This is a genomic window from Thermoanaerobacterium thermosaccharolyticum DSM 571 (assembly GCF_000145615.1).
Taxonomy (GTDB): domain Bacteria; phylum Bacillota; class Thermoanaerobacteria; order Thermoanaerobacterales; family Thermoanaerobacteraceae; genus Thermoanaerobacterium; species Thermoanaerobacterium thermosaccharolyticum.
On record NC_014410.1, the window covers coordinates 597,672 to 713,014 of the forward strand.

Annotated in this window: 95 protein-coding genes, 1 tRNA gene, 2 pseudogenes and 1 riboswitch (2 of these 99 cut by a window edge); of the genes and pseudogenes, 78 read left to right on the forward strand and 20 right to left on the reverse strand. The window is 34.7% G+C overall.

Translation table 11 applies throughout. The annotated features are described in order from the left end of the window. Both TTHE_RS03030 and TTHE_RS03035 read left to right on the forward strand, forming a co-directional pair. A protein-coding gene (locus tag TTHE_RS03030; protein ID WP_013297134.1) for a hypothetical protein crosses the window boundary here: on the forward strand, positions 1–438 show its 3' end. The gene continues 1,053 nt to the left of window position 1, outside the view; 438 of the gene's 1,491 nt are visible here — the last part of the coding sequence; the start codon falls outside the window, past its left edge; it ends in the stop codon at positions 436–438. A 3-nt stretch (positions 439–441) separates the two neighbouring features. Then, positions 442–1,125, forward strand: coding sequence for a TIGR01906 family membrane protein (locus tag TTHE_RS03035; RefSeq protein WP_013297135.1), 684 nt, complete (start codon positions 442–444; stop codon positions 1,123–1,125). Positions 1,126–1,135: 10 nt separating this feature from the next. Here the strand turns inward: TTHE_RS03035 and TTHE_RS03040 are convergent, their stop codons facing one another. Continuing rightward, entirely contained in the window at positions 1,136–2,656 is a 1,521-nt protein-coding gene (locus TTHE_RS03040; protein ID WP_013297136.1) for an ATP-dependent metallopeptidase FtsH/Yme1/Tma family protein, read from the reverse strand. 129 nt (positions 2,657–2,785) lie between these two features. Between TTHE_RS03040 and TTHE_RS03045 the strand changes: the two genes are divergently transcribed. After that, complete coding sequence (locus TTHE_RS03045; RefSeq protein ID WP_013297137.1) at positions 2,786–3,772, forward strand: acyl-CoA dehydratase activase; 987 nt, start codon at positions 2,786–2,788, stop codon at positions 3,770–3,772. A gap of 38 nt (positions 3,773–3,810) precedes the next feature. On the opposite strand, the gene TTHE_RS03050 is transcribed toward TTHE_RS03045, so the two are convergent. After that, positions 3,811–5,562 carry a cell division protein FtsA gene (locus tag TTHE_RS03050; protein WP_013297138.1) on the reverse strand — a complete coding sequence of 584 codons (1,752 nt, stop codon included), beginning with the start codon at positions 5,560–5,562 and terminating at the stop codon, positions 3,811–3,813. A 149-nt stretch (positions 5,563–5,711) separates the two neighbouring features. On the opposite strand from TTHE_RS03050, the gene TTHE_RS03055 reads away from it, so the two are divergent. Next, positions 5,712–6,716, forward strand: a complete 1,005-nt coding sequence (locus TTHE_RS03055; protein WP_013297139.1) for a helix-turn-helix transcriptional regulator — start codon at positions 5,712–5,714, stop codon at positions 6,714–6,716. 4 nt (positions 6,717–6,720) lie between these two features. Here the strand turns inward: TTHE_RS03055 and TTHE_RS03060 are convergent, their stop codons facing one another. The 6 genes from TTHE_RS03060 to TTHE_RS03085 all read right to left on the reverse strand — a co-directional run bounded on the left by TTHE_RS03060 (position 6,721) and on the right by TTHE_RS03085 (position 11,366). Beyond that, positions 6,721–7,614, reverse strand: a complete 894-nt coding sequence (locus TTHE_RS03060; RefSeq protein ID WP_013297140.1) for a DUF4340 domain-containing protein — start codon at positions 7,612–7,614, stop codon at positions 6,721–6,723. Further along, positions 7,611–8,993 (reverse strand): GldG family protein, encoded by a 1,383-nt coding sequence (locus TTHE_RS03065; protein WP_013297141.1) that lies wholly within the window; start codon positions 8,991–8,993, stop codon positions 7,611–7,613. The genes TTHE_RS03060 and TTHE_RS03065 overlap by 4 nt, the downstream gene beginning before the upstream one ends. 12 nt (positions 8,994–9,005) lie before the next feature. Continuing rightward, complete coding sequence (locus TTHE_RS03070; protein WP_013297142.1) at positions 9,006–9,713, reverse strand: ABC transporter permease; 708 nt, start codon at positions 9,711–9,713, stop codon at positions 9,006–9,008. After that, the gene (locus TTHE_RS03075; RefSeq protein WP_013297143.1) at positions 9,679–10,662 is read right to left on the reverse strand and encodes an ABC transporter ATP-binding protein; all 984 of its coding nucleotides are present in this window, start codon (positions 10,660–10,662) and stop codon (positions 9,679–9,681) included. The genes TTHE_RS03070 and TTHE_RS03075 overlap by 35 nt, the downstream gene beginning before the upstream one ends. Positions 10,663–10,779: 117 nt before the next feature. Beyond that, positions 10,780–11,136 carry a hypothetical protein gene (locus TTHE_RS03080; RefSeq protein ID WP_013297144.1) on the reverse strand — a complete coding sequence of 119 codons (357 nt, stop codon included), beginning with the start codon at positions 11,134–11,136 and terminating at the stop codon, positions 10,780–10,782. A gap of 157 nt (positions 11,137–11,293) precedes the next feature. Then, a tRNA-Arg gene (locus tag TTHE_RS03085) sits at positions 11,294–11,366 on the reverse strand. A gap of 144 nt (positions 11,367–11,510) precedes the next feature. On the opposite strand from TTHE_RS03085, the gene TTHE_RS03090 reads away from it, so the two are divergent. Then, positions 11,511–12,113 carry a 50S ribosomal protein L25/general stress protein Ctc gene (locus TTHE_RS03090; RefSeq protein WP_013297145.1) on the forward strand — a complete coding sequence of 201 codons (603 nt, stop codon included), beginning with the start codon at positions 11,511–11,513 and terminating at the stop codon, positions 12,111–12,113. Positions 12,114–12,176: 63 nt separating this feature from the next. Here TTHE_RS03090 and lysA read toward each other — a convergent pair whose 3' ends face one another. Further along, on the reverse strand, positions 12,177–13,499 hold the full coding sequence (gene lysA, locus TTHE_RS03095; protein WP_192402983.1) for a diaminopimelate decarboxylase: 1,323 nt from the start codon (positions 13,497–13,499) through the stop codon (positions 12,177–12,179). A 131-nt stretch (positions 13,500–13,630) separates the two neighbouring features. Continuing rightward, a riboswitch (Lysine riboswitch) is annotated at positions 13,631–13,822 on the reverse strand. 124 nt (positions 13,823–13,946) lie between these two features. Between lysA and TTHE_RS03100 the strand changes: the two genes are divergently transcribed. Both TTHE_RS03100 and TTHE_RS03105 read left to right on the forward strand, forming a co-directional pair. Further along, the gene (locus TTHE_RS03100; RefSeq protein WP_013297147.1) at positions 13,947–14,399 is read left to right on the forward strand and encodes a CBO0543 family protein; all 453 of its coding nucleotides are present in this window, start codon (positions 13,947–13,949) and stop codon (positions 14,397–14,399) included. Positions 14,400–14,628: 229 nt separating this feature from the next. Then, positions 14,629–15,744, forward strand: coding sequence for an ABC transporter ATP-binding protein (locus tag TTHE_RS03105; protein ID WP_013297149.1), 1,116 nt, complete (start codon positions 14,629–14,631; stop codon positions 15,742–15,744). Positions 15,745–15,806: 62 nt separating this feature from the next. Here TTHE_RS03105 and TTHE_RS03110 read toward each other — a convergent pair whose 3' ends face one another. From TTHE_RS03110 to TTHE_RS03130, 5 genes are all read right to left on the reverse strand, one after another. Continuing rightward, positions 15,807–16,535, reverse strand: a complete 729-nt coding sequence (locus TTHE_RS03110; RefSeq protein WP_013297150.1) for a GltB/FmdC/FwdC-like GXGXG domain-containing protein — start codon at positions 16,533–16,535, stop codon at positions 15,807–15,809. Continuing rightward, on the reverse strand, positions 16,536–17,801 hold the full coding sequence (locus TTHE_RS03115) for an NAD(P)/FAD-dependent oxidoreductase (protein WP_013297151.1): 1,266 nt from the start codon (positions 17,799–17,801) through the stop codon (positions 16,536–16,538). Further along, the gene (locus TTHE_RS03120; protein WP_013297152.1) at positions 17,802–18,245 is read right to left on the reverse strand and encodes a 4Fe-4S dicluster domain-containing protein; all 444 of its coding nucleotides are present in this window, start codon (positions 18,243–18,245) and stop codon (positions 17,802–17,804) included. Positions 18,246–18,320: 75 nt separating this feature from the next. Further along, on the reverse strand, positions 18,321–19,826 hold the full coding sequence (locus TTHE_RS03125; protein WP_013297153.1) for a glutamate synthase-related protein: 1,506 nt from the start codon (positions 19,824–19,826) through the stop codon (positions 18,321–18,323). Then, positions 19,823–20,947 carry a class II glutamine amidotransferase gene (locus tag TTHE_RS03130; RefSeq protein ID WP_013297154.1) on the reverse strand — a complete coding sequence of 375 codons (1,125 nt, stop codon included), beginning with the start codon at positions 20,945–20,947 and terminating at the stop codon, positions 19,823–19,825. Before TTHE_RS03130 ends, TTHE_RS03125 begins: the two co-directional genes overlap by 4 nt. Positions 20,948–21,272: 325 nt before the next feature. Here TTHE_RS03130 and TTHE_RS03135 point away from each other — a divergent pair, with 325 nt between their 5' ends. The 13 genes from TTHE_RS03135 to uvrC all read left to right on the forward strand — a co-directional run bounded on the left by TTHE_RS03135 (position 21,273) and on the right by uvrC (position 38,269). Further along, on the forward strand, positions 21,273–22,322 hold the full coding sequence (locus TTHE_RS03135; RefSeq protein WP_013297155.1) for a PucR family transcriptional regulator: 1,050 nt from the start codon (positions 21,273–21,275) through the stop codon (positions 22,320–22,322). A gap of 39 nt (positions 22,323–22,361) precedes the next feature. Continuing rightward, positions 22,362–23,048: a cell division ATP-binding protein FtsE gene (gene ftsE / locus TTHE_RS03140; RefSeq protein ID WP_013297156.1), complete on the forward strand. Its 687-nt coding sequence runs from the start codon at positions 22,362–22,364 to the stop codon at positions 23,046–23,048. Continuing rightward, positions 23,038–23,925 (forward strand): permease-like cell division protein FtsX, encoded by an 888-nt coding sequence (gene ftsX, locus TTHE_RS03145; protein WP_013297157.1) that lies wholly within the window; start codon positions 23,038–23,040, stop codon positions 23,923–23,925. The genes ftsE and ftsX overlap by 11 nt, the downstream gene beginning before the upstream one ends. A gap of 12 nt (positions 23,926–23,937) precedes the next feature. Further along, positions 23,938–25,077, forward strand: coding sequence for a murein hydrolase activator EnvC family protein (locus TTHE_RS03150; protein WP_013297158.1), 1,140 nt, complete (start codon positions 23,938–23,940; stop codon positions 25,075–25,077). 130 nt (positions 25,078–25,207) lie between these two features. Further along, positions 25,208–26,407, forward strand: coding sequence for a S41 family peptidase (locus TTHE_RS03155; RefSeq protein WP_013297159.1), 1,200 nt, complete (start codon positions 25,208–25,210; stop codon positions 26,405–26,407). A 77-nt stretch (positions 26,408–26,484) separates the two neighbouring features. Continuing rightward, positions 26,485–27,648, forward strand: coding sequence for a PDZ domain-containing protein (locus TTHE_RS03160; protein WP_013297160.1), 1,164 nt, complete (start codon positions 26,485–26,487; stop codon positions 27,646–27,648). 12 nt (positions 27,649–27,660) lie between these two features. Then, positions 27,661–28,377, forward strand: a complete 717-nt coding sequence (locus TTHE_RS03165) for a 2-phosphosulfolactate phosphatase family protein (RefSeq protein ID WP_013297161.1) — start codon at positions 27,661–27,663, stop codon at positions 28,375–28,377. Between the two features lie 100 nt (positions 28,378–28,477). Next, positions 28,478–30,463, forward strand: a complete 1,986-nt coding sequence (gene uvrB / locus TTHE_RS03170) for an excinuclease ABC subunit UvrB (protein ID WP_013297162.1) — start codon at positions 28,478–28,480, stop codon at positions 30,461–30,463. A 54-nt stretch (positions 30,464–30,517) separates the two neighbouring features. Then, positions 30,518–33,301 carry an excinuclease ABC subunit UvrA gene (gene uvrA, locus TTHE_RS03175; protein WP_013297163.1) on the forward strand — a complete coding sequence of 928 codons (2,784 nt, stop codon included), beginning with the start codon at positions 30,518–30,520 and terminating at the stop codon, positions 33,299–33,301. A 9-nt stretch (positions 33,302–33,310) separates the two neighbouring features. Beyond that, entirely contained in the window at positions 33,311–33,712 is a 402-nt protein-coding gene (locus tag TTHE_RS03180; protein WP_013297164.1) for an FHA domain-containing protein, read from the forward strand. Between the two features lie 12 nt (positions 33,713–33,724). Further along, positions 33,725–34,969, forward strand: a complete 1,245-nt coding sequence (locus TTHE_RS03185) for an FtsW/RodA/SpoVE family cell cycle protein (RefSeq protein ID WP_013297165.1) — start codon at positions 33,725–33,727, stop codon at positions 34,967–34,969. Continuing rightward, positions 34,941–36,368 carry a peptidoglycan D,D-transpeptidase FtsI family protein gene (locus TTHE_RS03190; RefSeq protein ID WP_013297166.1) on the forward strand — a complete coding sequence of 476 codons (1,428 nt, stop codon included), beginning with the start codon at positions 34,941–34,943 and terminating at the stop codon, positions 36,366–36,368. The genes TTHE_RS03185 and TTHE_RS03190 overlap by 29 nt, the downstream gene beginning before the upstream one ends. Positions 36,369–36,415: 47 nt before the next feature. Then, entirely contained in the window at positions 36,416–38,269 is a 1,854-nt protein-coding gene (gene uvrC / locus TTHE_RS03195; RefSeq protein ID WP_013297167.1) for an excinuclease ABC subunit UvrC, read from the forward strand. 136 nt (positions 38,270–38,405) lie between these two features. Here the strand turns inward: uvrC and TTHE_RS03200 are convergent, their stop codons facing one another. Further along, positions 38,406–39,386: a biotin--[acetyl-CoA-carboxylase] ligase gene (locus TTHE_RS03200; RefSeq protein WP_013297168.1), complete on the reverse strand. Its 981-nt coding sequence runs from the start codon at positions 39,384–39,386 to the stop codon at positions 38,406–38,408. A gap of 339 nt (positions 39,387–39,725) precedes the next feature. Between TTHE_RS03200 and licT the strand changes: the two genes are divergently transcribed. From licT to TTHE_RS03265, 13 genes and pseudogenes are all read left to right on the forward strand, one after another. Beyond that, positions 39,726–40,553: a BglG family transcription antiterminator LicT gene (gene licT / locus TTHE_RS03205; RefSeq protein WP_013297169.1), complete on the forward strand. Its 828-nt coding sequence runs from the start codon at positions 39,726–39,728 to the stop codon at positions 40,551–40,553. Positions 40,554–40,687: 134 nt separating this feature from the next. Continuing rightward, positions 40,688–42,586, forward strand: a complete 1,899-nt coding sequence (locus TTHE_RS03210; protein ID WP_013297170.1) for a beta-glucoside-specific PTS transporter subunit IIABC — start codon at positions 40,688–40,690, stop codon at positions 42,584–42,586. Positions 42,587–42,679: 93 nt separating this feature from the next. Further along, positions 42,680–44,134 (forward strand): annotated as a pseudogene (locus TTHE_RS03215) (glycoside hydrolase family 1 protein). A 144-nt stretch (positions 44,135–44,278) separates the two neighbouring features. Then, positions 44,279–45,193, forward strand: coding sequence for an HPr(Ser) kinase/phosphatase (hprK, locus tag TTHE_RS03220; protein WP_013297171.1), 915 nt, complete (start codon positions 44,279–44,281; stop codon positions 45,191–45,193). Positions 45,194–45,253: 60 nt separating this feature from the next. Further along, complete coding sequence (locus TTHE_RS03225; protein ID WP_013297172.1) at positions 45,254–45,970, forward strand: phosphatase; 717 nt, start codon at positions 45,254–45,256, stop codon at positions 45,968–45,970. 30 nt (positions 45,971–46,000) lie between these two features. Then, the gene (locus TTHE_RS03230; RefSeq protein ID WP_013297173.1) at positions 46,001–46,936 is read left to right on the forward strand and encodes an ROK family protein; all 936 of its coding nucleotides are present in this window, start codon (positions 46,001–46,003) and stop codon (positions 46,934–46,936) included. An 18-nt stretch (positions 46,937–46,954) separates the two neighbouring features. Further along, on the forward strand, positions 46,955–48,427 hold the full coding sequence (locus TTHE_RS03235) for a long-chain-fatty-acid--CoA ligase (RefSeq protein ID WP_013297174.1): 1,473 nt from the start codon (positions 46,955–46,957) through the stop codon (positions 48,425–48,427). 288 nt (positions 48,428–48,715) lie between these two features. Then, the gene (locus TTHE_RS03240; protein ID WP_013297175.1) at positions 48,716–49,708 is read left to right on the forward strand and encodes a LacI family DNA-binding transcriptional regulator; all 993 of its coding nucleotides are present in this window, start codon (positions 48,716–48,718) and stop codon (positions 49,706–49,708) included. A gap of 14 nt (positions 49,709–49,722) precedes the next feature. Continuing rightward, positions 49,723–50,808, forward strand: coding sequence for a Gfo/Idh/MocA family protein (locus TTHE_RS03245; protein ID WP_013297176.1), 1,086 nt, complete (start codon positions 49,723–49,725; stop codon positions 50,806–50,808). A gap of 10 nt (positions 50,809–50,818) precedes the next feature. Continuing rightward, on the forward strand, positions 50,819–51,553 hold the full coding sequence (locus TTHE_RS03250) for a sugar phosphate isomerase/epimerase family protein (protein WP_013297177.1): 735 nt from the start codon (positions 50,819–50,821) through the stop codon (positions 51,551–51,553). Positions 51,554–51,565: 12 nt separating this feature from the next. Continuing rightward, positions 51,566–52,486, forward strand: a complete 921-nt coding sequence (locus TTHE_RS03255; RefSeq protein WP_013297178.1) for a sugar phosphate isomerase/epimerase family protein — start codon at positions 51,566–51,568, stop codon at positions 52,484–52,486. A 75-nt stretch (positions 52,487–52,561) separates the two neighbouring features. After that, positions 52,562–53,605, forward strand: coding sequence for a Gfo/Idh/MocA family protein (locus tag TTHE_RS03260; protein ID WP_013297179.1), 1,044 nt, complete (start codon positions 52,562–52,564; stop codon positions 53,603–53,605). A gap of 78 nt (positions 53,606–53,683) precedes the next feature. Continuing rightward, positions 53,684–56,149, forward strand: a complete 2,466-nt coding sequence (locus tag TTHE_RS03265) for a beta-mannosidase (protein ID WP_013297180.1) — start codon at positions 53,684–53,686, stop codon at positions 56,147–56,149. Positions 56,150–56,199: 50 nt separating this feature from the next. Here TTHE_RS03265 and TTHE_RS03270 read toward each other — a convergent pair whose 3' ends face one another. Beyond that, positions 56,200–58,899 (reverse strand): sigma-54-dependent transcriptional regulator, encoded by a 2,700-nt coding sequence (locus TTHE_RS03270; RefSeq protein WP_013297181.1) that lies wholly within the window; start codon positions 58,897–58,899, stop codon positions 56,200–56,202. 300 nt (positions 58,900–59,199) lie between these two features. Between TTHE_RS03270 and TTHE_RS03275 the strand changes: the two genes are divergently transcribed. The 28 genes from TTHE_RS03275 to TTHE_RS03400 all read left to right on the forward strand — a co-directional run bounded on the left by TTHE_RS03275 (position 59,200) and on the right by TTHE_RS03400 (position 94,220). Continuing rightward, complete coding sequence (locus tag TTHE_RS03275; RefSeq protein WP_013297182.1) at positions 59,200–59,532, forward strand: PTS lactose/cellobiose transporter subunit IIA; 333 nt, start codon at positions 59,200–59,202, stop codon at positions 59,530–59,532. Between the two features lie 28 nt (positions 59,533–59,560). Continuing rightward, complete coding sequence (locus TTHE_RS03280) at positions 59,561–60,091, forward strand: glycine/betaine/sarcosine/D-proline family reductase selenoprotein B (protein ID WP_013297183.1); 531 nt, start codon at positions 59,561–59,563, stop codon at positions 60,089–60,091. Between the two features lie 175 nt (positions 60,092–60,266). Next, the gene (locus tag TTHE_RS03285) at positions 60,267–60,575 is read left to right on the forward strand and encodes a PTS sugar transporter subunit IIB (protein WP_013297184.1); all 309 of its coding nucleotides are present in this window, start codon (positions 60,267–60,269) and stop codon (positions 60,573–60,575) included. 40 nt (positions 60,576–60,615) lie between these two features. Beyond that, a complete protein-coding gene (gene celB, locus TTHE_RS03290; RefSeq protein WP_013297185.1) occupies positions 60,616–61,941 on the forward strand; it encodes a PTS cellobiose transporter subunit IIC in 1,326 nt (441 codons plus the stop codon). Positions 61,942–62,022: 81 nt separating this feature from the next. Then, entirely contained in the window at positions 62,023–62,532 is a 510-nt protein-coding gene (locus TTHE_RS03295) for a hypothetical protein (RefSeq protein WP_013297186.1), read from the forward strand. Further along, positions 62,516–63,910 carry a glycoside hydrolase family 1 protein gene (locus TTHE_RS03300; protein WP_013297187.1) on the forward strand — a complete coding sequence of 465 codons (1,395 nt, stop codon included), beginning with the start codon at positions 62,516–62,518 and terminating at the stop codon, positions 63,908–63,910. The genes TTHE_RS03295 and TTHE_RS03300 overlap by 17 nt, the downstream gene beginning before the upstream one ends. 165 nt (positions 63,911–64,075) lie before the next feature. Continuing rightward, on the forward strand, positions 64,076–64,258 hold the full coding sequence (locus tag TTHE_RS14970; protein WP_196793669.1) for a hypothetical protein: 183 nt from the start codon (positions 64,076–64,078) through the stop codon (positions 64,256–64,258). Positions 64,259–64,311: 53 nt separating this feature from the next. Then, entirely contained in the window at positions 64,312–66,375 is a 2,064-nt protein-coding gene (locus TTHE_RS03305; RefSeq protein WP_013297188.1) for a beta-galactosidase, read from the forward strand. A 13-nt stretch (positions 66,376–66,388) separates the two neighbouring features. Beyond that, positions 66,389–68,713: an alpha-xylosidase gene (gene yicI, locus TTHE_RS03310; protein ID WP_041587420.1), complete on the forward strand. Its 2,325-nt coding sequence runs from the start codon at positions 66,389–66,391 to the stop codon at positions 68,711–68,713. Between the two features lie 393 nt (positions 68,714–69,106). Then, positions 69,107–70,600 (forward strand): alpha-N-arabinofuranosidase, encoded by a 1,494-nt coding sequence (locus TTHE_RS03315; RefSeq protein WP_013297190.1) that lies wholly within the window; start codon positions 69,107–69,109, stop codon positions 70,598–70,600. Positions 70,601–70,867: 267 nt separating this feature from the next. Next, entirely contained in the window at positions 70,868–72,550 is a 1,683-nt protein-coding gene (locus TTHE_RS03320; protein WP_013297191.1) for an ABC transporter substrate-binding protein, read from the forward strand. An 84-nt stretch (positions 72,551–72,634) separates the two neighbouring features. Next, entirely contained in the window at positions 72,635–73,612 is a 978-nt protein-coding gene (locus TTHE_RS03325; protein WP_013297192.1) for an ABC transporter permease, read from the forward strand. 30 nt (positions 73,613–73,642) lie between these two features. Next, positions 73,643–74,548: a carbohydrate ABC transporter permease gene (locus TTHE_RS03330; RefSeq protein WP_013297193.1), complete on the forward strand. Its 906-nt coding sequence runs from the start codon at positions 73,643–73,645 to the stop codon at positions 74,546–74,548. 193 nt (positions 74,549–74,741) lie between these two features. After that, positions 74,742–76,175: a GH39 family glycosyl hydrolase gene (locus TTHE_RS03335; RefSeq protein WP_013297194.1), complete on the forward strand. Its 1,434-nt coding sequence runs from the start codon at positions 74,742–74,744 to the stop codon at positions 76,173–76,175. Positions 76,176–76,424: 249 nt separating this feature from the next. Next, positions 76,425–77,594 carry a serine hydrolase domain-containing protein gene (locus tag TTHE_RS03340; RefSeq protein ID WP_013297195.1) on the forward strand — a complete coding sequence of 390 codons (1,170 nt, stop codon included), beginning with the start codon at positions 76,425–76,427 and terminating at the stop codon, positions 77,592–77,594. A 352-nt stretch (positions 77,595–77,946) separates the two neighbouring features. Further along, positions 77,947–79,467 carry an alpha-L-fucosidase gene (locus TTHE_RS03345; RefSeq protein WP_196793651.1) on the forward strand — a complete coding sequence of 507 codons (1,521 nt, stop codon included), beginning with the start codon at positions 77,947–77,949 and terminating at the stop codon, positions 79,465–79,467. Positions 79,468–79,621: 154 nt separating this feature from the next. Then, entirely contained in the window at positions 79,622–81,643 is a 2,022-nt protein-coding gene (locus TTHE_RS03350) for a glycoside hydrolase family 127 protein (protein WP_013297197.1), read from the forward strand. Positions 81,644–81,668: 25 nt separating this feature from the next. Beyond that, a complete protein-coding gene (locus TTHE_RS03355; protein WP_013297198.1) occupies positions 81,669–83,648 on the forward strand; it encodes a glycoside hydrolase family 31 protein in 1,980 nt (659 codons plus the stop codon). 74 nt (positions 83,649–83,722) lie between these two features. After that, a complete protein-coding gene (locus TTHE_RS03360) occupies positions 83,723–85,138 on the forward strand; it encodes an arabinan endo-1,5-alpha-L-arabinosidase (RefSeq protein WP_013297199.1) in 1,416 nt (471 codons plus the stop codon). Positions 85,139–85,306: 168 nt separating this feature from the next. Continuing rightward, positions 85,307–86,704, forward strand: coding sequence for an L-fucose/L-arabinose isomerase family protein (locus TTHE_RS03365; RefSeq protein ID WP_013297200.1), 1,398 nt, complete (start codon positions 85,307–85,309; stop codon positions 86,702–86,704). A gap of 13 nt (positions 86,705–86,717) precedes the next feature. Then, positions 86,718–88,412, forward strand: coding sequence for a ribulokinase (locus TTHE_RS03370; RefSeq protein ID WP_013297201.1), 1,695 nt, complete (start codon positions 86,718–86,720; stop codon positions 88,410–88,412). After that, positions 88,381–89,022: an L-ribulose-5-phosphate 4-epimerase gene (locus TTHE_RS03375; RefSeq protein ID WP_013297202.1), complete on the forward strand. Its 642-nt coding sequence runs from the start codon at positions 88,381–88,383 to the stop codon at positions 89,020–89,022. Before TTHE_RS03370 ends, TTHE_RS03375 begins: the two co-directional genes overlap by 32 nt. A 64-nt stretch (positions 89,023–89,086) precedes the next feature. Further along, on the forward strand, positions 89,087–90,568 hold the full coding sequence (locus TTHE_RS03380) for an L-fucose/L-arabinose isomerase family protein (protein ID WP_013297203.1): 1,482 nt from the start codon (positions 89,087–89,089) through the stop codon (positions 90,566–90,568). Between the two features lie 194 nt (positions 90,569–90,762). Next, on the forward strand, positions 90,763–91,875 hold the full coding sequence (locus tag TTHE_RS03385) for a GntR family transcriptional regulator (RefSeq protein WP_013297204.1): 1,113 nt from the start codon (positions 90,763–90,765) through the stop codon (positions 91,873–91,875). Continuing rightward, positions 91,872–93,158, forward strand: coding sequence for a sn-glycerol-1-phosphate dehydrogenase (locus TTHE_RS03390; protein WP_013297205.1), 1,287 nt, complete (start codon positions 91,872–91,874; stop codon positions 93,156–93,158). Before TTHE_RS03385 ends, TTHE_RS03390 begins: the two co-directional genes overlap by 4 nt. 230 nt (positions 93,159–93,388) lie before the next feature. Next, positions 93,389–93,520, forward strand: a complete 132-nt coding sequence (locus tag TTHE_RS14775) for a hypothetical protein (protein WP_257789816.1) — start codon at positions 93,389–93,391, stop codon at positions 93,518–93,520. Positions 93,521–93,566: 46 nt separating this feature from the next. Beyond that, positions 93,567–93,794 (forward strand): hypothetical protein, encoded by a 228-nt coding sequence (locus tag TTHE_RS03395; RefSeq protein ID WP_013297206.1) that lies wholly within the window; start codon positions 93,567–93,569, stop codon positions 93,792–93,794. 66 nt (positions 93,795–93,860) lie between these two features. After that, on the forward strand, positions 93,861–94,220 hold the full coding sequence (locus TTHE_RS03400) for a hypothetical protein (RefSeq protein WP_013297207.1): 360 nt from the start codon (positions 93,861–93,863) through the stop codon (positions 94,218–94,220). Positions 94,221–94,266: 46 nt separating this feature from the next. Here the strand turns inward: TTHE_RS03400 and TTHE_RS03405 are convergent, their stop codons facing one another. Beyond that, a complete protein-coding gene (locus tag TTHE_RS03405) occupies positions 94,267–94,671 on the reverse strand; it encodes a HEPN domain-containing protein (RefSeq protein WP_013297208.1) in 405 nt (134 codons plus the stop codon). Further along, on the reverse strand, positions 94,637–94,984 hold the full coding sequence (locus TTHE_RS03410; protein ID WP_013297209.1) for a nucleotidyltransferase domain-containing protein: 348 nt from the start codon (positions 94,982–94,984) through the stop codon (positions 94,637–94,639). Before TTHE_RS03410 ends, TTHE_RS03405 begins: the two co-directional genes overlap by 35 nt. Before the next feature lie 273 nt (positions 94,985–95,257). Here TTHE_RS03410 and galT point away from each other — a divergent pair, with 273 nt between their 5' ends. The 6 genes from galT (at position 95,258) to TTHE_RS03440 (ending at position 102,650) form a co-directional block, all read left to right on the forward strand. Beyond that, entirely contained in the window at positions 95,258–96,817 is a 1,560-nt protein-coding gene (galT, locus tag TTHE_RS03415) for a UDP-glucose--hexose-1-phosphate uridylyltransferase (RefSeq protein ID WP_013297210.1), read from the forward strand. 17 nt (positions 96,818–96,834) lie between these two features. After that, on the forward strand, positions 96,835–97,998 hold the full coding sequence (locus TTHE_RS03420; RefSeq protein WP_013297211.1) for a galactokinase: 1,164 nt from the start codon (positions 96,835–96,837) through the stop codon (positions 97,996–97,998). A gap of 15 nt (positions 97,999–98,013) precedes the next feature. Further along, positions 98,014–99,003, forward strand: a complete 990-nt coding sequence (galE, locus tag TTHE_RS03425; protein ID WP_013297212.1) for a UDP-glucose 4-epimerase GalE — start codon at positions 98,014–98,016, stop codon at positions 99,001–99,003. A gap of 11 nt (positions 99,004–99,014) precedes the next feature. Then, entirely contained in the window at positions 99,015–100,205 is a 1,191-nt protein-coding gene (locus tag TTHE_RS03430; RefSeq protein WP_013297213.1) for an ROK family transcriptional regulator, read from the forward strand. A gap of 246 nt (positions 100,206–100,451) precedes the next feature. Next, entirely contained in the window at positions 100,452–101,807 is a 1,356-nt protein-coding gene (locus tag TTHE_RS03435; protein ID WP_013297214.1) for a S1C family serine protease, read from the forward strand. 99 nt (positions 101,808–101,906) lie between these two features. After that, positions 101,907–102,650 carry a hypothetical protein gene (locus tag TTHE_RS03440; RefSeq protein ID WP_013297215.1) on the forward strand — a complete coding sequence of 248 codons (744 nt, stop codon included), beginning with the start codon at positions 101,907–101,909 and terminating at the stop codon, positions 102,648–102,650. Positions 102,651–103,047: 397 nt separating this feature from the next. Here TTHE_RS03440 and TTHE_RS03445 read toward each other — a convergent pair whose 3' ends face one another. After that, positions 103,048–104,286 (reverse strand): IS110 family RNA-guided transposase, encoded by a 1,239-nt coding sequence (locus tag TTHE_RS03445; RefSeq protein ID WP_196793670.1) that lies wholly within the window; start codon positions 104,284–104,286, stop codon positions 103,048–103,050. A gap of 613 nt (positions 104,287–104,899) precedes the next feature. Here TTHE_RS03445 and TTHE_RS14975 point away from each other — a divergent pair. The 7 genes and pseudogenes from TTHE_RS14975 to lpdD form a co-directional block, all read left to right on the forward strand. Continuing rightward, a pseudogene (locus TTHE_RS14975) lies at positions 104,900–105,100 on the forward strand (MFS transporter); the annotation flags it as partial. Between the two features lie 480 nt (positions 105,101–105,580). After that, on the forward strand, positions 105,581–106,411 hold the full coding sequence (locus TTHE_RS03450) for a MerR family transcriptional regulator (RefSeq protein ID WP_013297217.1): 831 nt from the start codon (positions 105,581–105,583) through the stop codon (positions 106,409–106,411). Positions 106,412–106,767: 356 nt separating this feature from the next. After that, positions 106,768–107,043, forward strand: a complete 276-nt coding sequence (locus tag TTHE_RS15075) for a UbiD family decarboxylase domain-containing protein (RefSeq protein ID WP_231292713.1) — start codon at positions 106,768–106,770, stop codon at positions 107,041–107,043. A 37-nt stretch (positions 107,044–107,080) separates the two neighbouring features. Next, positions 107,081–108,097 (forward strand): UbiD family decarboxylase, encoded by a 1,017-nt coding sequence (locus tag TTHE_RS03455; protein WP_231292748.1) that lies wholly within the window; start codon positions 107,081–107,083, stop codon positions 108,095–108,097. Positions 108,098–108,295: 198 nt separating this feature from the next. Beyond that, a complete protein-coding gene (locus TTHE_RS03460) occupies positions 108,296–108,586 on the forward strand; it encodes a hypothetical protein (RefSeq protein ID WP_155812166.1) in 291 nt (96 codons plus the stop codon). 121 nt (positions 108,587–108,707) lie between these two features. Next, the gene (locus TTHE_RS03465; RefSeq protein ID WP_013297218.1) at positions 108,708–109,274 is read left to right on the forward strand and encodes a UbiX family flavin prenyltransferase; all 567 of its coding nucleotides are present in this window, start codon (positions 108,708–108,710) and stop codon (positions 109,272–109,274) included. Positions 109,275–109,360: 86 nt separating this feature from the next. After that, a complete protein-coding gene (lpdD, locus tag TTHE_RS13705) occupies positions 109,361–109,759 on the forward strand; it encodes a prenylated flavin chaperone LpdD (protein ID WP_013297219.1) in 399 nt (132 codons plus the stop codon). Between the two features lie 155 nt (positions 109,760–109,914). Here lpdD and TTHE_RS14135 read toward each other — a convergent pair whose 3' ends face one another. Then, positions 109,915–110,073: a hypothetical protein gene (locus tag TTHE_RS14135; protein WP_013297220.1), complete on the reverse strand. Its 159-nt coding sequence runs from the start codon at positions 110,071–110,073 to the stop codon at positions 109,915–109,917. Between the two features lie 151 nt (positions 110,074–110,224). Between TTHE_RS14135 and istA the strand changes: the two genes are divergently transcribed. The 4 genes from istA to TTHE_RS03490 all read left to right on the forward strand — a co-directional run. Continuing rightward, the gene (gene istA / locus TTHE_RS03475) at positions 110,225–111,697 is read left to right on the forward strand and encodes an IS21 family transposase (protein WP_013297221.1); all 1,473 of its coding nucleotides are present in this window, start codon (positions 110,225–110,227) and stop codon (positions 111,695–111,697) included. Then, positions 111,694–112,440 carry an IS21-like element helper ATPase IstB gene (istB, locus tag TTHE_RS03480; RefSeq protein ID WP_013297222.1) on the forward strand — a complete coding sequence of 249 codons (747 nt, stop codon included), beginning with the start codon at positions 111,694–111,696 and terminating at the stop codon, positions 112,438–112,440. The genes istA and istB overlap by 4 nt, the downstream gene beginning before the upstream one ends. Before the next feature lie 503 nt (positions 112,441–112,943). Continuing rightward, positions 112,944–113,831 (forward strand): helix-turn-helix domain-containing protein, encoded by an 888-nt coding sequence (locus tag TTHE_RS03485; RefSeq protein ID WP_013297223.1) that lies wholly within the window; start codon positions 112,944–112,946, stop codon positions 113,829–113,831. A 168-nt stretch (positions 113,832–113,999) separates the two neighbouring features. Further along, a protein-coding gene (locus tag TTHE_RS03490; protein WP_013297224.1) for a glycoside-pentoside-hexuronide (GPH):cation symporter crosses the window boundary here: on the forward strand, positions 114,000–115,343 show its 5' portion. The gene runs 6 nt beyond the window's last position; 1,344 of the gene's 1,350 nt are visible here — the first part of the coding sequence; its start codon is at positions 114,000–114,002; the stop codon falls past the right edge of the window.

Here is a 115,343-nt window from a genome sequence, read left to right on the forward strand (position 1 = left end):
AATTATCTTGAAAATGATATAGAAAACTTAATAGATGAAGATATTTTAAATGATATAGAGATTCTAGCTGAGTACGAAAACTTAATGAATGACGATGGTGATGATTTCGATGACATGCAAGGGGATGCAATAGAAGGCAGCATTGTTGAAGAAGAAATTAATAATCTTATTTCTATGATAGATGATATTAGCAGAAATATGAATCCAGATTATCGGAAGGTTCGCATGAGGAGACTTTTGGGAATCATTCCGGTTCCGGGCAATTTTGAAAATGAGTTTTTTAACTATTTAAAGAGCTCTTTGGAGTTTGATACAACATCAAATGTTAAAGCTGCTATAATAGAGAGTGTTGACAAAAGAATTAAATTATACAAGGATATGAAAAACAGCAAACATCTTTATGAAGCACTCTTAAAAAACGTCAAGGAAGGATTGTAATAAATGAAGATTATAAATAAAATTATATCTATTATGATGATTATATTTTTATTTTTGATTGTTTTACTATCGAATTTACAATACTTGGCGTTTGATAAAAATTTTTATATTCACGAATTTAATAAATACGGCATAGAAGATGTAACAGGAATGCATAGTTCACAGTTAAACAAAGTAGTGGCAAGAATTCAAGATTATCTTTTTGGAAAAGTAGATAGTCTTCAATTAAACGCTGTAATAGATGGTCAGAATCAAAAGGTATTTAACGAAAGAGAATTGGAGCATATGAAAGATGTCAGGGAACTTTTTAAGAATGGTTTTTTAATAAGAAATATAATGATATTTTTGTACATCTTAACCGCTTTGTTTTTGTATATTAAAAAAGAAGACATATTTAACTATACATACCGTGGTATGTTATTTGTAGTTTTATTTTTAATTGTAGCAGTGGCTGTTGTTTCACTGGATTTTAATAGATGGTTTGTATATTTTCATCTTCTTTTTTTTAACAACAATTTATGGGAGTTGGATGTAACTCGCGACAGACTTATTCAGATGCTACCGGAAGGCTTTTTTAGCGACATTTCATACCTTACAATGCGAAATTCAGTTATCGTATATATAATCATAGGGTTTGTGTCGTACTTAATAAAAGGAAAAGATCATGATAAAATAGGCCTAAACTAAAGGCCTATTTTTATATGCACATTTGTTTTTCGTCATTCATTAATTCATCAATTTCTTCTTTTGTTATAGTTTCATTTGACAAAAGTCTTTCTGCAATAAGGATTATTTTATCCTTTTTCTCTATAAGGATCTTTTTTGCATTTGTATAGCAATGGTTGATGATTTTATTGACTTCTGCATCTATTTTGTCAGTTGATTTTACCATTCTAATGTCGTATATCCTATTTCCCAATTCACTCATGCCGTAATTGCATACCATCTGATATGAGATATTTGTGGCTTCCTTTAAATCATTTTCTGCACCTGTAGATACTTCATTAAACATTATCTCCTCTGCAGCACGACCGCCCAGAAGCATTGTTATCTTGTTTTTTAAGTCTGTTTTTGTCATTAAAAAGGCGTCATCTTTTGGAAAATTGAGGACATATCCTAATGCTTCTCCACGAGGTACTATTGATATCTTTTCAACTGTACTGGCGTTTAATATCTTGCCGATTATAGCATGACCGGCTTCATGGTGTGCTGCAATTTTGCGTTCTTTTTCTAAGACTTCTGGATTTTTCTTTTGCAATCCTGCAACTACTCTTTCTATAGCTTCATCAAATTCTTCTCTTCCTATTCTTTGCTTATGCCTTATTACTGCTAAAATCGCTGCTTCATTGCAAATCGATGATAAATGTGCACCTGTCATGCCATGGGTCTTTTTAGCCAATTCCTCCAGTGATATGTCGTTATCTAAAGGCTTGTTTCTCGTATGTACTTTCAAAATTTCCAGTCGTGCTTTTACGTTTGGATTTCCTATGTGAATCGTTCTGTCAAATCTTCCAGGGCGTAGAAGCGCTTCATCCAGCATATCCAGCCTATTTGTCGCACCTATTACGATAATGCCGTCGTTGCTGTTAAAGCCATCCATTTCAACTAATAGCTGATTTAATGTCTGATCTTTTTCGGAATTATTGTCGTTGTTTCGCTTGCTTCCAACTGCATCTATTTCATCTATGAAGATGATGCTGGGAGTAGACTTTTTAGCCCTTGCGAATAATGCTCTTATGCGGCTCGCTCCAACTCCTACATATTTTTCAACAAATTCTGAACCTGATGCCGATATAAATGTAGAATTTGTTTCTCCAGCCAGAGCTGTAGCAAGCAACGTCTTGCCGGTACCTGGAGGACCATAGAAAAGTATCCCCTTTGGTATTTTAGCACCCATTCTATCGTATTTTTCAGTGTTGTTTATAAAATCGATGATAATTTTAAGCTCGTCTATAACCTCGTCAAGTCCTGCTACATCTCTAAAAGTGATGCTGACTTTCTTGTTGGACTCTTTTTCTTTAGGTGGAAGTTCGTTTTTTAAGTTTACAGGTAGCATCTCGGATACGTTATTTTTATACAGTATATACCCTATCAGAAAAAGAGATAGCATTGAAATTATGATAAGCACCGGATTTGTCTTTGAAGTATAGGATATTCCCAAAATAATGTTTATTACCAGTGATAAAGTTAATAATATTATATATAAGTTTTTTTTCATTGCCATCGCCCCCAGTGATTTACTAAAAATAGTTTTTACGTACAATCACAAATTATACGCAAAAAGGAACGATGATGAATTAAGGTTTATATGGAAAACAAGTAAAAAATTTCAAAGGAGGTTATTTACATGGATGTGTACATGGGCATTGATGTTGGATCTGTGAGTACAGATGTGGCTTTGATTGATTCAAAAAACGAGGTAATAGATTTTGTTTATATAAGAACTCAAGGACAGCCTATAAAGGCAGTACAGAAAGCCATGGTTATGTTGAGAGACAGGATTCACACAGATATATCTGTAAAAGGAGTCGGTACAACAGGAAGTGCGAGGCAGTTAACAGGGCTCATGGTTGGCGCCGACATTGTAAAAAATGAAATAACTGCACATGCCATTGCATCATCAAATTTAATTAAAGATGTACACACTGTTTTTGAAATAGGTGGTCAAGATTCAAAAATAATAATATTGAGGGATGGAATTGTAGTAGATTTTGCAATGAATACGGTTTGTGCGGCAGGTACGGGATCATTTCTCGATCAGCAGGCTTACAGGCTCAACATACCTATAGAGGAATTTGGCGACCTTGCTCTAAAATCAGTAAGTCCTGTTAGAATTGCAGGCAGATGTGGTGTATTTGCTGAGTCTGATATGATACATAAGCAGCAGATGGGATACACGTTGCCAGACATAATAAGTGGCTTGTGTGAAGCGTTGGTTAGAAACTATTTAAACAATGTAGGAAAAGGGAAGGATATAAGGGAACCGATTGTGTTTCAAGGAGGTGTAGCTGCAAATAAAGGCATAAAAGCGGCATTTGAAAAAGCTTTAGGCATGAAAGTATATGTTCCTAAATATTATGGTGTAATGGGAGCGATAGGTGCAGCTATCCTTGCCAAAGAGGCTGTAAAGAAAAAAGGCTTTAGCGAGTTTAAAGGTTTTGAAATTGCTGATTTTGATTATAAAGCACAAGGTTTTGAATGTACCGGCTGCTCAAACGGATGTGAGGTTGTGGAGTTTATAAAAGATGATGAAGTAATATCCCGTTGGGGTGATAAATGTGGCAAGTGGTCAAACTCTACAAGCAAGAATATTTTTTCAAAAAATGTATCTTAACTATTAGTGATTATAAGGATCGTCTTTGATCCTTATAATCAAACTATTATCTCTATTTTATCGCCCTTTTTAAGAACATCTGTGTATGAAGCTTTTCTTCCGTTTAAAATCATTTCAGGGATTTTATTTTTAGGTATCTGGAAATCGATAAAATTAAATATGTCGATGAATATGTACTGTTCTTTTCCTTTCAGCGTTGTTTTATCTCCATTTATGTAAACAAAAAATTCTTCTTCATCGTCGACTATATTTACGTCATCACCATTTTTCACAATATAGTCGTCATCTACGATAGATCCATTGACTGTGATTTTTGATGCGCTGTATTTATCTTTAAGATCCTTTATGGTGATGGAAGCGTCTTTGCCATTTATGCCACTTACAACGACTATTTTATCGCCGTTTTCTACTTTTGATTTAAGATTTGATACGATTCCATTTTTTAAAATCTTGGCGGGTGTTCCTACTTCACCATTTATAACGATATTTTTTCCGTTAAGTTTAAATGACAGATTTTTTCCTGGTCGTGCAATTAACTTTTTAGAGTCAAAATTAGTTTTTAGAAGCACATCCATTATGGTCATTTCTTTCACATTTAATAATTCTAATTTTTCATCATTAAAATAGATGGTTATAAAATCTTTTTTTCTGTCAATCATTGATGAGTAAGCGATGCCAATAGGTGTGATGTATTCCGGGCCTTTTAATTTTTTGCCTTTGTATTCCACGACGGTGATGGAGCTTGCATCTCTCACAGAAACTCTTTCTGGTTGTATAGACAAATTTTTTGCAATTTCTTCTGCTATATTAGGAAGGTTACTACTACCTCCTACTAAAAATACTGCAGATGGACTTTTTCCATTGTATTTTAGAATTTCATCGCAGATTTTTTTTGAAAGATTTTTAACTACAGGGTCTATTATCTTAAGCACATCAGATCTTGATATTTTGTGTTCAATTCCTATGACGTCTTTAAATTTTATTTCTTTTTTTGAGGTCGTTTTTATTTTTTCGGCAGTGTCAAAATCGGTAAGGAAATGCTGTTGTATCGTCTCAGTCACTTCATCGCCGGCAAATGGGACCATTGAGTATGCTATTATATTTCCATCTTTTGAAATAGCTATATCTGAAGTACCTGCTCCAATATCTACAAGTGCTATGTTTAACATTCTGATTTGAGGCATTATTGCAACGCCGATTGCTGCTATTGGTTCCAATGTAAGGTATGTAACATTCAAATCTGCTTTTCTTGCAACAGAGTATAAACTTTCTACTACATCGTATGGCAAGAATGTAGCTATTATTTCAACAGAAATCTCACGGCCTGTGTGGTCCTTCAGGTTAGTAATAGGGAGACCATCTAGATAAAAACTGGATATAGAGTATCCTACCATGTGGTATTTTACCGAATAACCTTCATGTGATATCTCTTCTTTTGCAGTGTTTAGGGCTGATAGAACTAGATTATCGATGTCCCTGTCTTTTATTATATAATTTTCATCGATGCTTTTTTCGATTCTTACAATTTTTGTTTTTAATGACCTTCCGGCAGCAGCTAAACTTACATTTTTAAGGCTTATTCCAAGCTTTTTTTCAAGCTTTTCTTTTATTTTGCACGCAACAGACGCCACTTTTTCTATATCGTGTATTTGACCGTCGAACATTACTCTGTCGGTATGTTCCATTTGTTCTACTGCAAGTATTTTTAATTTATCATCTTCCGGCATACCCACAAGGCCTACAACAACTCTTGTTCCAATGTCAAGCGAAAAAATCAAATTATCGTTCATCAAAATTCCCCCGAAAAATATATCGTAAAACCAAAAATATATTTTAATAAATTTTTGAAAGTTGTATAATTCTATTAAGATTACTTTTACATAATACATTATACATTTTTTCGATTTGTCTTAAAAGTAATTTTTGCGGGGTGTAAAAAGTGATAAAAAATGGTGATTCTACTCAACTAGAAAGACAATGGAAGATATTATCTATTTTATCGTGGGAAAATAAAGGCATGACAATAAGCCAGATATACCAAAGATTGGCTAAAAATTTTGGAGAAGAGGTATCTACCAAGACTATAAAAAGAGATCTAGACGATCTAACGATGATATTTCCTATTTATGAAGAAGGGGAAGGCAGGGGAACGACTTATACATTAGAAAAGTATAAGATACATGATTTTATATTTTCCATACAAGAACTTTTTGCATTATTTTTCACTAGAGAGATAATTAGAAAATACGATACATCTGAAATAGGGAAAATGGCTCTTAATTTTTTAGAGAGAATAATATCGTACATACCATCTATATATAATGACTATATTGACAGGTTGTACAGGACTTTTTTGATACAAAAAGATATAGATTCAGATAAAAATGTAACGGTAGAAACGCTAAAGACCATCAACGATGCAATAATATATAGAAAGTCAATCAAAATGAGGTATTATTCTTTTACATCAGATACAGAGACAGAGAGGGAAGTAGATCCGTATTTGATTTACGAAAAAGAGGGACATTATTATTTGACGGGCTTTTGCAAATTACATAATGAAATAAGGGATTTTAGAATATCCAGAATTAAAAAGATAAAATTACTTGATAAAAGCTTTGAAATATCCCCTAATTTTGATAAGAGCAAGTATTACAAATACACGTGGAATATTTTAAAAGGAAGCACAAAATACAGGGTACAAATAAGATTTGTAGGGAATGCAGCGAGGCTTGTCAAAGAGTATGAGGGATATAGGGCAGATGAAATTGTAGAAAATAACGATGGCTCAATTTTATTTATCAAGGTAGTTTCGCAGCTAGATGAGATTAAAAGATGGGTTTTAGGTTTTGGATGTGAAGCAGAGGTTATAAGTCCCGATGAGTTTAAAGACATGATCAATGATGAGATAATCAAGATGGCAAAAAAAATAAGGAGTGAATAACTCCTTATTTCATTATGCTTTTTACGTCGGTTATTAAGCTATTTAGTTGGTCTTTTGTTATATAAAGTCCTATTTGATTGTTGTTCTTCTGGATGTAGTAATTAGTATTGTCATTTGTCAAGAATTTGACTTCCTCATTTTTACTACCATCTGATATGGCAAGTGTGAAGCTAGAATTATTTCCGTTGATTTTTTTATTAGGATCTATTCCTGTCGGGCTCAATAAAACTATATCATTGAGAAAGCTTTCTGATTTGTCACTGCTTATTTCTTTACCATTGTAAGTCCATTTTCCACTTTTATTTTTTTGCATATAACGGGTTCCAAAAGAATCTGTATAAGTTACTTTTGATATTTTGTCTTTAGATATTGTGTATAGATCTTTATTTAAATAATTAAATAGTGTATCACTACTTGTAAGTTGAAAATTCTCTATCGAGCTTGCGTCCACAACGTATATATACTGTGAATTTGATAATTTAGCATAGTACGAATTGCCAACTGGTGATTTATTTCCAACAATCAATTCTTCTGTATTGCCATTGCTGGATGATGCAGTAATGGTAAAATTTGATTTGTCCAATCCATATTTCTTTAAATCTGTGTCAGTAAATTTTCTGTTGTATTTTAATTGTGTGAGTGAATTGAATAAATCACTGGCATTTGTGTTGTCTGCAGCATAGCTTATCGGTTTAATAACTTTATAGGCGCTGCCACTTTTTACAATAGCCATTTCATTATTAGAATCTTTTATGTCTATAGAAGACAATTTATTTTTGCTTATGCTGATGATATTTGTTGACGGTGCAGGCTTCTTTGTAGCTTTGATGTAATAATAATATCCTACAAGCACACCAAGTATAACAAACATTATTATAGTGTTTCTAAAAGTCTTCATAAAGCTCTCCTCCTGAAGAAGACTACCCCGCCTATTATCCAGATAACTAGAGGGATAACAATGACTGTTACTATAAACATATAATCTGCTTGTTTTCCAGTCATAAATAAAGTTGCATAGTCAAGAGATTTTGGACTTATAGATATCTGTGTCGTCTTGTTTGCAAGCCAATTGGCACTGTTCATAAGAAGGTCCCTGTTGCCTTCTAAACCAATAACTTTATCAGTTGCCATAAGGTCATTGCCAAGCACGACAACTTTCATACCTGTCTTGCTGTCGGAAATAGTAACACCAAGAGTTAGAGGACCTTTTATGTCATTGTTGTCAAAGGTTGCTTGTTTGCTGTTGAAATTTGTTTCGCCCCATGCTTTATCACTTGTTGTCAAGATTGATTGAATCGATGTACTGCTGCTATTTGATTCTTTGTAAGTTATGCTTCTGGAACTTGGTGCAACTGATGCTAAATTAGCAGATTCTAGTTTATCGGTGATGCCGTGATATCCGTATTGCGGAACAGGGGATAAAGCATCCATGAAATAGTTCCTTGAAGGATCAACTACAATATCATTGTCGATCTTTACATTCCAATTCGACAGCAAATTGTTTATTGATTTCTCAGTTAGAGGGCCGTTTTCAGCTCCCATCATAATGAAGGCTTTTCCACCTTTTTTCAAGTAGTCTAAGATAGCATTCATTTCTTGGTCGTTGTAATCCATTTGAGGGTTAGCTATTATTATAAGACCAGCATCTTTTGGTATACCGCCGGATTGCCCTATATTTAAATCATTTACGTTGTAACCTTCACCTTGCAGTGCTGTTTTAAAGGTTGTTAGAGAGCTTGTGCTGTTTACTTCATTGTGGCCTTGAATGATATAAGCGTTTGTCTTGCTGACTTCTGTAACATTTATTATTGCTTGAGTAAATTGCTGTTCACCGTTGAAAACCGTCTGACCAGTTTCTTGTGATTGGGTAAATATATCATATGAATTAACTATTTGCCTTTTGCTGTCATCTTTGCTGTTCAAAAACAGTGTAGTGTCATAATCAGTTATTCCGAATTTTTGTGCTAATGAAGGATTCTTATCAGGATCTATAAATTGAACTTTTATCCTTTTTGACAATCCGGAGTATTCATCTAAAAGATTCTGAACTCGTGTCTTTGCACTATCATTCTTGAAAAATGCATAGACTGTTACATCAGTTTTTAAATTTTTTAAAACTTGTTTTGTTTTATCTGAAAGAGTGTATTGTTTTGATTTAGTAAGATCCCATTTTATAGGCTTTTGGGCTAATACCAAGTTGCCGAAAATTAATATGCCTAGTAAAATGACGATTGCTAAAATCATATTGCTTCCGTATTTTAATCTGACTCTGTTCAATAGAATTACCTCCTAACTCCAGCGTCTTTTGTCAACAACCATGATAGTCACAAAAACGAAGAAGATTATTACACTCAAGTAAAATACAATGTCATTTAAGCTTAATACACCGTTTTGAAAGTTATTGAATCTTTGTAGCAGCGAAAGGTTTTCCACAATAGTTTTAGCTGTTCCCTGGAATACATCACCTAGCCAGCTAATAATCCAAAACAATAGCAGAATTGAAAAACCTATGACACCGGCAATAAGCTGATTTTCTGTTAAGGATGATGCAAAAATACCTATTGCTATAAATGCTGCTCCCATCAAAAATGTTCCTATATAACCTGTAAGAATAGGTCCAAAATCTGGTGTGCTGTATATTTTAAGATATAAAGGATATATTAGCGAAATCACCAGTGATAGAGTGTAGACGGTCAATGATGCAAAGTATTTACCCAAAACCATGTCTGTTATTTTAAGCGGTGATGTCATGAGAAGCTGATCAGTTCCATTCTTCATTTCTTCTGATATCAACCTCATCGTCAAAATTGGGCTTATAAACATGAAGACAAAAACCATGTTGCTAAAGACAGGAGACATAAGTGCATATTGTGTTGAGAGAACAAATGTTGCAAAGAAATAGCCGGATATAAGCAGCAAAAAACCTACCAGCACATATGCAAGAGGCGATAGAAAGTATGACTTAAGCTCCCTTTTGTATATTGTCAGAATTTTCATTACTATTTACCTCCTCATCTGTTGTAAGCTGCAGGAAGACTTCTTCTAAGCTGTAGTTTACAGGCCTAAATTCTATAATAGGCAGATTTTGCTTTGCGAAAGAAAAGAAAATCTCTTTTCTTAAGTCGTTGTTTACGTCTGTTTCAACATCGATGTCGATACAATTTTCTTTTGAGTCTGCCTTCGATTTAAAATCTTTTATTCCATCTATTCCTTTTAAAGTAGTTGATATTTTTTCAATTGAACCTAAGACTTTAAGGAAATATCTTTTTGATTTTCCTATAGTATCGATTAAGTTTTCAGTAGAGTCCATTGCGACAATTTTACCTTTGTTTATGATTATAACTCTGTCACATATCATGCTTACTTCAGGTAAAATATGAGTACTCAGTATGATGGTATGCTTTTTTCCTAGTTCTTTTATAATGTCCCTTATTTCTTTGATTTGTTTGGGATCTAGGCCTACTGTCGGTTCATCAAGAACCAGTACATCTGGATCTCCAATGATTGCTTGAGCCAGTCCAACTCTCTGCTTGTAACCTTTTGATAAGTTTTTAATAATTCTTTTTCTTACATCAGACAATCCTACTTCACTTAGGACTTTATCAACTGTTGATTTTCTTTTATCTTTTGGGACTTCTTTTAATTCACAGACAAATGCTAGATAAGCTTCAACAGTCATATCCAAATACAGTGGTGGAACTTCTGGAAGATAACCAATATGCTTTTTTGCCATTAATGAGTCTTCTATGATATCGTACCCGGCAATTTTTATTGTGCCTGATGTTGGTGGCATAAAACCGGTTATCATTTTCATAGTTGAACTTTTTCCAGCACCGTTGGGACCTAAGAATCCTACTATTTCTCCACTGTCTACAGAAAAGCTTATATTGTCTACAGCTTTGCGGTTTCCGTAAACTTTAGTTACATTGTTTACTTCAATCATCATACGCGGCTAAACCTCCTTTTCGTATATACTACTTAATTATAATCAAGTTTTATTAATAAATTGTTAACAAAATGTAAAGAGAATTTTAAAAATAAAAAACATAGAGCTTCAAAAACTCTATGTTAAGCCTCCAAAAGATTTGATAACTTTTACTGCATCGTTTGTTTTGTCATCAGGTACTTCGATATTTAATTGAATATTTGCATCGGCAGTTTCGTCATAATAACCCATTCCGCTTATCATTGGATCTGACATAAGCAAAGGGTTTTTTCTTATGTCGAAAGGATAGCCTGATTTTAAAACAAGTGATGCTAATGTTGGTCCCGTATCGGTTCCAGCTATGTTTTGCTTATCGTTGTAAGTATCCGCATATTTATCGATAATATCAATATATGCTCTGAAGCCCATATTTTTTAAATAATTAGCAGCTTTGTTGGCGCTTTCTAAGTTGTAAAAATATGCATTTAATTTCATAAAATCACCCAAATATATTTTGGGCTTAATTAGAACATATATACACTAATAAAGAATAATTTTGTCCGGTAAAACCGGGCATCTACAGATAAAATGGATACTATGGGGTAAAATATGTGCTAATACAAAAATTATTTCTTGCTTTAAAGCTTTTTAGTGCGCCTGACAGGAATCGAACCTGCGACCTCCCGGTTCGGAGCCGAACGCTCTATCCACTGAGCTACAGGCGCATAAAACTTCATAATACATTATATCCACATTAGAAGATATAAGTCAACTGTAAATTTTATTTATATGCATAGTTTGATATTTCCATGCTGTAGTGCTATAATTAATTAAAAATTGAATAATAATAACATAAAGGAGGAGAGACAATGCAAAATGTCGAACTTGAAGCTGTATTGAGAGTACCGGGTAAGAATGCGGCCCGCAAATTAAAGGAAAAAGGCTACATTCCTGCCATACTATACGGAAAGGGCATGGAGAGCATTCCACTAGCTGTTGAGACCGGTAAGCTTCGCACAATAGTACAAAAACACGGCAGGAATGTCCTCCTCAATTTGGTAGTAAATGGTGCTACACATCAAGCAATATTGAAAGATGAACAGAGAGATGAGTTGACAGGAAAGCTGATACATATAGATTTTCAGCGTGTTTCTATGAATGAGAAAATTGAGGCGGCAGTACCATTAAAATTAGAAGGTGTTGGTGTCATTGAGAGTAAAGGCCTCCTCGTTCAGCACCAGAAATGGGAGCTTAATGTGGAGTCACTACCTACATCTCTTCCAGACGAAATTGTGGTAGATGTATCGAATTTGAAAATTGGCGATACATTGTTTGTAAAAGATGTAAATGTTCCTGAAGGAGTTGAAAAGGTAGACGATCCTGATGAAGTTATTTTGACAATAGTTGCTCCGAAGAATGCGGATGTGCCTGAAACAGATGAGAGTGTTGAAACTTCATCAGAAAATGGCTAAAGTTTGAAAATAGGATAAGTTTAGTATTTAAAAAATAGATAAAAGGAGCAATATCTGCTCCTTTTAATAATTTATAATCTTTTTATTTTCATTTAATAATCTTTGTGGTATAACGTCATTTCTTACCAAGTCTTCGTAAGTTTCTCTTGCTACTATCAAATCTGATTCACCATTGTTTACAAGTACGGCAGCAGGACGTGGAAGACGGTTGTAATTGCTTGCCATTGAATAATTGTAAGCACCAGTACAAGTGACAGCTATAATATCTCCGCTTTCAAGTTGTGGAAGTTCTATATCCCATATTAGCATGTCACCAGATTCACAGCATTTACCGGCGATAGACACTTTTTCAAGGTTGATTTTTCTAGCTTTGTTTGCAACAATTGCATTGTATTTTGCGCCGTATAGTGCTGTGCGTATATTGTCTGCCATTCCGCCATCAACTGAAACGTATTTTCTTACACCCGGTATATTTTTGATTGCGCCAACTGTATACAACGTAGTACCAGCATTTCCTATTATTGAACGTCCGGGTTCTACAATAATATGTGGCATTTTTATATTTAAGTTTCTTGAATATTCTTCAACGGATTTCATTATTTCGTTTGCTATTAATTCTATTGGTTGTGGATCGTCTTCCTCCACATATGCAATGCCGAATCCACCCCCTAAATCCAGTTCACCAACTTCCCAACCAGTGTGATCTTTAACTTTTTTTAGGAAATTCATCATAATGTCAATTTCTGCCTTATATGAATCGTAGCTAAATATTTGCGAACCAATGTGGCAATGAAGACCAGTCAAATTGACATTATCCAGTGTTAAGGCATATTTTATGGCGTCAAGTGCATCTCCATTGAAAAGCGGAAATCCAAACTTTGAATCAATTTGACCGGTTTTGATGTATTCATGTGTATGTGCTTCAACACCTGGAGATACCCTTAAATAGATATTGGGCTTTTTACCCATCTTAAATGCTAACTCATTTAACATATTTAATTCAAACCAGTTATCGACTATAATGCAGCCAATGTTGTATTCCAACGCCATAGTAAGCTCATCTGCTGATTTATTGTTGCCATGGAAATAAATATTTTTGACAGGGAAATCAGCTTTTAAAGCTGTGTATAGTTCACCGCCTGAAACTACATCAAGGCCTAAATTTTCCTCTTCAATGATTTTACAAATGGCGGTAGTCATAAATGCCTTGCTGGCATAAATTACTTCATTTCCAGGATAGTTCCTTTTAAATCCATTGTAAAATGAACGGCAATTTTCTCTAAGCTGTTCTTCATCTATAACATATAACGGAGTTCCGTATTGTTTTGCTATTTTAACCGTATCACATCCGGCTATTTCCAGATGCCCTTTTGAATTTATGCGCATGTTTTTTTGGAACACAAAATCATCTCCATCGCTTTAATAATTTAAATTATAAAAATCACTATATAAATAAAAACAGCTAAGGTATTTTCTTTAGCTGTGCTTTAATAGACATAAAAATACCTCCTTTCCCCAAGCGAGATAGCTCATCACAAATAGTCCGGGTAACTACTTGTGACAGTCCTATACATATTATGCATAGGCCCAGCTGTGCAGATATTAAGGTATCTACACGCTTCGGCGGATTTATCCCTTTCGCATACAATCATCGGTTCCTTAAAACCTAATGTATGCTACTCTTGATTCTCCGCTCCTCTACCTCACCTTCAAGGAAGATGAGGTACATAATATTTATTTTCTAATATGATACCATTAAAAACTTCACGTGTCAACATATTAATAAAATATTGGGGAATAATTAATAATAGCACTTTCAAAGGGAGTGGTATTATGCAATGGGTAATAGTTTCAATAGTTTCGTGGATTATTTTTATACTGCTAATAGACTTAAAACAGATAAAGTACACAATATGGGCAGGGCTTTTAGCTGTCATAAGCCAGTTAATAATTGATAACATGGCATTTCACTTGAAACTATATGACTTTAAAAACGATATTATAGAGATTTTTAATTCTTCACTTTTCTTCACGTTTGGAGCACCATTTACAATAGGAACTATATTTGCTCAAACTTATCCTAAGAATAGAATGCTTAGATTTATCAATATTTTTGCTTCAACAGCGCTTTTTTTTGTATTGGAATATGCATTAAAGCTTTCAGGAGTTTTAGAGTATATTCATTGGCACTATTTTTACAGCATAACAATAGATGTCTTGGTGTTAATGTCGTTAGGTAATTTTATTACAATATTTAAGTTAGCGCCATGGATGAGGAAAGAATAAGAGGTGAAATATGGTAGTATTTATTTCTATTATTGTTTTAGATTCAGTATTTGTATATTTATGGTTTAAATATTTGGACAATCTTAGGAAGAAGAATATATAAAATGATAATCAATAATATACAAAAAATAGATGTAAATATCATAAGTATTGTATATTTGAAATGTTTGAAAGTAATATTATAATATAAGTATCAAACGTTTACCAATATTAAGGGGGATATCGAAAGATGGCTGATGTTGTTCTTAAACATGTATACAAAACATATCAAGGTGGAGTAACTGCTGTTAAAGATTTTAACTTGGAAATAAAAGACAAAGAATTTATAGTTTTAGTAGGTCCATCTGGATGTGGAAAATCTACGACATTAAGGATGGTTGCAGGTCTTGAGGAGATAAGTCAAGGAGAATTATATATCGATGGAAAGTTAGTAAATGATGTACCACCAAAGGACAGAGATATAGCTATGGTGTTCCAGAATTATGCATTGTATCCTCATATGACCGTTTATGACAACATGGCTTTCGGCTTGAAGCTGAGAAAAGTACCGAGAGCAGAGATAGATCAAAAAGTAAAAGAAGCAGCTAGAATACTCGGAATAGAAGAGTATTTAAAGAGGAAACCAAAAGCGCTGTCAGGTGGACAGAGGCAGAGGGTTGCATTGGGACGTGCTATTGTACGTAATCCGAAGGTATTCCTTATGGATGAACCTCTTTCAAACCTTGATGCCAAATTAAGAGTACAAATGAGGACAGAGATTGCTAAGCTGCACGATAGACTTCAGACTACATTCATATATGTAACACACGACCAGACAGAAGCTATGACGATGGGTTCAAGGATAGTTGTTATGAAGGATGGTGTCATACAGCAAGTTGACAAGCCACAGGTTATATACGAACATCCAGATAATTTGTTTGTGGCAGGTTTTATTGGAAGTCCGCAGATGAACTTTATAGATGCAAGACTTGAAAGTTCAGACGGGAAAGTATATGCATCATTCAAAGGTTTTAAAATTGTAGTTCCTGATGGAATTGTGAAAAGATTAAAAGATGAAAGCTATATAGGTAAAGAAGTTGTATTAGGCATAAGACCTGAAGACCTCCATGACGAGGAAGTATTCCTTGAAGCATATCCAGAAAGTGTAATAGAGACAAAAGTTGATGTTACAGAGCTTATGGGTTCAGAAACTTACCTTTATCTCGATCTGCAAGGACAACCGTTAACAGCAAGAGTTGATCCAAGGTCAACAGCAAAAGCAGGCGATGTTATTAAGATAGGCATAGATACAAATAAACTACACTTATTTGACAAAGAGACGGAAAAAACGATATTAAATAGATAAAAATGTCAATAAATATACCCCATAGGTTAGACAAAGAGTCTATCCTATGGGGATATTTATTTTTATGCGTATAATTTTCCATATGGTCTATTTCCTGCTGGATGAAGTTTTATAAATTTGTGATTCATAATTTTATCAAAGTCATAGTCAAAGTATGACGAGAAGTTTTTGACGTATTTGCTTATTACTTTTAAGTCATCATCTGTTGCGTCTTCTTTTATGACTTCCTTTCCAAGTTTGTAGTCTTCCACGTCTCCTCTTAGGAATATTACACCACCGTGCATTCCTGTACCACAATATTCTCCTACTATGTCTTTGTTGTTTTTAAGATTCAACACTATCATGCATCCACCTGCCATGTACTCGCCAAAGAAATCGCCAGGAGTTCCTCCTATTACAAGGACAGGGATTTTATCTTTGTATTGTTTCATATGAATGCCTACTCTGTAACCTGCATCATTTTCTATATACATTGTTCCGCCTCTCATGCCATACCCTGCTACATCTCCAACATGTCCATGTACGATAATATTGCCATCATTCATTGTGTTTCCAATAGCATCTTGACCATTGCCAAATACTTCAATTGTCAAGCCATCCATAAATGCTGCCAAGTCATTGCCTGGAGTTCCTTCAATGTTGATTTTTGTATGACCATTTAGATTGTCCCCTATATACCTTTGGCCATTTACATTTTTTAAGTTTATTACATCTTCTCCTGATCTGACTAATTCCTTTATTATTTCATTTAGATGTTTATAATGCATATCCTGTGCATCTATCGTCTTCATTTACCGCACCTCCTGGCCTAACATTTTAGATTTTCTTAAGTCCTTAGGGAAATTGATGTATCCAAAATCATCTTTTAAAAGATGATTTCTAAATGGTGTAACGTCAATTTTTTCTCTTATTAAGCCTGTATATATTCCTGCTCTATCGACATCATTTATCAATATGAATCCGACGATGTTATTTCCTTTAAGGACAATTTTCTTATAGGTATTTTTATCTAAATCTGCTTTTACCATCACATCATATGAATCATCAGGTGGATTTATAATTCCTGCTGTTATGATGTAAGTATCTTTATATCCTATTGAATTCATGGGAAATATACCTTTTGTTGTACTTTCAATGCCAATCATATTTAAACCAGCAGTTTCTCCTTGCATATACGCATTAGGCCATATTGGCACGACTCTATTTGAATTTAAAAGCACATCAAATCCTTCTGCAACATCTCCCGCGGCGTATACATCATCTATATTAGTTTTCATGTTTTTATCTACTAATATTCCGCGGTTGACTTTGATGGATGTGCCTTTTACTATATCTACATTTGGAGTTACGCCTATGGCAAATATTAGTATATCTGTTGGCAAAACATCACCATTTTTCAAATGCACTTCTTTCACATAATCTTCTCCAACAATTTTATCAATTGTAGTGCCTAATTTTATTTTGATGCCGTCTTTTAGTAATCTTTTTGTAACAATTGATGCAGATTCATTATCTAGTATTGTACTTAATATTCTATCTGCCAGCTCCACGATTGTCACATCTGCACCAAGTGCATGAAGTCCTTCTGCAGCTTTGAATCCTATCAATCCGCCTCCGACTATTACTGCTTTTGAATTAGGTTTAATGGATGATTTTAATTTTTTTGCTTCATCAAGTTTGATAAAGGTCTGGATATTTTTCTTATCAAGTCCGTCAATAGGTGGGATAAATGGTTTACCGCCTGTGGCTATTAATAATTTATCATATTTTACTAAATCTCCATTTTCTAATATAACTGTCTTTTTATTTTCGTCTATAGATGTTGCTTTTACACCAAGTATCGTTTTAACATTATTTTTTTGATAAAAGTCTTTATCTCTATATGCCATTTTTTCTTCTGTAACAGTATCTGCAAGGTAGTATGATATTAACGGTCTAGAGTATACATGGTATTTTTCATCGGAAATAACTATTATGTTTGATGTTTTGTCATGTTTTCTAATTGCTTCCACTGCCCCAACCATTGCAGCGGAGTTTCCGATTATTACTATATCCATCTATATACCTCCTTCTGAGAATACAAGAGCTTCGTTAGGACAGTTTTTTACGCAGGCAGGTTCACCAGTTTCCGCACAAAGGTCGCATTTTGAAGCAATTTTGTTGTTTAAGTCCCTTACAATTGCACCAAAGCTGCAAACAAGAACACATGTCCAACATCCTACACATTTATCTGTATCACAGATGATAGCACCAGTTTCAGGATTTCTTTGCATTGCGCCTGTTATGCAGGCTTTGACACAAGGAGCATCGTCACAGTGCCTGCACTGTAATGAAAAAGATATAGGACGTTCTTCTTCGACTATGATTTTTGGTGCTGGACGTGTGCTGTCTAATTTGTATGCTTTTAGCACATCTTTATATTTTGAATGAGACGTTATGCAGTATACTTCGCAAAGTTTGCATCCGACGCAAACTTCTTCCTTTGCATATACCTTCTTCATATATATTTCAATCCTTTCATTCAATATAATACGGACATATATGATCAATAGATAAAAATAATTAAATATAAGAATTTATTCGCCAGCAGCTAATATGCCTAATATATCTAACTCTTTCTGGGTCATGCCTATTCCTCTCAGCATCAGCCTGTTGCCTTTTAAGCTTTCAATATCATTTATTCCCATACCGCCAAGCATTTCTTGTATCTCATGTCCCCATGCTGTAATAAGGTTTATAAGCCTCTTGTATCCAATTTCAGGATTTAATCTTTTTACTAAGTTTGGATCTTGAGTTGCAATGCCCCAGTTACACTTTCCAGTATTGCATTGTTGACACATGTGGCATCCAAGGGCGATTAAAGCTGCAGAACCTATATACACTGCATCGGCTCCAAGGGCAATTGCTTTTATTATGTCTGCGCTGTTTCTAATGCTTCCTGCAGCAATAAGGGAAATAGTGTGTCTAATGCCTTCAGAGCGAAGTCTTGAGTCGACAGATGCTATCGCAAATTCAATAGGAATGCCTACGTTATCTCTTATGCGCTTTGGAGCTGCACCTGTACCACCTCTAAATCCATCTATGGCGATGTAATCTGCACCAGCTCTTGCAATGCCTGATGCTATTGCAGCAACATTGTTTACAGCGGCTATCTTTACACCGACAGGTTTTTTATAGTCTGTCGCTTCTTTTAATGAGTAAATCAATTGGCTCAAATCTTCGATAGAATATATGTCGTGATGAGGCGCAGGGGAGATAGCATCGCTACCGACAGGTATCATTCTTGTTTCAGATATGTCGGCGCTTACCTTTTCACCGGGCAAATGTCCTCCAATGCCGGGCTTTGCACCTTGACCTATCTTTATTTCTACTGCTGCTGCTGTTTTTAAATATTCTCTATCAACTCCAAATCTGCCAGATGCAACTTGAACGATTGTGTTTTCGCCGTATTTTCTAAAATCCTTGTGAAGACCGCCCTCACCAGTATTGTAGTATATTCCTAATTCTTTTGCTGCCCTTGCCAGTGATGCGTGAGCATTGTAGCTTATGGAACCATAAGACATAGCAGAAAACATAATAGGAAAATTTAATTTAAGTTGTGGAGGCATCTTTGTTTTTACATTTAAATTTTCATCCAGCTCTATCTTGTCAGGTTTTCTTCCTACAAATATTCTCAGCTCCATAGGTTCTCTCAATGGGTCAATGGAGGGATTTGTAACCTGGCTTGCATTAATTACCATCTTGTCCCAATAGATTGGGTACGGTCTGTCGTTTCCCATTGCAGACAGAAGAACGCCTCCAGTTTCTGCCTGCTTGTATATATCTCTTATTGCGTCGTATGTCCAATTTGCATTTTCGCGAAATACTTGAGGGTGTTTTATGATTGTCAAAGCATGTGTAGGACACATTACAACGCATCTTTGACAGTTTACACATTTGTAATCATCTTCTATCATTTTGTCTAAGTCTTCATCGTAGCTGTGGACTTCATTAGCACATTGTCTCATACAGACTTTGCAATTTATACATCTATCATAATCTCTCAACACTTTGAATTCTGGAGTGAGGTAATTAAGGCTCATGCGGTAACCTCCTTTTTATCATAAATTTCTGAGATGTTTTGCTGCTCAATTTCGGCTACGACAGGCTCTCCACCTTTGGGTATCCAAACCTTGTCAGGATTTTTACAAACTTTTCTTATTGCGGATTCTTCACTTGCAACATATATCATGTCTCCTTGGCTTGCAGCAGTTAATGGTCTCAGTTTTATTCTGTCATTAATAGCGATAAAACCATTATCGTAAGTGGCGATTAAAGAGAATGGACCGTTTAGTAAAGCTTTGCTGTAGATTATTTTAAGGTTGTAGTACAATTCTCTTTCCTTTGGAGATAGGCGCTCTACTTGATTCCAAAGAGGAGATGCTATTACTTTTGCAGCTAATGGAACTGGAAGATTATGTTTTCTTAAAAGCAGATCGAAAATATATGCAGCAACTTCTGTATCGGTCTGCAGTGTACATGAATATCCAAACTCTTCTAAATACTTGCGGTTCGTATCATACGATGAAAGCTCGCCATTGTGTACAACCGAAATATTCAAAAGATTGAAAGGATGTGCTCCACCCCACCAGCCAGGAGTATTTGTGGGAAATCTACCGTGTGCTGTCCACATATATCCATTGTACGTTTCTAGCTTATAAAATTCTGCTACATCTTCTGGATATCCGACAGCTTTAAAGACACCCATATTTTTACCACTGGAGAAGATATAAGCTCCATCGATGTTTTTATTTACATTGAAGATAAATTTTACTATAAAATCTTCGTCATTCATTTCGCTAGCATTCAATACTTCTAGTTTTGGCAGTACGAAATATCTGTAGATTATAGGAGCATTTTTAATGCTTTGCGTTTTTCGCGTTGGTATTTTTTCTTCATAGGCTATAACAAAATTTGCTTTTAGCAAGTCTTCGGTATCCTGCTTTGCTTTTGTGTCGTCATAGAACATATGAAACGCATAATGCTCTTTAAAATCTGGATAAATGCCGTAGGCAGCAAAGCCTCCACCAAGACCGTTTGATCTATCATGCATCGTTGCAATGGAATCAGCAATTATTTGACCAGAAAAAACTGCTCCCGATTTGTCTATTATGCCGCTAATAGCGCAACCAGAAGGTATCCTGATATTTCCTTCTTTCAACATTTTATAACCCCCTTAAAAAATTTTATGTGAAAGATTTTTTTTGTAAACTGCAATTTTTAAAAATGTTTACTATATAAAATTTTACAGCAAACTGTATGAAGCCAACTTTTTAACGAGTTAAGAGTGTTATCAATATTATATTACATTTTTTGAAAATTGCAATATAAAAAAATGAAATTCATTACAATCATATTTTAATCATTTTTTTTGTAAAAATAGGCATTTGACATTTTACAGCAAAATAATGATAAATTCTACAATACCTATTTTTTCTACTACAAAATATTGTATAATTATTATATACTTTATATTAAGGTGGTATTGTATGAATATTTACGATAATATAAGGAAAGTTGTTAAGGATTATCAGAAATATGTAACTGAGCCTATTTTTCTTATTGATAAAGATGGTAAATTAATTTATTCAGGTGATGAAAGTTTATCAAAAAAAGAAGGAATTTTTGCTGTAAATAGAGAATTCATAGAGAGAAGAGATGTATACGAATGGCAAGGTATGACATTTTACAACATATTTGTAAGTGGGTGGCGTTTTTTGACTGTTGGGATAAGAGGCACTGGCGATAAGGCAAAAAATATGGTTATGCTTTTATCAATGAGCTTTGAGCATTTAAGCAATCAGGTATCAAAAGAGGATTTCTTATTAAAATTGCTTATTGGTGATTTGGATAGGGATGAGATTGAGTATTACATAGAAAAGTATAAATTTGAAGAAAAAGATTTATACAGGGTTATTATAATAGAGTCCCACGATGCGATTGACGATGCTTTTAAAATTGTCGGCCACATATTTGAAAAAAACAGTTATCAAACGGTAATTCTAAGCAGCAATAAGTTTGCAGTATTGCTTTTAGAGTCCGTGTCTGCTGACATAGATAAAGCCACAAAGACTTTAAAAGATACTATAGAATCCGAAGTATATATAAAGATAGATATTGGTGTTTCTAATAAAGCGTACAATTTTACAGATATCAGCAAAGGATATAGAGAAGCAAGTATTGCTTTAAAATTGGGTAAAAAGATCGACAACAATGAAAGAGGTATTTATTTTTACAGAAGTTATGCATTAGAAGAATTGCTGTTAGAGCTTCCAGAAGACGTGATAAAGAGATTTTTGGAGGCTTTGACAGATGGTGAATTAGATTATTTTAATGATGATGAGCTTGTTTCTACATTAAATTCATTTTTTAGGAATAGCCTCAATCTAAGCGAGACATCCAGAGATTTGTACATTCATAGAAATACTCTTGTTTACCGATTAGATAAGATACATAAGCTGACAGGTTTTGATCCGAAACAGTTTAACGATGCAGTGATGTTGAAAGTAATAATGACATTTGTGAAACTATTGACGTAGGTTGTAGCCAAAGCAATTTTGAAGGGGATGTAAGAGGGTATGATAAAATTTGTTGGGGTTTCAAAGAAGTATAAAAATGAAATTATTGCCGTTTCAAATATTAATTTTACAATTGACAATGGTGAATTTGTGTTTTTAGTAGGTCCCAGTGGTGCTGGTAAATCAACAATTTTAAAACTATTGCTAAGGGAAGAGATTCCTACGACAGGAAGCATATTTGTAGACAAGAAAGATATAACCAAATTAAAAAGAAGAGACGTGCCTTATTTAAGAAGAAATATCGGAGTAGTATTTCAAGATTTTAAACTTTTGCCGAATAAAACAGTATATGAAAATATTGCTTTTGCTTTACAGATAGTGGAAGCTGAGCCAAAGTATATAAGAAGGAGGGTTCCGATGGTTTTGTCTCTTGTTGGGTTAAGTGATAGGGCAAATTCATACCCACAGCAATTGTCTGGTGGTGAACAGCAAAGGGTATCAATTGCAAGAGCCATTGTAAACGAGCCTTCTATTCTTGTAGCGGATGAACCTACAGGCAACCTCGATCCTGATACGTCGTGGGAGATCGTAAAGCTATTATCTGAAATCAACAAAAGAGGAACTACTGTAATTATGTCTACACATGCTAAGGATATTGTAGATTCAATGAAAAAAAGGGTTATTGCTCTTGAAAAAGGGAACATTGTGCGAGATGAGATGAGAGGTGCTTACGGATATGAAGCTTAATACGGCTTTTTACTATATAAGAGAAGGCTTGACAAATGTTAAGAGAAACAGGGCTATGACTGTGGCATCTATTACGTCTGTGACAGCAGCACTGTTAATACTTGGACTGTTTTTGATAATTATACTTAACGTTGATTCAATGGCAAATCAAGTTGAATCACAATTGGAGCTTAAGGCATTTATAAATGATAGCTATGATATGTCAAAAGTGACAAAGGTTGGTGATGAGATAAAAGAAATTAATGGTGTTAAATCTATAACTTTTGAGTCTAAAAAGGATGCATTAAATAATTTCAAAAAGCAGTTAGGGGAAAAAAGCTATTTAGTAAATGGACTGGAAAATGACAATCCAATGCCACAATCGTTTATAGTAAAAGTTACTGATGCAAATATGATGAAACAAGTGTCAGAAGATATAAAAAAGATTGATGGAGTAACACAGGTAAGCTATGGTCAAGACGTTGTTGATAAGCTGCTTGGAATTATAAAGATAATAAGGATAGTTGGCCTTTGCGTGATACTTATTCTCTTTATAATTTCAGTTGTTATCATATCAAACACGATAAAGCTTGGTGTTTTTGCAAGGCGGAGAGAGATTAACATCATGAAGTACATCGGTGCAACAGATTGGTTCATAAGATGGCCGTTTCTCGTAGAAGGAATTGTACTAGGGCTGGTTGGATCAATCTTGGCTATTGTAATTTTAGGTTTAATATACGGCTACGCTGCAGATTTAGTAAATAACAAATTGGTAATTTTTACGCTTTTGCCTGTGGGAAATGTGTTGAGGCAATCGCTTATGTACTTTTTGGCCATAGGGTCTTTAATAGGTGCTCTTGGCAGTGGGATATCAATAAAGAGATTTTTGAATGTTTGAGGAGGTATATTATTGAAGGAAGGAAGATGTAGAAAGATAATTTTTGTGTTTTTGATATCAATATCGCTTTTGACAACTTCATTTCCTAAAGCAGATCAACTGCAAGATGCAAAAAACAAACTTAATAATATTCAAAGTGCTATAAGTCAAAATAAGAATAAGCAAAACCAGATTTCAAGTCAAAAGGAAGATATACAAAAAGAAATTCAAGATTTAGACATGAAATTGAATGATACTACAAAGCAGCTAAATGATGCACAGGCAAAACTAAATGATGCAATTGCAAAATTAAATAGGGCACAGCAGGAACTTGATGTAGCTAAAAAAGAAGAGGCTAAGCAAAAAGATGTCTTAAAGGAAAGAGTTAGAGCAATGTACATAAGCGGAGGAGAGACGGGCTACCTAGATGTGCTTTTAAGCTCGAAAAGCTTCGCAGATTTTGTTACAAGGCTTGATATGATAAAGAAACTTGTTGGCTTTGATGTTAATCTTCTCAACTCTTACCAAGAGCAAAGAAAAATCGTTGAGGATAAAACGAAGCAGTTGGCTTTGGCGAAGCAAGATGCAGAAAATTATAAAAATCAGGTAGAAGCAAGAAAAAGAGATATACAGGTTGCTTTGGCTTCAAGAGAAGGATTTATGAGGGATTTAGAAAGACAGCAAGCACTTTACGAGGAACAAGAAAAAGCTCTATTAGAGCAGTCAAAGCAGCTTGAGAGTACCATAGCTAAGCTGCAGTCTTCCAATACGGTTTATTCAGGTGGAAAATTGGGCTGGCCTGTTCCAAGCAGTTCAACAATAACATCGCCATTTGGTACAAGGTATCATCCTATTTTGCATGAATACATAACGCACACAGGCATTGATATAGCAGCATCTTATGGCGCTGCCATTGTAGCTGCTGCTGATGGAAAAGTTATATACGCTGGATACTATGGTGGATACGGAAATGCTGTTATAATCGATCATGGTGGTGGCATAACTACATTGTATGGACATAACTCAGAGCTTTTGGTAACTGTAGGTGAATCAGTAAAAAGAGGTCAGCAGATTGCAAAGGCCGGAAGTACAGGGTTATCAACAGGTCCCCACTGTCATTTCGAAGTGCGAAAAAATGGTGTGCCTGTTAATCCAATGGACTGGTTAAAATAGCCGGTCTATTTTTTTTATCAGTATATTATTGTATAATAAGATGTAACATCATATAATTTAAAGAACTGTTTTTTGTAAGATGACAGTTTAATATCTGACTTAACATAGTAGAAAGGAATGAAAATAATACATGAAAAGAAGAAAGTTAATAGCCGGTGCGGTTTTATTGGTGTTTATTAGCAGCATGTTGACATTTTATTTGACAAGGCTTATACCGCTTGCTTACGGAGGATCTGTCATTGTACCACGAGAAGAATACGATTTGATGCAACAGTATAGCAAGCTTTTTCAAGTTAAGAACATATTGACAAATGATTATGTCGATAAAATAGATCAATCAAAACTGGTAGATGGCTCTATAAAAGGTCTTGCAAGCTCTCTTGGAGATCCATATACTGTTTACATGGATAAGAAAGATTATCAGGATTTTACGACACAGACAACTGGCTCATACGCAGGTGTCGGCATTGTAGTATCAGTTGATAATGATGGACACATAGTTGTTGTATCTCCAATGAAGGGCACACCTGGTGAAAAAGCAGGAATAAAATCGGGTGATATAATAGTTTCTGTTAACAATGTAAAAGTCAGTGGAAATAACCTTGATCAGGCGGTATCTTTAATGAAGGGACCTCAAGGCACAAAAGTTTCTCTTGTGTTAATGAGGGATAATAAACTTATAAATAAGACATTGACGAGAGAGATAATCAAGTTGCAGACAGTAAGCAGCACAATGCTGCCAAACAAAATAGGCTACATCAAAATGACGATGTTTGATGAAAATACATCTGCTGATTTTACTAAAGCACTGAATAATCTAAAAACTCAGGGTTTGAATGGACTGATAATAGATTTGAGGGATAATCCTGGAGGGATTTTAGAGCAGTGTGTCAATGTGGCTAATGAGCTTTTGCCGAAAGGGCTTATTGTATCGACTAAAGGCAGAAACAAGAAGGATAATCAGGTTATATATGCAAAAGGCCCGGGATTACAAAAGCCAATTGCCGTACTTGTGAATGGTGGAAGTGCCAGTGCATCTGAAATACTCTCTGGTGCCATAAAAGACAGAAAAGTTGGAGTGCTGGTTGGAACCAAGACATTCGGAAAGGGTCTAGTGCAATCAGTTATAGATTTTGGCGATGGTACAGCACTTAAATACACTTCTGCAAGGTATTATACTCCAAGTGGAGTAAATATTCAGGGAAAAGGCATTGAGCCCAATTACGTTGTTGAGCTTCCTAAAAATTATGTTGTGACAGATACACCTGATTTAAAAGGTGATACGCAGCTTATAAAAGCATATGACATAATAAAATCGGAAATCAAATAAGGTGTTTATATGGTATATTTAAAGTTAATCTGGCTGATAGTAAAGTCTATTGCTATAATGATTTTAAATCCATTTATGTGGTTAGTCGTGGCTTTTATATATTTTCAGTACAAAAAAATATAGATGCAGAAAGACAGATGGTGGGTAAAGAGCAGACTTCTCTTAAAGATCAAGTTTTGGATTCCACCATATACGGGTTTTTGACGGGAATTTTAGGCAGCATTGTCATAGTTTTGTTGGGAATAACAATTGACAATATAGGCATAGAGTATGTCTTTCCTCTTGCAATACTCCTGATGCTTATAAACCCCAGATATATATGTTTCTCTTATGCAGGAGGCATTGTATCAATCATAAGTTTAATAACGGGTTTTCCTAATGTTAATGTAGCTGGCCTTATGGCTATAGTCGGCATACTTCACCTTATGGAAAGCATACTTATATACATTGATGGTTCTGTAAATAGCATCCCGGTTTTTGTAAAGCTAAAAGATGATAAGGTAGTTGGTGGATATACCATGCAAAAGTTCTGGCCAATTCCTTTTGTGGCATTATCTACGACAACAGCTATACTAGGTGGAGCATCATCTGTAAATATGCCTGATTGGTGGCCTCTTTTAGGTCCTTCATCGAACTTAAAAAACATAGTTTTTATTATGATGCCTGTGATAGCAGCACTGGGTTATGGAGATATTGCACTTACAGAGATGCCACAGAAGAGGGCCAAAAAATCTTCAAAGAGGCTTTTTGCGTTTAGCTTAATTCTTATAACATTTTCCTTACTAGGCAGTAAAATTTATATTTTTAAGTGGATTGCTGCAATTTTTGGGCCATTAGCACATGAGGCACTTATAATTATTGGCCAAAAGGAAGAAAGGAACAGAAAGCCGTTGTTTGAATCACAAGACAATGGATTGATGGTTCTATCTGTAATGAAAAATTCTCCTGCTGAGCATATTGGCTTAAAACCCGGCGATATCATATTGAAAATAAACGACATCCCTATAGATAGTGAGGAAGATATAAAAAGGCTGCTTTATAATAACCCCACAATATTGTTTATTATCGTTAGGGAGCCTGATGGCAATTACGTAAAATATGAATACAGAAATTGCAAAGGCGTAAATTGGCTTGGTGTTTTGGTAGTACCACGCTATCCAGAAAATATGTATCATATAGATGAAATGGAAAATGGAGGTTTGATTAAAAGACTAGTTGAGAAATTTAGGAAGAAAAACTAGGAGGTCATACAAATGTTTGTAGAAACTTATGAGACATATAATGCAGTTTATGACAAAATTCTGAAAGGAAAAGTAGTAGTTGTAATAGATACATTGAGAGCTACTAGTGTTATTACTACGGCTCTTGTTAATGGTGCAAAAGAAGTAATTCCTGTTGCAGATATTGAAGATGCAATAAATATGTCTGGCCATTTAGAAAGAGATACAATTTTACTAGGTGGTGAAAGAAATGCTGTTAAGATTGAAGGATTTGACCTTTCAAATTCGCCTCTGGAGTATTCAGAAGATGTTGTGAAGGGCAAAACTATTATAATCACAACCACAAATGGTACAAGGGCATTAAAGAAAGCCTCATCATCAGATGATGTAGTTGTTGGATGTCTCTTAAATGTGACGTCTGTAGCAGATTATATTCACAGAGAAAATAAGGATGTAGTAATTATTTGCGCCGGAACAGAAGGAAAATTTTCTATCGATGATATTATTACAGCCGGTGCTATATTGGATAGGCTTGAGAAACTTTCTCCGTATGAAAGTGATGATTTGTCTAAAGCGTCGTATTTTTTATATAAATCATTTCAGGACAATATTTTAAACATAATGAAGTATGGGTATCATTTAAACAGAATTGAAAAGTTAGGTTTTCATGAAGATGTGGAGTTCTGTACGACTATAGATAAATTTTCAGTAGTTCCTAAATACGTAAACGGTGTAGTAAGATTGGTATAAAGCCGGCATTTGCCGGCTAAAAACATATGTTTGTGTTGATTTTTTATATATGGTATAATATTATAGAATGTTCGGAATGGATTTATAGAAGGTGTTAATCATGAGTGAATTCAAACTTGTCTCTGACTACAGGCCAACGGGTGATCAACCAGAAGCAATAAAAAAATTGACGGAAGGCGTCAATATGGGGCTTAAGTGCCAGACATTACTTGGTGTTACTGGATCTGGAAAAACATACACAATGGCAAATATTATTAAAAATGTTAATAAACCTACACTTGTCATAGCCCATAATAAGACTTTAGCGGCGCAGCTTTGCTCAGAATTTAAAGAATTCTTTCCGGAAAATGCCGTTGAATACTTTGTAAGTTACTATGACTATTACCAGCCTGAAGCGTATGTTCCACAGACTGATACGTATATAGAGAAAGATGCATCTATCAATGAGGAAATTGATAAACTAAGGCACTCCGCAACGGCGGCTCTTTTTGAAAGGAGAGACGTCATAATTGTTGCCAGTGTTTCGTGCATATACGGCCTTGGCGATCCAGAAGATTATGAAGACTTGATGCTTTCATTGAGACCAGGCATGGTAAAAGACAGAGACGAAATCTTAAAAAAATTGGTTGATATACATTACGAGAGAAATGACATCAATTTTGTCAGAGGTAAGTTTAGAGTCAGAGGAGATGTCATTGAAGTTTTTCCTGCATCATCATCAGAAAAAGCTATTAGGATAGAGCTTTTTGGAGATGAGATAGATAGGATTACCGAAATAGATGTATTGACTGGAGAAATAGTTGGAGAGAGGAATCATGTGGCTATTTTTCCAGCATCTCATTATGCAACGTCAAAAGAGAAATTAAAAAGGGCAATAGAAAGCATAGAAAAAGAATTGGAAGAAAGGTATAAAGAACTAAAAGATCAGGGTAAAATTTTGGAAGCAGAGAGACTTAAACAGAGGACGAATTATGACATAGAAATGCTTCAAGAAGTAGGCTATTGTTCTGGAATTGAGAATTATTCAAGGCACATTTCAGGAAGGCCTGCTGGAAGCCCCCCATATACGTTACTAGATTATTTTCCTGATGATTTTTTGATGTTTATTGATGAATCACATGTCACAATACCTCAGATTAGAGGGATGTACAATGGGGATAGAGCGAGAAAGGAATCTCTTGTGGATTTTGGATTTAGGTTGCCGTCAGCATTTGACAACAGGCCTTTAAAATTTGAAGAATTTGAAGAGAGGATAAATCAGCTTATATGTGTATCTGCAACACCTGGACCTTATGAGCTGGAGCATTCTGAAAGGGTTGTTGAGCAAATCATACGTCCTACAGGATTAGTAGATCCTGAAGTTAAAGTTAAGCCTGTTAAAGGACAGGTAGATGATCTTTTAAGTGAGATTAAAATGACAGTAGAGAAAGGTTATCGCGTATTAGTGACGACGTTGACTAAGAAAATGGCGGAAGACTTGACAGACTATTTCAATGACATGGGTGTGAAAGTGAAGTATCTCCATTCAGATATTGAGACAATTGAGAGGATGGAAATAATAAGGGATTTGAGGCTAGGAAAATTTGATGTCCTAATTGGAATAAATCTGCTGAGGGAAGGTCTTGATATACCAGAAGTAGCATTGGTTGCCATTCTTGATGCTGATAAAGAGGGCTTTTTGCGTTCTGAAACTTCGCTTATACAAACTATAGGTCGAGCTGCTAGAAACGCAGAAGGAAGAGTTATCATGTACGCTGATACAGTGACAGAATCTATGAAAAACGCAATAAACGAAACCAATAGAAGAAGAGCCATACAGATGGATTACAATAAAAAGCACGGTATCACCCCAAAGACAATTGTAAAAGGGATAAGAGATGTAATAGAAGCAACAAAGGTAGCTGAGGATAAAGTTCCATATAGTATAAAGGAGGCAGAAGTAGTAGACAGGGTATCTATTGAAAAAATGATAAGTGAACTTGAAAAAGAAATGAGAAAAGCTGCCAAGGAACTGGAATTTGAAAAAGCTGCTAAACTCAGGGACAGAATATTTGAACTTCAAAAGATGATTAAAAATGCTATATAATTATCTAAGAAATTATTTATACCACTTTGTTTCAATTGAAAGGAAGAAAGTAAATTGGCAATAGATAAAATCGTCATCAAAGGTGCAAAAGTTCATAATTTAAAAAATATAGATGTGGAGATACCACGATATAAATTTGTAGTTATTACTGGTCTATCTGGTTCTGGCAAATCATCACTGGCATTTGACACCATCTACGCTGAAGGTCAAAGAAGGTACGTTGAATCTCTCTCTGCGTATGCAAGGCAGTTTTTAGGGCAGATGGATAAACCTGATGTGGAATACATTGAAGGCTTATCACCTGCGATTTCGATAGACCAGAAGACTACCAATCGAAATCCTCGCTCAACAGTTGGGACAGTTACAGAAATATACGATTATTTGAGATTACTGTATGCCAGAATAGGTATACCTCATTGCCCCAAGTGCGGCAAAGAGATTTCAATGCAGACGGTAGACCAGATGGTGGACAGGATAATGAAATTAAATGAAGGCACGAGGATACAGGTTCTTTCGCCAATCATAAGAGGGCGGAAAGGCGAATACCAGAAGCTTATGGAAGACATCAAGAAAAGTGGATACGTTAGAGTGAGAATAGATGGAATAATGTACGATTTAAGCGAAGAAATAAAATTAGAAAAGAATAAGAAACATACAATTGAAGTTGTCATAGATAGAATCATTATAAAACCACATATCGAATCAAGACTTACAGACTCAATTGAATCTGCTTTGAAATTATCCGACGGCGTTGTTACAATCGATGTTATAGATGGAGAAGGGTTTACCATGTCTGAAAAGTATTCATGCCCTGACTGCAATATAGGTATAGAAGAACTATCTCCAAGGATGTTTTCTTTCAATAGTCCATACGGGGCTTGCCCAACTTGTGCAGGACTTGGCGAATTTATGAGGGTCGATCCGGATTTACTGCTACCTGACAGAAGCAAATCTCTTAAAGATGGGGCATTTTCCGGCTTTATCGTTTCACAAGAAAGCTACACATATCAAAATATATTGAATCTTGTAGAAAGCTTTGGATATACAGAAAATACTCCATTAGAAGAGTACAGCGATGATTTAATAAATATATTATTGTATGGGAAAGATAAAAACGGTAAAAGGCATGGATTTGAAGGAATTGTAAATAATCTTGAGAGAAGGTATAATTCTACAAATTCAAGCTTTATGAGGGAAGAAATCGAAAAGTATATGAGACCAATTGTTTGTCCTGATTGCCATGGTGCTCGTCTAAAACCTGAAGTGCTGGCTGTTACAGTAGGCGGTATGCCAATAAATAAGATAACCGATCTGTCTGTGACAGAGCTTTTGAGATTTATGGATGAGCTTAAATTGACAGAGAGAGAAGAGTTTATAGCGCATCAGATAATAAAGGAGATTAAAGCGAGACTTAACTTCCTTAAAGATGTAGGATTAGATTACCTTACTCTTTCAAGAAATGCTGGTACATTGTCAGGAGGAGAGTCACAGAGGATAAGGCTTGCAAGCCAGATAGGCTCAGGACTGGTAGGAGTTACTTATATACTTGATGAGCCTAGCATTGGGCTACATCAAAGAGACAACGAAAGGCTTTTAAATTCCCTTAAAAAGTTAAAAGATCAAGGAAATACGTTGATTGTTGTAGAACATGACGAGGATACGATGTTTGCGGCTGATTACATTGTTGATGTAGGTCCAGGGCCTGGAGAACACGGTGGTAAAATCGTGGCAGCAGGAACAGTAGAAGATATCATGGCATGTGAAGAATCTCTTACTGGTCAATATTTAAGTGGAAAGAAAAAAATAGATGTTCCTAAAACGAGGAGAAAACCTAATGGTCACTATTTGACAGTGCGTGGTGCTAGCGAAAATAACTTAAAAAACATCGATGTGACATTTCCTCTTGGGATTTTGATATGCATAACAGGTGTGTCTGGGTCAGGTAAAAGTACACTCATAAATGAAATACTTTATAAAGCGCTTGCACAAAAATTGTACAAAGCAAAAGACTTGCCTGGCAAATACTCATCTATAGAAGGGATTGAATTTATCGATAAAGTGATAAATATAGATCAATCTCCTATAGGAAGGACACCAAGGTCAAATCCAGCCACATATACAGGTGTATTTGACCCAATCAGAGAGCTGTTTTCAAACACACCTGATGCAAAGATGAGAGGTTATAAACCTGGCCGCTTTAGCTTCAATGTTAAAGGCGGAAGGTGTGAGGCTTGCAGTGGAGATGGTATAATAAAGATAGAGATGAATTTCCTTCCAGATGTATATGTTCCGTGTGAAGTCTGCAAAGGCAATAGGTACAATAGGGAAACGCTGGAGATAAAATACAAAGGGAAAAATATCTCTGATGTTTTGAACATGACGGTTGAAGAGGCATTGGATTTTTTTAAGAATATACCTAGAATAAAAAGCAAACTTGAAACATTAAATGATGTGGGGTTAGGATATATTAAGTTAGGACAGCCGTCCACACAGCTGTCTGGCGGTGAGGCCCAAAGGGTTAAGCTTGCGACAGAATTGTCTCGCCGTTCAACAGGGAAGACTGTGTATATACTTGACGAGCCGACTACAGGTCTTCATTTTGCTGATGTAGATAGGCTTCTAGACGTTTTAAACAGGCTTGTGGATGGAGGCAATACGGTCATAGTGATAGAACACAACCTTGACGTCATTAAATCAGCCGATTATATTATCGATATGGGACCTGAAGGCGGTGACAGAGGAGGAAGGATTGTGGCTACCGGTACACCGGAAGAAGTGGCTGAAAACAACTTTTCATATACTGGGCAGTTTTTGAAAAAAATTCTTGCCAGACAATGAGGTGTTTTTATGTATCAACTGGCAGCAAATATATTAAAATATGTATTATTACTGCTTATATATCTATTTTTGTACAGAGTTTTTAAAATTATATATCTTGATATAAAAGGCGTAAGAAGAGAGAGGGAAGTGACAAAGGCAAAACTGGTGTCACTTTCTGGCATGGGCAGCTTTAACCTGTTTGAGGTGACTACGATAGGAAGAGCTGATGACTGTGACATTGTCGTTGAGAATCCTTACGTTTCCAGTAAACATGCCATGATAAGGAAGAAAGGTAAAAAATTCGTCATACAAGATTTGAATAGCACCAATGGCACATATGTAAATGGAAAGCGTGTCAAAAATATAGCTAGGATTAAAAACAATGATGTAATAAAATTTGGCAATGAAGAGTACAGATTTTTGATTTAAGGTGGTATTTTAATGGAAGAATATGTTAAGACAGGCTCAAAGGCTATGAAAGATATCTTTTTGATATTCGTAATAGCGTTTATGCTGCTCTTTATATATCATAAGCCAAAAGGCTTTGACACCATATACTTTACATTAGCTTTTTTGCCGTTAATTTACATTGTATATTATTTACATGTCAGGTTATTTCCAATGGGAGAAATTCAGCTTATAATTTTAAGCTCTTTTCTGGCAGAGATGGGCCTTATAATGATATACAGAGTAGCGCCGGATTTGATTTTAAAACAGATTGCGTGGATTTTTATTGGTTTCATACTGTATTTTGTTTCATCTTACGCTTGCAAATACTATGACTTCTTCTACAAAGTCAAATATGGAAATTATGTGTACTTGGCAATATCATTTATATTGCTATTTTCTACGTTTGTATTAGGTAAAGAAATTGGAGGTTCTAAAAACTGGCTTACTTTTGGCTCCATTTCAGTGCAGCCGTCGGAAATTGTAAAGATAATATATATAATTTTTCTTGCAAGGTATTTAAAGGATAATAAAACTGCAAAAGACATAATTAAAGTTGGCGCAATAACAATCGTTATTGTTGGGATTTTAGTCATAGAAAAAGATCTCGGTACTGCCCTTTTGTTTTATCTTACCACAACATTTATGATATTTGCTGCAACGTCAAGCCTTTTGTACACTGCAGCAAGCGTTGCTTTTCTTGGATTTGGCGGAGTAATTTCATATTTTCTTTTCAACCATGTTCGCGTGAGGATCCAGGCATGGCTAAATCCATGGATGGATGTTCCTGGAAAGACGTATCAGATAGCTCAATCGCTTTTTGCAATTGGTGCAGGAGGTTTTTTCGGTACCGGTCTTGGAATGGGGCATCCTGAATATATTCCTGTTGTCGCCAGTGACTTTATTTTTTCTGCTATCAGCGAAGAATTTGGGATGTTGGGTTCCGTTGCAATAATTCTAGTGTATTTCGTAATCATGTATAGGGGCATAAAAGTTGCACTTGATGCCAAAGACGACTTCGGCGCATTAATTGCGGTAGGACTTACAAGCATGTTTAGCTTGCAGGTTTTTACTATTATAGGCGGCGTCATTAAGTTCATACCACTTACAGGTGTAACACTGCCTTTTGTAAGCTACGGAGGTAGTTCAATGGTAATGAGTTTCATCACATTGGGTATGTTGAATGGTATCGCAGTAAGAGAGGATGAGGATGTTGAACAGTATGAACCGCAACATTAAAATACTTTTTGCGGTCTTTTCAATTCTATTTTTAAGCCTTATAGCATATCTATCGTATTTCCAACTGTATGAAAAGAACAAGCTTATAACTAGTTCATATAGTGTATACAACAAAAGACTCATTGAACAGGAAAAGAAGATTCTACGAGGCAGTATTTATGATAGAAATGGCAATGTGCTGGCAAAAAGCACTATTGTAAATGGTGAGCAGATAAGGCAGTATCTTGATGGTGTTCCATTTGCAAATATAATTGGCTACAGCCGGAGGATATATCAACAGGGCAGTACAGGGATAGAAAACACATATGATAGAGAGCTTCTTGGAATGATAAATACAGATCCGATGACATTTTTGAGGGAGACTGTTTTAGGGAAAAGCCAAACTGGTGATGATGTTGTGTTGACTGTGGATAAGAGATTGCAGGATTTGGCTTACAATTTACTAGGCGGCAGAAAAGGTGCTGTGGTTGCGCTAAATCCTAAGACAGGTGAAGTTCTTGCTTTGGTATCATCACCGTCATACGATCCAAACACGCTTGGAGAAAAGTGGAATAGTACCATGAATAGTCCTGATCATCTAGTGCTTAACAGAGCGACACAGGGACTGTATCCGCCTGGTTCAATATTCAAAATTGTAACTGCATCTGCAGCTTTGACATATAAGCCTGACATTTATAATCAAGTATTTAATGATATAGGTTATGTAATTGTTGATGGAAATAAAATAACCAATTATGATAATATAGCATATGGAACGATAGGATTTCAGAAAGCTTTTTACGTTTCTTCAAATACAACATTCGTTAAAATTGGACTTCAGGTGGGAAGATCAGATCTTGAGTCTATGGCAAATAAATATGGGTTAAACGATAGTGTTCCATTTGATATACCTGTTGAAAAAAATCAGTTTCCGTCAATTCCTTTAATAAATGGGAAAGTTCAATTGGCAGAAAGTTCTATAGGACAGGGTAAAACATTAGTTACGCCGTTGACGATGGCATTGATGGCATCTGCACCTGCCAACGGTGGAGTAATAATGAAGCCATATTTGATGGACTACGTTAAAAACCCCGTTACGGGAGAGATACTTGAAAAGACGATGCCAGAAAAATATTTGAATCCGATAAGTAAAGATGTGGCAGATAAGATAAAGCAGCTTATGATAGGCGTTGTGCAACAAGGCACGGGCACAGCGGCACAGATACCGGGTATAACAGTTGCAGGAAAGACCGGCACTGCTGAAAATCCACAAGGACAGGCACATGCTTGGTTTGTAGGATTTGCACCTGCAGAAAATCCTAAAATTGTTGTTGCTGTCATAGTTGAAAATGGAGGTGCTGGCGGAGCTGTTGCAGCACCTATTGCTAGGGAAATAATGAGAGCATATTTGGGATATTGAGATTATTCTTTTTCAGCATACATTAATGAGTCTCATAAGGTGATGATATGGTTAATATTGAGGAAAAATTGAAGTTGCTGCCGGAAAAACCCGGCGTTTATATAATGAAAGATTCAAGCGGAAAGATTATCTATGTAGGAAAAGCTGTAATTTTAAAAAATCGAGTAAGACAGTATTTTCAAAATCCGGCAAACCAGATTCCAAAGGTCAGAACAATGGTGAGGCATATTGCTGATTTTGAATACATTGTAACAGATACAGAGCTTGAAGCACTCATATTGGAATGCAATTTGATAAAAAAACATAAGCCTAAGTACAACATATTATTAAAAGATGACAAAAATTATCCGTATATAAAGATAACCGTAAATGAAGATTATCCGAGAATACTCTTTACAAGAAGACTTGAAATGGATGGTGCCAAATATTTTGGACCCTACAGCAGTGCCTTTGCAGTTCGTGAGACTATAAAACTTTTAAGGCACATGTTTCCACTTAGATCGTGCAATAGAAATATAGAAAAAGATATTGGCAAATGCAGAGAGTGTTTATATTATCACATTGGATTGTGTTCTGCTCCATGTATAGGACAAATATCAAAAGATGATTATATGAAATTGGTAGATGATGCTTTAATGTTTCTAGAAGGCAAACACGATGTACTGCTTAAAAAATTGAAAGAAGAAATGGAAAAGGCCTCGCAAAACATGGAATTCGAAAAAGCCGCAAAGCTTAGAGATCAGATATACGGCATTGAGAAGACGTCTGAAAAACAGAAGATAATTTCTACATCAGGTGAGGATCAGGACGTTATATCAATGGCTAGAAGTGCAGATGACGCTTGCATTCAGGTGTTTTTCATAAGGGGTGGAAAAGTAAGCGGAAGAGAGCACTACTTCATGAAAAATACCGATGAGATGAATAGAAGTGATATAATGTCATCGTTTATCAAACAATTTTACGACGGTGCACCTTATATACCAAAGGAAATAATAACAGACGTTGATATGGATGAAAAACATGTCTTAGCGGAATGGCTGTCAAATAAAAGAGGAAACAAAGTTGTGATTTCGATCCCATCAAAAGGAAAGAAAAAAGAACTTGTTGATATGGTTTATGAAAATGCTCTTGAATCGTTGAAAAGTGACATCAATTTAAAGATGAAAAGGCAAAAGAGTGATGCCGTATCAGAGCTATCCAAATTGCTTGGTCTAGAATATGCAGAGAGAATTGAAGCTTTTGACATCTCAAATATAAGAGGGACTGATAATGTTGCATCTATGGTTGTATTTGTTGACGGGAAACCCCACAAATCGTCATATCGGAAATTCAACATAAAGACCGTTGAAGGTCAGGACGATTATGGAAGCATGAGGGAAGTCATTTTAAGAAGGATAAAACATGGAATAGAGGAGCGAAAATTGATTGATGATGGAGAGCTTCAAGAGGATAAAGCTAAGTTCCATATAATGCCTGACTTGATACTTGTTGATGGTGGACTTGGCCATGTCAATACGGCAAAAGAGGTGTTACGTGAATTAAATGTGGATATACCTGTGTATGGAATGGTGAAGGATTCAAAACACAGAACAAGAGGCTTAGTATCTACTGATGGTGAAATAGATATGCCTATGACAGGAAGAGCTTTTAGACTTGTTGCAGAAATACAAGACGAAGCACATAGGTTTGCTATAACATTTCATAAGGAAACGAAAAGTAAAAAATTAAGAAGTGATCTTTTAAATATCCCAGGCATTGGAGAAAAACGCATGAAAGCTTTATTTGAGGCGTTTAAGACGATAGATGACATTAAAAATGCTACAGTTGAAGAACTTAAAAAAGTTGAAGGGATGAATGAAAAAGCAGCAAATGCCGTCTATGATTATTTTAGAAGCGATTGATAATATGAAAAATTTATCATAAGCGAAATTTGTGAGCACTGATAAATTTTTCAAATAAAAGAGGTATCATCAGGTAGATGATATCTCTTCACGAAGATTAGACCAAATATCTTGGAATATATTTACTCTATGCTATTCAAACGTAACCAAGCAAACCTCTGACGGAGACGTCGCCGGATGCAATAGTTTTTTTCTCACCATTTTTAAATACAACAATTAGATTGCCGTCATCGTCGATATCAACAGCACGTCCTATGCATTCATTGTTGTTTATTATTACTTTTACATCTTTGTTTAGCGTCAATGAATATTCTTTGCATAAATTTCGTATAGATGAAAATCCATTTATTAAAAATATCCTATAGTATTTTTCAAAATTATTAAGTATCGATGCTGTCAGAGGCTTTCTATCTAGAATTTTGCCTGTTTCAATAGAGAGGGATGTTGCCTTGCCACACAAATCTTCTGGAAAATTTTGTACATTTACATTTATACCGATTCCAATTACTATGAAATTTACTCGATCTATTTCCCCATTCATTTCTGTAAGTATTCCACAAACCTTTTTACTGTTTATTACTATATCATTTGGCCATTTTATGCCAGATCTTATATCAGCTATTTCTTTGATGGAGTCTACGACAGCCACTGCTGCAACTTGCGTCAGCTTGACTGCTTCATTAGGACTTAAGTTCGGCTTAAGAATCATAGACAGCCATATTCCTTGTCCTTTATTTGAAACCCAGTGCCTTCCCATGCGGCCTCTTCCCGATGTTTGTTCTTCTGCAACAATCGCTGTACCGTCTGTGGCGCTTGGTGCAATTTCTTTTGCATAATCATTTGTGGATGATATGCTTTCAAAGTGTAAATAATTTCTGCCTATGAATTCTGCTTTTAAATATGGAGAAATTTCCATATAATCTATGATATCGGGTTCTTCCATCAAAAGATATCCAGATTTGTGTTTCGACTCTATGATGTAACCATCCGATTTCAATTCATTTATGCATTTCCACACTGCCGTTCGAGACACGTTTAGCATTTCGCATAATTCTTGACCTGATATATGTTTGCCTTTATTTGCTTTTAAAATTGATAAGATATCATTTTTTAACAAAGCCCACTCACCTTCAACTATAGATTCAAGTTTATTATACAGTAAAAATAATTTTCGACAAATAGTTTTGTTAAACAAAGAGACAATTTTAACTTTTCAGGATTAACATTAACTGAAATAAATGTTCAGATAATTTTTGAATTACAATGAATAAAAATGTATTGACAATATATATAGAAGATGATAAAATAATTATGAAAATACGTTATAAAATTTAGGGTTGTTACTGATTCGATCAGGCGATACCTTAGCTAATCTAGGATATTTGATTAATATTCTGGATTGACTAAGGTTTTTATTTCTTTAATGAGCATATATGTGAGGTGGGAGTGGACACAAATGATAATAGAAAAGATATTTAATAGCAATGCCATAGTAGCCAGGGATTCAGATGATCGTGAGTTAGTTGTTATGGGGCGTGGAATTGGATTTAAAAAGAGTGCTGGCGAGATGATAGACGAAACTTTAATTGAGAAAACGTTCATACTTAAACAAAATGATGCTTCAGAAAAATTTAAATTATTGTTAGAGGATATTCCCACTGAATACGTTTCGATATGCTATGACATTATTGAATATGCAAAAAATATGCTAAATACAAAACTAAATGATTATATATACGTTACCCTCACTGATCATATTTACAATGCTATTAAAATGTTTGATGAAGGTTTAGAAAATCCCAACCCATTGATTTGGGAAATTAAAAAATTTTACCCTAAGGAATTTCAAATTGGATTAAAAGCATTGGAGTTTATTGAAGATGAGTTAAATAAAAAGCTTCCAGATGATGAGGCTGGCAATATAGCTCTTCATTTAATAAATGCACAGATAAACAGCTCATTCAATAAAGTGGAAAATGTAGCTGAACAAACAAAAAAAATACATGACATTTTAAATATTGTTATGTATACCTATGGCATCACACTAGACGAAAAATCTATCAGCTATGAAAGATTTATTACTCATTTAAGATTTTTCTTCCAAAGGCTGAATAAAAAAGAACAGTTGAAGGAAGTGGATGATTATCTATTTAAAAAAGTAAAGACAAAGTATAAAAAAGCTTACGATTGTATGCTTAAGATAGAAAAATATTTAGAAACTGAGCTATCAAATGAGGAAAAACTATATTTAACTCTTCATATTCAGCGTGTTACTCAAACATAAATTGAATAATTTTTGGATTGTTACTGGTAATGCAGGCGAGACCAAATCAGATAGTATAAAATTATACTGTCTATTTGTTCTCGCCTTTTTTATACAAATTAAAAAAATTATTAATTAAAAAAGGAGAGATTATCATGAAGTATGAAAAATTAGCCAAAGACATTATAAAAAATGTTGGCGGCAAAGAGAATGTAATTAGTTTAACCCACTGTGTTACACGTCTTCGCTTTAAACTAAAGGACGAAAGCAAGGCAAATACAGAAGCCCTTAAAAAAATGGATGGTATTGTTACCGTTGTAAATAGCGGTGGGCAATATCAGGTTGTTATAGGAAACCATGTACCAGATGTATATGCTGATGTTGTTGCTATAGGAGGTTTTCAGACAGAAGGTACAGAGGAAGCAGCCTCAAGTGAAAAGAAAAATTTATTTAACAGTTTCATTGATACCATTTCAGGTGTATTTGCGCCAACGCTTGGTGTACTTGCCGCAACAGGCATGATAAAAGGCTTAAATGCATTATTTGTGGCTTTACATCTTCTAACTGCTACTTCAGGAACTTATCAGATTTTAAATGCCATAGGAGACAGCTTTTTTTACTTCTTCCCAATATTCCTTGGCTTTACAGCTGCTAAGAAGTTTAATGCCAATCAGTTTGTTGGCATGACGCTGGGTGCAATACTTGTTTATCCAACGTTTGCTAGTATAATGGCAGGAAAGCCTTTGTACACATTATTTAATGGAACGGCAATTCAATCACCTGTGTATTTAACTTTCTTAGGTATTCCTGTTATATTAATGAATTACTCATCAAGCGTTATTCCTATTATATTAACCGTATATGCAGGAGCTAAAATTGAGAAATTTTTTAAAAAAGTAATACCTGATGTAGTTAAAACATTCTTAGTGCCGTTCTTTACACTTTTAGTAGTTGCTCCTTTAGCTTTAATAGTTATAGGACCTATAGCAACTTGGGCAGGTAAATTACTTGGCGCATTAACGATTGCTATATACAACTTAAACCCGACCATTGCAGGATTATTTATGGGTGCTTTTGGGCAAGTGTTTGTTATATTTGGGTTACACTGGGGATTAATGCCAATAGTGTTCAACAATTTATCAGTACTTCATTATGATATAATTCTTCCACTAACGTTTGCAACTACTTTTGCTCAAACAGGTGTAGTATTAGCTGTATTAGTTAAAACTAAGAATCCTAAATTAAGATCAATAGCAATACCGGCATTTGTTTCAGGGATTTTCGGTGTTACAGAACCAGCAATATATGGTGTTACATTGCCTCATAAAAAACCGTTTGTACTAAGCTGTATAGCAGCATCAATAGGTGGCGGTATATCAGGATTTATGAGATCTAAGCTATATATGCTAGGGGGAGCTGGTATTTTTGAAATTCCAAGCTTTATTAGCCCAAAAGGAATTGACACTGGATTCTATGGTGCAATTATTTCCATAGTGGTAGGGTTTGTATTAGGTTTCATATTAATGCTCTTCAGTGGTCTTAAAGATGAAGAATCTAAAGAAGAAAATAAGGAGGTAACCAGCGGAGATATATTAATAAAGCAAGAAACTGTAGTTAGCCCATTAAAAGGAGAAGTCAAAGCCTTATCAGAAATAAAGGACGAGGCTTTTTCAAAAGGTGTACTAGGAAAAGGCGTTGCAATCGAACCAACAGAAGGCAGGTTAGTTGCACCGGTAGATGGAACTATAACAACTTTATTCCCAACTGGCCATGCTTTAGGAATTACAAGCGATAAAGGTACAGAAATTTTAATTCATATTGGTATGGATACAGTTCAATTGGAAGGGAAATATTTTCATGCTAAAGTAAAACAAGGTGATAATGTAAAGGCAGGTCAGGTACTGATAGAATTCGATATTGATGCTATAAAGAAGGAAGGTTATTCTTTAACAACACCTATAGTGATTACAAATTCAAATAATTACTTGGATGTTATTGAAACAGATAAAAAGACTGTCAACTATAAAGATGATTTATTAACAGTGATGATCTAGATATTTAACAAAAATTAAAATATTCAAGCATCAGAGGTGAAGCTAAGTGCCTCTGATGCTTAAAAACCAATTTTCAAGGAGGAGAAATGAGATATGGAAAATTTGATTAAGAAATTCCCGGAAGGATTTTTATGGGGAGGAGCTACTGCTGCTAACCAATGTGAAGGTGCATAAAATGAAGGTGGTAAAGGATTGAGTACTGCTGATATTTTGACAAGTGGAAGCCGTACAACTCCAAGACGTATTACTCCAGTCTTAGAGGAAGGAACATATTATCCAAGTCATGAAGCAATAGATTTCTACCATCGCTATAAGGAAGATATAAAATTATTTGCTGAAATGGGCTTTAAAGTCTTTCGTATGTCAATTGCTTGGACAAGAATATTTCCAAATGGTGATGATGCTGAACCAAATGAAGAAGGTTTAAAGTTTTATGACAATGTTTTTGCAGAATTAAAAAAATACAATATAGAACCTTTAGTTACAATATCACATTATGAAGCACCATATAATTTGACTAAGAAGTATAATGGATGGGCAGATAGAAAAGTAATAGATTTCTACGTTAAATACTGCGAAACTATATTTAAGAGGTACAAAGATGTAGTTAAGTATTGGCTGACATTTAATGAAATTAATGCCTTAACAATGCCATTTGGAACATTTGGGGCTGGTGCAATGATGCCACCGGAGGGAAATAGAGAACTTACGAATGTATCACTAAACAATGATCAAATTAGGTTTCAAGCACTGCATCATCAATTTGTAGCAAGTGCAAAGGCTGTCAAACTTGGTCATGAAATTAATAAAGATTTTAAAATAGGATGTATGATAGCTTATATGTGCACATATCCACTTACTTGTAATCCTGAAGATGTGTTGCTGGCTCAACAAAAAGATAACTTAAACAATTTCCTATGCTCAGATGTTCAAGTAAGAGGAGCTTACCCAAACTATGCGAAAAGATATTTCAAAGAGAATAATATAGATATAATAATGGAAGAAAATGATGAAAAAGTTTTAAAAGAGGGTCGCGTAGATTTCTATGCCTTTAGTTACTATTCATCAAGCTGTGTAAGTGCTAAACATGTGAATAATAAAACTGGCGGAAATATATTCTCTGGAATTAAAAATCCATATTTAAAAGAAAGCGAATGGGGATGGCAGATTGATCCAAAAGGATTAAGATGGGCCTTAAATAACATATACAACAGATATCAAATTCCTATTATGGTTGTTGAAAATGGTTTAGGTGCAGTTGATACTGTTGAAGAAGATGGTTCAATCAATGATGATTATAGAATAGAGTATTTAAGAGAGCATATTAAAGAAATGAAAGAAGCAATTGCTGATGGTGTTGATTTAATTGGTTATACACCGTGGGGATGTATAGATTTAGTTAGTGGAACTACAGGGGAAATGGAAAAACGTTATGGCTTTATTTATGTAGATAAGGATAACGAAGGAAAAGGCACACTAAAAAGAATTCCGAAAAAAAGTTTTTATTGGTATAAGAAAGTAATTGAGACAAACGGTGAAGAATTATAATAACAAGTGTTTTAAATAAATTTGATGCCCTACTTTTGATGTATGATAAGTAGGGCAATTTATTTAGGTAATTTATTTACATCTTAGATATAAAATAATATAATTAATGTAAAGCAAGCAAGCGCCGATTAGGAGGTTATAGATTTGTTGAGTGTGTCAGTTGCGGATTTGATAAAAGATCTAGACTTGGAAGTAATAGTAGAAGCAAATGAGAAGATTGACATAACGACGAGCGATGTAAACAGGCCGGGTCTTCAGTTTTCAGGATTTTATGAACATTTTGCAAAAGAGCGTGTTCAGGTCATAGGAATGGTTGAGACAGCATTTATAGATAGGATGCCTTTAGATTTACTTGCAGAGCGTGCCGATAAGTTTTTTGAATATCCGGTACCGTGCGTAATTGTTACAAGAGGATTAAGCATAAAGAGGGAGATTGTTGAGGCGGCCCAAAAACATGGTAGATATCTTTTAAGGACAAAGGAATCATCTACAAAATTTATAAGCAGGCTTATCAACTATTTAGAAGAAAAATTGGCACCTCAGATTACTATTCATGGTGATCTTGTTGATGTTTACGGTGTTGGGGTTCTTTTGCTTGGAGAGAGCGGTATTGGAAAGAGTGAGACTGCACTAGAGCTTATAAAGAGAGGTCACAGGCTTGTAGCCGACGATGCTACAGAGATTAAAAAAATAAGCGATTATGTTTTGCAGGGCAGTTCACCTGATATAATAAGGCATTATATAGAGATAAGGGGTATAGGAATACTAGATATAAAGACACTTTATGGTGTAGGCTCCGTAAGGGATAATATGAATATCGATTTGGTGATACAGTTGGAGGAATGGAATGAAGATAAATACTATGATAGACTCGGACTTGATGATGATTACATAAAGTTTTTGGACATCAAAGTTCCAAAACTGACAATACCTGTAAGACCAGGAAGGAATCTTGCGATAATAGTGGAGGTTGCAGCGATGAACCATAGACAAAAGCAAATGGGATATAATGCTGCACACGAGCTTAACAAAAAATTGTTGAAACAAATTTCAACTTAAAATATAATTGTTGTAGTAATTGTTTTAAATTTTTTACATTTGAAGGGGATGTAAATTCTGATGAATCTTTTACTTGACACACATACACATACAGTAGCAAGCGGTCATGCGTACAGCACGATAATGGAAAATGCAAAAGAGGCTTCAAAGAAAGGCCTAAAGCTTATTTGTATGACGGACCATGGTCCTAAGATGCCGGGAGGTCCTCATATTTTTCACTTTGGAAATCTAAAAGTCATGCCTAAAGAGATATACGGTGTAGAAATATTGAAAGGCGTTGAAGCGAATATAGTCGACAGAGATGGAAATCTTGACATTCCAGAAGAAATTTTAAAAAAATTGGATGTGGTCATCGCCAGCCTTCATGATGTATGTTTTCCTTATCGCGATGTAGATTCAAATACTGAAGCAATCATAAATGCAATTAAAAATCCATACGTAGATATTATTGGGCACCCAGGCAATCCTATTTTTGATATTGATGTTGATAGGGTTCTTGAAGCTGCAAAAGAATATGATACGTGCATTGAGATTAATAACAGTTCTTTCGTTTCATCTAGAGTTGGAAGTTACGATAACTGTTTATTAATCGCGAAGAAGGCGGCAGAGAAAAATGTTAAGATTTGTGTCGGAAGCGATGCACATATATCGTTTGATGTAGGCAGGTTTGACAAAGCGCTGGAGGTAATAGAAAAATCGCATTTAGATGAAAATCTTGTATTAAATACAGATGTAGATAAATTTAAAGAATACTTAAAGAACAAGGGAAAGCTATAAAGATTTATTTAAATAGGAGGAAGAAATTGTATGAGAATTGGCGTCGACGTTGGTGGTACAAACATAGCCGTAGGATTAGTCGATGAAAATGGGAAGATAATAGCAACGGGTTCGAGACCTGCAGAGCCCAAGAGAGGCTATGCTGCAATCGCAAAAGATATTGCTGAAATTTCATTGGAATTGATAAAAAGATGTGGTCTTGATATCTCAGATGTAGAGTCTATGGGGATTGGTGTTCCTGGTGTAGCAGACAATGAGAAAGGAATAGTTTTAAGAGCCGTAAATCTTTATTGGACAAAAGTGCCGCTGGTAAAGGAAATACATAAATACATCGATATACCTATAAATATGGACAACGATGCAAATGTTGCTGCACTGGCAGAAGGAATATTTGGAGCAGGAAAAGGAACAAATTCATCTGTTACTATAACTCTTGGCACTGGTGTCGGTTCAGGATTCATATTGAATGGAAAAGTGTTTAATGGCGCACACCATTTTGCGCCAGAGCTTGGGCATATTGTTTTAGGAGACAATGGCGTTATGTGCAATTGTGGTAAAATTGGCTGTTTTGAGACGTATGCATCTGCAACAGCTCTCATTAGAGAAGGCAAGAAGGCTGTGATGAAGGACAGCAATTCACTTATTTTGAAGCTGGCAGGTGGAGAGATAGAATCTATTACAGCTAAAAATGTCATTGATGCTGCAAAACAGTTCGATGAAGCGGCTATGATGATTTTCAATGATTATGTGAAGTATCTTGCAATGGGAATTGTGAACATTATAAATATACTTGATCCAGAAGTTATAATAATCGGTGGCGGTGTAGCTAATGCTGGAGATTTTCTTTTAAAGCCGCTTAAAGAAGAAGTAAGTAAAAATATACTATTCAAGGATCTGCCATATGCAGATATTAAAAAGGCAGAGCTTGGAAATGACGCAGGGATAATTGGAGCGTCAATTTTATGATGAAAAGGGGAGCTTAAAGTGAAGATATATGAGTTTTATGAAAGAAATACAAAATTAAAAGATAATGTTGCTATAAAGTTTAAAGATGAGGAGATTACATACGGGGAGTTACCGAAGTACGTGGACAGCTATGCAGCTTACCTGCAATCGCTAGGTGTTAAAAAGGGAGACAAAGTAATACTTAGCATGCCCAACTGTCCTGAATTCATCTTTGCATATCTAGGATCGGCAAAAGCTGGTGCTATTACAATTCCTTTAAATCTTATGTATACGATGGAAGAAATACAGTATGTTGTCAAGGAGTCTTCAGCCCATACAATTGTAGTTCATCCTGTAGTTCTTAAAAATGTAGATCCTTCAGCATTCAGCAAGATCAATTTGAAAAACATAATTGTGATGGACGACGATACAAAGAAAAAAATAATGGAACACACTAATTACGTTCCTGTAGAAATAAATGATGATGAGGTATGCACATATCTTTATACATCAGGTACTACAGGAAAACCAAAAGGTGCGATGTTGACACATAAAAATTTTGAAGCAGATGTTGTTGCGATGGATGAAATATCTGATCTAGGACCAAGTGACAACTTTTTATGTGTTCTACCGCTTTTTCATAGATTTTCTTGGGCCGTAAATGTGCTGCTTGCATTTTACCTTGGAAGTACGGTGACTATAAAGGACAGTTTCATGCCCAAAGATACATTGGAGACACTGCTAAATGAAGATATTACTGTGTTTTGTGGTGTACCGTCTATCTTTGCATTTTTAATAAGAATGGTAGAAAAGGGTCAGTTCAAAGCCTTAAGGCTTGCTATTTCAGGCGGTGCGCCGCTTGCACCGGAGATACAAAGGGGATTTGAAGAGAAATTTAATTTTCCACTTGTTGAAGGTTATGGCTTATCAGAGGCTGCACCTGTTGCAATATTAAACCCTCTTGGTATAAATGAGGTAAGAAAGCCTGGCTCTATAGGTGTGCCCCTTCCGTGTAATGAAGCTAAGATAGTGGATGAAAATGATAATGAAGTCCCGATAGGAGAGGTGGGGGAACTCGTATTAAAAGGTTCTAATATCATGATAGGGTATCATAATATGCCTGAGGAGACGGAAAAAACTTTGAGGAATGGATGGCTTCATACAGGTGATCTTGCAAAAAAAGATGAAGATGGATATTATTACATTGTGGACAGATTAAAAGACATGATTATCTTAGGCGGTTTCAATGTATATCCTAGAGAAGTAGAAGAAGCGCTTATGGAACATCCTGCAGTAAAAGAAGCGGCAGTAATTGGAGTAGGCGATAAATATAAGGGTGAGGAAGTAAAGGCATTTATCGTGCTAGAGGATGGAAAGACCGCAGACAGAAAAGAGCTGCAAAGCTTTCTTCACGACAAACTTGCAAAATATAAGATACCTAAGATATTCGAATTTGTAAATGAGCTTCCCAAGAGTCCAACCGGAAAAGTCATGAAAAAACTTCTCAAATAAATTAATACAAGACTTGAAAGTCATGCTTAAAGCGGCATGGCTTTTCATTTTGAGACAAGCTTGGTTTTAGTATAAAATAGAAGTATTTTGAAGAAATTCGATGATAGATGCCGTATATCATTCTAAATCAAATATTTAGATTAATTATTGAGATTGACTTATGGCAAAATCTATTTTACTATTGTTATGTAATCCGTTACGTAAATTGTTTTCGCAGCAAGTGAAAATAAGTTATTATTGCTAAAAAATTGCCTTAATAATTAAGTAATCAGTTACGAAGGAGTAGCTATGATAACGATAAAAGACGTTGCAAAAGAAGCTGGTGTTTCAGTTGCTACTATATCGCGAGTTCTAAATAACAGCCCTGGTGTTTCAGATGAGACTAGAGAAAAAGTTTTATCTGTGATAAAAAGGCTAAACTACAATCCGAATCTTTTAGGCAGAAATCTGCGTAGAATGAAGACTAATATGGTACTTGTGTTGCTTCCTACAATTTCAAATCCATTTTACGCAAGAATAGTGAAAGGTATAGAGGATGTGGCGCAGAAAAATGGATACGGTGTAATGCTTTGCAATACTGATTCTGACATTGAGAGAGAAAGGATGTATCTAGAGCTTTTAAAAAATAGGCTGTCTGATGGAGTTATTTTCATGGCACCTGAGATTGGTGAAGAAGAGCTTAATGAAATAGGAGAGAAATATGCAGTTGTGCAGTGCTGCGAATACAAAGAAGGTGCTAATGTTTCACATGTGTCTATAGACAACTATAAGGCATCATATAAAGCGGTAAAACACTTGATAGGACTGGGACATAAAAATATAGGGTTTATAAGCTGTAAGAATAATTTTCTGTCAACGAAGCACAGGGAATCCGGATATAAAAAAGCATTGGAGGATTCTGGAATTGAATTTAATCCTGATTACATCCGGTATGGTGATTACTCATTTAAGAGCGGCTTCAGAGCTGCTCAAAGCCTCTTAAATGATTTTGAAGAAATAACAGCAATCTTTGCTATTTCAGATATCATGGCAATAGGTGCTATAAAAGCATGTTACGAAAATGGGCTTAAGGTTCCTGATGATGTTGCAGTAGTTGGATTTGATAACATAAGTTTTGCCCCAATGTATAATCCATCGCTTACAACGGTATCGCAGCCTAAATACGATATCGGTTGTACGGCAATGGAACTACTTATAAAACAAATAAGAAATAAAGGGGGTAATAAAGAAAACATAGTTTTGGAGCATGAGCTTATAATAAGGCAGTCTACTGTAAAGTAAAAGGAGGAATTTTTGTGAAAGAAAAGATCAGAGTTGGAATAATCGGCTGTGGAGGTATTGCTAATGGCAAACACATGCCCTCCCTATCAAAACTTGACAATGTGGAAATGGTTGCTTTTTGTGATATAAAAGAGGAGAGAGCTTTAAAAGCTGCAAAAGATTATGGTATAGATGGAGCTAAGACATATAATGACTACAGAAAGCTGTTAGAGGATAAAAGTATTGATGTGGTACATGTTTGCACTCCCAACAAATCACATGCAGATATAACAGTTGACGCATTAGAAGCAGGTAAGCACGTAATGTGTGAAAAACCAATGGCAAAAACTGCAAGTAATGCTAAGAGAATGTTAGACGCTGCTAAAAAGACGGGTAAGAAGTTAACAATTGGCTATCAGAATAGATTCAGAGCAGACTCACAATACCTACATAAATTGTGTCAAGATGGAGAGCTTGGAGAGATATACTTTGCAAAAGCACATGCAATAAGGCGCCGTGCTGTCCCTACATGGGGATTGTTTTTAAATGAAGAAGAGCAAGGCGGAGGTCCGTTAATCGATATTGGAACACATGCACTTGACTTGACGCTTTGGATGATGAATAACTACAAGCCTAAATACGTTGTCGGAAATACGTATCATAAATTAGCAGAAAGAAGAAACGCAGCAAATGCTTGGGGACCATGGGACCCGGACAAATTTACCGTTGAAGATTCGGCTTTTGGATTTATAACTATGGAAAATGGTGCAACAATTATACTTGAGTCAAGCTGGGCCTTAAATTCTCTTGATGTGGATGAAGCAAAGACGACATTGTGTGGGACAGAAGGCGGAGCAGACATGAAGGATGGGCTTAGAATCAATGGAGAAAAGAATGGGCGATTGTACACTACAAAAATCGATTTAAGCACTGGTGGTGTTGACTTTTTTGAAGGAAAAGCAGAAAATGCAGCAGACTTAGAGGCAAGATTGTGGATAGAAAGTGTCATTAATGATACAGAGCCTGTTGTAAAACCTGAAGAAGCATTTGTAGTGTCACAGATACTAGAGGCGATTTATACATCTTCAAAGACTGGAAAGCCAGTATATTTTAATGAATAGGGTGATTTATATGGATATGCCTTTATCATTGCAGCTTTATACCTTAAGGAATGAGATGAAAGAAGATTTTGTAGGGACTTTAGAAAAGGTTGCTGAGATAGGATATAAAGGTGTTGAATTTGCTGGATATGGTGGCCTAAAGGCATCAGAACTAAAAAAACACCTTGAACGCCTTGGACTAACTCCCACAGGCAGTCATATAGGATTAGAAATTTTAAAGAATAGACTTGACGAAGAAATAGAGTACAACTTGGAAATAGGAAATAAATACATTGTTTGTCCGTGGAATAAATACGAAACGAAAGATGATTTTATTGAAGCCTCAAAACTTTTTAATGAGATAGGTGAGAAATGTAGAAATAAAGGAATAATTTTTTGCTACCACAACCATAACCATGAGTTTGTCAAATTTGACGATGAATATGGCCTCGATCTAATTTATGAAAATGCAGACTCAGAATTTTTAAAAGCGGAGATAGACACGTATTGGGTTAAGTATGCAGGTGAAGATCCTGTTAAGTACATTAAAAAGTATAGTGGAAGAGTGCCATTGGTTCATTTAAAGGACATGGAAAGTGATACAAGGGATTTTGCCGAAATTGGCGAAGGCACCATGAATATTAAAGATATAATAAGTGCATCAATAGAGGCCGGTGTTGAATGGTTTATAGTCGAACAAGATATATGCAAAAGGCCGCCTCTTGAAAGTGCTGAGATAAGTTTTAACAATATCAAAAAAATGTGAGGAGAGATTATCGTGTATCTTGGATTTTTAACAGTTTGCTTAGGAAATATGCCTCTTAAAGACAAAGCGAAGTGGGCATCGGAAAATGGGTTTAAATCTTTGGAAATTGCTTGTTGGCCACATGTAAACAGCAGAGATTATTCTAGCTGTGATATAGATGTTGAAACATTGACAGAAGAGGAAGCTGAAGAGATAAAAAAATACATGAAAGATTATGGGCTTTCTATATCATCTTTGGCTTATTACGACAACAACTTGGATCCGGATCCTGAAAAAAGAGCTTATATAAATAATCACACTAAGAAATGCATTGATGCTGCAGTTATGTTAGGTACATCTATGGTTGGAACTTTTATAGGTAGAGATCCCAATAAAAATTTGAAGGAGAATTTTGATGAATTTGAAAAAGTCTTTAGCGATATTGTTAGTTATGCAGAGAGCAAAGGTGTAAAGATTATAATCGAAAATTGTCCTATGGAAGGATGGCAGAAAGAAGGACTTCCCGGTACAATATCATTTACTCCTGAGCTTTGGGAAGAGATGTTTAGGCGAATCCCGTCTATGAGTTTTGGACTTAATTTGGATCCATCCCACCTTTTGTTTCAGCTAATTGATTATGTAAAAGTTGTGCCAGCATTTAAGGATAGAATTTTCCACGTACATGCGAAAGACGCAGAAATCTTCAAAGATAAGCTTGAGTGGTATGGTGTATTTAACAGGCAATTTCATAAAAAAGGCGAAACAGGCTATTGGAGGTTTAGAATGCCAGGCCTTGGCCAAGTAGATTGGGATAGATTTATAAAGGCGCTAAAAGACATAGGCTACGATGGCGTTATAAGTATTGAGCATGAAGATCCATTGTACGAGGGAAGCGAAGAAAAGGTAAAAGAGGGATTAAAACTAGGTTATAATCATTTAAAGCAATTCATATAAAATAGTTTAGACAAGTAGTTTAATCTACTTGTCTATAAAATGTTTTTATTTAAAATTACAATAGGAGGTAGTAAGATGCCAATTAAACTTGGAATAATAGGTTATGGCGGTATGGGAATGTGGCATCATAAAAATGCCCAAAAGGTTGGAGGCGTGGATGTAGTAGCGGCATTTGATATTGATGCATATCAAGTTAACGTAGCAAAAGAAGCTGGGCTTAAAGGGTATCATAGCTTGGATGAATTTCTAAAAGATGAAGAAATAAATACCGTATTAATCGCAACTCCCAACGATGTGCATAAGGATCTTGCAGTGGCATCAGCAAATGCTGGAAAGAATGTCATAGTTGAAAAGCCTGTTGCAATGTCGATGAAGGAAATAGATGAAATAATAGAGGCTGCAGAAAAGAATAATGTAGTATTTACAGTACATCAAAATCGCAGATGGGATAAAGACTTTAATAAAGTGAAAAAAGCAGTGGAATTAGGTATGATTGGTGATGTCTATACAATCGAAAGCAGAGTACACGGTGCAGGTGGATTGATTTACGGTTGGAGGAATAAAAAGGAGTGCGGCGGTGGGATGCTTTTAGATTGGGGTGTCCATCTTATAGACCAGATTCTATATATGATTCCAAATAAAGTAGTTAGAGTCTATGCTGAACTATTTAGTGTATTAAATAAAGATGTTGACGACTATTTCAAACTATTGATGAAATTTGACAATGGTTTATCTGCGCAGATAGAAGTCGGAACATTTTGTCTAAAGCCGTTGCCGAGATGGTTTGTGGGTGGAAACAAAGGGACATTGGTAGTAGATGATTTTGAAGGTCATGGTGAAATTGTCAAGCTAAATAAGCTTGCAGATAAATTTGATGCAGAAATAGTAGAGACGACAGCAGGACCGACCCGCACATTTGCACCAAGGCCAGAAGAAGTAAAAGATCATTTTGAACTTCCAGATGTAAATTCAGAGTGGATAGAGTTTTATGCAAATGTTCGCGATACGATCGAAGGAAAAGCTGAGCTCATAGTAAAACCAGATGAAGTAAAAAAGGTTTATTCAATAATAGAAGCCGCATTTAAATCAAACCAGCTAGGAAAAGCTGTTGAGCTATAAAAGGATAAAATCTATCAATTTTGGGCTTAAGCTTAAGATTCATCACATATGTAAGCTTTGAGAGGAAGGAGGAGGCACATGGAGAAGCGCATTTCTTTGAATGGCACATGGAAGTTTAGAGAAGCATCTGATAATGAGTGGAATGATGGAAAAGTACCTGGATGTGTTCAGTTAGATTTACTGGCACAAAATAGGATAAGTGATCCATTTTATTGCATGAATGAGTTAGAATGCCATAAATTAGAAGAGAAGGAGTGGATATACAGAAAAGAATTTGATTTTGATTTGTCTGAAGAATTTGATGAAATAAAATTGGTATTTGAGGGAATCGATACGATCGCTGATATTTATCTTAATGGCGAATTCTTAGGTAGAGCAGAAAATATGTATATTTCGCATGAATTTGATGTAACCGATATAATAAGTGAGAAGGACAATGTATTAGAAGTCTATTTTCATTCATCTACAAAAGTAATGAGGACACTTGAGAATAACAGCCCTATAAGATTAGAATCATCATTTGAGACAGCAAGGCCATACATTAGAAAAGCTCAATATGCATACGGCTGGGATTGGGGACCGAGATTGGCACAGGTTGGTCTGTGGAAAGATGTGTATATATCAGTTGTGAAAGATGCTGTGATAGAAAATCCATTCTTCTATACGGAAAAATTGCAAGAAGATGCGGCATTTGTAAGAGTCAATGCTTCTGTATCATCTTTTACCGATCAGGATTTAATAGCAGAAGTTACCGTTTCATATGATGGCGAGGTCTGTGGAAGAAAAAGTGTTCATGTTGAATACGGAGGTATAGATGCTTATCTTAAAATTGATAATCCAAAGCTGTGGTATCCCAATGGTATTGGACCTCAACCGCTTTACAACATAAATATAAAGCTTTCAATAGGCGAAGATGTTATAGATGAATTGAATTTTAGGTCCGGCATAAGAGTTGTAAGATTGATACGAGAAAAAGACAGTGAAGGAGAAAGCTTTATTTTTGAAATCAACGGAATAAAGGTTTTTGCAAAAGGTGCTGATTGGATTCCAGCGGATAATTTTCTTTCAAGGATTACAAAAGACGATTACTACGAATTTGTAAGACTTGCTAAAGACGCAAATATGAATATGCTGAGAGTTTGGGGAGGCGGCATTTACGAGGATGAGGCTTTCTATGATGCGTGTGATGAAATGGGTATAATGGTTTGGCAGGATTTTATGTACGCTTGTGCTCAATATCCGGATCAATTTGATTGGTTTCAGCAGATGGCTGCAGAAGAAGCAGAGGATGTACTTTTAAGGCTTAGGAACCATCCTTCCATCGTATTGTGGTGCGGCAACAATGAAAACAACACTGGTTTCTACTCTTGGTGGGGAAATGGCGATCCGAAGTATCTAGGAAATTACATATACAAGGAAATATTGCCACAGATTTGCGCAAAGTATGATCCTTCAAGACCCTATTGGGTATCTAGCCCATACGGTGGAGTAGATCCCAACAGTGAATCAGAAGGTGACAGGCATCAGTGGGATGTATGGAGTGGATGGGCTGATGTTAAAGCGTATTTAGCTGATAAAAGCAGATTTGTAAGCGAGTTTGGCTTCCAGTCAATGCCTGATTGGAAGACGGTATTGTCGTATACCAAAGAAGATGACAGATATATTTTAAGCCCTGTAATGATATCTCACAATAAACAGATTGATGGTATGGAACGCCTGATAAGGTACATGGTAAGTGAATTAGGTTTTCCAAAAGACCTTAAAAGCTTCGTGTATTTGACACAGTTTAATCAGGCAGAGGCAATAAAAAAAGGTGTAGAACACTGGAGAGCTCGCAAATTCATGACGGCAGGAACGCTTTATTGGCAGTTTAATGATTGCTGGCCAGTAGCAAGCTGGTCTTGTATAGACTATTATAAAAGGAAAAAGGCTCTTTACTATTATTCTGGCAGGTTTTTTGCAAGTGTTTTGCCATATATCGTAGAGGAAGACGGCGGAATAACGATTTACGGTATAAGCGATTTACAGCAGGATGCAGAAGCTCATGTGGAAGTATTGTGCTACAGCCTTGACGGCGAGAAATTGTGGGAGAGAAAGTTTAATACAAGGTTGATTGCCAACGATGTTGTAAAAATAGCACATTATGATGAGCGCGAGATTGCTGAAAAGTACGTGCCTTATGTGGTACCTGTTGATGCATCCCACTGTACACTTCCTGTGGAGAGAAATTGGAAACTATTAAACAGCGTCGTATACGTCAGGATGACTGTTGATGAAAAAATATACGATAATTACTATGTTTTTGATAAATTTAGAAACCTTAAACTTACAAAACCTAACATAACATGTTATGTTGAAGGAAATGACATAACTCTTTCAACTGATGTACCTGCATTTGGAGTGTTTGTCGATACAGAAAACGACGTCGATCTAAGCGATAACTGCCTTAACATGATACCTGGCGAAAAGTATACTTTAAAATGTTCTGATAATCCTGGAGATGTAAAGATATATGATCTTTCAAGCCTTATATTAAAAATATAGATAGCAAAACTAATAATGATATCCCCTATGCATAATGCACAGGGGATTTTTCATATCATATTGAAAAGAGCATCTTTCTCTTGGAAAAATCTCATTATATAGCATATTTCATCATCTGGTATTATTATAGAATATTTTGTGTTTAAATGTGTCAATGCTTTCTTTACTGCGTTGTACAATGATTTGTTGTTTTTAATATATTCTTCTTTTCCTATATACTCAATGCTTTTTTCTCCTTTCTTGATTCTGCTTACCATAAAGGCAAAGTGAAGTATTATGCCAAGCAGCATATCATCATCAAAGCAAACTGATAATGTATCGCAAAGCTTCATGATAGTGTCTTGTATATCGCTGTATAGCTCTTCGCCATCAATGTTATCGATGTTTTCTTTTAAGACATTGCCCATCTTGATAAGGGCTGTCTTAATATCCACTATTTCCTGTAATTCTTTCATGACTTTCAAGCTTAAAACGTCATTCATGCTGTACTGTTTAATATTAATGTCCAATGGAAAAGATGATACGATAAAAGCTATTTCCATGTTTTCTTGGATTTCGTTTATTTTTTTCATTGTCATGTGTTTATCGAAGCTGTCAATTGGTATAATCTCAAATAGGTCTTTGTCATACTTTAAATTATTTTTCAAGAAACTTTTAATTGCAACAGAGGCGCCTTCTCCAGTGAGACATGCTGTGACAATTGCGATTTTCTTTTTGCCGCTTATTAGTGGAGCAAAATCCATGTTGTTCTCCATGTATGAATTTATTGATTGTACGCTCATGTAAATATTGTTAATGGGCATACCTAATAGCGCCTTTCTGGTGGCTTCAATGACATGGAGGGTCGAAATAAGCGGTATAACTTTTACTGGCACGTTAAACTCTTTTTCAATTGTTTCGCCAAATGTCGTTAGTGATCCCATGTCTACTAAGAGAAGGTATCCCGCCTGATTCATATCATTTCTCACGTAGTCCTTTAAAGTTTCTAAGACTTCAAGGGGACTTTTGTCAAGATGAGCGTCTAAGCCTATTGCGTAATTTTCGCCCAATAGCTTGTTGGCCACATCTGCCATGGAGGTAGCAGTAGAATTGCCGTGGGCAATTATTATCACCTTGACTTTCTCATTTTGCCTATTGATGTATTCCTTGTCTGAAATGAGGAATATCGTGATAAATCCAGCTTCATCTTCTGGAATCGAAACGTTCAAATATTTCTCTATGATTTTTTTGGCTTCAACCGCAACTTCAAATTCTCTTGGGTATAATTGCTTAATTTTTGACAGTTGAGGATTTACAATAGGCTTATTTTTGTTGACCCTTTCAATAAGCGTGTTTAAGTGCAAAGCAAGTGCAGTATAGCTGTTTTGGCTAAGCTCTTTCCCAAGAAGTTCGGATACGAGCTCAGCAATCCTGTCTGTAATGTTTATTATGTCTTCTCCTAAGATATGAATTAAATTCTGTTTGTTTTTCTCCTCAGTTATACCATATATCTGCTTGTGAAAGTACTTTGCTATGTCTTTTTCCAAAATTGATTCAATGTCTATATCAGATATACCTTTTGCTTTTAGCTGCCTCAATCTATCATTTATTATCTCGTAAATGCTGTTATCATTAGATGCGGTTGGAATTTCCTCTGTTTCATTTGTAGGGGAAAATTTAAAAAACTCTATATCGTCACCTATGACTTCGTTCCACAGCATTCTATGCTGTTTATCTGTGTATAGTCCTTTCTTTATATAATCTGGCAAGTCTCTACTGCAGATCCTTATGTCATTTTTCTTATTAGTCAAAAATTCTGAATAGACTTTTGCACATATAAGCTTGACATCGCTTTCTAATTGACCGATGTTGTTTGGACAGTCATAGGAGCAAAATGCCCTCATGGAATTCAGCGACACAAAGATATCCCTGTTTAATTTTATGCTTTCGTGTTTAAAAAACCTTTTTAGAAGGTAAAATCTTTCTTCTAAAGTCCTTTCTCTAAGTGGCGGTATTTTAATTATCATCGGTATTCTTCTTGTAAATGTATTTAAAAGGGATGAAGAAGGATCCTCAGTCGTAGCCGATATGATCAGTACGTCAGATGTCCTGTTTTCCACATCGCCAACTCTTCTAAAATACCCTGTATCAAGAAAAGTGAATAAAATTTCCTGTCCTTCAGGCGGCAAACGGTGTACTTCATCGAGGAATAAGATTCCGCCATTTGCTTTTTCTATAAGTCCTTCTTTGTCTGTATCAGCGCCTGTATATGCTCCTTTTTTAACCCCAAAAAGTTGAGCCGTCAAAAGCTGAGGGTTGTTGCTGTAGTCTGCACAGTTAAAGGCTATAAAAGGAGCGTCAGGCTTTTTTACTCCCATATCAATGGCATACTTGTGCATTATTCTCGCAAAAGTAGATTTTCCTACGCCTGTTTCACCTAATATTAAACAGTGGATTCCCTTGGGAGGATACAAAATAGCAGCTTTTGCCTGCTCGCCAGCTTGTTTCAAACTGATATTATTTTTAATCAGCATATCCAGCTCGTACAATTTGCTGTCATTTGAGTTGCTGTTGGTGCTGTTAAATACAGGTGAAAAAAGTACTGGTCTGCCGTCTGACTTTATGACTTTTCCTTCCTTGCACAAAAGATTTAATTCATGACTAACGTTTGCTCGAGACATATTTAACTCATTTGCTAATGTCATAGCATCTATACCGTTCCCATTGCTTAACTCTATTAATTTTTTTAAAATCAAGTCTTTTCTTTTCAACTTAAAGATCCCCTTTACCATAAATAACTTTCTATACCTATATCCTATTATATATTTCGCGACAAGTTTTTCAATAGTGATTTACTGGATTAAACACTATCGAAACATTAAAACACTAATAAAAATTGATAAAACAATATGCGGATTTTTATTAAACACTAAAAAACACTGTTTATTTTAATATGTTTTGATAGGGTAAAATGCGGCGTTTCTTCATGTTTTAGTGTTTTGGCATGGTTTTTGCATATATTATTTAGTGAATCCCAAAATAGATAAAACCAATTCAAGGAGGAAAATAATATGGATTTGCAGCAAATAGTTATGGAAATCATTATACAATCAGGTGAAGCAAGGGCATATGCACACGAAGCGCTTAGAAAAGCATATGACGGCGAATTTGAAGAAGCTGAAAAACTTATGTCCCAGGCGAATGAGGCTATTGAAAAGGCACATAATGTGCAGACCAGCATGTTGCAAAAAGAAGCATCAGGCGAAAAACTTGAGTTTTCAATACTGTTTGTACATTCGCAAGATCATCTCATGACTGCTATATCAGAGAAAAATCTCATATCAGAGATAATAGAATTGAGAAAGATGCTAGAGCCAGTTCTTCATACATGTGTGACGAAATAAAAAAATTAAACACTAATAGGAGGATAAAATGATTAAAGCTGTACAATTTTTAAACCAAGTTCAAGCAGGATACGGAACAGATGAAAAAATGAATATGGAACCTCAGTCCCAGTTTGGCGCTATAGGATTGGGGATGCTTTTGAAAAACACCATGATGAGAAACGGCGGTGACATAATTGGCACCGTAATATGTGGTGATAACTATTTTCTTGAAAATAAAGACGAAGCTATTGAAAAAATATTAACCATGATAAAACAATTTAATCCGGACGTAGTTATATGTGGTCCTGCATTAAATTACAAAAGATACGGTGATTGCTGTGGATACTTGGCAGAAGCCGTCATAGAAAAATTAAATATTCCTGCATTTGCGGCCATGTCGAAAGACAATACAGGTACAGAATTATTTAGAAAAAAGATATACATCATAGAGACTCCAAATAGAGGAGGCATTGGACTAAATGATTCTCTGAGAAAAATATCGAAATTTGCAGTGAAATTGGCACAAGGACAACCCATAGGATCACCTGAAGAAGAAGGGTATTTCCCACAGGAATAGGAAAAGAGGTGGTACACGTGTTTTTAGATTGAATCTCTTTGGTTTCAAGGGATTCCCCATTTTTGAAGTGTTTTAATAGTGTATGTAGTGATTTATTTAAGTGGGGATATCCTTGAAGATAAAATGCAAAATTGCTTTTACAAGCTAAAGTTTTTTGAAAGGAGGGAAAACGTTAATGCTTAAGATTATTCTCTTTTGCTCTTCAGGTTCATCGACAAGCATGTTAATTGGCAGAATTGAAGAGGCAGCAAAAGCAAGAGGTATAGAGGTCGCTGTTGATGCATACCCTGAAGCACAGATGGAAAAATACGTTGAAGAAGCGGATGTAGTTCTCTTAGGTCCGCAAGTAAAATTCATACTGCCAAAAGCAAAGAAAATATGCAGTGAAAAAGGTGTACCTGTAGATGTGATAAATCCAGTCGTCTACGGTATGATGGATGGAGAAAAAGTACTAGAACAAGCTTTAAGTTTGGCTAAAAAATAAGTTTTTATTTTTAATTAATTAGAGGATAAGGAGTGTTAAGATGAGTAAGTTTACAGATTCGCTTGAAGAAAAATTGATGCCTATAGCTGGCAAGATTGCAGAAAATAGATATCTTACATCAATTCGTGACGGCTTCATGGTTGCTGTACCACTTATAACTATAGGTGCAGTTTTCCTGTTGCTTGCAAACTTGCCGATACCAGGCTATTCTGATTTCATGGCCAAGACATTTGGTCAAAATTGGAGCACTTTCTTTATGAGGCCTTTTGAGGCTACAATGTCAATAATGAGTATATTCGTAGTATTTGGTATTGCATACAGCCTCGCAGGCCATTATAAAATTGATGGATTAAGCACGGCTGCAACTGCACTTGTTGCATTTTTGATATTTACGCCGTTTATAGTTAATTATACACCTGAAGGAGCTAAAAAAGCAATTCAAGTAAGCGGTGGCATACCAGTTGACTGGATGGGCTCAAAAGGTCTGTTTGTAGGTATTTTGACGGCAATATTGTCGGTTGAAATCGTGAGATTTGTTGTAAAAAGAGGCTGGGTAATTAAGATGCCAAAAGGTGTTCCACCTGCAGTTGAAAAGGCTTTCTCTGCATTGATACCTGCGGCTATAGTTGCTATCATCATTGATGTAATAAGAATGCTGTTTGCTATGACATCTTATGGCACAATACATCAATTTATATACACTGTATTGCAGATACCTTTGACAAGACTTGGCGATACACTGCCTGCTACGTTGATTGCTAACTTCTTTGAAGGACTTTTCTGGTCATTTGGTATACACGGTGCAAACGTAGTTGGATCTGTTATGGGACCAATATGGTTGGCACTTGCAGCAGAGAACTTGCAGGCATTCCAAGCTGGTCACCCAGTTCCACACATCATAACGCAGCAGTTCCACGATATGTACATGCTAGTAGGTGGTTCAGGAAGCACATTAGGACTTGTACTTGCTATGCTTTTCTTCTCAAAATCAAGACAGGTTAAGACAGTTGGAAAGCTTGCTATAGTTCCAGGTTTATTTAACATCAATGAACCGGTAATATTTGGACTTCCAATCGTTTTAAACCCTATAATGGTTATACCATTCATATTGACACCTATGATTTTAGCTACTTTGACTTACATTGTAATGTCAATAGGTTTGGTTGGACATCCAACAGGCGTTGTAATACCATGGACTACACCACCTATTATCGGAGGACTTTTGGTCTCAGGTTTTAGTGGTGCTGTATGGCAGATAATTGAATTAGTGATTTCATTCTTCATATACTTGCCATTCTTAAGAGTTGTAGATAGGCAGTACCTTGAGCAAGAGCAAGCAATGGCTGTTGAAAGCCAAAAAGGCTGATATCATTGCAATTAGGCGGTTACAGTCCGTAATCGTCTAATTGCTTTAAACATTTTAAAAGGTGTTAAGGAGATAAAATTTATGAGTGTTTTGGAAGAGCTAAAAATAAGCTTGTTTATGCCTCAAAATTACAAAAGACTAAAAGGCGAATCTATAATCAAACTTCTCAGGTTTGATCTTATCGTGACGATTTTTGGTGTAGTTTATTTAACACTTATTAAACTTATAATGTCACTATTTACAGGTAATTTTTCAGTGTTTTTAAATAGCTATTCACAACTATCATTTAAAAATATTGTATCTTCACTACTATTTCTGTATATTGGATTGATAGCATCGTCACTTGTACTATCACTTGTCTTTTATGTTGTGGCGCTTATCAAAAAGCAAAAAGAATTAAGCTATTACGATTTGATAGTTTATGCAACACATGCATTGACAATATGCGTAGTATTAGAAGAATTCTTTGGACCATTAGTGATAATTTTCTCCATAGGATATTTTCTAATATCATTAAGTGGAGAAAAATTTATTGCAAACTATGTGACTAACAAAACAAGAGGAGGAAAGAAAAATGGCAAAAGAATATAAGTTTCCAGAAGGTTTTTGGTGGGGATCTGCCACATCTGCAACACAGATAGAAGGTGCTGCAAGTGAAGACGGGAAAGGCATGAATGTATGGGACTACTGGTATAAACAGGTGCCAAACCGCTTTTTTAACGGTGTAGGACCTGATGTGACGTCTGATTTTTACCATCGGTATAAAGATGACATAAAATTGATGAAAGAAATAGGTCACAATTCATTTAGATTTTCTATATCGTGGTCAAGATTGATTCCGGGTGGTGTAGGCGAAGTAAACAAAAAGGCAGTAGACTTCTACAATGATGTCATAAATGAGCTTTTAGAAAATGGCATTATGCCCATAGCCACTTTATTTCACTTCGATATGCCAATTGAAATGCAGCATATAGGAGGATTTGAAAGCCGTCAAGTCTTGGAGAATTATAAAAACTATGCTAAGACATGTTTTGAGCTTTTCGGAGACAGAGTAAAAAGGTGGATTACCTTTAATGAACCGATAGTTCCAGCAGAAGGAGGATACCTTTATAACTTTCATTATCCAGACATTGTGGATTTTAAGAAAGCTATACAGGTATGTTTCAATACTGTATTAGCGAGTGCAATGGCAATTAACGAGTTTAAAAAGTTAGAGATTAAAGATAGCAAAATAGGTATTGTGCTGAATCTTACTCCTTCATATCCTAGAAGCAACCATCCTGCAGATTTAAAAGCGGCAGAGATAGCTGATCTTCTCTTCAACAGAAGCTTTTTAGATCCATGTGTCAAAGGAGAATATCCTGAGAAACTTGTAGAACTTTTAAAGAGTTACAACCATTTGCCGGTATATACAGAAGATGATCTTGAACTTATAAAAAATAATACAGTTGACTACCTTGGAGTAAACTATTATCAGCCAAGAAGAGTAAAAGCAAAAGAAAACATGCCTAACCCATACGGTGTATTTACACCCGACTGGTTTTTTGACGAGTATGTAATGCCGGGAAGAAGGATGAATCCGTACAGAGGATGGGAGATATACGAAAAAGGAATATACGATATCTTGATAAATGTAAGGGACAACTACGGAAACATAGAGTCATATATCTCCGAAAATGGTATGGGCGTAGAAGGAGAAGAGCGTTTCATAAAAGACGGCATAATCCAAGATGACTATAGAATTGAATTTATCAAAGGCCATTTAAAATGGCTTCACAAGGCTATTGAAGAAGGATGCAACGTAAAAGGCTATCACCTGTGGTCTTTCATGGATAACTGGTCATTCTTAAATGCATATAAAAACCGTTATGGACTTGTTTCAGTTGATATAACCACACAAAAGAGGACAATCAAGAAAAGCGGATATTGGTTTAAAGAATTAGCGAGAAACAATGGATTTAGTGAATAAATTATGAACTTTTGTATATTGTATGCCTTCAAAGACATGAAGGCATATTTTTTTATGATTAAAATAACGGATGATGTTTTTTTAAAAAATTTAAAAAGTAGATAGGAGTTTTAAAATGGATGTCGTATTATATATCATAGGTGGAAGAAATGGAGATGATTAGTAATTGAACATTATGGGCATTCATTTGTCCCACTTTATGAATCAAATATAATAAAGATTCCAAAAGAATTTTTTAATGATGTAAAAGATGGCAAAGTTATTTTAAAAGTTCATTTTTGGAGCGGCAGTATAGTCATGTATTTATTGGAAAAGCAGGAAAGAGATGTTTTTGGAATACCACAGTAAATTTGGAAATGTAAATAGAATCAAGAATTTAAAAATAACAGGGGGTTAATTAAATGACAAAGTATAAACCAATAAGTGAAAAATATCCACACTTTCTTCATGGTGGAGATTATAATCCAGATCAGTGGTTGAACTATCCAAGAATTTTGGACGAAGACATAAGATTGATGAAATTGGCAAATTGGAATGTGGTAAGTTTAGGTATATTTGCTTGGGCAGCCATAGAACCAGAAGAAGGAAATTATCAATTTGAATGGCTAGATCGTATAATGGACAAGTTGTATGATAATGGAATATATGTCATACTTGCAACGCCCAGTGCTGCACCTCCTGCATGGCTTGTGCAAAAGTATCCAGAAGTAGCGAGGGTTGATTCAAATAGAGTAAGGCATCTCTTTGGAGGAAGGCAGAACCACTGCTTTACGTCTCCAATATACAGAGAAAAAGTAAGAAGTATTAATAGAAAATTAGCAGAGAGATATAAAGACCATCCAGCATTAATTGCTTGGCATGTATCAAATGAATACGGCAATGATTGCCATTGCGATTTATGCCAGGAAGCGTTTAGAAATTGGCTTAAGAAAAAATATGATAATGATATAAAAAAATTAAATCATGAATGGTGGAGCTACTTTTGGAGCCATACATTTACAGATTGGTCTCAGATACAAACGCCATCACCAATTGGAGAAACAACGATACATGGATTAAACTTAGATTACAAAAGATTTGTAACAGATCAGACGGTAGATTTTTTTAAAAATGAGATTGCACCTTTAAAAGAGTTTACACCAAATATTCCTATAACAACTAATTTTATGGGGACTTTTCCGGGACTTAACTATTGGAAATTTGCAAAACATCTTGATGTCATATCATGGGACAGCTATCCAACTTGGCATGGAAACGAAGAGGATTGGGTAGTTGCATATAAAACAGCATTTGTCCACGACATCAATCGCTCCCTTAAAGGTGGGCAGCCATTTATGCTAATGGAAAGCACACCAAGTGTTACAAATTGGCAGCTCGTCTCAAAATTAAAAAGACCAGGAATGCATGCTTTATCATCAATACAGGCAGTTGCTCATGGAGCAGATACTGTTCAGTATTTTCAATGGAGAAAAAGCAGGGGAGGCTTTGAAAAATTTCATGGTGCAGTAGTAGATCACTGTGGACATGAAAACACAAGAGTATTTAAAGATGTAAAAGAAGTAGGAGAAATACTAAAAAGGTTAGATCCGATTATAGGCACATCCGTAAAGCCAGAGGTGGCTATAATTTACGATTGGGAGAATAGTTGGGCGATAGAAGATGCAAAAGGTCCGAGGCAAGAAAAAAAGGATTACCTTTTGACATGCCAATCGCATTATAGGCCATTTTGGAGTAAATGTGTTCCAGTAGATGTAATCGACATGGAAAGTGATTTTAATGGATACAAGTTATTGATAGCTCCAATGCTTTACATGATAAAAGATGGTGTAGCTGAAAGAATAAAACAATTCGTAAAAAATGGTGGGACATTTGTAACAACATATTTAAGTGGTATAGTAAACGAAAATGATCTTTGTTATCTAGGTGGTTTTCCTGGACCGCTAAAAGAGGTGTTGGGGATTTGGAGCGAAGAAATAGATGCATTGCACGACAAAGATGAAAATTATGTAGTTTTTAATGAAACTAACGAATTAGGCATTAGAGGTGAATATAAGACAAAGGAGCTTTGCGAAATTATTCATCTTGAAGGAGCAAGAGATTTAGCCAAATACAAAGAAGACTTCTATGTAGGTTATCCTGCAGTGGCAGTTAATAATTATGGCAATGGAAAAGCATATTATATAGCATTTAGGAATAATGATGATTTTGTCGATGATTTTTATCGCAAAATAATAGAACTTTTAAATATAAAAAGAGCGATAGATGTTGATTTGCCAGTTGGAGTTACTGCTCAATTACGAACAGATGGAAATAGAGAATTTATATTCTTGTTAAACTTCACAGATGAAGAAAAGAAATTAGATCTAAAAGACATTGAATATATAGATATAGTAGATAATAGCATGTTAGACGGAAAAGTTATGTTGCCGCCTTATGGATTTAAGATTATAGAAAAGGGAAACTAAGGGGTTGATGATAATGAAATTTACAGATGGAAATTGGCTTGTAAGGAAAGAATACAAGATTTTTGGAGCTACTGAAGTAAATGATTATGAGATTATGGATAATAGTGTAATTTTATATGTACCTACGTTTCATGTAATAAGTAGAGGGAATACATTAGGCGGTCCTCTACTAACTGTGGAAATAAGTTCGCCGATGGAAAATGTAATTAGTGTTAAATTATATCATTTTAAAGGTAAAGCGAAAAAGAGTCCTAAATTTGAAATAAATATAAAAGATGACGTAGAAGCAGATATAAAAGAAGATGATAGTTATATTACTTTTACAAGCGGGAATCTTATGGCGAAGATAAAAACTAAAGGAGATTGGTCAATTGACTTTTTCGTAGATGGCAGACGTATTACTGGTACAGGCTTTAAAAATATGGCATATATAACATCGCAAAATGGAAAAAACTATTTAAGAGAGCAATTAGACTTGGGTGTTGATGAATATATATATGGCTTAGGTGAGAGGTTTACGCCTTTTGTTAAAAACGGTCAAGTGGTAGATATATGGAACAGGGATGGTGGCACCAGCAGTGAACAAGCGTATAAAAATATACCTTTTTATGTAACAAATAAGGGATACGGTGTTTTTGTAAATGATACAGGACTTGTATCGTATGAAATTGCTTCTGAGAGGGTTTCAAAAGTACAATTTAGCGTGATGGATGAGGAGATGGAATATTTCATAATAGGTGGAGAAACAATAAAAGACGTGCTTATAAATTATACTTCTTTAACAGGAAAGCCATCATTGCCTCCTGCATGGTCATTTGGATTGTGGCTTACAACATCATTTTTAACAAATTATGACGAAAAGACAGTTAGCTTCTTTATAGATGAGATGATGAAGAGGGACATACCACTTAGTGTGTTTCACTTTGACTGTTTTTGGATGAAGGAATTTCAGTGGTGTGATTTCGAATGGGACTCAAGATACTTTCCTGATCCTGAAAATATGTTAAAGAGGTTAAAGGAAAGAGGTGTTAGGATATCTGTTTGGATAAATCCATATATAGCCCAAAAGTCGAAACTTTTTGATGAAGCAACAGAAAAGGGCTATCTTCTGAAAAGGGCAAATGGGGATGTATGGCAATGGGATTTATGGCAGCCCGGAATGGGAATAGTTGATTTCACAAATCCTGACGCGTGCCAATGGTTTTCATCAAAATTAGAAAAACTTATTGACATGGGGGTAGATTGCTTTAAGACAGACTTTGGTGAGAGAATACCAATAGATGTTGTTTATTACGATGGTTCTGATCCTGAAAGAATGCACAACTATTACACATTTTTATATAATAAAGTAGTTTATAATACACTTGCTAAAAAACTTGGGAAAGATAAAGCAATTGTTTTTGCAAGATCGGCAACGGCAGGTAGTCAACAGTTTCCGGTTCATTGGGGCGGTGACTGCAATGCTACATATGAATCAATGGCAGAAACCTTACGCGGTGGTCTTTCAATAAGTATGTCGGGATTTGCTTTTTGGAGTCATGACATAGCTGGATTTGAAAGTACAGCCACACCAGATATATATAAACGATGGACAGCTTTTGGGCTTTTATCATCACACAGTAGACTTCACGGCAATGCGGCATATAAAGTGCCATGGTTGTACGGTGAAGAAGCAGTAGATGTTTTAAGGTATTTTACAAAATTGAAAAACAAATTGATGCCATACTTATATTCAAAGGCTTATGAAGCATCAATTACTGGAGTGCCTGTCATGAGGCCAATGGTTATGGAATTTCAAGATGATCCAACTTGTGCGTATGTTGATAGGCAGTATATGCTTGGAGACTCTTTAATGGTTGCTCCAATATTTAACGAAGAAGGAATTGCAAAATACTACCTGCCAAAGGGAAAATGGACTAATTATTTAAATGGCGCAGTCATAAATGGTCAACAATGGATTCAAGAGAAACATGGCTACATGAGTATACCTCTTATGGTTAGACCAAATACGATTATTGCAACAGGAAATATCGACAGTAAACCTGACTATGATTATTTGGACAATGTAACTTTTGAAATATTCCAGTTAGAAAATGGTTTAGAGGCATCTACAATAGTTTATGGAATAAACGGAGAAGATCAAGTGACTGTAAATGCTAAAAGAGAAGGAAATTCTATTGTGGTGAATGTAGATAAAGCCAAAAAACCTTGGAATGTACTGTTGAGAGGTATTTATAAAGTTAAAGAAACAATAGGTGCTTCATGCGATGAAGATGAGTTTGGTATACGTATAAAACCTGAAAAAGGCAGGTCAAAAATAAATATTATATTGTCATAGGACATTATTATGAGTAGATAAAGGGTTCCATTAATAAATTTAGAAGATGGAAGCCTTTATTTTTTAAAAAACAAAAAATTTTTAAACCCAAGAAGGAATTTTAAAAATAGCGTCGAATATATTATATTAAGATGTACGTACAATAATGAATTTACACAAAAATTATAAGTATGTAGATGAAATTGCTTTATAATCGTTGATACATCTAAGAAAATAATATCGAGTATAAAAAAATTAAAAAAAATTTAAAAGAGAAGAAGGAATTTTAAAAAACATGTAGAATATATATTAATATGGGATGTACGTATAAATTAAATCTATCATCTCAAATGTATATATAAGTTTGACATTTGTTAATGATGAGATGAATTTTAATTTGAAAGGAGCATTTATATGTTAGCAAAAATCGTTATCAATGCAGATTGTAAAAAGGGTAAAATAAGCAAGAACATCTACGGACACTTTGCAGAACATTTAGGAAGATGCATATATGGTGGTTTTTGGGTTGGAAAAGATTCTGAAATACCAAACATAGACGGTATTAGAAAAGATGTTGTTGAAGCATTGAAAAAGATTAAGATACCAGTATTGAGGTGGCCGGGTGGATGCTTTGCAGACGAATACCATTGGAAAGATGGCATAGGCCCTTACGAATCAAGACCAAAAATGATTAATGTGCATTGGGGTGGTGTAATCGAAAACAATCACTTTGGTACTCATGAATTCTTTGAACTATGCGATCTTTTGAATGCTGAGCCATATATTTGTGGAAATGTTGGAAGTGGTACAGTTCAAGAGATGAGGGAATGGATAGAGTACATGACATTTGATGGTGAATCACCAATGGCAAATTTGAGAGCATCAAATGGAAGGAAAGAACCATGGAAGCTTAAATACTTTGGTGTTGGCAATGAAAGCTGGGGCTGCGGTGGCAATATGCGTCCAGAATATTACGCTGATGTATATAGAAGATATTCCACCTATGTAAGGAATTTTGGCAGCAATAAGATATTTAAGATTGCTTGTGGACCCAATACAGACGATTATAATTGGACGGAAGTGTTGATGAGAGAAGCTGGTAAGTTTGTGGATGGCCTAAGTTTGCATTACTATACAGTACCAGGCACATGGGAAAGAAAAGGATCAGCCACAGATTTTGATGAAGAAGAATGGTTTATTACGATGAAGAAAGCGTTATACATGGATGAATTAATATCAAAACATTCCACTATTATGGATAAATATGATTCTGAAAAAAGAGTTGCATTAGTTGTAGATGAATGGGGCACATGGTATGATGTAGAACCAGGTACAAACCCTGGGTTCTTGTATCAACAAAATACAATGAGAGATGCTTTGGTTGCAGGTATTCACTTTAACATATTCAATAAACATTGCGATAGAGTTAAGATGGCTAATATAGCACAGACTATAAACGTTTTACAAGCAGTAATTCTTACAGATGGAGCTAAAATGGTACTTACACCGACATATCATGTATTTGACATGTACAAAGTTCATCAAGATGCAGAATTATTAGACTTTAATATTGATACACCAGAATATATGCTTGATTCAGAACATGGTATTCCTCAAGTAACAGCAACTGTTTCTTCTGATGATAGTGGAAAAATTCATATTTCTCTGTGCAATCTAAATCCTAAAGAATCGGTAACAGTGGAATGTGAGTTTAGAGGAGCAAAAGTAAGTAAAGCAACATGTACAATTTTAACTGCTGATGAAATGAATGCACACAATACTTTTGACAATCCTAACAAAGTTGTACCAAAAGAGTTTGACGAAATTAAAATAATTGACAATAAAGTAATTGTAACAATGCCTAAGATGTCTGTTATAGTGGTAGAGGTAGGTAAAGTAGAGGAATGAAGATTTAGTTTGATAACTACATGTGGCAATATTGTGAGACTAATTAAAAACGACTTAGATAGGTTCCTTTTACTTTTATTTAACTGGATAGTTTTATATCCCAAAAAAGTTTTAGATGAATTTTTATGATAACTTTAATTAAAAATTATTAAAATCATATAACCATGGTATAAGTAATTGAAGGAGGTGATATTATCAATATTATCAAAAATTAAAAGCATTTTAAGAGTTATATATTATTATTTATTATCGTAGAGGAGGGAAACAATGAAAAGTAGAAAATTGGTCGTGTTGCTGCTTGCAATTCTAATGACTGTAGGAGCACTTTTATCAGGTTGCAGCAATACAAAGACCACAAGCAATAATACAAGTAAAAATACATCAAGTAATAACAGCAGCACTAAACAAATGAAGACATTCACACTTTTCTATGACACATCGACTGCTACACCGTATGACTATACAAAAACGCCTGTGTGGAAAAAGCTTTCTGAATTGACAGGCGTTAATTTACAAGTAAGTTATCTCGTTGGTACAGATGAAAAATCAAAAGCGACACTTATGATTAGCGGTGGTGAATTGCCTGATTTAATTCAGACGAGCAATGAAACATTTGAGCTTTTTAGAGAGGCTAATGATCTGGTACCTCTTGATGACTTGATTGACAAATACGGTACAAACATAAAAAGATGGTATTCTCAAGAAGATTTAAACAAGATGAGAGCAAAAGATGGTCATATTTACTACTTAACACCAGCAAGAAAAGCATTGTATCTATATCCATACTCCGGTTTCTATCTTCCATTAGAGGTTTTAAGAGATGCTGGATGGCCTAAGAAATTAACGCTTGATCAGTATTTTAACATAATTGAAGATTATGTTAAAAAGCATCCGACATATAATGGTCAGCCAGTAATAGGATTTACTGCTCTCACTGATAGTTGGAAGATATTTACGTTAACTGGTGTTCCAAGTTACTTAGCTGGAAATGCTAATACAGGCGATGTATGGGTTGATGAAAACAATAAAGCGCATCCATTTGCAATAAGCCAATGGGCACATGATTACTACAAGAAGTTGAACGAAGAATGGAATAAAGGCATACTTGACAAGCAGATGTTTACTAGAAATTATGATTCATATCTATCTTTGATTGCATCGGGAAGGGTTTTAGGATTTTACGATCAACGTTGGGATATTCAAAATGCTATTAATTCACTAGAGCAACAAAAACTTTACGATAGAGTACCATTTGCCTTGCCTGTAACTTTCGATGGTGTTACAAAAGAAGACTATAATAGCATGAATATGACAGGCAACAGTGCAGGAATTAGCATAACAAAAAGCTGCAAAGATCCTGTTGCCGCATTCAAATTCTTAGATGCTATGTGCAGTGATGAAGCTTTGAAGCTTGAAAACTGGGGAATTGAAGGTAAAGATTATTCAGTAAAAGATGGAAAGATGTACATGACACCAGAACAATTGACTCAATATAAAGATAGCAATTATACTAAACAAGAAGGAATCGGACAATATTGGTATTTCCCACATCCAAATGATGGTGAAAAACTTGCAGATGGCAATTTTGTATCACCGCAAGATACTCCAGAATATATAGCAAGTTCATACAAACCATACGAACAAGAAGTATTAAAAGCATATAATATAACCAATTTGTCGCAAATGATGGCACCACCAATTGAGACACCTTATGGCTTTGTATACGATATAAGCATACCTGATAGTGAACAGCAGATTAAGATTGCAAACCAAAAAGCATCTGACCTTACAAGAAAATATGTAGCACAAATGATACCTGCAAAACCAGACCAGTTTGAAAGCATTTGGAAAGAATACGTTTCTGAAATGCAGAAAGCCCATTACGATCTTGAAGTGCCATATATCCAGCAGCAGATTGATTGGAGAATACAGCATTGGGGTACGAAATAATAAATTAACATAATTAAAAAATCTTGTAATGAAGTACGATATTCGTACTTCATTACACTTAAAATATTATTTGGAGGATTGAACATGGCTGTTACAGATGCTAGAGTAGAAGTTTTATCAGAAGAAAAGATGGTAAATGATAAAAAAGATAATAGGAAAAAATTTTTTAAAAAATTAGTTCAACAAAAAGAATTGGTATTGATTGTATTGCCGTTTCTTGTATTGTTGATTATATTTAGCTATGTTCCGTTATGGGGATGGATAATAGCATTTAAAAATTTTAATGTGGCTATTGGAATAAACAAATCTCCATGGGTTGGGCTAGAAAACTTCAAAATGCTGTTTGAAGATCATACTTTTTATCAGTCAATACGAAACACGTTAGGAATCAGTATTTTAAAATATTTTCTTGGATTTTTTTCTTCAATAACGTTAGCTGTTTTGATAAACGAAGTTAGAAATATGAAATTTAAAAGGACAGTACAGACAATATCGTACTTACCACATTTCGTTTCATGGGTTGTTGCGGCAAGCATTGTCCTCGATGTTTTATCACCAGATGGAGTCGTAAATCAGCTACTTTTAAAACTTCACATAATAAAACAGTCAATTAATTTCATAGGTGTGCCACACCTTTTCTGGCCATTAATGGCACTATCAGACATGTGGAAAGAAGTTGGGTGGAATTCAATTATCTATCTGGCAGCGATGACAGCCATAGACAGCGAATTATATGAAGCGGCCAGTATAGATGGAGCAGGCAGAATAAGAAGAATCTTTTCCATAACGCTGCCATCGATAGTTCCAACCATAAAAATACTTTTAATATTAAACGCTGGATGGATATTAAATGCAGGATTTGAGCAAGTATTTCTGTTGTCAAATCCAATGGTAATAGATTACTCACAGACATTGGAGCTGTATGTATACAATTATGGTATACCGATGGGCAGATTTTCATTTGCAACAGCGGCAGGCATATTCAATTCTGTTGTCTCTTTAGCGATGGTTACTCTGGCAAATAGGATATCAAAAGCACTTAGCGGTGAAAGTGCATTTTAATATAATAACAAAAAAGCAGGAGGTTATAAAGTGGCTAGAAACAAAAAAATCAGGTTAAGCACAGAAGACATAGTATTTGACACAATAAATTATATACTGCTTACGATTGTAATAATAGTAACACTTTATCCGTTTATACATGTATTAGCAGTTTCATTTAATGACGCTATAGATACAGTTAGGGGTGGAATTTACCTGTTACCGAGAAAATTTACAACCTTTAACTACGTTTCAATATTAAACGATCCCGAAATTTACAATGCAACAATCATTTCGGCATTAAGAGCAATAGTAGGATCAGTTTTAAACGTATTAGCAAGCATAATAGTAGCGTATGCCATAAGCCGGAGAGATTTTGTACTAAGAGGAATAGTTTCAAAAATATTCACTTATTCAATGTATTTTTCAAGTGGATTAATACCATATTACTTGTTGATAAGAGACTTGCATCTTATGAATAACTTTTTAGTATATATATTGCCTGGGATAGTAAGTGCATGGAATATAATGGTTGTAAGAAGCTATATAGATGGATTACCAGCGAGTCTCATTGAATCAGCGAAATTAGACGGTGCCAGTGAACTAAGAATAATATTTTCAATCATATTTCCACTAAGTGTGCCAGTATTAGCGACGATAACCCTTTTTGTTGCCGTAGGGCAATGGAATTCGTGGTTTGACACAATGCTTTTTTGTTCAATGGATCCAAATTTAAGCACATTGCAATATGAATTACAGAAAGTTTTGCAATCAACACAGCAGTTTACACAGCAAGCAACATTTGATATGGGATTAAGAAATAATTCCAATACAGTTACACCTGATAGTATAAGGGCAGCAATGACAATAGTGGCAGTAGTACCGATAATGATGGTTTATCCATTTTTGCAGAAATACTTTGTAAAAGGTTTGACTATTGGCAGTGTTAAAGGTTAGATTACAATAAATTTTTTTCAAAGAATTGAAGATTAGTTTAGACAGAAGTTCATTACCAGTATTGGAATTTATGAAAGTAGTATGCAAAGAAATCAAATATATATTTGATAAAAGTGGGATATAATCATTTTATTTATTGTGCATAGCAAAATTGTATTTTTTACGGATTATAACTAATTCAGGGTGGGAGAATATGAAAAAGTTTGTTGTGGATTTGAATGGTAAAAAAGTTGATTTTCCGCATTATTTCGAAAAGTGCGTTGGTAGCTGTCATGCAGCGACAGCTTTAAGAGAAGATTGGAGAGTTCAGATAAAAAAAGTAAAAGATGCGATAGGCTTTAAATACGTGAGGTTTCATGGCTTACTAAATGATGACATGAGCGTCTGCTCAAAACACAATGGGTTTTTTGTTTATTCATTTTTCAACATAGATTCAATATTTGATTATCTCTTAAGTATTGATATGAAACCTTTTGTAGAGTTAAGTTTTATGCCGGAAGTACTGGCATCTGGCACAAAAACTGTTTTTCATTATAAAGGTAACATAACGCCTCCAAAAAAATATGAAGAATGGGGAGATTTAATAGAGGCGTTAGCCAAACATCTAATTGAAAGATATGGTATTGAAGAAGTCGAAAAATGGTATTTTGAAGTTTGGAATGAACCTAATCTAAAAGATTTTTGGAGTGGAACGAAAGATGAATATTTCCAGTTGTATAAGACAACTGCCAATGCTATTAAAAGAGTCAATAATAATTTAAAAGTTGGCGGTCCTGTTACAGCATGTAATGCATGGATAGCAGATTTAATTGACTTTTGTAATGCTGAGAATGTTCCATTAGATTTTATATCTACACATCATTATCCAACCGATGAAGCGTTAGGACATGGTCTTAATATGGAAGAAGCATTGGCTAAATCTCCACGAGGTATTACTAAATCTATGTGTGAGAAAGCCAGAAAAGAAGCGGGAAGCTATCCTTTGTTTTATACTGAGTGGAATAGTTCCCCAAGTTGCAGAGATAGTTATCATGATGATCCCTTTGCCGCTGCTTTCGTAGTTAAGTCGGTGTTTGATAATGCCGGGCTGGTGGATATCTATTCTTTCTGGACATTTTCAGACATTTTTGAAGAATTGCCTTTTCCATCAACACCTTTCCATGGTGGATTTGGACTTTTAAATATTCACGGTATACCTAAACCAACTTTTAGAGCGTTTGAACTTTTGCATCGCGCTGGAGATAAGTTAATTACAGTAAATCAGGAGAAAAATTCTCTTGTTGAACTTTCAGCTGTAATAGATGATAAAAAACTTATGTTATTTATTTATAACCATAATATGCCTTTAAATCCAATAGATGATGAAGAGGTTAGAATAGAGATCAAAGGTTTAGACGGTTGGAAGTTTGCGTATGCAGAAAGAATAGATGAAAATCATGCGAATCCAAAGAAAGAGTGGATTGAAATGGGTTCACCTGAGTATCTAAATCAAGACATGATTAAAAAATTAATTGATAAGTCGAAATTAGAAAAAGAATACGTTGAAATTTCTAATGAAGAAGATAAGAAAGTTATCAAGCTTTTTCAGCCTAAACATGGAGTAACCGCAATTACTATCGAATTTTAAATAATATTGAAGTGGAGAATAAAGAAATTAAGTTAAACGAAAAGACTAGGGTGTATTTTAATTATTAAAATGTAATATATCATGTATTGATTGTGATGCATATTTGTTTTTTTTTGCAAATGATTGAATTCTATTTTAAACAAATATGCGAGAGTAATTAAAAGATAGTAAAATTAGATGAACAAAATTTGAATCAAAAGAGAATTTGAAATGATAAAACCAGAAAATTAATAAGAGGTGGATAATGTAATGGCGAAGTTTGATGATTTGTCTAATCTATTGAAGAAATTTGTAGAAGACGGTTTACCTGGATGTGGTTGTGCGATAGCAAAAGACGGTAAGATTTTGTATGAAGGCTATTTTGGATATGCTGATTTAGAGAAAAAAAAACGTATTAGTGAAGATAGTGTTTTTCGCATTTTTTCTATGACTAAGGTTGTAATCTGTACTGCTGCCTTGATACTTTTTGAAAGGGGAAAGTTTTTGTTACATGAACCAATTTACGAGTATTTTCCAGAGTACAAAGATGCTAAAGTGTTTGTTAAAGATTCTAATGGAAAATTGCATGTCGAGAGAGCAAAGAATCCTATGCTGATTAAGCATGCTTTTACTATGGCGGTTGGAATGCCGTATCCATTTTTAGATGATTCACCGACGGCAAATGAAATGAGAAGAATAAAAAAAGAATTGAGCGAGCGATATGAAAAATATGATATTGTAACAGAGGTTAAAGCAATGGGTTCAGTCCCCATTGCTTTCGAGCCAGGTACTCATTGGCTATATGGATATGGACATGATATAATTGCAGGATTAATTCAAGTAATATCTGGTAAAACCGTAGGTGAGTTTTTGCAAGATGAGATATTTGATCCATTGGGAATGGATAGCACTGGATATCGTTTCAATGGTAACATTGAAGAAAGAATGGTTTCTTGTTATAAAAAGAATGAGGATGGTACACTGGAAAAGGTGCCGGGCATGCTTGATGAGTATCATCAACCTGATGCTATTTATGAATCTGGAGGTGCAGGTCTGTATTCTACTGTGAGGGATTATTTAAAGTTTTCGCAAATGCTTGCCAATGGTGGGTATTACAATGGGCATAAGATCATTGGCAAAAAAACTATAGATTTGATGAGGGCTAACCAGTTAAATGAGCAACAGCTAAAAGACTTCAATTTCAATAATCCTTATTTAGCTGGATATGGATATGGTTTGGGAGTTAGAACTTTAATGAACTCCGCTGAAGGCAATTCTAATGGCTCAATTGGAGAATTTGGATGGACTGGAGCACTTGGGACTTACGTTTCAATTGATCCAAGTGAAAGGTTTTCTATAGTTTATATGCATCAAATGATTCCTAATATGGAAGTATATCATCATTTGCGTATAAGAGCGGTTGCGAATGCGTGTTTGTAATATACTGGAATATCTCTAAACAAAAAAATTATAAGACTTATAGTTGAAAACGGTATAGATATAGGTTATATAGGAGAATGACACTGGTGCGTATTCTGGCTGGCTTATGAATTCTGATAGGTAATAAAGAGAATAAACAAATGCCCTTTACGGTAGAGCTATTGCAGTATATTTTACTGAAGTAGAAGAATCGAACGACTTATGGCTGTAAAATTTGCTGTAGTTTCTATAATACTTTTTTTCAGTTAAAACATAAATCTTTTAAGAAAAGGGGAAACGGCTTTCTTCTACTAGATTTCAAAAAACGCACAAAAGCAGTTACAAAAGATGACTCGTATTATTAACAGTATATATGTTTAAATTAGATGTTGTAAAATGGAGGCATCTTGAAAGAATGAGAGATAATAGAAGTGATGTTTTAAAGAAAAAGGAAATGAGACAAAAGATTGATGAAGTCATTTCAAAAGGACCTTTTACCGATACGTGGAAATCCCTTTTGAATTACAAGATACCGCAATGGTATGAAAATGCTAAGTTTGGTATTTTTATACACTGGGGAGTATACTCTGTCCCTGCCTTCGGAAATGAGTGGTATCCACGCAATATGTATCAACAAGGTACTCCTGAGTTTAAGCATCATATTAAAACATATGGTTCGCAAAACCGGTTTGGTTATAAGGATTTTATACTCATGTTTAAAGCAGAAAAATTTGATCCTAAGGCGTGGGTTGACTTATTTGAAAAATCGGGAGCGCGTTATGTCATACCTGTGGCAGAACATCACGATGGCTTCCAGATGTATGATAGTGCTCTTTCTAGATGGAATGCTGCTAATATGGGGCCTAAAAAGGATATTATAGGGGAACTGGCAAAAGCCGTTAGAGAAAGAGGAATGGTATTTGGTCTTTCAAGCCATCGAGCAGAGCATTGGTGGTTTTTTGATGGTGGATTGGAATTTGATTCAGATGTAAGGGACCCTTATTACATGGATTTTTATGGACCTGCTAAAGCTTCCCCTAAAGATTTAGGAAGTATTGATGACAATCCTCCCGATGAGGAGTTTTTAGAAAATTGGTTGCATAGAGCTTGTGAATTAGTAGACAAATATCAGCCACAGATTGTATGGTTTGATTGGTGGATACAAAATTTAGCATTTAAGCCATATCTCAAAAAGTTTTCTGCTTATTATTACAATAGAGCAGCGGAATGGAATAAAGAGGTTGTTATAAATTATAAAAATAGTGCATTTGAGGAAGGAACAGCTGTACTAGATGTTGAGAGAGGACAGTTTTCGGATATTCAACAACGTTTTTGGCAGACAGATACTTCGTTATCAAAAAACTCATGGGGTTATATAAACAATCACGATTATAAGGAATCAAATGATATAATATGCGCATTAGTAGATATTGTAAGTAAGAATGGTTCATTGCTTCTCAATATTGGACCAAAGCCCGATGGTACTATACCCGAACCAGAACAGAGGATTCTTATGGAAATTGGGCGATGGCTCAAGGTTAACGGAGAGGCCATATATGGAACACGACCGTGGAAAGTATATGGTGAAGGACCTACAAAGGTTGTTGAAGGTGCTTTTACCGATACGCATGGAAGTATGTTTGTGTGTGATGATATACGCTTTACTATAAAAGAGGATACTTTATATGCAATTATTCTCAAATGGCCTGAGAATGGTCGCGTTACCATAAAATCTTTAGGAAGAAAGTCACCGTTTGCCTTGCCGTCTATAAATAAAGTAGAACTTGTGGGATGTGATATACCACTTCAATGGAATTGTAGAGAACAAGCATTGATTATTGATGTTACAGGATGTAAACCAACAAAATATCCAGCAACATTTAGAATTAAATAATTTATAATTTGACTTTTACAATAATTTCTTTTATTTAGCAAAGATATGAAAAAATGATATATATGGACATTAAGACTATAAAAAGTTGGGTAATAGATAAGAATGCTCGCATAAAAGACATTGAATCATAGCATATCAAATAAAAATTTTAAAGATGATAAAATTAGGAAACATCCTAGATCGAGTTTTTGGGGGATGTAAAAGCACATTTGCAAATTGTATGGTGATGATAATGGTTAAAAATAAAAATTTCATATCATTGAAACAGGTTTCAATTAATAATGGTTTTTGGTCATATTATTTAAAACTTATAAAAGATGTGATGATACCGTATCAATGGGAAGCATTAAATGATCGTGTTCCAGATGCTGAACCCAGCCATGTAATTAAAAATTTCAAGATAGCAGCAGGTGAAATACAAGGTGAATTTGCTGGAATGGTCTTTCAAGATAGTGATTTGTATAAATGGTTAGAAGCAGTGAGTTATAGTTTAATTGCTTATCCAGATGCCGAATTAGAAAGAACTGCAGATGAAGTAATTGATTTGATTGCAAAAGTGCAACAAAGCGACGGATATTTAAATACTTATTTTACTATTAAAGAACCTGATAAAAAATGGAGCAATTTGAAAGATTGCCATGAATTATATTGTGCTGGACATTTAATAGAAGCAGCTGTTGCTTATTATGAAGCAACAGGGAAGAAAAAATTGCTTGATGTAGCTTGCCGTTTTGCTGATCATATAGATCCAGTTTTTGGACCAGAATCACATAAGAAAAAAGGTTATCCTGGACATGAAGAGATTGAATTAGCATTAATTAAATTATATAAAGTAACTAATAATTCAAGATATTTAAACTTAAGTAAATATTTTATTGATGAACGCGGTAAAAAGCCACTATATTTTGAAATCGAAGCATATAATAGAGGAATAAAGAATATTCACAATATATGGGGAGAATTGGGAAAAAAATATTTTCAGGTTCATTTACCTGTAAGAGAACAAACTACAGCCGAAGGACATGCCGTTAGAGCTGTTTATTTGTATTCAGGAATGGCCGATGTTGCATTAGAAACAGGTGATCAAAGCCTAATTGATGCTTGTAAGAGATTATGGGACAATTTAACGAAGAAGAGAATGTATGTTACAGGAAGTATTGGCTCTATGTCAATAGGGGAGTCTTTAACTTTTGATTATGATCTTCCAAATGATACTAATTATTCGGAGACATGCGCGTCTGTTGGACTTGTATTTTTTGCGCATAGGATGTTGCAGATTGATCCTGATAGACAATATTCTGATGTAATGGAGAGAGCTTTGTATAATACAGTTATAAGTGGAATGTCATTAGATGGTAAGAAATTCTTTTATGTAAATCCACTTGAAGTATGGCCGGAAGCTTGTGAAAAGAACAAAGTTAAATCGCATGTAAAATATACAAGGCAGCCATGGTTTGGATGTGCATGTTGTCCACCTAATATTGCGAGATTGCTGACATCATTAGGCAAATATATATATTCTAAGAAAGCCAAAGAGGTATTTGTTCATTTATATGTTGATAGCGAATTAAAAGAAAAAATTTCAGAAAGCGAAGTAAATATTAAACAGAGTACACAATATCCTTGGGATGAGAAAATAATTATAGACATTGATAGTAAAAAAGAAACTGAGTTTACTTTATCGATAAGAATACCTGGTTGGTGTAAAGAGGCTAAAGTTAAAGTTAATAATAATGAGATTGATTTAGATAGTGTCATGGAAAAAGGGTATGCAAAAATTAATCGCAGATGGAAACACGACAGTTTAGAAATATATCTTTCAATGCCTGTTATGAGGATAAAAGCTAATCCTAATGTGAGAGAAGATGAGGGGAAAGTTGCTATTCAAAGAGGACCGATTGTTTATTGCCTTGAAGAAGTTGATAATGGCAAAAATCTAAATAATATAGTATTACCGAGAAACTGTGAATTTGAAATAAAAAAAGATAAAGATTTAAATGATGTATGTGTTATTGAAACGGATGCTTTTAGAGAAAAATATGAAGATTGGAATGATGAACTGTACAAATCTGATGTAAAAGTTTCTTATGAAAAGACACGAGTTAGATTTGTGCCGTATTTTGCGTGGGCAAATCGTACACCTGGCGAAATGGAAGTTTGGGTAAGAGAAAAGTAAAATTTGTAATGGGGGAAGAATTAATATGGATAATAAATTTTTTGTTGAAGGGAAGCGACTTATATACGAGTATGATGGTGAAAAATTGTGGATTGAACCATGGGGTGAAAATAGTTTAAGAATACGTTGTACAATGGAAGCAAAAATGCCTTTACATGATGACTGGGCTCTTTTGCAACAATCAGAATGTAAAGTTAATATAAAAATTGATAAAGAATATGCATCAATTACTAATGGAAAACTTACCTGTATTATTAGTGAATATGGAAATTTAGAATTTAAAAATCAAAAAGACGAAATTTTACTTATTGAAAAATGGAAAGATCGTCAACTTAAAATTAAGGGAAGAGAATTGAAACCTATATTAGGCGGGTTATATAAAGCAACTGTGCGGTTTGAGGGATTTGAGGATGAAAAATTTTATGGATTAGGGCAACGACAAGAACCATTTTTAAATTTAAAAGGTTGTGAATTTGAATTAGCACAACGGAATTCTCAAGTTAGTATTCCCTTTGTATTATCAAGTAAAGGATATGGCTTTTTATGGCATAACCCAGCTATTGGAAGAGTTTCATTATCGAGAAATTGTACAACATGGGTAGCAGAAGTAACACAATTAATTGATTATTGGGTCACAGCCGGAGATTATCCTGCAGAAATTATTGAAAATTATACACAAGTTACTGGTCGTGTACCAATGATGCCTTATTTTGCATCTGGTTTTTGGCAATCTAAATTACGCTATCATAACCAAGATGAATTGCTTGAAGTTGCGAGAGAATATAAGAAAAGAGGACTTCCTATAGATGTAATAGTTGTAGATTTTTTTCATTGGTCACAGCAAGGCGAATGGTGTTTTGATAAAAAATATTGGCCAGATCCTAAGAAAATGGTTAATGAATTAAAGGAAATAGGGATAGAACTTATGGTTTCTATATGGCCAACCGTAGATCCTCGCAGTGAAAATTATAGCGAAATGAAGCAAGAGGGGTTACTTGTTCATACAGAGCGTGGCATTCGTACGCAAATGGTATTTAATGGATATGAGGTGTTTGTTGATTTCACAAATCCTGATGCACAAAAATATGTATGGAACAAAGTTAAAGAAAATTATTTTAAATATGGTATTCGTATTTTTTGGTTGGATGAAGCAGAACCAGAATATTCAGTATATGATTTTGACAATATAAGATATTATATTGGTACAGGTTTAGAATTTAGCAATTTATATCCATTGTATTATGCCAAGGCGTTTTATGATGGAATGATAAAAGAAGGTATTAATGATATAATTAATCTTTCACGTTCAGCATGGGCTGGAAGTCAACGATATGGAGTAGCTGTTTGGTCCGGTGACATTCAATCAAATTTTGAAACTTTACGTAAACAAGTTTGTGCTGGACTTAATATTGGATTATCAGGAATTCCTTGGTGGACAACTGATATTGGTGGCTTTTTTGGAGGCGATCCAAAAGATCCGAAGTTTCAAGAATTAATTATACGTTGGTTTCAATATGGTACATTTTGTCCTATTTTTAGATTGCATGGACACCGTTTACCGGTTGGACAGCCAGGAGGTGAAGATACTGGCATATTTGATTTTAATATATGTGGTCCTAACGAAGTGTGGAGTTTTGGAGAAGAAGCTTATGAAATTATAAAAAATCTTTTACTTTTGCGTGAAAAACTACGTCCATATATAATGGAACAAATGAAGCTTGCCCATGAGAAAGGTGCACCACCAATGAGACCTTTATTTTATGATTTTCCAAATGACAAAATATCTTGGAATATTGAAGATGAGTATATGTTTGGACCTGATATTTTGGTTGCTCCTATACTATATGAAGGTAAAACATCAAGAGATGTCTATTTACCAGCAGGTACAGAGTGGATAAATTCGAATACAGGTGTTTGCTATGAAGGAGGGCAACATATAATATGCGATGCGCCATTAAACATAATACCTTATTTTATCAGAAAGGGAGCTAATATTAGATTATAAGATATCAATTTATTTAAAGCCAATTGCCGACAAAATATTTTTAATAGCGTTATAACAAATGGGGGGTATGTGATATGAAACGGATAGTATTTCTAATTTTGACAGGATTGATTAGTATATTAATGTCAGCATGTTCTAGTAATAGTTCAAAAGTTTCATTAATATATCCAAAGGAGCCCCCGAAAGATGATCTGTATGATTCGTCTATAATAAATGATGAAGTAAAATGGGGACCAATGAATGTTCATGATCCATCAATTTTTAAAGATGGAGATTGGTATTATATCTTTTCTACAGATGTAAAAGTAGGCGGCACACCACGTGCGGGAATACAAGTACGCAAATCTAAGGATTTAATTCATTGGCAATGGGTCGGATATGCTTTAGATGGAGTGCCAAAAGAAGCCGAAAAGTGGACTGGTGCAACAAATTTGTGGGCACCAGACGTTACTAAAATTGGTGATACGTATTATTTATATTATGTAGCATCTACTTTTGGCACGAATCAATCATTTATAGGTTTGGCAACAAGTAAATCAATAGAAGGGCCTTGGCAAGATCAAGGAGCGGTATTTAAATCTCAACAAGGTGATGAATGGAATGCTTTAGATCCTAATATTGTATACGCTGCTGATGGTACAATGTGGATGGATTTTGGTTCATTTTTTGGTGGAATATACATAGTACAGCTTGATCCAAAAACAGGAAAATTATTAAACAATGCTACACCAAAGCTAATTGCAAGGCGTAGTGGTGCAGATGCAATTGAGGGACCATATATTATATACAATAAGCAACAGAAAAAATATTATTTATTCACATCTTTTGATTCGCTATTTAGTGACTATAATGTTAGAGTATCACGTTCTGATAATATAGATGGACCATATATGGACTTTAATGGCAATTTAATGACAGATACAAACGTTGATAGTGGCACAAAAATCTTGGGAAGTTATAAATTTGATGGAAATGATGGTTGGATAGCACCGGGACATAATTCTGTACTAGTAGATGGAAATAATTATTATATTATCCATCATGCAAGAGGAGAAAAAGATACAAATTGGCCGTATCTTCATGTAAGAAAAATATTGTGGTCAGACAATGGTTGGCCTATGGTTTCACCAGAACGTTATGCAGGAGAAACTGAGCAGCAAATAGATAAAAATGATATAATCGGGAAATGGGAAATTATAGAACTTGATAAAAATGTTAATTCTGAGATAACATCTACTAAGATTGAATTACTTAGAAATGGCAAAATTAACACAAATGATAGCAAAGATTATTGGAAGTTTAGTGGTAAAAATACAATCAAATTATATTTTTATGATCCAGACCATGTACAGAAAGGACAATATTGGATTGAAACAGCTAAAATTATTTCTGCTTGGGATTGGGAAAATTGGAATCCAACTTTAGTATTTACAGGCTACGATCAGACTGGTACAGCAATATGGGGTAAAATGGATAAAGAATCTAAATAATTGCTAATAAGTTTTTATCCAGATATAAAAGAGATAAAAAGTTTTATAGATTAGCAGGAATTTTTGATAGGATGTAGAATATAAATATTATAAATGTACGTACATTTAGAGTTATAGACAAATACATCCGAATGTATGACATTATTTAAATCCAAAGGAGTGATTATTGTGTACAAAGATGAAAGACCGAGGATAGGCTTTCTAGGTATTATGCAGGAGCTATACGACGATATGCTACCAGGTATTACCGAAAGGCAAGAGATGTATGCACAACAAGTTATAAACAGGTTAGGTGATATTGCTAATTTTTATTTTCCCGGTGCTGCTAAAAACAGAAATGATATAGAAAGGATAGTTAAAGAATTCAATGATAAAGATCTCGATGGGATAATGATTGTCATGCTGACATACGGACCAGCTACAAATCTAGTTAATGCGTTAAGAAGCAATAGGCTTCCAATTATGCTTGCAAATATTCAGCCAGAAAGCACTGTAACAGATGATTGGGATATGGGAGATTTGACGTACAATCAAGGTGTTCACGGTGCACAGGATACTTCAAACACTATCATGAGAATGGGTATAACTTGTCCAATCATAACAGAAGATTGGCATTCTGAGGAATATAAAGAGTTTGTGAATGATTGGGCTAAAGCTGTAAAGACGATAAAAGCTTTGAGAAATATGAAGATTGCACAATTTGGAAGAATGCATGGCATGTATGACATAATGGGTGATGATGCGGCTTTTACCAGGAAAATAGGTCCGCAAATAAATCAGGAGTACATTGGCCAAGTTTACAGATATATGGAAGAAGCCACAGATGAAGAAATTGATAAGGTAATAGAGGAAAATAAGAAGAACTTTTATATAGATCCTAAATTAAGTGATGAAAGCCACAGGTATGCTGCAAGGCTTCAAATGGGATTTAAGAAGTTGCTTGAAGATAAAGGATATGCAGGCTTTAGTGCTCATTTTGATGTTTTTAAAGGTGATGGGAGATTTAAACAGATACACATGATGGCAGCATCAAACTTGATGGCGGAAGGTTATGGCTATGCAGCAGAGGGTGATGTCGTCACTGCCAGCTTAGTTGCAGCAGGACATGTTTTGATAGGTAATGCTCACTTTACAGAAATGTACGCAATGGACTTTAAGAGAAATTCTATTTTGATGAGCCACATGGGAGAAGGTAATTGGAAAATTGCTAGGAAAGACAGGCCGATAAAATTGGTTGACAGAGAGCTTGGGATAGGGAAACTTGAAAATCCTCCAACAGTAGTGTTTATGGCTCAACCTGGTATTGCAACGCTTGCATCTCTTGTGTCTATAGAAGGTGAAAAATATAGATTAGTTGTATCAAGAGGAGAAATTTTAGACACTGAAGAAGTGAAGAATATAGAGATGCCTTATTTCCATTTTAAGCCTGAAAATGGAGTTAGAGCATGCTTAAATGGATGGCTTAAAAATGGTGGTACACATCATCAGTGTTTGACACTTGGTGACACTACTATGAGATGGAAATTGTTATGCGAGTTATTAGATATTGAGTATGTTGAAGTGTAAAGGGGTTGATAACATGGCAAAATTTTCGATAGGTATTGATTATGGTACAGAATCTGCAAGAGCGTTGCTATTAAACCTTGAGACAGCAGAGGAAGTAGCTTCTTCGACTATGAACTATCCACACGGTGTGATGGATGAGAAGCTTCCAGATGGGACAGTATTGCCGCAGGATTGGGCATTAGAGCATCCCGATGATTATATTGAGGTTTTGAAAAAGATAATTCCAGATGTAATAAACCAATCTGGAATAAATAAAGATGATGTAGTGGGCATTGGTATAGACTTTACGGCATGCACGATGCTTCCCATAAAAAAAGATGGTACACCTTTATGTGATTTACCAGAATATAAATCAAATCCACATGCGTATGTCAAGCTGTGGAAGCATCATGCAGCACAGCCTGAGGCAAATATGCTAAATAAAATAGCATCTTTACGAGGCGAGGATTTCTTAGCAAGGTATGGTGGAAAGATTTCCTCTGAATGGCTGATACCGAAGATATGGCAGATTTTAAATGAAGCACCAGATGTCTATGAAGAGGCAGATAAATTCATAGAAGCAACTGACTGGGTCATATTGAAGCTTACTGGCAATGAAAGGAGAAATAGCTGTACAGCAGGCTATAAAGCGATTTGGCATAAGAGAAAGGGATACCCGTCAAAGGAATTTTTTAAAGCGTTAGATGAACGGCTTGAAAATGTAGTAGATGAAAAGTTATCAAGAGATATATATCCTTTAGGCACAAAAGCAGGTGAATTAACTGAGGAAATGGCAGAAATGATTGGTTTAAAACCAGGCATTGCTGTTGCTGTAGGCAATGTTGATGCACATGTTTCACTGCCGGCAGTAGGTGTAGCATCTCCAGGCAAGATGGTAATGATAATGGGGACTTCTATTTGTCATGTGGTTCTAGGTGACAAGGAAGTTGAAGTGCCGGGCATGTGCGGAGTCGTTGAAGACGGAATAGTACCGGGATTTTATGGATATGAAGCTGGACAATCAGCAGTAGGTGATATATTTGCATGGTTTGTAGACAATTGTGTACCAGAAGAGTATAGGAAAGAAGCAAAAGAAAGAAATATCTCTATACACGAGCTTTTAACAGAAAAAGCTTCAAAATTAAAACCAGGGGAAAGCGGACTTCTTGCGCTTGATTGGCTGAATGGAAATAGATCTGTGCTTGTGGATGCAGATCTTACGGGTTTGATTTTAGGGTTGACACTTAGAACTAAACCTGAAGAAATCTATAGAGCTTTGATAGAATCAACCGCATACGGTACACGTATGATAATAGATACATTTAATGCATACGGCATAAAAATAGATGAGCTTTACGCTTGTGGTGGACTCCCTGAAAAAAATCCAATGCTGATGCAGATATACTCTGATGTGACAAACTTAGAGATTAAAGTATCTAAATCAAATCAAACGCCGGCATTAGGAGCGGCGATGTTTGGCGCAGTTGCAGCAGGAAAGGAAAATGGCGGTTTTGACAGTATATTTGAAGCAGCTAAAGTCATACCGAAGTTAAAAGACAAGACATTTAAACCTATTTCTGAAAATGTTGAAATATACGAGAAGCTATTTCAGGAATATAAACTCCTCCACGACTACTTTGGAAGAGGGGCAAATGATGTAATGAAGAGGCTAAAAAACATAAAAGAGGTGGTTTCAGATGTTAGAGCAACTAAAACAACGTGTATATAAGATGAACATGATGCTTCCTAAAAACAATTTAGTGACAATGACAAGCGGCAATGTAAGCGGAAGAGATCCTGATACAGGTCTTGTCGTCATTAAGCCTAGCGGGGTTTTATACGATGATATGACTCCAGATGACATGGTTGTTGTGGATTTAGATGGCAATGTTGTAGAGGGCAAGTTAAAGCCTTCTGTTGATACAGCAACACATCTATATGTTTATAAACATAGGAATGATGTAAATGGCATTGTCCATACGCATTCACCGTATGCTACAAGTTTTGCAGCACTTGGCCGGTCAATACCAGTTTATCTTACTGCTATTGCAGACGAATTTGGATGTGCCATCCCTGTAGGACCTTATGCCAAGATAGGTGGCGAAGAGATAGGCAAAGCCATTGTAGAATATATAGGGGAAAGTCCTGCAATACTGATGAAAAATCATGGGGTTTTCACAATAGGAAATACGCCGGAAGCAGCTTTAAAAGCCGCTGTTATGGTAGAAGATACGGCAAAAACTGTTCATCTAGCGTTGTTATTGGGCACTCCTGATGTTATACCAGATGAAGAAGTAAAAAGAGCACATGAAAGATATCTGACTAAATACGGCCAGTAAAAGAAATAAAGGAAATTTGAAATTATGTAAAGATGGCAAAATCTATTTTAGAGGAGGATTTTATATGATAAACATACCAGAAGTTAAACTAGGAATTGTAGCTACCAGCAGGGATTGTTTTCCTATCACTTTAAGTGAGAAAAGAAGAGATGCGGTAGTAAAAGCTTGTACAGAAAAAGGCATATCTATAAAAGAAATTACGACAACTGTAGAAAATGAAATAGATGCAATGAATGCACTGAAAGAGGTTTATGATTTAGGTGTAAATGCACTTGTCATATACCTTGGGAATTTTGGACCCGAAGGTCCTGAGACAATGCTGGCGCAGAAATTTGATGGTCCAGTGATGTTTGTTGCGGCGGCAGAGGAGACAAAAGACAATCTATACGATGGACGCGGTGACGCATATTGCGGAATGCTTAATGCTTCATATAACCTGAATTTGAGAAATTTGCGGGTGTATATACCAGAGTTTCCAGTTGGATATGCAGAAGAAATAGCTGATATGATATCAGATTTTAAAGATATTTCAAGAGTAATATTAGGACTTAAAAAGTTAAAGATAATAAGCTTTGGACCGAGGCCACAGGACTTTCTCGCATGTAATGCGCCTATAAAGCCTTTGTATGATTTAGGCATCGAGATAATGGAGAATTCCGAATTAGATCTTTTTGAAGCTTACAATAATCATAAAGATGATAAAAGGATTCCAGATGTTATAAAAGACATGGAAAAAGAATTAGGTTCTGGCAATATGTTTGGTGGGATACTGCCGAAGCTTGCACAGTATGAACTTACATTAAAGGATTGGGTAGAAAAAAACATAGGTGCATCAGAATTCGTAGTCTTTGCTAATAAGTGTTGGCCGGCATTTCAAACCCAATTTGGATTTGTACCATGCTTTGTAAATTCAAGGCTAGCAGCAAGCGGCATACCTGTGGCTTGTGAGACGGATATATATGGTGCACTTAGCGAATACATTATAACATGTGCCACAAATTTACCAGCAACACTACTAGATATCAACAATACTGTTCCGAAAGATATGTATGAAAGCAATAAAGATAAAATTGGTGATTACAAAAATAGTGATCTTTTTATGGGATTTCACTGTGGAAATACCAGCAGTTGCATGATGAAAAATTTTTCTATGAAGTATCAGCGCATAATGCATAGATTATTAGAGCCCGATAAAGAGCCGGATATAACGAGAGGTACATTAGAAGGGACTATAAGACCAGGTGATATAACTCTATTTAGACTGCAAAGCACAGCAGATACAAAGCTTAGAAGTTACGTCGCAGAAGGTGAAGTGCTTGATATAGATCCTATGTCTTTTGGCAGCATTGGAGTATTTGCGGTAAGAGAGATGGCGCGCTTTTATCGGCATGTCTTGATAGAAAAGAATTTTCCACATCATGTAGGTGTTGCATTTAAGCATGCTGGCAAAGTTTTGTACGCTGCTATGAAGCTTTTAGGCGTCGATGATGTTTCATTTAATCAACCAGCCACAATGTTATACAAGAATGAAAATCCATTTAAATAAGATTTGCAAAATTATCACCTGTTAAGATAATTTCAGGTGATAATTTTATTTAACTATTGAAATAAGTCTTTAAACTCTATAATTATTGACGAATATTTAATAAATATTTTGTCAGATTTGAGATTTAGTTATATATTGAGTAAGCGATATAATTATATATAGGTAGATATGATGGTGAGGGAGGATGTTCAATTTTGGAAGAGAATGTGCCAAAATATCAAATAGTTAAAGACTATATTACTAATTTAATTATAAAAAACAATATCAATATAGATGATCCGCTGCCGACAGAAAGTGAACTTATGGAAAAGTTTGGTGTAAGCAGACATACTGTTAGGAAAGCACTTGATGACCTTGAAAATGAAGGGTGGCTTTATAGAAAGCAAGGATTAGGGACGTTTTGCGCTGATAGGAATTCTGTAAAAAGTTATGATAATAAAAATATCGCAGTTATAACGACTTATATAAACGATTATATATTTCCTAGGATAATCAAAGGCATTGATCAGGTTTTGGCTAAGAATGGGTATTCAATATTGCTTTTCAATACAAATAACCGCATTGAGACAGAAATGGATATATTAGAAAACATCCTTGCGAAAGACATCAGAGGATTGATCATAGAGCCTACAAAAAGTGCCTTGCCTCATATAAATTTGAATTATTTTGATGAGTTAAAGAGCAGAGGAATTCCGTACATTTTTATTAACAGCTTTTATGAAGAATTGAATCCATCGTACATTATTCAGGACGATGAGGGAGGCGGGTATTTAGCGACAGATCACTTGATAAAGCTTGGACACAAAAATATTATCGGCATATTTAAAAGCGACGATAACCAGGGGCTTAATAGGTATAAAGGATATGTGAAAGCCTTAAGGGAACACAATATTAAAATCAAAGAGGACAACATAATCTTTTATACGACGGAAGAGATGAAGACAAAACCAAGGGAAAAAATATACGAGATATACTCGAAGTGGGTCAATAAACCGACGGCTATTGTCAGCTACAACGATCAAATCGCCATGTGGATCTTAGATCCGATAAGAGAATTAGGCTACAGTGTGCCTGATGATATTTCAATAGTAAGCTTTGATGATTCTGATTATGCAGAGCTCTCCAATGTAAAACTTACGTCCATCATACATCCTAAAGAAGAGATGGGAAGGCTTGCTGCTTCAACTTTGTTTGAACTTATAGGTAAAGGAAAGAAAGCTTTTAATAAGCCTGTGAATATATGTATAAAGCCTGAAATAAGAATCAGAAATTCCACTAAGGAGATCGAATTGGAGGAAGTGCTATGAATGATGACATGATGATAAATGAGGTAAAAATTTGTAATAATGCCTTATATGATATTCCAACTATTTTGAATAAGATAGGAATTAGCTCGTGTGTTATGCTTGTATGCGATAAAAATACTTATAAGGCTGCGGGTTCACTATTAAGAGATATATTGATAGATAAAAATTTTGACGTATTGTTATGTATGTTAAATAGGGAAGGCAATCTAATACCTGATGAAAGAGCAGTTGGAGAAGTGCTGACATCACTGGAAAACAAAGTTGAAATAATGATTGCTGTTGGCTCTGGCACGATAAACGATGTTGTCAAATTTGTAAGCAGCAAGACAAAAATACCATATGGTATTGTGGCAACAGCCCCGTCAATGGATGGATATGCATCATCAGTATCTCCGCTTATAGTAAATGGATTCAAGCGGACGTATACTGCAACATATCCTGTGTTCATCGTGGGCGATACTAATATACTTAAAGATGCGCCTTATGACATGATAACATCTGGTTTTGGTGATATAATCGGCAAATTTACGTCGCTGTCTGATTGGTATATAGGCAGCGTCATAACAGAGGAAGAATATTCAAAAGAAATTGCAGAAGATACGAGAAAGTCTCTAAATGAGTGCATAGAAGTGAGTAAAAACTTAAAAAGCAAAGATGAAAAAGCTATTAAAAAGTTAATGGGAGCATTGATATTGTCGGGACTTTCTATGCTTAAGTTTGGAAATTCAAGGCCTGCTTCGGGGGCAGAGCATCATCTGTCACATTTCATCGAGATGAAAGAGCTTTTAAGCGGTGGCATTGAACACTCACATGGTGCAAAGGTAGGCATAATGACAAGAATTTCTGTCAGTTTATTTAATGCTGTTTTTTCACTAAATGAGGATGAAGTTAAAAAATTGATGGAAGAAAGAAAACATGAAACAAAAGAAGAATTTGAATTCAGAATAAGAAAAAACTTTGGACCGATGGCTGATGAGGTATTTAAAGATATTGATCATTATTACATTGATGAAGAACTGCGAAGAGTACGGCAAAAGCGCATACTTAAAAATTGGGATACGATGAAAAAATGGGTATCAGAAAATGTGCCATCAAGTGATTATATAGATGAGCTTTTAAATGATGTTGAAGCGCCGTCTGATATATCTTATTTAGGTTTGCAAAAAAGCGAACTTAAAAATATTTTGATGAATGCGAAAGAGATGAGGAAAAGATATACAATATTGAGACTTGCAGAAGATATAAACTTAGATAGAATATTAGATTTAGCAATAAAGAATTGAGGGCTTATTTGCCTCAATTCTTTATTTTTTATATTCTGCTTGTGATAACAGAGCTTAAAAGTACTATAGACACATTGACAGAAGTAAAGCAATTGTAAGTGAAATTTTACTGTCATCAAATTATGATAGGGAACATATATTAAGAATAGCTGCATTAATAAAAAATGGTATTATACATCCGATTGTGCTGACAATAATGAAAAATCGTTAAGGAAGCTTTAAAATCTATAATGCCATTAGGTGTGGATGATGATTATATATTATCAGGTGATGGTAAGGAATCTATGGAAAGAGTAGCTTATGAATTAGGCATAGATAAAATATACAGTTCTGCTGCACTGGAAGGTAAAAAATTTTTGTAGAAAATATGAAAAAAAGTTTATAAATATTCATCAAGGAGGATTTCTGATGGAAGAAATGAGGAAAAGATTCGAAGAAGCTTCGAAAATATTACGTCAGACGGTTGATATATCTTTTGCAGAGTACGCGAAGGATAAGTCTACGAAAAATGAAATTGTAAAATTATGGCAAGAAACTATTAACGATTTTTTGCAATATGCTGTAAAGATGAGCGAAAAGCATCAAGCTAAAGATTTATATAAATCTATTGCAAGAACACTCATATTTGGTAAATAGCGATTTAATATTATACTGTAAACGGGATAAAATAATAAAAGAACCTATGAAGGGAGGAAAACTTCAATGGGTATCGCTAAAACATTAGGAAGTAGAAGCTTTTTTTGGGGAATTGGTGTTGCCGCATTAAGTTATATCTTATTTCCAAAAGCAAAGGAAAAGGTAAAGCCCGTACTGGTAAATAGCATGAAAAGCACTTATGATATGGCTGATAAAACATCTTCTGTAATTAATAAAGGAAAAAACAGAATAGCAAAAATGTTCAACGATAATGAAACAAATGACAGGGAAGACAAAAACTTGTATCAAAATGAAATAGACAGCTTAGAAGAAGAGAGAGAAAAGGCTATAAAAGAAGTGAATGAGCTTAAAAGCAGGATAGAGATGTTAGAAAGCGAATTAAGCAGATTAAAAACTATTGAATAATTAAAAAACCCAACTAAACGTTGGGCTTTTTTTAGTGCAATCTGAATTATTGATGGTCTTTTGTATTATATCCTATTTTTTTAACAGTAAAGTTTATTATATGTTCCGCATCATTTATGGCTTTAAGTACATCACTTTCATTTATTTCAATTTCAAATGGATACCTTGGCTGAACACCATATACTGTAAGGCTTGAGCAAAGATTACTTATTTCATCAAAATCACTATCAATGTTTGAACATGTTTTGCAAAGTAATCTTAAATCATGAGTTCGTAAAGGTTCAACATCGTGATAAATTAAATATGCTTTTAAAACTTTTTCCGCAGCTTGTTGACAATGGTAGCATATAATTTCATATGGAGCTGGATGCATGTTTAAAAGAAATTTTGCACTTGAAAAGTCCTTATTTGAAAAGTCAAGCCATTCTTTTACTATGTCTATTTTTTTCATATAATATTACCCCATCTCTTGCAATTTTTCTTTCAAGCGTAGGAAGCCGACTACGGTTATTAAAATCGCTTGATTTAGATACAATTAAATCAACTGGCTTTGTCTGAACTTTATATAATAAATTACCTAAAAGCTGCATAGCTTCTACTGGTCGAATGCTGTTGTCAGGTATAATTACGAGTATGTCATAGTCACTTTCTTCTGATGGTGTTCCATAAGCATATGAGCCAAAAAGATATATTTTATCAGCATCAATATTACTGAGTATTAGATTTTTAATAATTTCTAGTTCGTCTTTATTTTGAATATTCATTTAATCACCTACTGTTATTCATAATTACTATTATTATTTGACATTCTAAATAAATGTAATTAGGATTTATTTCATGAGAATATGTCTTCAATAAACATTATAAAATACAACTGATTTTGAAGCAAGCAATAATGACAATAAGTATTTTCATAAAACCCAACTAACCGTTGGGCTTTTTTTGGTGCAAATTAACTTTATTAAAATATTGAAAAAAGTGAAGGAATGTAGTATCATGTTATTAAGATGACAATGAATGTGAAAGGAATGTGTGAAATGGATGTTACTACCGCTTCACTAAAAATCGAAGAATTGCTTTTGTATGCTTTAAAGCACGGCATCATAGAGAGTGTTGACTATATACAATGTCGCAATTCATTGCTGGATTTATTTAAGATACAGGAGCCGTACAGTGGCACTATAAGCGATGTTGATTTAGATGATCCACATGAGATTCTCAATCCTCTTTTAGATTATGCATACGAGAAAGGTTTTTTTAAAGAAAATACGATTACAAATAGAGATCTTTTTGATACGAGGATTATGGGTTTATTGATGCCGAGACAGTCTGAAGTTATAAGAAAGTTTAATGACATAAAAAGATCATCGGGTATTGAAAAAGCCACAGACTATTTTTACAGTTTATCTAAAGATTCATATTATATACGGATGGATAGAATTGAGAAAAATAAATACTGGAGGACAGATACAGAATACGGCAGTATGGAAATTACAATCAATCTTTCAAAACCTGAAAAGGACCCAAAAGACATAGCAGCAGCTAAAGCTTTAAAGCAGACCGACTATCCGAAATGCCTTTTGTGCCTTGAAAATGTAGGCTTTAGTGGCAATTTGAACCATCCAGCAAGACAAAACCACAGGGTGATACCTGTTACTGTTGCGGGTGAGCAGTGGTATTTTCAGTATTCGCCTTATGTATACTACAATGAGCATTGCATATTGTTTTACGAAAAACATGTTCCGATGCAAATATCAGAAAAGACATTTATCAGATTGTTGGACTTTATAGACCAATTTCCACACTATTTTATTGGTTCTAATGCTGACTTGCCTATAGTAGGTGGCTCAATTTTGTCCCATGAGCATTTTCAAGGTGGACGTCATGTATTTCCTATGGAGGAAGCAAAGGTAGAAGAGCGTTATAAAAGTGAAATGTTTAAAGATGTAGATGCTGGAATATTGAAGTGGCCTCTATCAGTCATAAGGCTTTCAAGCAAAAACAGAGATGAATTGATCGAGGCGTCATCCATGATTTTAAGAGAGTGGAGAAATTACAGCGACCCATCTGTTGATATAATTGCTTACAGCACAGTCTCTGGTGAAAAAGTACCACATAACACCATAACACCTATTGCAAGGAAAAACGATGATGGCATGTATGAGATGGATTTAGTCTTGAGGAACAACAGGACTACTGATGAATATCCATATGGCATATTTCATCCACATGGGGAACTCCACCATGTAAAGAAGGAAAATATAGGGTTGATTGAAGTGATGGGACTTGCTGTGCTTCCTGGAAGGCTTAAAAAAGAACTTGATGAAATAGAAATGATACTGTCGGGTGATAGAAAATACGACAAAGATAAGATTTCTGAAGATGATTTGCTTTTTAAGCACATACCATGGATTGATGAGCTTGTAGATAAATACGGTGTGAATCTAAAAAAAGAAGAAGCAGAAGTTGTATTAAAAGATGAAGTAGGTGAAATCTTCTTAAAAGTGCTGCTTGATGCAGGTGTATTTAAACGAGATGAGAGAGGAAAAATGGCATTTGATAAGTTTTTAAACAGCATACATTTTAAAAAAATTTAATAAAGGAGAGGAATTAAATGGCAACAAAAATTGTGGAAGAATTTAAGAGAATATATGGAAGCAGTGAAGGTGTAAGGTTATTTTATTCGCCAGGCAGAGTTAATTTAATAGGGGAGCACACTGATTACAATGGAGGATATGTGTTTCCATGTGCCCTTGATTTTGGGACGTTTATGGCGATAAGAATGAGAGATGATGGCAAAGTTCGTCTTTCATCATTGAACTTCGACCTGAAAGTTGAAGTAAATATAAACGATTTAGTATACGATAGAAAAGATGACTGGGCAAATTATCCAAAAGGTGTATTGAAAGTTTTGCAAGATGAAGGTTATAAGCTAAAAGGGTTTGAAGCGTTGTACGAAGGGAACATACCAAATGGAGCAGGTTTGTCATCATCAGCGTCAATAGAGCTAGTGACAGGTGTTGCAATGAATGAGATTTTAAATTTAGGTATTGAAAGGGTTGAGTTAGTAAAGCTTTGCCAGAAGGCTGAAAATAATTTTGTTGGTGTTAATTGTGGTATAATGGATCAGTTTGCTGTTGGAATGGGCAAAGCCGACTATGCTATATTTTTAAAATGTGATACAATTGATTATAAATATGTACCATTCAAACTGGACGGGTATAAGATTGTGATATCTAATACAAATAAAAGAAGGGGGCTTCAGGATTCCAAGTATAACGAAAGAAGAAGTCAGTGCGAGATGGCTTTAAGCTATCTTAAGAAAGAATTGGATGTAGACAATCTTGGACAGGTTACACTGGAAGAATTCGATAAGTACAAATACTTGATACCGGATGATGTATTATTAAAGAGAGCAAGACATGTTGTGACAGAAGATGAGAGAGCTTTGGATGCTGTTGAAGCGTTGAAAGACAATGATATTAAAAGGTTTGGACAGCTAATGGTAGAATCTCACAATTCATTAAGAGATGACTATGAAGTTACTGGCAAAGAATTGGATACTTTAGTCGATGAAGCACTTAAGCTAGATTATGTTTTAGGCTCTAGAATGACAGGTGCTGGATTTGGTGGCTGTACCGTAAGTATTGTCAAGGAAGAATTTGTAGAAGATTTTATTAAAGAAGTGACGAATGGATACAAAGAAAAAATAGGCTATGAACCATCTATGTATGTGACGGGAGTTGGAGATGGAGCGAAAGAAATTAAAATTAAGTAGAAAGGGGATAATTTTATGGCTATTTTAGTATGCGGTGGTGCCGGATACATCGGCAGTCATACTGCTTATGAACTCTTTAAAAGAGGAGAAGATGTAATAGTAGTTGACAACTTGATAACAGGGCATAAAAAAGCTGTACTTGGAGGTAAGCTTTACATTGGCGATCTTAGGGACAGCGAATTTATGGACAAAATTTTCGAACAAAATGATATAGAAGCTGTTATTGACTTTGCGGCATTTTCTCTGGTGGGAGAAAGCGTTGGTAAACCTTTAGAGTATTATGAAAACAATGTATATGGAACGATGTGCTTATTAAAGAAAATGGTTAAATACGGCGTTAAGAAGATAGTGTTTTCATCAACTGCTGCAACTTATGGAGAGCCTGAAAGGATACCTATTAAGGAAGAAGACAGCACAGTGCCCACAAATCCATACGGTGAAACAAAATTGGCTGTAGAGAAAATGCTTAAGTGGTGTGACAATGCTTATGGAATAAAGCATGTTGTGCTTAGGTATTTTAATGTGGCTGGTGCTGATGAAAGCGGCATGATAGGTGAGGATCACAATCCTGAAACACATCTGATACCGCTTATTTTGCAGGTTCCGTTAGGGAAAAGGGATTTAATAAATGTTTTTGGCGATGATTACGAAACAAAGGATGGAACTTGCATAAGAGATTATATTCATGTTACAGATCTTGCAGATGCACATATTCTTGCATTAAACAAATTGAGACGGGATAATAGTAGCGCAACATATAATCTTGGAAATGGAGAGGGTTTTACCGTAAATGAGGTGATTGATGCAGCAAGAAGGGTGACGGGACATCCCATACCAGCAAAAGTTGTTGCAAGGCGCCCTGGAGATCCTGCAAAACTGGTAGCATCATCTGACAAGATTATAAATGAGTTAGGTTGGAATCCTAAGCACAATTCACTTGAGGAGATTATAGAGTCTGCATGGAAATGGCATAAATCCAACCCGAATGGATTTGACGACAAATAGAGGTGGTAATTTTGGCAGATTTGATTCCAGTAAGTTACAAATTATTGAAAGGAATGAATGAAAGTCTCATATTGAATGTGATACGGCATAATAAATACGTATCGAGATCTGAAATAGCAAAGATAACTAATTTGACACCACCTACTGTTACAAACATAATAAACAAGCTTTTAGATGATGGGCTCGTAAAAGAAGATAAATTGGGAGAATCCAGCGGAGGAAGACCTCCTGTTATCTTAAAAATTAATAATGAGGCATTTGATCTCATTGTTATAATAATTGGCACGGATATAATGGAAGAGTATCTTTTAGATGCTGAACTCACAATAAAAGAATCAAAAGTTGACAGCATAAAAAACGAAGATGAAGAAGGAATATTTAAGCTTTTATTCGATAGAATCAAAGACTTAAAGGGAAAATCATCAAAAGAAGTAGCTGGAATTGGCGTTGTCGTAAGAGGACCTGTAAAATCAAGTGAAGGCATATCTGTATTTTCTCCAAATATTGGGTGGAGAAATGTGCCTATAAAGGATATGATAGAAAAAGAATTTGGGATTCCCACGTTTGTTGAAAATGATGTGAGAGCCATGGCTTTGGGCGAATTTTACAACGGCATTGCTAAAAATGTCGGTAATGTTGTGTTTTTGAAGGTGGGACATGGAATAGGTTCGACCATAATATTGGATGGCAAAATATACAGGGGAATTAATGACATGGCTGGTGAGATAGGCCATACTACAATAGATGTGGCCGGACCTAAATGTAGCTGTGGCAATTACGGCTGTTTTGAAGCACTGGCATCGGAAAAAGCCTTGGTTAATAATGTGGTAAAGAGGATTAAAGAAGGATCTTATTCTGTTATATCTGAATATGTCAACGGTGATTTAGAAAATATAACAACTCGGCTTGTATACAAAGCCGCGGAAGAAGGCGACGAAGTTGCCTTGTCCGAATTAAACAAGATCGCCATTTACTTAGGCATAGGCATTGCAAATATAGTCAATGTCTTTAGTCCAGAGCTAGTGCTTATATCAGGTGGGATAGTGAGAGGTCGAAAGTTTATAGAAGACGTTGTATTGGAGACTATCAAAAAGCGCTCTTTTGAAGCGAATTATTCATCCTGCAGCATTGCTTTTTCAAATCCAGATTACAACACGGCATTAATGGGCATATCAAATATAATATTAGATAGTATTTTATAATGCTATCTAATATTTTGTAATAATGATTTTTATAAAAAACAAAATAAATTCTTAAGTTATAAGAGTATGTACCGTTGTATATACTCTTTTTATTTTCACACAAGTTTCACAAAATTTTCACATTGTATTTATAAAATCTTATATAATAATTTCAATTATAGAAACAAAATTATTAAATTAATTTTATTAGTTAATTATGGATGATGCTAAAAAAGAGTATACAAATGTTAAGGAGGCGATAAATATATGGATATTGAAAATGAGCAAACAAAAAGATTAAATGAGAATGACATGGGAAATTTAAACGAAAATACAGATGGTGTTTTTACAGAAAACTTTACAAATAATGATTTAAATAAAATACGCGAAGTTCCTATGACAAATGATTACCAGGACAAAAATGATGGAGAAAAGGCAAAAAATGATTTGGAAAATAGCAAAAAAAGCCTAGGTAAGATGGTTAAAAGATTTAGAAGAAGAATGCTTGTTTCATTTGTGACAGTTGCACTTATTGCAGCACTTATTGGTGGTGGGATTGTTGCAGGAATTATGGAATACACTAATCTGGGTCAAAAAACACAAGTTATAAACAGATATTTGCCACTATCGTCTAATAATAGTAATGCTAACTTGATTACAGATATAGCTAAGATTGTAAGTCCTTCTGTTGTTGGAATTGATACTAGTGTATCATATAGTAATGGTTTTAGAAGTGCTTTTATATCTGAAGGCAGTGGCTCAGGTATAATAATTGATACAAATGGATATATAGTCACAAACAACCACGTTGTTGATGGTGCTTCTAATATAACAGTTAGCTTATCTGATGGCAGAAAATTTTCTGCACAATTAATAGGTAAAGATACAAAAACCGATTTGGCAGTATTAAAGATTAATGCTACAAATTTGACTGCTGCTAAATTAGGTGATTCATCAAAACTTGAGGTAGGAGACCTGGCTGTTGCTATAGGAAATCCTCTCGGTGAAAGCTTTGCAGGAACAGTAACATCTGGTATAATAAGTGGTCTTAACAGAAATCTTCAAAGTGATTATGGAGCAGTTAACCTTATACAGACAGATGCAGCTATAAATCCTGGCAACAGCGGCGGACCTCTTGTAAACAGCAATGGTGAAGTAATAGGTATAACAAGTGTAAAATTAACATCAACGAATAGTTCTGATACACAAGATCAATTTGGAATGTTTCAAAGTCAAAGTACGCTTGTTGAAGGAATGGGATTTGCGATTCCAATAAATGAAGCGAAACCTATAATTGATGAACTTATAAAACATGGGTATGTTGAAAGACCGGTTATGGGTGTAAGTGTTCAGGAAGTCACGCAACAAGATGCGGCACAGTACAATATTCCAGTAGGACTTTATATAGCACAGGTACAACAAGGAAGTGGTGCTGATGTTGCGGGTCTTCAAGCAGGCGATGTGATAACAGCAGTAGACGGAACAAAAGTAGGAACATTTGATTCGCTACAGAGCATAATAGCTAAGCATAAAGTTGGCGATACGATTACTGTTACATTCTGGAGAAATGGCAAGACACTTAGTACAAAAGTAAAACTTATGAGCAGTTCAAATGCACAATAAAATGTAAATAACGCTAAAATGGTTCTTTACCAGTCACCTCCCGCTGGTAAGGAACTTTTTTAAAAACATTCTATATTAGCTTTCGGATGAGGTGTAAACATGTCAAAGCTTATATATGTTGTTGATGAACAGTTTAATGGTATAAATACTTACAGTGACAGAAATGGTTCTGGTACTATGACATCAGAACAGATCAAGCTATCTGAAGAACTGAAAAATATGTTTCCAAATTACTTAAATAGTTTAGGAATTAGATCTCCTAATGGCACTTATTTAGCATTAGATAAAAATGGTAATGGAACATTTAAAGACTATATGAAGTCATCTTTGGTTGAATCTGCGCAAAAAGCATTAAATGAGGGTATTAATTTGTCTGGATTAAATTGGGTGAAGATAGAAAATGGAACTGTGACAGATATTGATATAGATAAATACAATGAGTATGTTGGAAGGATGAAAGGCACTCCAGCTTTTGATAGTTTAGATTTAAGTGCGCCAGAGAATGAGGAGTTCGGAACTACAACAATCAATGCACAACATTTTACACAGTTTAGTTATAAAAATACTTTGGTGAACAATTCATCAATTGCTGATTCAACAATTGTTAAAATGATGAATCCTATGTATTATATAGGGACAAGCGGTATTACGAGTGCTCGTTACTGGAGAATTCGTTATGGTTCAGTTGACAACAATACTTCATTAGCTATACCGTTAATTTTAGCTACAAAGCTACAGAATATGGGATATAATGTTGATTTTGCTGTACCTTGGGGCGTAGGACATGGTGGGGATTATGATTTAAGTGATCTCTTTGCATGGATGGACAAAATATGTCAATGAAATAATGTATTATGAAAATTCTATATAATATATTGAACATATGATATAATATAAGAGATATGTGAAAAAAGAATTTATGTGATTCAATTTCACATATCTTTTATAATTATTTATTGTCGTTATGATTTTTATATATAAGCTATTTTATAGATAATTTCTTTGTACAACAATGAAATATAAGTAGATACTAAAATAAAAGAATATTAAAGATTTCTAGATTATAATTTATGATTAATTTATGATTGTTTTTTAATCAGTATTTCGGTAATATGTCAAGGGGTGATTAAAAAAATCAAAAAAATTTTTTAAAAAATAGCTAAAAAAGAGCATAGCAAAGCTAACCATTACTAAAAACAGCAATGGGAATATATGTTAATTATGGAAATGGTATATTATGTTAGTATTTACAATCATCTCCTTTCATTGCTGGTGGTTTATAAAGTTTTTCTTCGCGCAGCAGAGCAAAGACTAACCTTACAGCTTTGCGTGCCGTTAAAACTAAAGCACGTTTGTGTTTATGAGTTTTACTTTCATTAAATTTGCGAGCATAGTATTGTGAAAACTCAGGACAATATTTCCTAAGTTGGTCGGCTGCTTGAATAAAGTAATATCTGAGATACTCATTACCAGTGCGTTTTAAATAAGTGTCCTCCGCTTTAAAATCCGCAGACTGGTATTCTGACCAATATATGCCGGAAAACTTTGCAAGGGCATTATCATTATCAAACCTTGATATTCCGCCTATCTCAGATATTAGGCCAGCTGCTATAGTTGGACCAATGCCATTTACTGAAGTAAGACAAAGAAATTGATTCTTAAATCCTTTGACTTCATTGGCAATGGTCTTTTCAGAAGCTTTCTTCTGCTTTTCAAGATACTGTATATTATCAAGACAAGACTTGATAACAAAATTCAAAGAATCATTTACATTAGCGTTGATTCTATAAGATTTGCGTACAGCATCTTGGAGTAATTTAGCCGTAGCATTAGGGTCATTAAAATGGTCTCTGCCTTTATCAACTAAAAAGGCAATAAGATCTTCAAGCGGTCGAGCCGCAATATCATCAAGAGTTAAAAACTCATTAAATATTTCAGTAGCAGCCGCACCAAAATTATTACTAAAAACTTTAATCTGACATAAGCCACTAAATTTAAGAAACAGATTACTTAGGAAATAATTTTTCTCCCTGACAATACTATCAACAATGTGAAAGCGATGGCGGGTAAGCCTCTTAAGAGCAAGGTATCTAAAATCTACAGGACAAGATTTAGGAAGCCTTCCAAACCTTAATTTTTCAGCAATAACAAAAGCATCAACCCAGTCATTCTTAGGCAAATCGCCAAGAGACTTTTTAAAAGCCTTGACAGTATTAGCATTAAAAGTAGTTACAGAAGGATTAAAAGGCTTCAAACAAGCATGGTCAGCTAAATAATACTGAATATGCCAACCATAGACTGAAGTAGATTCTAGACCAATAAAAACCTTCTGAATGTTGTATTTATTACAACAATCCAAGATACGAGACACTAAAATATTGCAGCCAGAAGGATTATTATCTACAGAAAAACGAGAGCAAGCATCATTACCGTCTTGGTCGAGAATATGAACCTTGACATCATCCAAGCTTATATCCATGCCTACAAAAAGTTTATTCAAAGCTATAGCACCTCCTTTCAAAGGGTAATGGTGTAAATTGAAAGTTAATTTGAGATAACCTAGCGACGAGATTATGTAGCAACCTCGCAATTAGCTATTAGTATATAAACCTTAATCCTCTGCTGCTAGGGGTTTATGTACGACAAAGCAGATTTCGCGTTAGAAAAGGCAAATCTGGTGTAGGGACCATACTAAAAAGAGCGGAAAACCCGCAAGGAGGACAAAAGCCTGTCCCATATTAACTTTACAGTATAATAATGCTACAAGTTATCTCAAAAGTAAACATAAAGGCAGTAAAATAAAAGATGTGGCGGCCTGTGCCATGTACTTAATCATTGATATTTTAGATACATGGCAATAGATGTGATTTCTAAATAAGGTTTTAAAGAAGGGGTAATTTCCAATTATCAATGTGTTTTATTAAGTTTTAAGATGTGAGAAAAATTTATTGTCTATGAAAATAATTATACGAGGAGGAAAGATAATCTAATGTACGATTTAAATGATTTTAATAATTTAAATGATTTTAATATTAGTAAGAAGCAGCAAAGATACTTAGGTAATAAAGGTTTAATTATTTTTAGCACTTTTAAGTGCATTTGTACCTTTGTCAACAGATCTTTATTTACCCGCTTTGCCAACTATGTCAAAGTATTTCAATGTAGCGGTTTATAAGACGAACCTTACTCTAATCCTGTTTTTCGTTTTTTTCAGCCTTGCAACATTAATATGGGGGCCATTGAGTGATAAGTACGGTCGCAGACCCATTTTGATTATAGGACTTATTGGCTAATGATTGCGAGTTTTTTGTGTGCATTTTCATCAAACATTTATCAACTTATACTTTTTAGGATTTTATAGGCTGTAGGTGCAGGGGCTGCTAGCGCTATAGCTACTGCAATTGTAAAAGGTTTTTACGAGGGTAAAAGACGTGAATCAATTTTAGCATTGGTACAGTCAATGGTTGTGATTTGTCCTGAGGAACAGTTAACATCATTTTTGGAATATTATGCAGTTTTTTATGGTTTGTTGCTAAAAAGTTTTATTATGTGAAAAATAAAAGAGACATAAGATGATATTGGATTAAAAAATAATGATACTAGTAACTTGTAGATTTCCATTGCCAATAGGAATATTGTTGTTAGTCTTTTGCATATTTATAATTATTTTGGTTTTGTGGATGTCTAGATTATACTGAACCGGAGGTAATGGCATTATGTTTATGTTTTTCTAAAAATTTTGATAATAATAAGAATACTATGGAGGGAAGGTTATGGATAAAAAATATATTCCAATTAGTAAAATGGCTGCCATGCATAATTTATCACGACAGACGTTGATTTATTATGACAAATGTGGTTTATTCAAGCCTGCTTATACTAATGAAAAGGGGTATCGATTCTATAGATTATCTCAGATTCCTATTTTAAGGGAAATTTGTCTTATGAAAAATATAGGATTTAGTCTAGAAGAAATTAAAGAAAGTTTTGAAAACAGAAATCCTGTTTCTATATATGCATTATTGAAAAGTAAATTAAAAAAATTGGAATCAGAAATATTTGAATTGGAACAAAAACGTACATATATACAACATCGTCTTGAAATTTATGATCATCTTTCTGTAAAAATTAAAAATATTAATTTACCTCATGTTGAATGGTTACCGGAACGGCAGGTGATATTTGTGCCATTTGAGAAAGATCATATGGAAAAAAATCAACTTCATTTAACTTTAATGAAAGCATGGGATATCTTATCAAAGCATAAAATGATTCCATCAAAGGGATTTGGCGCATTGCTTCGATATGAATCAATATGTCAGAATAATCCTCTTAAAAATGCCGGAAGTATCATAATTCTGCCATATGATAAATGTAACTATCACATTAAAAACCTTATCACAATTCCTGAAGGTGAATATGTAATCATGTATAAATATGGAATGCCATATGACATGGAACCAGTTTATAAACTTATGAGATGGATTGATGAACATCATTTTAATGTAGTTGGAGATATAGTAGATCTATGTCTCATGGATACAACATTTTATAATACAGAACATAATACTGATTTTTGTTGCCTGCAAGTACCTATTAAATAAATAAAGCCATTTATGACATTTAATCCTGTAATGTAGCTATATAGTTTTTAAAAAAATTTAATAGATGAAATTGTATAATTCAAAAATACAAAGCAAATTGTCAATATATAGTATTATTATTAAAAATAAAATACAATATATTTATATATTTTAATAGAATAGCTAATTATGAAATTTCTTCATTAAATACTATTTATTGTGTATAACATATTCTTTTTCAACAAGCTTTTATGCCTACATTGTAATTTTTTAAAATTAGTATTGACTGTATTGTAACTATATAAATTATAATGACACATGATAGAATTAGTTGATTTATTTAAATTAATTCTAAAATTTAGTAAGGAGGAAGAAAAATGTCAGAAAGGATACAGGTTGAAGATTTAAGATCTGCATTGGAGCTCTTAGAGTCTGTTCCAGGACAGTTAGTGAAGACGGACATTGAAGTTGATCCTCATGCTGAAATAGCAGGAGTTTATCGCTATGTAGGAGCAGGCGGTACTGTGATGAGACCCACTAAAGAAGGACCTGCAATGGTCTTCAACAAAATTAAAGGATTCGACAATTCAAGAGTTGCTATTGGAATATTAGCAAGCAGAAAACGAGTAGGTTTGTTGTTGAATACAGACTAATACGGAAGAAGATGCAGGTCCTTATATTACAATGGGCATGTGCTATGCATCTGATCTAGAAAATGGAGATAGTGATATTACAATTCATCGTTTGTGCATACAATCCCGAGATGAAATTAGTATGTTTTTTACACCTGGTGCACGCCATTTAGGCACTTTCCGTGAAAAAGCAGAAGCCATGGGGAAACCGCTTCCAATTTCTATCAGTATTGGCGTTGATCCGGCAATTGAAATAGCAGCGGGATTTGAACCGCCTACTACCCCTATCGGATTCAATGAACTTCAGATTGCGGGTGCTCTTCGCAATAAACCAGTTGAATTAACAAAATGTTTGACCATCAATGAGTATTGTATAGCAAATGCAGAATATGTAATTGAAGGTGAGCTACTTCCAAATGTAATAGTACAGGAAGACCAGAACACACATACAGGAAAGGCAATGCCGGAATTCCCGGGTTACACTGGAGTTTCAAAAGAAGTACCTATCATTAAAGTAAAAGCGGTTACGCACCGCGTTGATCCGATTATGCAGTGCTGTATCGGTCCTAGTGGGGAACATGTGTCTATGGCAGGCATTCCAACGGAAGCAAGTATCATTCAAATGATCGAACAAGCAATGCCCGGCAGATTGAAGAATGTATATGCTGCACCTTGCGGAGGAGGCAAATACGTAGCTATTATCCAGTTTAAGAAGAGTGTGCCAAGTGATGAAGGGAGGCAGAGACAGGCAGCAATCCTTGCTTTTTCGGCTTTTAGTGAATTAAAGCATGTATTCTTGGTCGACGAAGATGTTGATATATTTGATATGAGCGATGTAATGTGGGCAATGACTACTAGATTTCAAGGGAATGAAGATGCAATATTTATTCCGGGTGTCAGGTGCCATCCACTTGATCCTTCAAATGATCCTGCTTATTCATCAAGTATCCGTGATGTTGGTATCGCATGTAAAGCAATCTTTGATTGCACGGTTCCCTTTAATCAGAAAGATAGATTTAAGAGGGCAAAATTTATGGATATTGATAAAGAGAAATGGGCTAAGTTTATAAAATAGGAGCAAAACTAATTATAGATTTTAACTGACAGATAGTAAAAATGTAAGAATTTTACTAATTCAAGGTTTTGGGATAAAAGTAATTGCACATACGTTAGAATAAATGGATTGTTAATACTCTTTTTCCATCAACTGTTCCTTCTAATATGTATATATATACTAGCATTACTTAATGCATTAATTACAGTAATTGTACATATGCTTATGGGTTCTGTTATTGCAGTAATGGGTGTTTGTATTCCTGCGTTGGTGGCATTTACTTCAAAAATGGGAATCAGTCCTTTGGCAGTGGCTATGATGGTTTTCTCTGCAATTAATATACACTATATCTTACCTTTCCACAATTTAGCCATACTGGTTGGCTGTGAACCAGACACTGGTGGATATACGCAAAAAGAATGTATCAGATTAGGTGTTCCATTGACTGTAGTTATATTTATCGTTGTACTGGTAGAAGCTGCATGGTTTCAAATTACCGGATTAATATAAAAATGTATTACGCTATTTATCTTTTTAATAAGATGACAGACCCTGGCTTAATACCTGTTGTCTTAAAATTAAATAAAATGCTTAGTAAATATTGAATAGTTTAGAAAGGGAAAGAACGACGATGAGAATTATTGTTGGAGTAACAGGTGCTTCAGGAGTTGAAATGAGCTATTATCTGCTTAGAGCTTTAAAAAGTATAGAAAATTGTGAGATACATTTAATAATATCAGAAAAAGCAAGAATAAATTGGGGATATGAAACAAATAGACCATTGGATGATTTACTTCGAATGACTGATATAGTCTATGAACCTAAAGACATAGCGGCACCTATTTCAAGTGGCTCTTTCATAACAGATGGAATGATTGTCATGCCATGTAGTATGAAGACGTTAGCAGGAATAACAGCTGGTTATGCTGATAATCTAATAATTCGTGCTGTTGATGTTTGCTTAAAAGAATGTCGTAAAGTTGTTTTAGTTCCAAGAGAAATGCCTTTTGGGAAAGTACATCTTAAAAATATGAAAGAAGCAGCTGATCTTGGTTGTACTATCATTCCTCCGGTGCTTACTTTCTATAATGGTCCAAAAACAATCGAAGATCAAATTAATCATATTATTGGAAAAATATTGATGCAATTTGGTATCCATTATAGTAAATTCATTTCTTGGGCAGGTCATGATGAATAAGCATCTTATGTCCTATAAAAAATTCGTATTACTATGGCTTTGGGTGATTTGTGCTTTAAGCAAGACGAAAGGAATGATCATTTTTTATGAAAGAATATCATACTATTATTGCCGAAAATAGCAAATATCAAATCGAATTGAAAGCATTTTGCTGTGACACAGATTATAGTGTTACGATATGTGGAGGTACTCATTATCATGTTGGGGCAGTAGCTTTTGGTTATGCCAAAATGGAAACTGATAATTTACCAGGACACAAGGCGACGGTTAGTGTAATTTGTGGATTTGGTCATAGAGATGATGAAGTGGCAAGATGGGCCGCCAGATATCTAGCAACAGAATTGAAATGCAACGTCAGTGTTACAGCAGGTGTCCATATTGGCAACGCAAGTCATGATGAGTTAAATGTTTTAATGGAAAATTGCAGAGAAGCTTGCAGAAAACTGGTGTTACAGATTTCAGATGAAAAAAGCAAATTGTCTTAGTATGCTTAAAAGAATCTTAAAGTAGGTAATATTCAATAGCTTTGGCTACTTTTCACGGTAAATGGTGAAGAGTAGCTACAAGTATTATTAAAAATCAAATTATTTCTATCTTAATTTAGTAGTAAAATCAATACATAGAAGAATTTCTTATTGAATTATGCATGTATTTTTTTATTATTACTTTTTTTAGCAATAATAATACCAGGGGCTATTGAGCTTTGATCATATAAATAAGAAGATTTTTTATTGTCATTTTTTTGTGTTATAACTATAGCTGGAGCTATTGAACTTTGCAAATGTTGATACTCAAACATTTAATTTCACCTCTTTTTTAAATGTAAATGTATATGCTAATATAAAAGTGAGCCAAAAAGTGGCTCTGTGCTAACGAAAAAGTGATCCACTTTTCATAAAAAACCTGTAAAATTTATTATACAAGATAAATTTTACAGGAGGTTGGAAGGTGTGATTATCGACGTGAATTTATACCAAAAGATTAGAGAAATGTATACAGTACATCAAATGTCTCAAAGGGCTATAGCAAGGGAATTAAAAATTTCAAGGAATACTGTAAGAAAATACTGCAAAGGTGACAATGTTCCTTGGGAGAGAAAAGAATATTCCCGTGAGCCTGATGTCTTAACTCCTGATGTTATGGACTTTATCAGACAGTGCATTAAAGAAGATGAAGCAGAAGGAATAAAAAAACAACGACATACAGCCAGAAGAATATATCATCGTCTAGTAGAAGAAAAAGGGTTTAAAGGTGGAGAATCCACAGTAAGATTGGCTGTACAACAACTTAAAGATGAGATGCCAAAAGCATTCATCCCACTTCAATTCGACCCTGGAGAAGCAGCACAAGTAGATTGGGGTGAAGCTACTGTGTACCTTGACAACAAAAAAGTTTCTATAAATCTTTTCTGTATGCGACTCTGCTATAGTTGTGATATTTTTGTAATGGCATTTTATCGCCAAAATGAAGAATCATTTTTAGAAGGCAATGTAAAAGCATTTGAACATTTTGGTGGTGTGCCACACAAACTAATCTTTGACAATGCGAGAGTTGCAGTAAAGGAAGGTTTTGGAACTCATGCCAAGCCTCAAGCCCGTTATCAAGCATTGAGTGCACATTATGCATTTAAAATGGAATTCTGCAATCCAAGCAAAGGAAATGAAAAGGGATTGGTAGAAAATCTGGTAGGCTGGGTAAGACGCAACATTTTAGTTCCTGTCCCAAGAGTAAAGGATATTGATGAATTAAATCAGATTCTTATGACAAACTGTTTGAAATACCGTTCCCATCAGATACGCGGCCATGAACAGACAGTCGGCCAAATGTATGAAATAGACAAATCATTATTATACTCACTTCCTAAATATGTATTTGATTCGAGCAAAAGCATATCAGTCAGTGTAGACGAGTATTCAACAGTGCGCTTTGATAGAAACAATTATTCAGTACCAGTAAAATATGTAGGCAAAAATGTCAGTATCAAAGCATATGGGAATATATTAACCATCTTTTATCGTGGACAGGAAATTGCTAAACATAACAGAAGCTATGGTTCCAACAAAACAACTTACAAACTAGAACATTACATAGATCTATTAGAACGAAAACCCAGAGCTGTATTCAATGCGAAGCCCGTAAAGGACCATGTAAAACAAGAATTATTAGAGTGGGGACAAACACTTCCGGGTGGAGCAAAAGACATGGTAAAAGTTCTGAGACTTTGTGTAGACTACGGTTCAGACAAGCTTCTAGAGATAAAAAAGCAAATTCCAGCAGGTGTTACACCTACTGTTGATTTAATCCGCAGTTATCTAATAAAGCACAGCATACCAGAAAAAAGTACACAAAAAATTATAGACACAGTAAATGTAGAAGAAGTTGATTTAAGTATATACGATAGACAATACGGGGTGGCACAATGAGTGAAATAAATGTAGCTAAAGAAACAATAAAACTTTATGCCAAACAGCTGAAACTGCCTACTTTTGCACAATACACAAGTATTATTAAACGCATGGATAGCAATATGGGATATGAGGAATTTCTCATAGAATTAATGAAAAAAGAAGTAGCTTCCAGGCAAGAAAATCAGCAAAAGCGTCGCATACACAAAGCGGGATTTCCTTACCTGAAAACCCTTGACGAATTTGATTATACCAGACTCAAATACGTCGAACAAGCCTTTATATGGGAACTTGCCACATGTGAATTTATATCCAAGCGTCAAAATGTCATTATGATAGGAAACACTGGCACAGGCAAAACTCATATTTCAATAGGCTTAGGGCTAAAGGCTTGTAAAGAGGGGCATAACGTAAAATTCTATACCGTTGCAAATCTTGTAACAGAACTTACAGAAGCACAAGAGTACAAAAAGCTTCTAAAACTTGAAAAACAGCTAGAAAAAGTGGACCTGTTAATTCTAGATGAACTATCATATCTATGTTTTAATAGGAACCAAGCTGATTTATTATTCAGGATAATTTCGGATCGTAGTGAAAAAGGAAGTGTAATAGTATCTACGAACCTTGAATTTTCAAGATGGACAGAAATGTTTGAGAATACTACTATGGTTGCAGCATTAGTAGATCGTCTAACCTTCCGTTCACATGTATTAAATATGAATGGAGAATCTTTCAGGCGTGATAATTCGCAAATAGAGTAGATTATTATCCGCTCAGATGGTCACTTTGCAAATACCGATTTTAGTAATTATTTTTAAAAGAACACGTATCAACCATGGGAAAAGTCCTTTAGTAATGGCTCAAAAATTCATTAGCACATGGATCACTTTTTCAATAGCAAAAGTGGTTCAAAAATTCATTAGCATGTGGCTCAAATTTCTATTGACATTCACAATGTAAATTTAGCTTTTCATTGTAAATTGTAACTAAAAATCATCGTATAAGTATCAAATGATTATGTGAATTTTAAGTGATAAAAATGTTTTTGAATTAAGCATAAACGTTTTAATGTGGTAAAATATATATAAGGGAATTATATAGGGAAAAATAGAATATAATGATGCAATGTTGAACAATGTCTAAAGTAGTATTTATTATGAAACAATATTACATATCTGTGAGATTTGATGCATAAGTAAGATTATCTTTCAATTATTGTAAAAAGAAAAATAAATAAAATAAATATCAGAGGTGCGGTATTTATATGGAGTATAAATATGAATTAATTAAAAATGATGATAATTTACCTATAAAAATAATATTTCATACATCTGATGATGCACAATTAGTACCAAGACATTGGCATGAAAGCATAGAAATATCGTATGTGTTATCTGGTAAAATTGATGATATCTATATTGATGGTATTCATTATACTTCAGAACAAGGAGATATTGTTTTAATTAACTCCAATGCTATACATTCTTTTTCTGTTGTTCAAGGAAAGAATCGCAAGGCAGTTACTTTTTTTATTTCATATGAGTTTCTAAAAACAAATTATCCCGATATAGATCAAATTGCATTTGATTGTGTTTCAATTGACCAGAATGATGAACATAAAATAAAAATATTCAATGAGTTGCGTGAAAATTTGGATTCCATAATAAGAGCGTTCTCAAATTTACGAGACGATTCATTAGCACATATAAAAGTTATAGGGTTGTCTTATGAATTAATTTATCTTTTGTTGAAAAATTTTAAAATAAGCAAAAAAAGCTTTGGAGAAATCAAAACGAAAAAATACTTAGATCGATTAACTGAAATTACAAATTATATAAAGGAAAATTACAGTCAGGATTTATCAATAGATATAATTTCTGCAAAGTTTAATTTATCTCCAGAATATCTTTCACGTTTCTTTAAAAAGTACATGGGCATGACAATACATAATTATATAAATACCGTTCGTCTAGAAAAATCTTATCGTGATTTGATGAATACTGATCAATCTATTACAGAAATAGCATTAGAGCATGGTTTCCCAAATGAAAAATCCTTTAATAAGGTGTTCAAGACTTTTTATAATATTACTCCAAATCAATATAGAAAAAAGATTAAAGCTTTAAAATCTGTGATAAAAACAGAAAACTAGTTTGTATTTTTGGAATAATTGGTCCCCAGAATTTGTATTTTTTGCAAATCAAAAATTGACTGTTGATAAATCAAAATTGAACTTGTTGTGTGTTTTGATTTCAATTAAAATTTATATGTAAGCGTTTTAAAAAGCGATTACATATAAATTTTAGGAAAGGGGACCTTTATGAAAAATTTTGAAACAACTTGGAAAGAAAGGATCAGTTATGGGCTTAGTGACACTGCTTCTAATTTAGTTTATCAGATGATTACCACTTATTTAATGTTTTTTTACACTGATGTTTTTGGAATAAGTGCTGCAGCTGTCGGAACACTTTTTTTAGTAGCAAGGATCATCGACGCATTTGATGGACCATTTTTTGGCATTCTAATAGATCATACAAATACAAAGTGGGGAAAATGCAGACCATACTTTCTTTGGTTATCAATTCCATATGGAGTATTAGCAATACTAGCATTTACGACTCCAAGTTTTAATGCTTCTGGTAAATTAATTTATGCTTATGTTACATATATTCTTTTAGGAATTATCTACTCTGGAATTAATATACCAATTACATCAATTTTACCGAGTTTAACAGATAATTTAGAAGAAAGAAATATATTGGTTAGTACCAGAATGATTTTAGCTACAGTTGGTGCTACGATTGTCAGTGTAGGAACGTTGCCTCTAGTTAAAGTATTCGGCAATGGTAATCAGCAAAAAGGCTTTATGATGACTATGACTTTGTTTGCTGTGTTAGCTGTTATATTATTCCTAGTAACCTTTTTCAATACTAGAGAAAAAGTAAACGAAGCAAAAGATCAATCAATTACTTTAAAAGAAGAACTAAAAGCATTGAAAGGAAATACTCCTTGGTTTATACTTTTCTTTGTAGCTTTTATAAATTTCATAGCTTTTATAATGAAAGCTCAAACGACAGTTTATTATTTGACATATAATTTAAAGATGCCTAACTTAATCAGTATAGCTTTAGGATTAGGCTCACTGAATGTTGTTTCATTACTTATCATGCCATTTTTAGCAAAGAAAATAGGAAAAAGAAATGTCATGATTACGGGATTTACTTTTTCAATATTAGCACAATTTATATTGTATTTATCATCATTGACATCAAGTGCATTTATATTTTTAGTAGGCACTGTAATTGCAGCTTTTGGAAATGGATTTGTTATGGGAGCAATGTTTTCTATGACAGCAGATACAGTTGACTACGGTGAGTGGAAATCGGGTGTTAGAGCTCAAGGACTTCTTTCAGCTACACCAGCTTTTGGGGTCAAAGCAGGAATGGGAATAGGTGGGGCTTTAGCAGGTTGGATATTATCAATTGGTAAATATGTTCCAGATCATCCGCAAACCTTATCCGCATTAAAAGCGATAGAAATTAACTTTATTTGGCTACCGTTAATTGGTTTTATTATCAGTGCTGTATTACTTCTATTCTATAATTTAGATAAACAACAAGAACAGATGACTAAAGAATTAAATGAAAGAAGAGCTAAGTTAAGC

What these genes read in the sequence shown, in the direction of transcription:
- TTHE_RS03295 (WP_013297186.1), top strand. Translation starts at nt 62,023, where the DNA reads ATGAGTGTTTTGGAAGAGCTAAAAATAAGCTTGTTTATGCCTCAAAAT.
- TTHE_RS03080 (WP_013297144.1), bottom strand. Translation starts at nt 11,136, where the DNA reads ATGAAATTAAATGCATATTTTTACAACTTAGAAAGCGCCAACAAAGCT.
- TTHE_RS03275 (WP_013297182.1), top strand. Translation starts at nt 59,200, where the DNA reads ATGGATTTGCAGCAAATAGTTATGGAAATCATTATACAATCAGGTGAA.
- TTHE_RS03340 (WP_013297195.1), top strand. Translation starts at nt 76,425, where the DNA reads ATGGCGAAGTTTGATGATTTGTCTAATCTATTGAAGAAATTTGTAGAA.
- TTHE_RS03100 (WP_013297147.1), top strand. Translation starts at nt 13,947, where the DNA reads ATGCAATGGGTAATAGTTTCAATAGTTTCGTGGATTATTTTTATACTG.
- TTHE_RS03405 (WP_013297208.1), bottom strand. Translation starts at nt 94,671, where the DNA reads ATGAAAAAAATAGACATAGTAAAAGAATGGCTTGACTTTTCAAATAAG.
- TTHE_RS03400 (WP_013297207.1), top strand. Translation starts at nt 93,861, where the DNA reads ATGGGTATCGCTAAAACATTAGGAAGTAGAAGCTTTTTTTGGGGAATT.
- TTHE_RS03105 (WP_013297149.1), top strand. Translation starts at nt 14,629, where the DNA reads ATGGCTGATGTTGTTCTTAAACATGTATACAAAACATATCAAGGTGGA.
- licT (WP_013297169.1), top strand. Translation starts at nt 39,726, where the DNA reads ATGATAATAGAAAAGATATTTAATAGCAATGCCATAGTAGCCAGGGAT.
- TTHE_RS03435 (WP_013297214.1), top strand. Translation starts at nt 100,452, where the DNA reads ATGGATATTGAAAATGAGCAAACAAAAAGATTAAATGAGAATGACATG.
- TTHE_RS03280 (WP_013297183.1), top strand. Translation starts at nt 59,561, where the DNA reads ATGATTAAAGCTGTACAATTTTTAAACCAAGTTCAAGCAGGATACGGA.
- TTHE_RS03420 (WP_013297211.1), top strand. Translation starts at nt 96,835, where the DNA reads ATGGCAACAAAAATTGTGGAAGAATTTAAGAGAATATATGGAAGCAGT.
- TTHE_RS14135 (WP_013297220.1), bottom strand. Translation starts at nt 110,073, where the DNA reads ATGTTTGAGTATCAACATTTGCAAAGTTCAATAGCTCCAGCTATAGTT.
- lysA (WP_192402983.1), bottom strand. Translation starts at nt 13,499, where the DNA reads ATGCGCATAAATTCAAAAGGGCATCTGGAAATAGCCGGATGTGATACG.
- TTHE_RS03225 (WP_013297172.1), top strand. Translation starts at nt 45,254, where the DNA reads ATGAATCTTTTACTTGACACACATACACATACAGTAGCAAGCGGTCAT.
- yicI (WP_041587420.1), top strand. Translation starts at nt 66,389, where the DNA reads ATGAAATTTACAGATGGAAATTGGCTTGTAAGGAAAGAATACAAGATT.
- TTHE_RS03135 (WP_013297155.1), top strand. Translation starts at nt 21,273, where the DNA reads ATGAATATTTACGATAATATAAGGAAAGTTGTTAAGGATTATCAGAAA.
- TTHE_RS03190 (WP_013297166.1), top strand. Translation starts at nt 34,941, where the DNA reads ATGTTGAACAGTATGAACCGCAACATTAAAATACTTTTTGCGGTCTTT.
- TTHE_RS03185 (WP_013297165.1), top strand. Translation starts at nt 33,725, where the DNA reads ATGGAAGAATATGTTAAGACAGGCTCAAAGGCTATGAAAGATATCTTT.
- lpdD (WP_013297219.1), top strand. Translation starts at nt 109,361, where the DNA reads ATGAAAGAATATCATACTATTATTGCCGAAAATAGCAAATATCAAATC.
- galE (WP_013297212.1), top strand. Translation starts at nt 98,014, where the DNA reads ATGGCTATTTTAGTATGCGGTGGTGCCGGATACATCGGCAGTCATACT.
- TTHE_RS03445 (WP_196793670.1), bottom strand. Translation starts at nt 104,286, where the DNA reads ATGGATATAAGCTTGGATGATGTCAAGGTTCATATTCTCGACCAAGAC.
- TTHE_RS03075 (WP_013297143.1), bottom strand. Translation starts at nt 10,662, where the DNA reads ATGATGATTGAAGTAAACAATGTAACTAAAGTTTACGGAAACCGCAAA.
- TTHE_RS03395 (WP_013297206.1), top strand. Translation starts at nt 93,567, where the DNA reads ATGGAAGAAATGAGGAAAAGATTCGAAGAAGCTTCGAAAATATTACGT.
- TTHE_RS03035 (WP_013297135.1), top strand. Translation starts at nt 442, where the DNA reads ATGAAGATTATAAATAAAATTATATCTATTATGATGATTATATTTTTA.
- TTHE_RS03090 (WP_013297145.1), top strand. Translation starts at nt 11,511, where the DNA reads ATGCAAAATGTCGAACTTGAAGCTGTATTGAGAGTACCGGGTAAGAAT.
- TTHE_RS03380 (WP_013297203.1), top strand. Translation starts at nt 89,087, where the DNA reads ATGATAAACATACCAGAAGTTAAACTAGGAATTGTAGCTACCAGCAGG.
- TTHE_RS03345 (WP_196793651.1), top strand. Translation starts at nt 77,947, where the DNA reads ATGTTTAAATTAGATGTTGTAAAATGGAGGCATCTTGAAAGAATGAGA.
- TTHE_RS03350 (WP_013297197.1), top strand. Translation starts at nt 79,622, where the DNA reads ATGATAAAATTAGGAAACATCCTAGATCGAGTTTTTGGGGGATGTAAA.
- TTHE_RS03355 (WP_013297198.1), top strand. Translation starts at nt 81,669, where the DNA reads ATGGATAATAAATTTTTTGTTGAAGGGAAGCGACTTATATACGAGTAT.
- TTHE_RS03320 (WP_013297191.1), top strand. Translation starts at nt 70,868, where the DNA reads ATGAAAAGTAGAAAATTGGTCGTGTTGCTGCTTGCAATTCTAATGACT.
- TTHE_RS03155 (WP_013297159.1), top strand. Translation starts at nt 25,208, where the DNA reads ATGAAAAGAAGAAAGTTAATAGCCGGTGCGGTTTTATTGGTGTTTATT.
- galT (WP_013297210.1), top strand. Translation starts at nt 95,258, where the DNA reads ATGGATGTTACTACCGCTTCACTAAAAATCGAAGAATTGCTTTTGTAT.
- TTHE_RS03110 (WP_013297150.1), bottom strand. Translation starts at nt 16,535, where the DNA reads ATGAAGACGATAGATGCACAGGATATGCATTATAAACATCTAAATGAA.
- TTHE_RS15075 (WP_231292713.1), top strand. Translation starts at nt 106,768, where the DNA reads ATGTCAGAAAGGATACAGGTTGAAGATTTAAGATCTGCATTGGAGCTC.
- TTHE_RS03390 (WP_013297205.1), top strand. Translation starts at nt 91,872, where the DNA reads ATGAATGATGACATGATGATAAATGAGGTAAAAATTTGTAATAATGCC.
- TTHE_RS03410 (WP_013297209.1), bottom strand. Translation starts at nt 94,984, where the DNA reads ATGAATATTCAAAATAAAGACGAACTAGAAATTATTAAAAATCTAATA.
- TTHE_RS03165 (WP_013297161.1), top strand. Translation starts at nt 27,661, where the DNA reads ATGTTTGTAGAAACTTATGAGACATATAATGCAGTTTATGACAAAATT.
- TTHE_RS03070 (WP_013297142.1), bottom strand. Translation starts at nt 9,713, where the DNA reads ATGAAAATTCTGACAATATACAAAAGGGAGCTTAAGTCATACTTTCTA.
- TTHE_RS03265 (WP_013297180.1), top strand. Translation starts at nt 53,684, where the DNA reads ATGGAGAAGCGCATTTCTTTGAATGGCACATGGAAGTTTAGAGAAGCA.
- TTHE_RS03040 (WP_013297136.1), bottom strand. Translation starts at nt 2,656, where the DNA reads ATGAAAAAAAACTTATATATAATATTATTAACTTTATCACTGGTAATA.
- TTHE_RS03465 (WP_013297218.1), top strand. Translation starts at nt 108,708, where the DNA reads ATGAGAATTATTGTTGGAGTAACAGGTGCTTCAGGAGTTGAAATGAGC.
- TTHE_RS03230 (WP_013297173.1), top strand. Translation starts at nt 46,001, where the DNA reads ATGAGAATTGGCGTCGACGTTGGTGGTACAAACATAGCCGTAGGATTA.
- TTHE_RS03485 (WP_013297223.1), top strand. Translation starts at nt 112,944, where the DNA reads ATGGAGTATAAATATGAATTAATTAAAAATGATGATAATTTACCTATA.
- istB (WP_013297222.1), top strand. Translation starts at nt 111,694, where the DNA reads ATGAGTGAAATAAATGTAGCTAAAGAAACAATAAAACTTTATGCCAAA.
- TTHE_RS03375 (WP_013297202.1), top strand. Translation starts at nt 88,381, where the DNA reads ATGTTAGAGCAACTAAAACAACGTGTATATAAGATGAACATGATGCTT.
- ftsX (WP_013297157.1), top strand. Translation starts at nt 23,038, where the DNA reads ATGAAGCTTAATACGGCTTTTTACTATATAAGAGAAGGCTTGACAAAT.
- TTHE_RS03455 (WP_231292748.1), top strand. Translation starts at nt 107,081, where the DNA reads ATGTGCTATGCATCTGATCTAGAAAATGGAGATAGTGATATTACAATT.
- TTHE_RS03325 (WP_013297192.1), top strand. Translation starts at nt 72,635, where the DNA reads ATGGCTGTTACAGATGCTAGAGTAGAAGTTTTATCAGAAGAAAAGATG.
- TTHE_RS03250 (WP_013297177.1), top strand. Translation starts at nt 50,819, where the DNA reads ATGGATATGCCTTTATCATTGCAGCTTTATACCTTAAGGAATGAGATG.
- TTHE_RS03115 (WP_013297151.1), bottom strand. Translation starts at nt 17,801, where the DNA reads ATGGATATAGTAATAATCGGAAACTCCGCTGCAATGGTTGGGGCAGTG.
- TTHE_RS03450 (WP_013297217.1), top strand. Translation starts at nt 105,581, where the DNA reads ATGGATAAAAAATATATTCCAATTAGTAAAATGGCTGCCATGCATAAT.
- TTHE_RS03130 (WP_013297154.1), bottom strand. Translation starts at nt 20,947, where the DNA reads ATGTTGAAAGAAGGAAATATCAGGATACCTTCTGGTTGCGCTATTAGC.
- uvrC (WP_013297167.1), top strand. Translation starts at nt 36,416, where the DNA reads ATGGTTAATATTGAGGAAAAATTGAAGTTGCTGCCGGAAAAACCCGGC.
- TTHE_RS03305 (WP_013297188.1), top strand. Translation starts at nt 64,312, where the DNA reads ATGACAAAGTATAAACCAATAAGTGAAAAATATCCACACTTTCTTCAT.
- TTHE_RS03315 (WP_013297190.1), top strand. Translation starts at nt 69,107, where the DNA reads ATGTTAGCAAAAATCGTTATCAATGCAGATTGTAAAAAGGGTAAAATA.
- TTHE_RS03120 (WP_013297152.1), bottom strand. Translation starts at nt 18,245, where the DNA reads ATGAAGAAGGTATATGCAAAGGAAGAAGTTTGCGTCGGATGCAAACTT.
- TTHE_RS03050 (WP_013297138.1), bottom strand. Translation starts at nt 5,562, where the DNA reads ATGAACGATAATTTGATTTTTTCGCTTGACATTGGAACAAGAGTTGTT.
- ftsE (WP_013297156.1), top strand. Translation starts at nt 22,362, where the DNA reads ATGATAAAATTTGTTGGGGTTTCAAAGAAGTATAAAAATGAAATTATT.
- TTHE_RS03370 (WP_013297201.1), top strand. Translation starts at nt 86,718, where the DNA reads ATGGCAAAATTTTCGATAGGTATTGATTATGGTACAGAATCTGCAAGA.
- TTHE_RS03045 (WP_013297137.1), top strand. Translation starts at nt 2,786, where the DNA reads ATGGATGTGTACATGGGCATTGATGTTGGATCTGTGAGTACAGATGTG.
- TTHE_RS03460 (WP_155812166.1), top strand. Translation starts at nt 108,296, where the DNA reads ATGCTTATGGGTTCTGTTATTGCAGTAATGGGTGTTTGTATTCCTGCG.
- TTHE_RS03240 (WP_013297175.1), top strand. Translation starts at nt 48,716, where the DNA reads ATGATAACGATAAAAGACGTTGCAAAAGAAGCTGGTGTTTCAGTTGCT.
- celB (WP_013297185.1), top strand. Translation starts at nt 60,616, where the DNA reads ATGAGTAAGTTTACAGATTCGCTTGAAGAAAAATTGATGCCTATAGCT.
- TTHE_RS03300 (WP_013297187.1), top strand. Translation starts at nt 62,516, where the DNA reads ATGGCAAAAGAATATAAGTTTCCAGAAGGTTTTTGGTGGGGATCTGCC.
- TTHE_RS14775 (WP_257789816.1), top strand. Translation starts at nt 93,389, where the DNA reads ATGCCATTAGGTGTGGATGATGATTATATATTATCAGGTGATGGTAAG.
- TTHE_RS03360 (WP_013297199.1), top strand. Translation starts at nt 83,723, where the DNA reads ATGAAACGGATAGTATTTCTAATTTTGACAGGATTGATTAGTATATTA.
- TTHE_RS03335 (WP_013297194.1), top strand. Translation starts at nt 74,742, where the DNA reads ATGAAAAAGTTTGTTGTGGATTTGAATGGTAAAAAAGTTGATTTTCCG.
- TTHE_RS03260 (WP_013297179.1), top strand. Translation starts at nt 52,562, where the DNA reads ATGCCAATTAAACTTGGAATAATAGGTTATGGCGGTATGGGAATGTGG.
- TTHE_RS03180 (WP_013297164.1), top strand. Translation starts at nt 33,311, where the DNA reads ATGTATCAACTGGCAGCAAATATATTAAAATATGTATTATTACTGCTT.
- TTHE_RS03060 (WP_013297140.1), bottom strand. Translation starts at nt 7,614, where the DNA reads ATGAAGACTTTTAGAAACACTATAATAATGTTTGTTATACTTGGTGTG.
- TTHE_RS03125 (WP_013297153.1), bottom strand. Translation starts at nt 19,826, where the DNA reads ATGAGCCTTAATTACCTCACTCCAGAATTCAAAGTGTTGAGAGATTAT.
- TTHE_RS03440 (WP_013297215.1), top strand. Translation starts at nt 101,907, where the DNA reads ATGTCAAAGCTTATATATGTTGTTGATGAACAGTTTAATGGTATAAAT.
- TTHE_RS03210 (WP_013297170.1), top strand. Translation starts at nt 40,688, where the DNA reads ATGAAGTATGAAAAATTAGCCAAAGACATTATAAAAAATGTTGGCGGC.
- uvrB (WP_013297162.1), top strand. Translation starts at nt 28,478, where the DNA reads ATGAGTGAATTCAAACTTGTCTCTGACTACAGGCCAACGGGTGATCAA.
- TTHE_RS03285 (WP_013297184.1), top strand. Translation starts at nt 60,267, where the DNA reads ATGCTTAAGATTATTCTCTTTTGCTCTTCAGGTTCATCGACAAGCATG.